At 65.3% G+C, this 113,067-nt stretch carries 105 protein-coding genes, 1 tRNA gene, 2 pseudogenes and 1 other annotated feature (2 of these 109 only partly in view); of the genes and pseudogenes, 58 read left to right on the plus strand and 50 right to left on the minus strand.

Annotation, left to right across the window (positions count from 1 at the left end; all coding sequences use genetic code 11):
• Together DIE21_RS01030 and DIE21_RS01035 are read left to right on the plus strand one after the other, a co-directional pair.
• A protein-coding gene (locus DIE21_RS01030; protein ID WP_124495183.1) for a LysR family transcriptional regulator crosses the window boundary here: on the plus strand, positions 1 to 171 show its 3' portion. It extends 771 nt beyond the left edge of the window; the window shows 171 of its 942 coding nt (coding positions 772-942); the start codon falls outside the window, past its left edge; it ends in the stop codon at positions 169 to 171.
• 259 nt (positions 172 to 430) lie between these two features.
• On the plus strand, positions 431 to 1,558 hold the full coding sequence (locus tag DIE21_RS01035; RefSeq protein WP_124495185.1) for an aminotransferase class V-fold PLP-dependent enzyme: 1,128 nt from the start codon (positions 431 to 433) through the stop codon (positions 1,556 to 1,558).
• Between the two features lie 147 nt (positions 1,559 to 1,705).
• On the opposite strand, the gene DIE21_RS01040 is transcribed toward DIE21_RS01035, so the two are convergent.
• The 4 genes from DIE21_RS01040 to DIE21_RS01055 all read right to left on the minus strand — a co-directional run bounded on the left by DIE21_RS01040 (position 1,706) and on the right by DIE21_RS01055 (position 5,997).
• The gene (locus DIE21_RS01040; RefSeq protein WP_124495187.1) at positions 1,706 to 2,638 is read right to left on the minus strand and encodes an ornithine cyclodeaminase family protein; all 933 of its coding nucleotides are present in this window, start codon (positions 2,636 to 2,638) and stop codon (positions 1,706 to 1,708) included.
• A gap of 2 nt (positions 2,639 to 2,640) precedes the next feature.
• Positions 2,641 to 3,708 (minus strand): proline racemase family protein, encoded by a 1,068-nt coding sequence (locus tag DIE21_RS01045; RefSeq protein WP_124495189.1) that lies wholly within the window; start codon positions 3,706 to 3,708, stop codon positions 2,641 to 2,643.
• 160 nt (positions 3,709 to 3,868) lie between these two features.
• Entirely contained in the window at positions 3,869 to 4,855 is a 987-nt protein-coding gene (locus tag DIE21_RS01050) for a LysR substrate-binding domain-containing protein (RefSeq protein ID WP_260426611.1), read from the minus strand.
• 113 nt (positions 4,856 to 4,968) lie between these two features.
• Entirely contained in the window at positions 4,969 to 5,997 is a 1,029-nt protein-coding gene (locus DIE21_RS01055) for a GlxA family transcriptional regulator (protein ID WP_124495193.1), read from the minus strand.
• Positions 5,998 to 6,105: 108 nt separating this feature from the next.
• On the opposite strand from DIE21_RS01055, the gene DIE21_RS01060 reads away from it, so the two are divergent.
• Positions 6,106 to 7,215, plus strand: a complete 1,110-nt coding sequence (locus tag DIE21_RS01060) for a cis-3-hydroxy-L-proline dehydratase (RefSeq protein WP_124495195.1) — start codon at positions 6,106 to 6,108, stop codon at positions 7,213 to 7,215.
• 216 nt (positions 7,216 to 7,431) lie between these two features.
• On the opposite strand, the gene DIE21_RS01065 is transcribed toward DIE21_RS01060, so the two are convergent.
• The 7 genes from DIE21_RS01065 to DIE21_RS01095 form a co-directional block, all read right to left on the minus strand.
• Positions 7,432 to 8,655, minus strand: a complete 1,224-nt coding sequence (locus DIE21_RS01065) for a DUF2087 domain-containing protein (RefSeq protein ID WP_124495197.1) — start codon at positions 8,653 to 8,655, stop codon at positions 7,432 to 7,434.
• A gap of 7 nt (positions 8,656 to 8,662) precedes the next feature.
• Entirely contained in the window at positions 8,663 to 9,358 is a 696-nt protein-coding gene (locus tag DIE21_RS37590; RefSeq protein WP_260426613.1) for a hypothetical protein, read from the minus strand.
• Positions 9,359 to 9,364: 6 nt separating this feature from the next.
• Entirely contained in the window at positions 9,365 to 10,243 is an 879-nt protein-coding gene (locus tag DIE21_RS01075) for a bifunctional 2-polyprenyl-6-hydroxyphenol methylase/3-demethylubiquinol 3-O-methyltransferase UbiG (RefSeq protein WP_185640544.1), read from the minus strand.
• A 2-nt stretch (positions 10,244 to 10,245) separates the two neighbouring features.
• Positions 10,246 to 11,445 carry an MFS transporter gene (locus DIE21_RS01080; RefSeq protein WP_124495199.1) on the minus strand — a complete coding sequence of 400 codons (1,200 nt, stop codon included), beginning with the start codon at positions 11,443 to 11,445 and terminating at the stop codon, positions 10,246 to 10,248.
• Positions 11,445 to 12,635 carry a hypothetical protein gene (locus tag DIE21_RS01085; RefSeq protein WP_124495201.1) on the minus strand — a complete coding sequence of 397 codons (1,191 nt, stop codon included), beginning with the start codon at positions 12,633 to 12,635 and terminating at the stop codon, positions 11,445 to 11,447. Before DIE21_RS01085 ends, DIE21_RS01080 begins: the two co-directional genes overlap by 1 nt.
• Before the next feature lie 99 nt (positions 12,636 to 12,734).
• Positions 12,735 to 12,968: a hypothetical protein gene (locus tag DIE21_RS01090; protein WP_124495203.1), complete on the minus strand. Its 234-nt coding sequence runs from the start codon at positions 12,966 to 12,968 to the stop codon at positions 12,735 to 12,737.
• Positions 12,969 to 14,122: 1,154 nt separating this feature from the next.
• The gene (locus tag DIE21_RS01095; protein WP_124495205.1) at positions 14,123 to 16,423 is read right to left on the minus strand and encodes an NADP-dependent malic enzyme; all 2,301 of its coding nucleotides are present in this window, start codon (positions 16,421 to 16,423) and stop codon (positions 14,123 to 14,125) included.
• 136 nt (positions 16,424 to 16,559) lie between these two features.
• On the opposite strand from DIE21_RS01095, the gene DIE21_RS01100 reads away from it, so the two are divergent.
• The 7 genes from DIE21_RS01100 (at position 16,560) to DIE21_RS01135 (ending at position 23,594) form a co-directional block, all read left to right on the plus strand.
• Complete coding sequence (locus DIE21_RS01100; RefSeq protein ID WP_124495207.1) at positions 16,560 to 17,531, plus strand: LysR substrate-binding domain-containing protein; 972 nt, start codon at positions 16,560 to 16,562, stop codon at positions 17,529 to 17,531.
• A 317-nt stretch (positions 17,532 to 17,848) separates the two neighbouring features.
• Positions 17,849 to 18,802: a choline ABC transporter substrate-binding protein gene (locus DIE21_RS01110; protein ID WP_124495211.1), complete on the plus strand. Its 954-nt coding sequence runs from the start codon at positions 17,849 to 17,851 to the stop codon at positions 18,800 to 18,802.
• A gap of 111 nt (positions 18,803 to 18,913) precedes the next feature.
• Positions 18,914 to 19,843, plus strand: a complete 930-nt coding sequence (locus tag DIE21_RS01115; RefSeq protein ID WP_124495213.1) for a 3-keto-5-aminohexanoate cleavage protein — start codon at positions 18,914 to 18,916, stop codon at positions 19,841 to 19,843.
• An 88-nt stretch (positions 19,844 to 19,931) separates the two neighbouring features.
• Complete coding sequence (locus DIE21_RS01120) at positions 19,932 to 20,897, plus strand: L-carnitine dehydrogenase (RefSeq protein ID WP_124495215.1); 966 nt, start codon at positions 19,932 to 19,934, stop codon at positions 20,895 to 20,897.
• 6 nt (positions 20,898 to 20,903) lie between these two features.
• Entirely contained in the window at positions 20,904 to 21,392 is a 489-nt protein-coding gene (locus DIE21_RS01125) for a thioesterase family protein (RefSeq protein WP_124495217.1), read from the plus strand.
• Between the two features lie 25 nt (positions 21,393 to 21,417).
• Positions 21,418 to 22,374, plus strand: coding sequence for an alpha/beta hydrolase (locus DIE21_RS01130; RefSeq protein WP_124495219.1), 957 nt, complete (start codon positions 21,418 to 21,420; stop codon positions 22,372 to 22,374).
• 23 nt (positions 22,375 to 22,397) lie between these two features.
• On the plus strand, positions 22,398 to 23,594 hold the full coding sequence (locus DIE21_RS01135) for a TauD/TfdA family dioxygenase (protein WP_124495221.1): 1,197 nt from the start codon (positions 22,398 to 22,400) through the stop codon (positions 23,592 to 23,594).
• Between the two features lie 191 nt (positions 23,595 to 23,785).
• Here DIE21_RS01135 and DIE21_RS01140 read toward each other — a convergent pair whose 3' ends face one another.
• The 3 genes from DIE21_RS01140 to DIE21_RS01150 form a co-directional block, all read right to left on the minus strand.
• On the minus strand, positions 23,786 to 24,088 hold the full coding sequence (locus DIE21_RS01140; protein ID WP_124495223.1) for a DUF4148 domain-containing protein: 303 nt from the start codon (positions 24,086 to 24,088) through the stop codon (positions 23,786 to 23,788).
• A 205-nt stretch (positions 24,089 to 24,293) separates the two neighbouring features.
• The gene (locus DIE21_RS01145; RefSeq protein ID WP_124495225.1) at positions 24,294 to 25,280 is read right to left on the minus strand and encodes an oxidoreductase; all 987 of its coding nucleotides are present in this window, start codon (positions 25,278 to 25,280) and stop codon (positions 24,294 to 24,296) included.
• 166 nt (positions 25,281 to 25,446) lie between these two features.
• Complete coding sequence (locus DIE21_RS01150) at positions 25,447 to 25,737, minus strand: DUF3331 domain-containing protein (protein ID WP_006749506.1); 291 nt, start codon at positions 25,735 to 25,737, stop codon at positions 25,447 to 25,449.
• Between the two features lie 674 nt (positions 25,738 to 26,411).
• Here DIE21_RS01150 and DIE21_RS01155 point away from each other — a divergent pair.
• The 9 genes from DIE21_RS01155 (at position 26,412) to DIE21_RS01195 (ending at position 35,666) form a co-directional block, all read left to right on the plus strand.
• Positions 26,412 to 27,176 (plus strand): SDR family oxidoreductase, encoded by a 765-nt coding sequence (locus tag DIE21_RS01155; RefSeq protein ID WP_124495227.1) that lies wholly within the window; start codon positions 26,412 to 26,414, stop codon positions 27,174 to 27,176.
• Between the two features lie 54 nt (positions 27,177 to 27,230).
• Positions 27,231 to 28,073, plus strand: coding sequence for an ureidoglycolate lyase (locus tag DIE21_RS01160; RefSeq protein ID WP_124495229.1), 843 nt, complete (start codon positions 27,231 to 27,233; stop codon positions 28,071 to 28,073).
• Between the two features lie 23 nt (positions 28,074 to 28,096).
• Positions 28,097 to 29,374, plus strand: coding sequence for an L-fuconate dehydratase (locus DIE21_RS01165; protein ID WP_124495231.1), 1,278 nt, complete (start codon positions 28,097 to 28,099; stop codon positions 29,372 to 29,374).
• Between the two features lie 64 nt (positions 29,375 to 29,438).
• Complete coding sequence (locus DIE21_RS01170; protein ID WP_124495233.1) at positions 29,439 to 30,215, plus strand: SDR family oxidoreductase; 777 nt, start codon at positions 29,439 to 29,441, stop codon at positions 30,213 to 30,215.
• Positions 30,216 to 30,227: 12 nt separating this feature from the next.
• Entirely contained in the window at positions 30,228 to 31,766 is a 1,539-nt protein-coding gene (locus tag DIE21_RS01175; RefSeq protein WP_124495235.1) for a sugar ABC transporter ATP-binding protein, read from the plus strand.
• A 19-nt stretch (positions 31,767 to 31,785) separates the two neighbouring features.
• Positions 31,786 to 32,823, plus strand: a complete 1,038-nt coding sequence (locus DIE21_RS01180) for an ABC transporter permease (RefSeq protein WP_124495237.1) — start codon at positions 31,786 to 31,788, stop codon at positions 32,821 to 32,823.
• A 130-nt stretch (positions 32,824 to 32,953) separates the two neighbouring features.
• Complete coding sequence (locus tag DIE21_RS01185; RefSeq protein WP_124495239.1) at positions 32,954 to 33,895, plus strand: ABC transporter substrate-binding protein; 942 nt, start codon at positions 32,954 to 32,956, stop codon at positions 33,893 to 33,895.
• A 48-nt stretch (positions 33,896 to 33,943) separates the two neighbouring features.
• Positions 33,944 to 34,834 carry an amidohydrolase gene (locus DIE21_RS01190; RefSeq protein ID WP_124495241.1) on the plus strand — a complete coding sequence of 297 codons (891 nt, stop codon included), beginning with the start codon at positions 33,944 to 33,946 and terminating at the stop codon, positions 34,832 to 34,834.
• A 70-nt stretch (positions 34,835 to 34,904) separates the two neighbouring features.
• Positions 34,905 to 35,666, plus strand: coding sequence for a FadR/GntR family transcriptional regulator (locus DIE21_RS01195; protein ID WP_124495243.1), 762 nt, complete (start codon positions 34,905 to 34,907; stop codon positions 35,664 to 35,666).
• Between the two features lie 8 nt (positions 35,667 to 35,674).
• Here the strand turns inward: DIE21_RS01195 and DIE21_RS01200 are convergent, their stop codons facing one another.
• Positions 35,675 to 36,916, minus strand: coding sequence for an FAD-binding oxidoreductase (locus DIE21_RS01200; RefSeq protein ID WP_124495245.1), 1,242 nt, complete (start codon positions 36,914 to 36,916; stop codon positions 35,675 to 35,677).
• A 403-nt stretch (positions 36,917 to 37,319) separates the two neighbouring features.
• Between DIE21_RS01200 and DIE21_RS01205 the strand changes: the two genes are divergently transcribed.
• From DIE21_RS01205 to DIE21_RS01260, 12 genes are all read left to right on the plus strand, one after another.
• Positions 37,320 to 38,492, plus strand: a complete 1,173-nt coding sequence (locus tag DIE21_RS01205) for an XRE family transcriptional regulator (protein WP_124495247.1) — start codon at positions 37,320 to 37,322, stop codon at positions 38,490 to 38,492.
• Positions 38,489 to 38,986: a PIN domain-containing protein gene (locus DIE21_RS01210; protein WP_124495249.1), complete on the plus strand. Its 498-nt coding sequence runs from the start codon at positions 38,489 to 38,491 to the stop codon at positions 38,984 to 38,986. Before DIE21_RS01205 ends, DIE21_RS01210 begins: the two co-directional genes overlap by 4 nt.
• Positions 38,987 to 39,405: 419 nt before the next feature.
• Positions 39,406 to 40,113, plus strand: coding sequence for a YfiR family protein (locus DIE21_RS01215; protein ID WP_124495251.1), 708 nt, complete (start codon positions 39,406 to 39,408; stop codon positions 40,111 to 40,113).
• A complete protein-coding gene (locus tag DIE21_RS01220; RefSeq protein WP_124495253.1) occupies positions 40,110 to 41,378 on the plus strand; it encodes a diguanylate cyclase domain-containing protein in 1,269 nt (422 codons plus the stop codon). Before DIE21_RS01215 ends, DIE21_RS01220 begins: the two co-directional genes overlap by 4 nt.
• 84 nt (positions 41,379 to 41,462) lie before the next feature.
• The gene (locus DIE21_RS01225; protein WP_124495394.1) at positions 41,463 to 41,975 is read left to right on the plus strand and encodes an OmpA family protein; all 513 of its coding nucleotides are present in this window, start codon (positions 41,463 to 41,465) and stop codon (positions 41,973 to 41,975) included.
• Between the two features lie 369 nt (positions 41,976 to 42,344).
• Positions 42,345 to 42,638, plus strand: coding sequence for a GYD domain-containing protein (locus tag DIE21_RS01230; protein WP_124495396.1), 294 nt, complete (start codon positions 42,345 to 42,347; stop codon positions 42,636 to 42,638).
• Between the two features lie 792 nt (positions 42,639 to 43,430).
• Positions 43,431 to 43,631, plus strand: a complete 201-nt coding sequence (locus tag DIE21_RS01235) for a hypothetical protein (protein WP_124495255.1) — start codon at positions 43,431 to 43,433, stop codon at positions 43,629 to 43,631.
• 309 nt (positions 43,632 to 43,940) lie between these two features.
• Positions 43,941 to 45,335 carry an ABC transporter substrate-binding protein gene (locus tag DIE21_RS01240; protein ID WP_185642715.1) on the plus strand — a complete coding sequence of 465 codons (1,395 nt, stop codon included), beginning with the start codon at positions 43,941 to 43,943 and terminating at the stop codon, positions 45,333 to 45,335.
• Positions 45,336 to 45,424: 89 nt separating this feature from the next.
• A complete protein-coding gene (locus tag DIE21_RS01245; protein ID WP_124495257.1) occupies positions 45,425 to 46,462 on the plus strand; it encodes an ABC transporter ATP-binding protein in 1,038 nt (345 codons plus the stop codon).
• Positions 46,459 to 47,391: a carbohydrate ABC transporter permease gene (locus DIE21_RS01250; protein ID WP_124495259.1), complete on the plus strand. Its 933-nt coding sequence runs from the start codon at positions 46,459 to 46,461 to the stop codon at positions 47,389 to 47,391. The genes DIE21_RS01245 and DIE21_RS01250 overlap by 4 nt, the downstream gene beginning before the upstream one ends.
• Before the next feature lies 1 nt (position 47,392).
• On the plus strand, positions 47,393 to 48,280 hold the full coding sequence (locus tag DIE21_RS01255; protein ID WP_124495261.1) for a carbohydrate ABC transporter permease: 888 nt from the start codon (positions 47,393 to 47,395) through the stop codon (positions 48,278 to 48,280).
• A 351-nt stretch (positions 48,281 to 48,631) separates the two neighbouring features.
• The gene (locus DIE21_RS01260; RefSeq protein WP_124495400.1) at positions 48,632 to 49,324 is read left to right on the plus strand and encodes a CBS domain-containing protein; all 693 of its coding nucleotides are present in this window, start codon (positions 48,632 to 48,634) and stop codon (positions 49,322 to 49,324) included.
• A 589-nt stretch (positions 49,325 to 49,913) separates the two neighbouring features.
• Here DIE21_RS01260 and DIE21_RS01265 read toward each other — a convergent pair.
• Positions 49,914 to 50,240, minus strand: a complete 327-nt coding sequence (locus tag DIE21_RS01265) for a hypothetical protein (RefSeq protein ID WP_124495263.1) — start codon at positions 50,238 to 50,240, stop codon at positions 49,914 to 49,916.
• A 1,105-nt stretch (positions 50,241 to 51,345) separates the two neighbouring features.
• Positions 51,346 to 52,580, minus strand: a protein-coding gene (locus DIE21_RS01270) for an IS3 family transposase (protein WP_124495265.1) whose coding sequence is annotated in 2 segments (ribosomal slippage) — positions 51,346 to 52,289 and positions 52,289 to 52,580 — 1,236 coding nt in all. Because the reading frame shifts where the segments join, the coding sequence is not laid out codon by codon here.
• Positions 52,183 to 52,299 (minus strand) — a sequence feature (AL1L pseudoknot). Its footprint overlaps the gene before it by 117 nt.
• A 217-nt stretch (positions 52,581 to 52,797) precedes the next feature.
• Between DIE21_RS01270 and DIE21_RS01280 the strand changes: the two genes are divergently transcribed.
• Positions 52,798 to 53,019 (plus strand): SymE family type I addiction module toxin, encoded by a 222-nt coding sequence (locus DIE21_RS01280; protein ID WP_185640548.1) that lies wholly within the window; start codon positions 52,798 to 52,800, stop codon positions 53,017 to 53,019.
• A 255-nt stretch (positions 53,020 to 53,274) separates the two neighbouring features.
• Here DIE21_RS01280 and DIE21_RS01285 read toward each other — a convergent pair whose 3' ends face one another.
• Positions 53,275 to 53,895, minus strand: coding sequence for a hypothetical protein (locus tag DIE21_RS01285; protein WP_124495269.1), 621 nt, complete (start codon positions 53,893 to 53,895; stop codon positions 53,275 to 53,277).
• 813 nt (positions 53,896 to 54,708) lie between these two features.
• On the opposite strand from DIE21_RS01285, the gene DIE21_RS01290 reads away from it, so the two are divergent.
• From DIE21_RS01290 to DIE21_RS01310, 5 genes are all read left to right on the plus strand, one after another.
• Positions 54,709 to 55,827: a branched-chain amino acid ABC transporter substrate-binding protein gene (locus DIE21_RS01290; RefSeq protein WP_124495404.1), complete on the plus strand. Its 1,119-nt coding sequence runs from the start codon at positions 54,709 to 54,711 to the stop codon at positions 55,825 to 55,827.
• A gap of 183 nt (positions 55,828 to 56,010) precedes the next feature.
• Entirely contained in the window at positions 56,011 to 56,937 is a 927-nt protein-coding gene (livH, locus tag DIE21_RS01295) for a high-affinity branched-chain amino acid ABC transporter permease LivH (protein ID WP_034181013.1), read from the plus strand.
• 11 nt (positions 56,938 to 56,948) lie between these two features.
• Positions 56,949 to 58,220 (plus strand): high-affinity branched-chain amino acid ABC transporter permease LivM, encoded by a 1,272-nt coding sequence (locus DIE21_RS01300; RefSeq protein WP_124495271.1) that lies wholly within the window; start codon positions 56,949 to 56,951, stop codon positions 58,218 to 58,220.
• Positions 58,217 to 58,990 (plus strand): high-affinity branched-chain amino acid ABC transporter ATP-binding protein LivG, encoded by a 774-nt coding sequence (gene livG / locus DIE21_RS01305; RefSeq protein ID WP_124495272.1) that lies wholly within the window; start codon positions 58,217 to 58,219, stop codon positions 58,988 to 58,990. Before DIE21_RS01300 ends, livG begins: the two co-directional genes overlap by 4 nt.
• Positions 58,990 to 59,691, plus strand: coding sequence for an ABC transporter ATP-binding protein (locus DIE21_RS01310; protein WP_011694813.1), 702 nt, complete (start codon positions 58,990 to 58,992; stop codon positions 59,689 to 59,691). The genes livG and DIE21_RS01310 overlap by 1 nt, the downstream gene beginning before the upstream one ends.
• A gap of 108 nt (positions 59,692 to 59,799) precedes the next feature.
• Here the strand turns inward: DIE21_RS01310 and DIE21_RS01315 are convergent.
• A pseudogene (locus DIE21_RS01315) lies at positions 59,800 to 60,066 on the minus strand (helix-turn-helix domain-containing protein); the annotation flags it as partial.
• A gap of 456 nt (positions 60,067 to 60,522) precedes the next feature.
• Between DIE21_RS01315 and DIE21_RS01325 the strand changes: the two are divergent.
• A complete protein-coding gene (locus DIE21_RS01325; RefSeq protein ID WP_260432256.1) occupies positions 60,523 to 61,740 on the plus strand; it encodes a helix-turn-helix transcriptional regulator in 1,218 nt (405 codons plus the stop codon).
• A gap of 98 nt (positions 61,741 to 61,838) precedes the next feature.
• On the opposite strand, the gene DIE21_RS01330 is transcribed toward DIE21_RS01325, so the two are convergent.
• Positions 61,839 to 63,140 (minus strand): aspartate aminotransferase family protein, encoded by a 1,302-nt coding sequence (locus tag DIE21_RS01330; protein WP_124495276.1) that lies wholly within the window; start codon positions 63,138 to 63,140, stop codon positions 61,839 to 61,841.
• A gap of 76 nt (positions 63,141 to 63,216) precedes the next feature.
• Between DIE21_RS01330 and DIE21_RS01335 the strand changes: the two genes are divergently transcribed.
• From DIE21_RS01335 to DIE21_RS01360, 6 genes are all read left to right on the plus strand, one after another.
• A complete protein-coding gene (locus DIE21_RS01335; RefSeq protein ID WP_185642716.1) occupies positions 63,217 to 64,101 on the plus strand; it encodes a LysR family transcriptional regulator in 885 nt (294 codons plus the stop codon).
• A gap of 278 nt (positions 64,102 to 64,379) precedes the next feature.
• Positions 64,380 to 65,279, plus strand: a complete 900-nt coding sequence (locus DIE21_RS01340) for a LysR substrate-binding domain-containing protein (protein ID WP_124495280.1) — start codon at positions 64,380 to 64,382, stop codon at positions 65,277 to 65,279.
• A 162-nt stretch (positions 65,280 to 65,441) separates the two neighbouring features.
• The gene (locus tag DIE21_RS01345) at positions 65,442 to 66,191 is read left to right on the plus strand and encodes an SDR family NAD(P)-dependent oxidoreductase (protein ID WP_124495282.1); all 750 of its coding nucleotides are present in this window, start codon (positions 65,442 to 65,444) and stop codon (positions 66,189 to 66,191) included.
• Positions 66,192 to 66,265: 74 nt separating this feature from the next.
• Entirely contained in the window at positions 66,266 to 67,591 is a 1,326-nt protein-coding gene (locus DIE21_RS01350; RefSeq protein WP_124495284.1) for an MFS transporter, read from the plus strand.
• A gap of 39 nt (positions 67,592 to 67,630) precedes the next feature.
• On the plus strand, positions 67,631 to 68,476 hold the full coding sequence (locus DIE21_RS01355) for a transketolase (RefSeq protein ID WP_124495286.1): 846 nt from the start codon (positions 67,631 to 67,633) through the stop codon (positions 68,474 to 68,476).
• Entirely contained in the window at positions 68,473 to 69,471 is a 999-nt protein-coding gene (locus DIE21_RS01360) for a transketolase family protein (RefSeq protein WP_124495288.1), read from the plus strand. The genes DIE21_RS01355 and DIE21_RS01360 overlap by 4 nt, the downstream gene beginning before the upstream one ends.
• Positions 69,472 to 69,608: 137 nt before the next feature.
• Here DIE21_RS01360 and DIE21_RS01365 read toward each other — a convergent pair.
• A tRNA-Leu gene (locus DIE21_RS01365) sits at positions 69,609 to 69,693 on the minus strand.
• Positions 69,694 to 69,833: 140 nt separating this feature from the next.
• Between DIE21_RS01365 and DIE21_RS01370 the strand changes: the two genes are divergently transcribed.
• Complete coding sequence (locus DIE21_RS01370; RefSeq protein ID WP_124495290.1) at positions 69,834 to 71,159, plus strand: leucine-rich repeat-containing protein kinase family protein; 1,326 nt, start codon at positions 69,834 to 69,836, stop codon at positions 71,157 to 71,159.
• A 44-nt stretch (positions 71,160 to 71,203) separates the two neighbouring features.
• Here the strand turns inward: DIE21_RS01370 and DIE21_RS01375 are convergent, their stop codons facing one another.
• The 8 genes from DIE21_RS01375 to DIE21_RS01405 form a co-directional block, all read right to left on the minus strand.
• The gene (locus tag DIE21_RS01375; RefSeq protein WP_124495292.1) at positions 71,204 to 71,833 is read right to left on the minus strand and encodes a LysE family translocator; all 630 of its coding nucleotides are present in this window, start codon (positions 71,831 to 71,833) and stop codon (positions 71,204 to 71,206) included.
• A gap of 88 nt (positions 71,834 to 71,921) precedes the next feature.
• A complete protein-coding gene (locus DIE21_RS37045) occupies positions 71,922 to 72,098 on the minus strand; it encodes a hypothetical protein (protein WP_185640550.1) in 177 nt (58 codons plus the stop codon).
• 32 nt (positions 72,099 to 72,130) lie between these two features.
• Entirely contained in the window at positions 72,131 to 72,577 is a 447-nt protein-coding gene (locus tag DIE21_RS01380) for a copper chaperone PCu(A)C (protein ID WP_124495294.1), read from the minus strand.
• Between the two features lie 52 nt (positions 72,578 to 72,629).
• Positions 72,630 to 72,995, minus strand: coding sequence for a copper homeostasis periplasmic binding protein CopC (gene copC, locus DIE21_RS01385; protein ID WP_124495296.1), 366 nt, complete (start codon positions 72,993 to 72,995; stop codon positions 72,630 to 72,632).
• 200 nt (positions 72,996 to 73,195) lie between these two features.
• The gene (locus DIE21_RS01390) at positions 73,196 to 73,573 is read right to left on the minus strand and encodes a DUF2946 domain-containing protein (protein WP_124495298.1); all 378 of its coding nucleotides are present in this window, start codon (positions 73,571 to 73,573) and stop codon (positions 73,196 to 73,198) included.
• A gap of 102 nt (positions 73,574 to 73,675) precedes the next feature.
• Positions 73,676 to 74,170 carry an SRPBCC family protein gene (locus DIE21_RS01395; RefSeq protein WP_124495300.1) on the minus strand — a complete coding sequence of 165 codons (495 nt, stop codon included), beginning with the start codon at positions 74,168 to 74,170 and terminating at the stop codon, positions 73,676 to 73,678.
• Positions 74,171 to 74,226: 56 nt separating this feature from the next.
• Positions 74,227 to 74,529: a 2Fe-2S iron-sulfur cluster-binding protein gene (locus DIE21_RS01400; RefSeq protein ID WP_124495302.1), complete on the minus strand. Its 303-nt coding sequence runs from the start codon at positions 74,527 to 74,529 to the stop codon at positions 74,227 to 74,229.
• An 88-nt stretch (positions 74,530 to 74,617) separates the two neighbouring features.
• Positions 74,618 to 76,510, minus strand: a complete 1,893-nt coding sequence (locus DIE21_RS01405; RefSeq protein ID WP_124495304.1) for a sigma-54-dependent Fis family transcriptional regulator — start codon at positions 76,508 to 76,510, stop codon at positions 74,618 to 74,620.
• A 390-nt stretch (positions 76,511 to 76,900) separates the two neighbouring features.
• Between DIE21_RS01405 and DIE21_RS37595 the strand changes: the two genes are divergently transcribed.
• Entirely contained in the window at positions 76,901 to 77,176 is a 276-nt protein-coding gene (locus tag DIE21_RS37595; protein WP_311767427.1) for a DUF2964 family protein, read from the plus strand.
• Here DIE21_RS37595 and DIE21_RS01420 read toward each other — a convergent pair.
• A complete protein-coding gene (locus DIE21_RS01420) occupies positions 77,170 to 77,388 on the minus strand; it encodes a hypothetical protein (protein ID WP_124495310.1) in 219 nt (72 codons plus the stop codon). The two genes, DIE21_RS37595 and DIE21_RS01420, sit on opposite strands and share 7 nt — an antisense overlap.
• Positions 77,389 to 77,415: 27 nt before the next feature.
• On the opposite strand from DIE21_RS01420, the gene DIE21_RS01425 reads away from it, so the two are divergent.
• The gene (locus tag DIE21_RS01425) at positions 77,416 to 77,703 is read left to right on the plus strand and encodes a DUF1488 domain-containing protein (protein WP_014898618.1); all 288 of its coding nucleotides are present in this window, start codon (positions 77,416 to 77,418) and stop codon (positions 77,701 to 77,703) included.
• Positions 77,704 to 78,002: 299 nt separating this feature from the next.
• On the opposite strand, the gene DIE21_RS01430 is transcribed toward DIE21_RS01425, so the two are convergent.
• The gene (locus DIE21_RS01430; protein ID WP_124495312.1) at positions 78,003 to 79,304 is read right to left on the minus strand and encodes an NCS2 family permease; all 1,302 of its coding nucleotides are present in this window, start codon (positions 79,302 to 79,304) and stop codon (positions 78,003 to 78,005) included.
• Positions 79,305 to 80,066: 762 nt separating this feature from the next.
• Here DIE21_RS01430 and DIE21_RS01445 point away from each other — a divergent pair.
• Positions 80,067 to 80,345, plus strand: a complete 279-nt coding sequence (locus DIE21_RS01445; protein WP_124495316.1) for a hypothetical protein — start codon at positions 80,067 to 80,069, stop codon at positions 80,343 to 80,345.
• A 172-nt stretch (positions 80,346 to 80,517) separates the two neighbouring features.
• Here the strand turns inward: DIE21_RS01445 and DIE21_RS01450 are convergent, their stop codons facing one another.
• The 5 genes from DIE21_RS01450 to DIE21_RS01470 all read right to left on the minus strand — a co-directional run bounded on the left by DIE21_RS01450 (position 80,518) and on the right by DIE21_RS01470 (position 85,214).
• A complete protein-coding gene (locus DIE21_RS01450) occupies positions 80,518 to 80,892 on the minus strand; it encodes a DUF2917 domain-containing protein (RefSeq protein ID WP_124495318.1) in 375 nt (124 codons plus the stop codon).
• Between the two features lie 251 nt (positions 80,893 to 81,143).
• A complete protein-coding gene (locus tag DIE21_RS01455) occupies positions 81,144 to 81,431 on the minus strand; it encodes a hypothetical protein (RefSeq protein ID WP_124495320.1) in 288 nt (95 codons plus the stop codon).
• 101 nt (positions 81,432 to 81,532) lie between these two features.
• On the minus strand, positions 81,533 to 82,438 hold the full coding sequence (locus DIE21_RS01460; protein ID WP_124495322.1) for a metal-dependent hydrolase: 906 nt from the start codon (positions 82,436 to 82,438) through the stop codon (positions 81,533 to 81,535).
• 34 nt (positions 82,439 to 82,472) lie between these two features.
• The gene (locus DIE21_RS01465) at positions 82,473 to 84,260 is read right to left on the minus strand and encodes an SDR family oxidoreductase (RefSeq protein WP_124495324.1); all 1,788 of its coding nucleotides are present in this window, start codon (positions 84,258 to 84,260) and stop codon (positions 82,473 to 82,475) included.
• Positions 84,261 to 84,317: 57 nt separating this feature from the next.
• A complete protein-coding gene (locus tag DIE21_RS01470; RefSeq protein ID WP_124495326.1) occupies positions 84,318 to 85,214 on the minus strand; it encodes a M24 family metallopeptidase in 897 nt (298 codons plus the stop codon).
• Positions 85,215 to 85,827: 613 nt separating this feature from the next.
• Between DIE21_RS01470 and DIE21_RS01475 the strand changes: the two genes are divergently transcribed.
• Complete coding sequence (locus DIE21_RS01475) at positions 85,828 to 87,105, plus strand: haloacid dehalogenase-like hydrolase (protein ID WP_124495328.1); 1,278 nt, start codon at positions 85,828 to 85,830, stop codon at positions 87,103 to 87,105.
• 81 nt (positions 87,106 to 87,186) lie between these two features.
• Here DIE21_RS01475 and DIE21_RS01480 read toward each other — a convergent pair whose 3' ends face one another.
• The 3 genes from DIE21_RS01480 to DIE21_RS01490 form a co-directional block, all read right to left on the minus strand.
• A complete protein-coding gene (locus DIE21_RS01480; protein ID WP_124495330.1) occupies positions 87,187 to 87,960 on the minus strand; it encodes a slipin family protein in 774 nt (257 codons plus the stop codon).
• Entirely contained in the window at positions 87,957 to 89,513 is a 1,557-nt protein-coding gene (locus DIE21_RS01485) for a nodulation protein NfeD (protein ID WP_124495332.1), read from the minus strand. Before DIE21_RS01485 ends, DIE21_RS01480 begins: the two co-directional genes overlap by 4 nt.
• Before the next feature lie 121 nt (positions 89,514 to 89,634).
• Positions 89,635 to 90,669, minus strand: a complete 1,035-nt coding sequence (locus DIE21_RS01490; protein ID WP_124495334.1) for an AraC family transcriptional regulator — start codon at positions 90,667 to 90,669, stop codon at positions 89,635 to 89,637.
• Between the two features lie 137 nt (positions 90,670 to 90,806).
• Here DIE21_RS01490 and DIE21_RS01495 point away from each other — a divergent pair, with 137 nt between their 5' ends.
• The 6 genes from DIE21_RS01495 to DIE21_RS01520 all read left to right on the plus strand — a co-directional run bounded on the left by DIE21_RS01495 (position 90,807) and on the right by DIE21_RS01520 (position 98,326).
• On the plus strand, positions 90,807 to 91,940 hold the full coding sequence (locus DIE21_RS01495; protein WP_124495336.1) for an acyl-CoA dehydrogenase family protein: 1,134 nt from the start codon (positions 90,807 to 90,809) through the stop codon (positions 91,938 to 91,940).
• Between the two features lie 195 nt (positions 91,941 to 92,135).
• Positions 92,136 to 93,842, plus strand: a complete 1,707-nt coding sequence (locus DIE21_RS01500; RefSeq protein ID WP_124495338.1) for an AMP-binding protein — start codon at positions 92,136 to 92,138, stop codon at positions 93,840 to 93,842.
• Between the two features lie 109 nt (positions 93,843 to 93,951).
• Entirely contained in the window at positions 93,952 to 95,481 is a 1,530-nt protein-coding gene (locus DIE21_RS01505) for a CoA-acylating methylmalonate-semialdehyde dehydrogenase (RefSeq protein WP_124495340.1), read from the plus strand.
• Positions 95,482 to 95,499: 18 nt separating this feature from the next.
• Positions 95,500 to 96,402, plus strand: a complete 903-nt coding sequence (gene mmsB / locus DIE21_RS01510; protein ID WP_124495342.1) for a 3-hydroxyisobutyrate dehydrogenase — start codon at positions 95,500 to 95,502, stop codon at positions 96,400 to 96,402.
• Positions 96,399 to 97,190, plus strand: a complete 792-nt coding sequence (locus DIE21_RS01515) for an enoyl-CoA hydratase (RefSeq protein ID WP_124495344.1) — start codon at positions 96,399 to 96,401, stop codon at positions 97,188 to 97,190. The genes mmsB and DIE21_RS01515 overlap by 4 nt, the downstream gene beginning before the upstream one ends.
• Complete coding sequence (locus DIE21_RS01520; RefSeq protein ID WP_124495346.1) at positions 97,187 to 98,326, plus strand: enoyl-CoA hydratase/isomerase family protein; 1,140 nt, start codon at positions 97,187 to 97,189, stop codon at positions 98,324 to 98,326. The genes DIE21_RS01515 and DIE21_RS01520 overlap by 4 nt, the downstream gene beginning before the upstream one ends.
• A 42-nt stretch (positions 98,327 to 98,368) precedes the next feature.
• Here DIE21_RS01520 and DIE21_RS01525 read toward each other — a convergent pair whose 3' ends face one another.
• Positions 98,369 to 99,304, minus strand: coding sequence for a LysR family transcriptional regulator (locus DIE21_RS01525; protein WP_124495348.1), 936 nt, complete (start codon positions 99,302 to 99,304; stop codon positions 98,369 to 98,371).
• 177 nt (positions 99,305 to 99,481) lie between these two features.
• On the opposite strand from DIE21_RS01525, the gene DIE21_RS01530 reads away from it, so the two are divergent.
• Complete coding sequence (locus DIE21_RS01530) at positions 99,482 to 101,020, plus strand: MFS transporter (RefSeq protein ID WP_124495350.1); 1,539 nt, start codon at positions 99,482 to 99,484, stop codon at positions 101,018 to 101,020.
• 34 nt (positions 101,021 to 101,054) lie between these two features.
• Here DIE21_RS01530 and DIE21_RS01535 read toward each other — a convergent pair whose 3' ends face one another.
• The 6 genes and pseudogenes from DIE21_RS01535 to DIE21_RS01560 all read right to left on the minus strand — a co-directional run bounded on the left by DIE21_RS01535 (position 101,055) and on the right by DIE21_RS01560 (position 107,379).
• A complete protein-coding gene (locus DIE21_RS01535) occupies positions 101,055 to 102,428 on the minus strand; it encodes an efflux transporter outer membrane subunit (RefSeq protein ID WP_124495352.1) in 1,374 nt (457 codons plus the stop codon).
• Between the two features lie 12 nt (positions 102,429 to 102,440).
• Positions 102,441 to 104,465 carry a MacB family efflux pump subunit gene (locus DIE21_RS01540; RefSeq protein WP_124495354.1) on the minus strand — a complete coding sequence of 675 codons (2,025 nt, stop codon included), beginning with the start codon at positions 104,463 to 104,465 and terminating at the stop codon, positions 102,441 to 102,443.
• Positions 104,466 to 104,467: 2 nt separating this feature from the next.
• Positions 104,468 to 105,658: an efflux RND transporter periplasmic adaptor subunit gene (locus DIE21_RS01545; RefSeq protein ID WP_124495356.1), complete on the minus strand. Its 1,191-nt coding sequence runs from the start codon at positions 105,656 to 105,658 to the stop codon at positions 104,468 to 104,470.
• A gap of 287 nt (positions 105,659 to 105,945) precedes the next feature.
• Positions 105,946 to 106,071 (minus strand): hypothetical protein, encoded by a 126-nt coding sequence (locus DIE21_RS01550; RefSeq protein WP_260426616.1) that lies wholly within the window; start codon positions 106,069 to 106,071, stop codon positions 105,946 to 105,948.
• A 62-nt stretch (positions 106,072 to 106,133) separates the two neighbouring features.
• Entirely contained in the window at positions 106,134 to 106,715 is a 582-nt protein-coding gene (locus DIE21_RS01555; RefSeq protein WP_124495358.1) for an HD domain-containing protein, read from the minus strand.
• A 108-nt stretch (positions 106,716 to 106,823) separates the two neighbouring features.
• Positions 106,824 to 107,379: pseudogene (locus tag DIE21_RS01560) on the minus strand (helix-turn-helix domain-containing protein).
• A gap of 458 nt (positions 107,380 to 107,837) precedes the next feature.
• Between DIE21_RS01560 and DIE21_RS01565 the strand changes: the two are divergent.
• Together DIE21_RS01565 and DIE21_RS01570 are read left to right on the plus strand one after the other, a co-directional pair.
• A complete protein-coding gene (locus DIE21_RS01565; protein WP_124495360.1) occupies positions 107,838 to 109,241 on the plus strand; it encodes an HdeD family acid-resistance protein in 1,404 nt (467 codons plus the stop codon).
• 172 nt (positions 109,242 to 109,413) lie between these two features.
• Positions 109,414 to 110,145 carry a ribonuclease T2 gene (locus DIE21_RS01570; RefSeq protein ID WP_124495362.1) on the plus strand — a complete coding sequence of 244 codons (732 nt, stop codon included), beginning with the start codon at positions 109,414 to 109,416 and terminating at the stop codon, positions 110,143 to 110,145.
• Positions 110,146 to 110,212: 67 nt separating this feature from the next.
• Here the strand turns inward: DIE21_RS01570 and DIE21_RS01575 are convergent, their stop codons facing one another.
• The 4 genes in view from DIE21_RS01575 to DIE21_RS01590 are tightly spaced (at most 60 nt apart) and all read right to left on the minus strand, a layout consistent with a single transcriptional unit that may run on beyond the window.
• On the minus strand, positions 110,213 to 110,836 hold the full coding sequence (locus tag DIE21_RS01575) for an isochorismatase family cysteine hydrolase (protein WP_124495364.1): 624 nt from the start codon (positions 110,834 to 110,836) through the stop codon (positions 110,213 to 110,215).
• Between the two features lie 20 nt (positions 110,837 to 110,856).
• A complete protein-coding gene (locus DIE21_RS01580; RefSeq protein ID WP_124495366.1) occupies positions 110,857 to 111,159 on the minus strand; it encodes a hypothetical protein in 303 nt (100 codons plus the stop codon).
• Between the two features lie 60 nt (positions 111,160 to 111,219).
• The gene (locus tag DIE21_RS01585; protein ID WP_124495368.1) at positions 111,220 to 112,692 is read right to left on the minus strand and encodes a winged helix-turn-helix domain-containing protein; all 1,473 of its coding nucleotides are present in this window, start codon (positions 112,690 to 112,692) and stop codon (positions 111,220 to 111,222) included.
• 4 nt (positions 112,693 to 112,696) lie between these two features.
• Positions 112,697 to 113,067: the 3' portion of a PhzF family phenazine biosynthesis protein gene (locus DIE21_RS01590; protein ID WP_124495370.1), read on the minus strand. Its footprint extends 502 nt past the window's final position; the window shows 371 of its 873 coding nt (coding positions 503-873); the start codon falls outside the window, past its right edge — the gene reads right to left on this strand; it ends in the stop codon at positions 112,697 to 112,699.

Here is a 113,067-nt window from a genome sequence, read left to right on the forward strand (position 1 = left end):
CTGCTGCACTTCGGCCCCGATCAGGATTGGATCAAGGTGTTGCCGATCGATCTGCCGACCTGGGCCGTACCGACGATGCTGATCACGTTGAGGAACCGCACATTAAGTCCGGTCGCCGAGCGGTTCGCCGAACACGCGCGCAGACTGGCCAGGTCGCTCGCCGAAAGCTGATCGCTGCCGTCAGGGAGGCGCCGAGGCGATGCGTGTGATGTCGTCAGGCCGATCGATGTACGAAACGCGCATGCGTGTCCGTGTGCCCCAGGCTTCATGTGCGCACCGCACAAATCCCCAAAATCCCCAAGTGGCAGCTGGCATTCGTTAGAATCGTTCGTCGTAGAGGCAAAACGCATATTTGCATCGTGCGCAGCGGTACCGACTCACGCATACCGCGCCCCCTCATCCCATGCTTCATCCTTTACCGGAGGCGAACGTGCCAGGATTACTTCCCGATGTCGACCGCGACGGGCTCCTCGAATATTCGGTGGTGTACACCGACCGGTCGATCAATCACATGTCGCAGCGCTTCCAGGGCGTCATGCGCGATATTTCCGCCGCGCTGAAGAAGGTCTACAACGCGAAGGCGGCCGTCATCGTCCCGGGCAGCGGGACCTTCGGCATGGAAGCCGTGGCCCGGCAGTTCGCGACGAACAAGAAGTGCCTGGTCATCCGCAACGGCTGGTTCAGCTTCCGCTGGTCGCAGATTTTCGACATGGGCAGCATCCCGTCCGAATCGATCGTGTTGAAGGCGCGTCCGGTCGAATCGGGCAGGCAGGCGGCGTTTGCGCCGGCCCCGATCGAAGAAGTCGTCGCCGCGATTCAGGAACACAAGCCGGATCTGGTCTTCGCTCCGCACGTCGAAACCGCATCCGGGATGATGTTGCCCGATACGTATCTGCGCGCGGTGGCCGACGCCGTGCATGCGGTCGGTGGCATGTTCGTGCTGGATTGCATCGCGTCCGGCACGATCTGGGTCGATATGGAGAAGAGCGGTGTCGACGTGCTGATCAGCGCGCCGCAAAAGGGCTGGAGCGCGTCGCCGGGTTGTGCGCTGGTGATGCTCAGCCCGCTCGCGCGCGAGCGCATCGATGCGACGACCAGCACCAGTTTTGCCTGCGATCTGCGCAAGTGGCTGCAGATCATGGAAGCGTATGAGAACGGCGGCTTCGCGTACCACGCGACGATGCCCACGGACAGCCTTGCGACGCTGCGCGACGTCATCAAGGAAACGGAAGCATACGGCTTCGACAAGGTGAGGGCGGAGCAGCTCGAACTCGGCACGCGGATTCGCGCGTTGCTGGCCGAGAAGGGTTTCAGGAGCGTGGCGGCCGAAGGCTTTGAGGCGCCGGGCGTCGTGGTCAGCTACACCGACGACGACGACATCCGGTCCGGCAAGAAATTCGCCGATGTCGGCATGCAGATCGCGGCCGGCGTGCCGCTGCAATGCGACGAGCCGGCGGATTTCAAGACCTTCCGCATCGGCTTGTTCGGTCTCGACAAACTGCATGACGTCGATGCCGCGGTCGCGCGGTTTGCGAGCGCACTGGAACGGGTTCTGTAGCGCGTCGATTCGGTGTAACGGTACATGGCGGCGCATGAAGCGAAGACGTCGATGCCTTCGACTCGACCAAATGCGCCGCCTGAACCGCCGACTCTGGCTCCGGCCGCTTGCAGCGCACGTCAACCATCGGCGTTTGCGGCAATTCATTCAGATCGATTGCAGCCGTTCGACAACGTACTGGCTGACGATGAGATCCAGGTGCGCACCACCGGCATTTTTATAAACCGTGCGCTCTTCAGCCGAACGATGAAACGCCGACATCCGGCACAGATCGAACAGGTCTCCTTCGATATCATTCGCCTGTATCGCTTGCGTCTGCATCGGAATCAGGATGTCACCTGATTGCGCGGCGTTCTCGCGGTCGTCCACGAAAATGCGCGCTCCTCTGAGCACATCGCAATCGGCCTCCTGCATATCCGGCCGGTACCCGCCCACCAGATCGACATGGGTACCGGGCCGCACGAACTCGCCTCGAATCATCGGTGTGGACGTGCTGGTGGCTGCGGTAATGATGTCTGCGCGGGCCACGGCGGCATCCACGTCGTCGACCACGCAGACCTCGATGTTTCTCGCCTCGAGGTCCGCACGCGCGGCATCCAGCCTGGACGCTGTGCGATTCCACAACAACACCTGACGAATGGACGGACGGATGTGGAGATAGGCATCCGTCAACGACCTTGCGACCGGCCCCGCACCCAGGACGAGAAGGACCTCGCTGTTCTCGCGGCTCAGTTTCCTTGCCGCCAGCGCGGAATCGGCCGCGGTCTTCCATCTCGTGATTTCCGGGCCGTCGAGCATGGCGACGATGCCTTTGGTCCGCTCGTCCAGAACCAGAAACGCAGCCTGCTCCGTTGGCAACGGCGGGCTGGCCAGGCTATTGGCGGGAAAGAGGGAGGCAATTTTGAACCCGGCGCCCTTGCCGGGCAGGATGACGCCCCGGCTGAACAAGCCAAAGCTCGCATCCCCGATGAAATAACTGTCGCCGATGGGCCGGGAACCGGCGTGCCCGTCGTGCAACGCGTCGAGCACCCCGTCCCAATCGAGTACCGACCTGATCTGTTCCGCTGAAATGATTTGCACGTTCAACGCTCCTGCTGTTGCGGCCAGATGTCTCCCAGGGTGTAACCCTCGGGGAACGGGTCGTCGTGATCGAGCACGATGGTGCTGATCCCATGGATCCAGCTGGTGCCGGCCAGGGTAGGAACCACGGCGGCCTTGTCGCCGATGCGGGCCTCTTCCACGAGCCGACCGGTGAAGACGGTACCCAGGATGCCCTGGTGCCGGAAATCCTGATGCAGCGGCAATTCGCCCTTGGCGTGCAGCACGGCCATCTTGGCGCAGGTGCCGGTGCCGCAGGGGCAGCGGTCGATCGCGCCGGTCCAGGTGGACGGGTCATCCCAGGAGAGCGGCCCGGTCGGCATGGTGACCACGTTCTTCCAGTCTGCGTTGCGGTCGTCTGCGGGGCCGGACAGTTGCGAGATGGTGATGCCCACGCCCGGATAGTCCGGGTGCGCGACCGGCAACTGCTCGATGGCAGCCTGCCGGATCAGCGCGGAAACCCGCGTGATCTCCTTTCCGTGTTCGGGCTTGAGCTCGAGCCCCGGGAACTGGCGCACGTCGGCAATCGCGTAGAACATGCCGCCCCAACCCACGTCGACCCGCACCTTGCCCAGATGCGGCACGTCGATGACGGCATCCAGGTGCGCGGCAAACGCCGGTACGTTCCTGAACGTCACGCGCTTGACCTTGCCGTCCTTGCACTCGGCGGTGAGGCGGATCAGCCCGGCCGGCGCTTCCAGCGTCAGTTCCGTCACGGGCTCCTGCATGGGCAGCATGCCCATTTCCAGCAACACGGTGGCCACGGAAATGGTGTTGCCGCCCGACATCATCGGATACTCGACCTGCTCGAGGATGATGTAGCCCGCGTCCGCATCCGGGTGACACGGCGGCACGACGATGTTGCAGCAGTGCGCCGGGTAGCCGCGCGGCTCGCGCAACAGCAGCTTGCGCAAGCCATCGTCGTTGGCCTCCAGCCATTTCATCCTGGCGTGGACGGTGTCGCCGGGAATTTGCGGAATGCCACCGGTGACCACCCGCATGGGAATACCCGAATGCGTCTCCACCGCGTGAATGGTTCTCTTGAATCCCATGTGCCGGTTTCCTCTTCAGCGCCGCCGACCGAGTGCGGCGTGAAGGGAAATTTATGCCCGTTTCGCGGATAACTTAAGCGACATTTCCTCCGGCATTCCTTCAACTTTTGGTTGAAGATGCCGCCGCCTTTGCCGGGCAGGGCCGGTTCGGTACAGGCGCTCAGCGTTCCGGTGTGCCGGGGGCGGGGCCCGTTTCATCGGCAGCGGGATGCCGCGCGAGCTGCTGCCTGACCCACTGGCAGAACTGCTTGCACACGACGGCGTCCGCCTTGTCTTTTCGGACCGACAGGTAGTGGCCGCGATTCTTCATCACCGTCTTGTGCGGCAGCGGACGCACGAAGTGGCCGCTTTGCACCAGGTCGCCCACGAGGTGATGCCAGCCCAGGACGACGCCCTGGTGAGCCAGGGCCAACTGCACGATGCCCGGATAGTCGTTGCTGGTGAATAGCTGGCGCGGAATGTCCGCGCGCCAGCTGGTGTCGACGTCATGCAGTGCCAGCCAGACTTTCCAGTCGATATGCTCGGAGATCTGCGAACGACCATAGGCGCTGATATCCAGCAATGACATGTCCAGCAGCCTTTCCGGCGTCTCGACGGGGCCATGATCCCGCAAATACTGCGGTGTGCAGACGGGATAGACCTCGTCGTCGAACAGGTGCTCGCTATCGTATCCGTCGCGCATGCTGGCCAGCTTGGCGATGTAGACGTCCGGCTGCACACCTGCTTCCATCGAGATGAAATTTTGCGTGGCCAGGACCGTGAGCTCGATATCCGGATTGGCTTGAATGAATTCGGGCAGCCGCTTGTGCAGCCAGAGTGCCGAAAATGCCGGTGAGCAGCAGACGATGAGCGTCTGCCTGGCGGGAACCTTCTTCCGCAGGCGCTCGGCGGCCTGATGGATATTGATCAATGAAAGCTGGGCGGCGTCCTTGAACATCTCGCCATCGGCGGTCAGGGTGACGGCCCTGCCTGAACGGACGAAAAGCTCCGTACCCAGGTAGTCCTCCAGTTCCCGCACCTGCTTGCTCACCGCCGCGGGCGTCACGCTCAATGCATTGGCCGCCCCGGTAAAGCTGTTGAATTTAGCGGCCGCAAGAAATGATTTGATGGCGCGCAGAGACAGCGCACCGACCAATGTTTCGCTCATTTCAAACCGAGGCGCCATGGCGATTTCTACAGACGTTAGGGGATGGGACCAAGTCCGACGCACGGACTCGCGTTGGATGGCGGGAAGCGAATGGTCGCTCGCCGTCGAGCCGGCTAATGCACGCCAAAGTCGGATCGAAGCTTTCTCAGCTTGAACGGCGTGACGTTGTATTCGCGTTTGAACCAATGTATCAGATGCGAACTGTCCGTGAAGCCGCACTCGTATGCAATCTGAGTCACGGACCGATCGCTGTTGATGACCATCCATTTCGCGGCTTTCAGGCGCATGCTCCGCCAGTACTGCAGCGGCGCGACGCGCAGATGCTTCTTGAAAAGTCGCGTCAGTTCCCGCTCGGTCGTGCCGATCGACTGTGCAATGCCGGCGATCGAACCCGGTTCGAACGTGCGTTGCCTCATCAGACCCACCGCGTTGACGACTCGTCGATCGGGGCAATGCAGGCCGACCTCGTCGTCATTCTTCAGCGCCTGTATTTCTTCGAAGCCCCGGTCGGCCATCAAGTAATGGAGCGCCTTGTGCGATCGCGTCTTTCCGCAGTGAGTCGTCACCAGGTGCATGGCGAGATTGATCGCGGCAAGACCGCCGGGGCATGTAATGAACTCGCCGTCCGCCACGACCGGCGCATCCGTTACGGCGATGATGTCCGGAAAATTGCGCTGCATCGCTTGCGCGAGCGAGAAGTGAACGGCGCATCGCCTTCCTGCCAGATAGCCCAGCTCGGCAAGAATGAATTGACCCGTGCATAACCCGACAACGGGAACGTGCGCTTCGACGCAGGATTGTATGAATCGGTAAAGCTCGTCGGGGATCGGCTCCGCACTATGGAGCAAGCCGCCGTGCACCACGACGTAGTCGTATTCGGACGGATCGCCGAAGAGCCGGGTCGGCACCATCGGAAAGCCGCAACTCGATCGAATCGGCGAATGATCGTGAGACAGCAGGTCCCACGAGCAGTAGATCTGCCTGCTGAAGTCCGCTTCATCTGCCGACAGGCGCAAAAATTCGACGAAGCACGACAGCGACATCAGCGTGAAATCCGGCGTCGGTGCGATGCCGATCCTGAGCGGCGCATCGACCTCGGGTGCGGACTTGCCCGGCCGAAGAAAAGAATAGTCGCCCCGCATCCGATGTCTCCGCCAGTCGTGCCATTGATTGTCCGAAACGTACAATTTTTTCGCTTGACCGGCAATTATAGTTTTCCGCGTCAACACCCACACGGCGCGGAGGCCCCCATGAAGATCTCGAAAATTTCCCTGTACCAGGTCGATTTGCCCTTGAAGGAGGGCGCCTACAGCTGGTCGACGTTCTCGTTTGCATCGTTCGACTCGACCGTTGTCGTCGTCGAAACGGACGTCGGGCTGGTCGGCGTCGGCGAAATCTGCCCGCTCGGGCCGTCGTATCTGCCGGCTTATGCCGAAGGCGCCCGCGCCGGGCTCGTGAAGATCGCGGAGGGACTGATCGGGGAAGACCCGTGCCAGATCGGCCGGATCAATGTCCGCATGGATGAGCTTCTCAAAGGTCACCCGTACGTCAAGTCAGCCCTGGATATGGCGTGCTGGGACATTCTCGGCAAGGCGACCAGCCAGCCGGTATACAACCTGCTCGGCGGGCGCCTGCAGGACCAGGTCAAGCTCTTCAAGGTCGTCACCCGGCAGGATCCGGACGCAATGGCGACGAAGATCCGCGAGTATCAGGACCAGGGCTTCAGGCAGTTTCAAATGAAGGTGGGCGCCGGAGCGGACGCCGATATCGAGCGGATCCTGAAAGTGTCGGCCGAACTGCGCCCGGGCAATGTCCTGGCCGCCGATGCGAATACCGGTTGGCGGCAGCACGAGGCGCTACGCGTCGTCAAGGCGATTCGCGACGTCGATATCTACATCGAGCAGCCGTGCCCGAGTTACGAGGAGTGCCTCGCTGTCCGGCAGCATACCGATCATCCGATGATCCTCGACGAGTGCATGGAAGACATTCGCGTGCTGATACGCGGCTGTCAGGATCGTGCGATGGATGTCGTCAATCTGAAGGTGAGTCGCGTCGGCGGGCTGACGAAGGCCAGGCAATTCCGCGATCTGGCCGTGACGCTGGGAATCTCGCTCACGATTGAAGACACGTGGGGCGGCGAGATCGCGACGGCCGCGCTTTGCCATCTCGCGCACTCGACGCCATCGGGCTTTCACTTCCAGTCGTCGGCGTTCCACGAGTATCACGGTCTCACGATCGCGTCGGGCGGACCGGAACTGACGGACGGTTATATGTCGGTATCGGATCAGCCGGGTCTTGGCGTCAAGCCGAAGATGGAGGTGCTCGGCGATCCCGTTGCCGTCGTTGGTCGGGCGGGTTAGCCGAAACGTAGCGGGGAAGGCGGCCGTGCTCAGGCAGCGGTCCGCGGGCCGCTGCCCGCGAGGCGATCGATCGTCTCTGTTTCGTTGCAACACGCCTTGCTGCCACGCAGCTTCAAGTGTGTTGCAACGACGGGTCGAATCAGCGCGGTCGGAGTGCAATGACTACATCACTTGTTTCAAAGTGCGTCTCGAAATGGAGCTTGGCAACCCTCTGCCTTATTGCGATAGAACGCGTCGATATAGGTTGTCATGACGTTGCAGTACGCCGCGATCGACAAGATGCCGCCTCAGTCGGGCGTAGTCGGTTGTGAATAGCTGACAGATTCTGGATATCTCCGATTCGGTGTAGGGCGTATCCGGGGCGAAAGCCGTCGCGATCTTTTCGATGGCGAGATCCGTTTCCAGCTGTCGATCGCTCAAATCTTCAGCGCTGCGATGCTGTCGATCGGCAATGTCGTTCCACACGGTGTCGACATCCGAAAGTCCATGCTCGTCCCGTTGAATGAGGCCGATGTTCAGCAGCCGAGTCACGATCTTGCTGACAGCCTTCGCATCGATGCCGGCTTTCTCCGCGATATCGGCGAGGCGATTGACGCCGAGGACGATCGCGGCGTAAACGGCGCGCGTTTCACGCGACGTCATCGCGGCAATGATTGCGTCCTTGCGAAGACGATGGTTCAACGTTTCCTCGCCAATCGTCAAATAGCTGCTGCGAATCGGAATTTCTCCGAGTGCGACAAGGTCGGACTGCAGCGGCTGGGACCGGAACACGCGTTCATTTTGTTGACGCTTCCGAACGATACCCAAGCCACTCTGCCGGTATTTGTGCAACTCCGGCAGTGTTACCAGCTCGAATGAATCGTCCAGCCTGCGAAACAGCTCCTCCCAGATCGGCGTCCTGACTCTGCGAACGCGCTGAGCACCTTCCATGCTGACGGTGGTCAACATGGTCGGCTCGTGCAGGCACAGGTAGCCGCCAGGCGCGATACGGTCCCAAAGTGTCGCGACGAAACGGACGTCGTCGGCCGGCGTGCCCGCATCGATCCACGCGATGTCTATCACGCCCCATGAAGCGATGGTGGCTTCGTCGAGTGCGTAGAAGTTGCGTTTGACGAATGTAACGAGGCCCTCGTCGACATCGTTATTCTTCAACGCATCCCACGCTTCTTCGGCCGAGGAGCCTTCAGCCGTGAAGTCGTCGATGGTGATCAGCCTGGGGTGATAGTTGTCGGGAATTCCGGTCGGGTCGAGGAGCGCGCTTCGCTCCTGCCATGTCGACGCATCCAGCAAATTCTTGTCGTGCTGCCAATCCTGCCGCGCCTGTTCGAGCGCCTTCGCGATGAAAACCGTGCTGTCGCCGGCGCCTATTTCGACGACTGTAGCGGGGCGCGCCATACGAATGAGCGTGGAGATCAGATTGGCGCTGTTCTCGGTACCCATTCCAGGTCTAATCATGTGCACGGGAGTTCTCTCCAGAAATCAATCTCAACATGCCGGCTTCCACAAAGTGGACGATGTTCGGGGGCAGTGATTCAGGTAACTCGGTCGAGGGCTTGGGCGGGGAGAATATATGTCGAGAAGTTTCGCTCAAACGGATGGTTCGACCGTTAAGCTGGTTGATGGCAACGCGTCCGAATCCTGGGGCGTTCGTAATGATGCAGGTGGGTTCGATCAAATAGCGAACCGGTGGAGAAGCAGGGAATACCTGGTCAGTCTCGATGAACCCATGTCGATACAGTGCAACCAATAGCGTGCACGCTTCATGCGCCACGCCATTGATTTCCATGTACTGCAACGCCCCTACGGTTGTCCCTTCGGTGAGCGCCTCGACGTCTTCATGGCGAAACCCTCCAAACGCCTGCGCGCTCTCAACCACGACAAGCGATGATCGAATTCCACGCGTACCGACAAGCTGGGGGGTATTGCGGGTAATGCGTGCTGACCTGGACCATCTGACCGAGCGATCCGGAGCCAGGAATTCAGGACAGGTTGCAAGCGGGTTCCGCAATTCCGGCGGCATTGACTTGCTGAGGGTGTAGCTGACATGACCTTCGGCGTGGTGGCCCAGGAGATACTCGGCGAGCTGCCAGGCATAGCCTCCCGTGCCCTGATAAAAGTTGGGTCGAATAGGGTCTGTTCTCATGGTTGCTCACGCCGATTTCAATATGACAATTGCTGTTGCCATGCCCACCGCGGCCCCGTCTTGCACTTCGGATGCAATCACCTTGTCGACCGTGAGGCCACTGGCCTCCGCGATGGGGGCCAGTGCCGACGGCGTCCACATCCGGTCTCGTAGATCACATACGACCCCTTCGATATTCCCGTGTTCATTTCGTCCCGACTGCGCGAAGACCGATCGATGCATGATCAGTTTGTCGCTGTCGTATTTGTAGGCCCACCAGATGAGCGCGGCTTCCCCGTTGCTCCGCCGAAATGGCACCACCGTGCATCGTTTGTCCATGAACGAAAGACGCTCGGGTGTGCCGTCACCGAAGACGGCGACCATGATCCTCGATTCGGAATTGCGCAACTGCGTCTTCGCGCTACGCAACAGTACTTCGAGCTTATCGTCGTCCAGAACGAAATTGATGGTCGCATCGCCGAACGTCACGACGTCGAAGTGACGTTGTGTGATTGGCGTCGGCAGATCAAATATGTCGCCCTGGAGCGCGTGAATGTGGCTGTGACCGATGAACGCATTGAAGCGATTGATGGCAACGGGGGAGATGTCGACGCCAAAGCTCTCCTGCAGCGCGAATTTCCCGGCGAGGTGCAGGAGCAGCCGGCCATCGCCGCAGCCGAGATCGAGAATACGGTGTCCATCGCGGACAATGGATTCCGCGGCGGCGAAATCCCATGTCGCACGGACTGTCGTCAATTCATACTCGTCGAATAGCGGCTCGTCGAAGTAGTAATGGCTGACTCGGAGATCCGCTATACCCGATGTCACGATGCGATCCAAAGGGGCTTGCAGTTTGATCGATTTCGTATCGTTCGGCTTCGATCCGAAGCGTCCTATGCGATCCATCGTCAGGCTCCTTTTGTGACCATGCTTGGTCGGTTTTTGACATTCAACGCGATGCCGCATGCGCCGATAATCGCCGTTGCGACTCCCACAACCACGAGAGCCATGCTCACGTGTGCCGTACTGATCATGCCGGCGCTCAGAAAGCCGAGAAACACCGAAGTCTGGATGCAAAATATATAGGCTGGCATCAGGTCGACACGCCGCTGCGGATCGATCGCCTTCATCATGAAACTTGCCGTGAGTGCGTTCTGGATGCCGTTGGCCGATCCGATCAGAAACGCGGCGCACATGATGAGCCATGCAGCGTCACTCAATGCGAGCCATAAAATGCCGGCGCCGATGACACTGGCGGCGATCGAGGCGCCGGCGGCATCACCGCGCCTCGCAAACAGACCGGCAAATATCACGGGACCGACGATCAGACCCACACTCAATGCGCTGATGACGAGTCCATAGATTTCTGCACTGAATTGCAGTTCAGTACGCACTCGAAATATCAGCAGCACATTGAGCGTGGATGTCAGCACGACCGTCATCAACAGTGGAGCGACCGCACGGATCACGCCGGCCGTGCGAACGAGACCGAGCAGGTCGAGTCTTCCCTTCTGCTTGGCTTGCATGGAGGCCTGACTGGATGTGTGGCTGAAGGAATCCAGCGCCTTGAAGCATAATGCAGTGACAGGAGCGGCGACCAACACCAGCAAGGCCAGCGTCAATAGCCCCCGTGAGTGGTCGGCCATGCCATACAGCAAACCGCCGAGGGCAGGGCCGCCCACGTAACCCATGTTCCGCACCGATTGCGTAATCCGATTGACGCGATCGATGTGCCGCTCTTCGTTTGTATAGCTCGGAATCGCGACCATGATTGCTGCCCACAGAAGAGACCCCGTGGATCCGAGTGCCATCGACACGACGATGTAGCCCCAGAACTGATTGGCCAGGGACGCTGCTGCGATCAGAAGCGACTGAAGGAGAAATACCGCGGGAATCGTTTTGCGAGGCCCGATCCTCTGGAGGATCAGGGGGGCGATCGGGCCGGACAGCATGCCTCCGATGAGACCGACGGCAAGCAATATCGATACCGATGAAGTATGGTCAGCCAGCCTCAGTGCAAAGGTCACTTGAGCGGCTTCATCAGCGAAGCTGCCAAACGACAGGGAGATGCAGATAAAGACGAACGCCCATCGACCTCTGATGCCCATCAAAGTGCCCCCCACCGTGCCAGCGACGCGGCTACATTCAGCAGATCATCGTTAAGCAGTTTGTCTTTTCCGCTTGATAAATCTGCAATGTCGACTTGCAGCCCGGCAGACAGGTGATTCAGAAAGTCGTGCAGTGCGCGACTGTATCTGAAGCTGCCGCAGTGGCCGTTGGCCGCGATCAGGATCTCGCCGTCTTGCAATACAGGCATCCACTGCAGGGTGCTTATGGCGTTGAGCTCAATGACATCGTCCAGTTCATCGACCTCGACGATCGGACGGCCGACATTCAGGCGGCTGCTGGTGTCCGAGACGAGTTGGGAGATCATCATTCGTCGTTTCAGAGACGTGCCATCAAGCAATGCCTTCAGGGACGAAAGCAAAAGCTCGTCATCGGGATTCAGGCTCGCGATGCCTGAAGAACGTACGTCATGGCGGGTGCGATTGGGTGCCTGGAGCAGGCTCTTCACGTAGTTCGCATTTTGTTGCGAATCGTTGCCGGTTTCCCAGAAAGCGATATTCACGTTGACTGAAACGTCAGATTTCGTTTCGGCAACGTGCAGCCAGTTTTCTGGGAAATAGGTCACTCGATTCGTTTTGTTCTCTAGCGGAATGCCTTCGGATTTGAATGGTTCATAGTCAGGGAATCGCACGCCAACAAGATCCGACCTGGTTCCGGGCCAGGTGAACATCGTTTTTCCGTCACGCAAGGTGAATCCGAAATTATGTGCGTGATCTACATGGATTCCAATATAGGTCGATGAATATCGGCCAATGAAACAATCGATATCGACGCGGCCGCCAGGCCGATAACCTATTGACAAGGCGAGTTGGTCTGAAAATGCCTTTGCGACATCCCAGATGATGGGGCTTGCCGCATGAAGTCCATAGTACATGACCGTCCATTCGTCGCCGCCCGCAAGTCGATCAATTCTCGATACATAATCCTCGATCGTGTCATCGGTGGCCAGTGCAAGAAAATCAGCGAGAGGTTCCGATGTGCGCTTTCCATTCAAAGCGGTTATGGCTTCGGACTGGAGGTTGCGGGATCGAATGTCGTTCGCGCAGGCCGCATATTGCTTGAGCGCGCCCAGTACATCTTTGTCGGTGAATGGAATCTGCGATGTGGTCAGCTCTGTCGCTTTCTTACCCCATAATTCTTTCGCAAATTGTGGCGACAAAAATGTGACCATATTCGACTCTCCATTCACGGGAACATGGATAGGTGAGCAAGAGGCAACATCCCTTGCTCACGGAACAGATTCACTACTGCTTCGGCATTACCGTGCCTCTCATGCAGTCTCGACGATCGCCATTACTTCTTCATCGTTACGCTGCGCATACTTGACATTGGCCATAACCGGCTGGACCTCGGCATCGTTGCGCTGGGCGTATTTGACATTGGCTACAACCGGTTCGATCTCGACGTCGTTACGCTGAGCGTATTTCACGTTGGCCACAACCGGCTCGACTTCGATAGCGGTCAATTCGTGGCTTCTCGTTATGTCTTTCAAGGAAATCGTCATATTGATGCTCCTTTTTAACGAAACGGAATTTAGAGAAAGTGATGCGAACATCCTTGCTTTTTTCACTAAGGGGTTGCCCGCTGAGAAAGAGTGCATCAAGTCCAATCTCTATGTCAAGCATTTGTAAGAAAGATAAATGTAATCGATCCCTATATCTACGGCGCGTGCCGGGTGGCTTTATATGGATAAATGGGGGGCTGTGGAAGTAGGGTGGCTCATTTCGTTTTTGTGCGAAATGGCTATTGTTGGGTGTATTTTTTGTTCGATTGCCTGATAGAAATGCCGGGGCTTATTTATCTGGGCATCGCCGCTGATTGATAATGGTTTTGCATATATCTCAATTATTTCTCAAAGGTAGGGAGAAGGTCATGCTGCGCATGATGATGGCGGCATGGTGGCGTGATTTTGGGAAGCGTTTGCGATTGCAGACGCGCACGCGGCGGTCCTATAGCTCCACTGAGAAACATTGCGTTCGCGGCCGCATGGCGCGGTCCCCGACTCGTGTGTGCGCGCTGTCAGTGAAACGCGTCTGATGGGTGGGCGACGATGAACCGCTGATACGGCACGGTGAAGTTTCGCAACGGGAAGAGGTCGATCTTGGTCTTGCGGTGCGCCACGCTTACTGGACGGGGACGTCATTCGGCGTGGCGCGTCGAGTGTTGGCACCACTGCGATATCGCCGGGCATCGGCGTCTGGGATCGATCTATGGTGCCGTACGGGGTTGCGGCATGTCCTGCGTAGGCATAACGCTCTGGAAGCCCGGCTGCGCCGGCGCCAGCGCGGGAAGCCGCCGTTCAAATCGATGTTCCCGATTTACAAGGAGAAGCCCCGACAGGAACGTGTTTGCCGGTTGACCGCATCGACCAAGCTGCTGCTTTGTCGATGGGACGAGAGGGTGTCTAACGGTGGCCTCTATTGATTGCCATTCGCTCCGAGGGGCGTGCGCCGCGTCTTCCGGCAATGTGCCTTCTATCCGACTCGTAACGAAGCGATTTCCCAATGCAGTACTCGCATAGGCACTGTCGGCGCAGGAGAGCGCCGCTTCAATCGCGTTGGCTTATTGGCCGATTAGGGTATGGGGTGTTCGCTTGCGCCCGCTGATCGACGGGGTCGGCCGCAGCCGACCCGCGTCAAGCGATTGCTTCGGAAGCAATCACACCGCCGCGTTCCGATTGGCCTCGATCACCGTCAACGCCGTCATGTTCACGATCCGCCGCACCGTCGCACTCGAGGTGAGAATGTTCACCGGCCCGTTGACGCCCAGCAGGAACGGCCCCACCGCGACGTTACTACCGGCCTCGGTCTTGAGCAGGTTATAGGCAATATTCCCCGCATCGACGTTCGGACACACGAGCAGGTTCGCGGCACCCTTCAGCGGCGACATCGGCAGCAGCCGCGACCGCAGCGTCTCATCGAGCGCACAGTCGCCATGCATTTCGCCATCCGCCTCGATATCCGGCGCATGCGCGCGAATGATCTCCAGCGCCTGGCGCATCTTCACGCCCGAAGCCGCGCTCCCCGACCCGAAGTTCGACCGAGACAGCAGCGCAGCCTTCGGCGTGAGATTCAGCCACTCCATCTGCCGCGCCGCGGCGATCGTGAATTCCGCGATCTGTTCCGCGTCGGGGTTGTCGTTGACGTGCGTATCCACCAGCGCGACCGTGCGCTGATTGAGCAGCAGGATATTCATCGCCGCGTAGGTCGACGCATCGGGCTTCTTGCCGATCACTTCGTCCACGAACCGTAGGTGATTGTGATATTCGCCGACCGTTCCGCAGATCATCCCGTCCGCATCGCCGAGGCGCACCATCATCGCGCCGATCAGCGTCAGGCGACGCCGCATTTCGACACGCGCCATTTCCTTCGAGATGCCGTCGCGGCAGCGCAGTTCCCAATACGTCGTCCAGTATTGCGGGAAGCGCTCGTCGTATTCCGGATTGGTCACCTCGACATCCTGGCCGAGACGAAGGCGCAGGCCGAACCGCTCGATCCGCGCCAGCAGCACCTCGGGACGCCCGACCAGGATCGGACGCGCGAGCTTCTCGTCGACGATGACCTGCACCGCGCGCAGCACGCGCTCGTCTTCGCCTTCGGTGAACACGATGCGAGCTTTCCCGCCGTCGCGCACGAGCTGGCGCGCGGTCGCGAACAGCGGCTTCATGAACGCGCCGGAGTGGTAGACGAACTGCTGCAACTGCTCGACATACGCATCGAGATCCGCGAGCGGGCGCGTCGCCACGCCGCCTTCGATCGCCGCCTTGGCCACGGCCGGTGCGATACGGACGATCAGACGCGGATCGAACGGCTTCGGAATCAGGTATTGCGGACCGAACGACACTTCGTCGCCGCCATAGGCCGCCGCGACGACATCGTTCTGCTCTTCTTCCGCGAGGCCGGCGATCGCGTGAACCGCGGCAATTTCCATTTCGCGGGTGATCGTCGTTGCGCCCACATCCAGCGCGCCGCGGAAAATGTACGGGAAGCACAGGACGTTGTTGACCTGGTTCGGGAAATCCGAGCGGCCCGTCGCGATCACGACGTCGTCGCGCGTCGCATGCGCGAGTTCCGGGAAGATCTCCGGCGTCGGATTGGCCAGCGCGAGAATCAGCGGACGCGCGGCCATCGCCTTCAGCATGTCCGGCTTCAGAATGCCGCCGACCGACAGCCCGAGGAACACGTCGGCGCCGCCGATCACGTCGGCCAGCGTGCGCGCGTCGGTTTCCTGCGCGAAGCGTTCCTTGGCCGGATCCATCAGCGTGGTCCGGCCGCGATAGACGACGCCCTCGATATCGGTCGCCCACACATTCTCGATCGGCAGCCCGAGGTCGACCAGCAGGTCCAGACAGGCCAGCGCCGCGGCGCCGGCGCCCGACGTCACGACCTTCACGTCCGAAATCGACTTGCCGACCACCTTCAGCCCGTTGATGAACGCGGCCGCGACGGTGATGGCGGTGCCATGCTGGTCGTCGTGGAAGACGGGGATCTTCATGCGCTCGCGCAGCTTGCGCTCGACCGTGAAGCACTCGGGCGCCTTGATGTCCTCGAGGTTGATCCCGCCGAACGTGGGCTCGAGGCCGGCGATGATGTCGACGAGCTTGTCCGGATCGGTCTCGTTGATCTCGATGTCGAACACGTCGATCCCGGCGAACTTCTTGAACAGCACGGCCTTGCCTTCCATGACCGGCTTGGACGCGAGCGCGCCGATGTTGCCCAGACCCAGCACGGCGGTGCCGTTGGTGATCACGCCCACCAGATTCCCGCGGCTCGTGAAGCGGCGCGCCTGCAGCGGATCGGCGGCGATCGACTCGCACACGCTGGCGACGCCGGGCGTATAGGCCAGTGCCAGATCGCGCTGCGTCACGAGCGGCTTGCTGGCGACGACCGAGATCTTCCCCGGGGTCGGAAACTCGTGATAGTCGAACGCGGCTTGCTGCTGGGTCTCTGTCTGTTTCATGTTCTTGGGTCCGGGCATGCGCGTCAGGCCAGTCCCGACGCGATCCATGGCAGTGATTCTAGGGATCGCCCATAAGGAGATGATTCTGTTTTAATATCGGTCCATCACTTTTTCATGATGGGTGCGTGGCCAGGCAATGACATTCGACGCGAACGACGTGGTCAGGCGCCTTGGCGCGCGCCTGAAGATGCGGCACCTGATGCTGTTGCTGCAGATCCAGCAGCACGGGTCACTGACGCGCGTCGCGGAGCACATGGCCAGCAGCCAGCCCGCCGTGACGAACGCGCTGTCCGAGCTGGAAAGCATGTTCGGCACACCGCTGTTCGAGCGCTCGTCGCGCGGGATGCGGCCGACCGCGCTCGGTTCGGTCGTGCTCGAGCGGGCCAGGGCGATGCTGAAGGACCTCGACCATCTCGCCCGCGAGATGGAGGCGGTCGCGGCCGGCCATGCGGCGCATCTCCATATCGGCGTGATTCCGTTTATTTCGGGCCAGATGCTGTCGGCGGCGCTCAAGCGCCTGCAATCCCGGATGGAACGGCGCCTGACCGTCACGGTCCACGAAGGCACCAGCGACCAGCTGCTGCTGCAGCTGAAGGACCACAGCGTCGACCTCGTGATCGGGCGCGCATCGTCGGCGATCGATCTGGGGCAGGTCTCCTTCGAAGTGCTGTACCAGCAGCAGCCGCGGATGATCGCGAGCCGGCGCCTCGCCGCGAAACTGGCCCGCACGCAGCTCGACTGGCACAAGCTGCACGCGCTGGACTGGATTCTCGGCGCGCCCCACACGCCGATGCGGGAACAGGTGACCGACCTGTTCCTGTCGGCGGGGATCGCGCCGCCGGTGCCGATCGTCGAAAGCTACTCGTCGAAACTGATCGGCGAAATGATCGCGTCGAGCGACGACGCGGTGTCCATCGTGCCGGCCGATATCGCGGAAGAAATGGTGCGCATCGCCGGGGTGGCGATCGTGCCTTACTCGCTGGTCTGGACGCTGCCGCCCATCGCGCTGTTTACCCGTGCCGCCGAATCGCATGCGCCGACGCGGGACTTGCTGGTCCAGGCACTGCGCGAGATCTGCAGGGAAACCTACGTCGAAGTCCCGCGATAAGGCTTCGGGAGCCGGTCCATGCCCGCGGGGCCGGGCACCGCATCACGCCCGCTCGAACACCGCCGCCAAGGCACGTCCGGTCTGTTTCCTTCACGCCGCATCCGGACAAACCCCCGCACATCAAAATCCGCCCAGAACCCCCACCGCACAAGCCACTGCCCGCGCATAGTGGTTTCCACCCATAGTCGCAAACAGTCAAGAACAGGTCGCCGCCGGTCGTCTTGCGACCAATATGGCTCGTTACTTTTACACCCACGATGCAGGCCGGGACGCACTCCGCGAACCCGTCGGACATCGGTCCAACCGGGAGAGAAACCTTGAAGTCGACAAAGATCGCCGCGTTCGTCGCGGCCGTGCTGGCGACCGGCGCGTTCGCGACCGCGGCGCAGGCCGAAACGGATGCCGCGACCTGCCGCAACGTACGCTTCGCGGATATCGGCTGGACCGACATCACGTCCACCACCGCGCTCGCCTCGACGGTGTTCGAAGGGCTCGGCTACAAGCCGACGACGACCATCGCGTCGGTGCCGATCTCGTTCGCCGGCCTGAAGAGCAAGCAGCTCGACATCTCGCTCGGCTACTGGTGGCCGGTGCAGCAAAAGCAGCTCCAGCCGTTCCTCGACAGCAAGTCGATCAACGTGGTCGAACCGCCGAACCTGTCGGGCGCGAAGGCGACGCTCGCGGTGCCGAGCTACGAATACCAGGCCGGCCTGAAGACCTTCGAGGACATCGCGAAACACCGCGCCGAGCTCGACGGCAAGATCTACGGGATCGAGCCGGGCAGCAGCGCGAACGCGACGATCCAGAAGATGATCGACACGAACCAGTACGGCCTCGGCGGCTTCAAGCTGGTCGAATCGAGCGAGGCGGGGATGCTCGTCACGGTCGAGCGCGCGATCCGCGAGAAGAAGTGGGTCGTGTTCCTCGGCTGGGAACCGCATCCGATGAACATCCAGATCAGCATGAACTACCTGTCCGGCGGCGACGCGGCGTTCGGCCCGAACTACGGCGAAGCGCGTGTGTACACGCTGACGGCGCCCGACTTCATCTCGCGCTGCCCGAACGCGGGCAAGCTCGTCGAGAACCTGCGCTTCACGACGCAGCTCGAGAACCAGCTGATGCAGTCGGTGATGAACAAGACGAAGCCGGCCGACGCCGCGAAGGCGTACCTGAAGAAGAATCCGCAGGTGCTCGATGCCTGGCTCGCCGGCGTCAAGACGTTCGACGGCAAGGACGGCCTGCCTGCCGTGAAGGCCTATCTCGGCCTGTAACGGCCCGTGCGCGCCGTATGCGTGCGGCGCGCGGCGAGAATCATCTGCAGTACGACGTAAATTGAGCGATACACATCGTATCCAGCACCGAATCAAGCGAGGGCATACAGCATGAACCACGAAGTCATCATCACCTGCGCGGTCACCGGCGCGGGCGATACGGTCGGCAAGCATCCGGCGATTCCGGTCACGCCGAAGGAAATCGCGGCGGCCGCGATCGAAGCCGCGAAGGCCGGCGCGACGGTTGCGCACTGCCATGTCCGCGATCCGCAGACGGGCCGCGGCAGCCGCGATCCGAACCTGTACCGCGAAGTGGTCGACCGGATCCGCTCGGCCGACGTCGACGTGATCATCAACCTGACGGCCGGCATGGGCGGCGATCTGGAAATCGGCCCGGGCGAGGACCCGATGCGCTTCGGCAAGGGCACCGACCTCGTCGGCGGCCTCACGCGCCTCGCGCACGTCGAGGAACTGCTGCCGGAAATCTGCACGCTCGATTGCGGCACGCTGAATTTCGGCGACGGCGACTACGTCTACGTGTCGACGCCCGCGCAGCTGCGCGCCGGCGCGAAGCGCATCCAGGAACTCGGCGTGAAGCCGGAGCTGGAAATCTTCGATACGGGCCATCTGTGGTTCGCGAAGCAACTGCTGAAGGAAGGACTGCTTGACGATCCGCCGCTGTTCCAGCTGTGCCTCGGCATTCCGTGGGGCGCGCCGGCCGACACCGGCACGATGAAGGCGATGGTCGACAACCTGCCACCGGGCGCGCACTGGGCGGGCTTCGGGATCGGCCGCATGCAGATGCCGATGGTCGCGCAGGCGATGCTGCTCGGCGGTCATGTGCGCGTCGGCCTCGAAGACAACATCTGGCTCGATCGCGGCGTGCATGCGACCAACGGCACGCTCGTCGAGCGTGCGCGGGAAATCGTCGAACGCCTCGGCGCTCGCGTGCTGACGCCGGCCGAAGGGCGTCGCAAGCTCGGCCTGCCGGCGCGCGGCGAGCGTCTGCTCGAACGCCGCGCGGTGGCCGAGTTCGCGTGAGTTTTCAAAGCGGATTCCGATTCAATGCGGCGGCGCGCGCACGAGCGCGCCGCCGTCCGATTTCCCTCGATTTGAAGGATGTGTTGACATGGCTGTGAAGACCGACATCAGGACGTTCGCCGCGATCGGCACCGGCGTGATCGGCAGCGGATGGATTTGCCGTGCGCTTGCGCACGGTCTCGACGTGGTCGTCTGGGACCCCGCGCCGGGCGCGGAAGCGCGGTTGCGCGCGAACGTCGCGAATGCCTGGCCCGCGCTCGAGCGCGTCGGCCTCGCGCCGGGCGCCGATCCCGCGCGGCTGCGCTTCGAATCGACGATCGAGGCCTGCGTCGCCGACGCGGACTTCGTCCAGGAAAGCGCGCCCGAGCGCGAGGCGCTCAAGCTCGAACTGCACGAGCAGATCAGCCGCGCGGCGAAGCCCGACGCGATCATCGCGTCGTCGACGTCGGGGCTGCTGCCGACAGATTTCTACGCGCGTGCGGTGCATCCGGAGCGCTGCGTGGTCGGCCATCCATTCAATCCGGTCTACCTGCTGCCGCTCGTCGAGGTGCTCGGCGGCGCGCGCACGTCGCCGGAAGCGGTCGACGCGGCGATGGAGATCTATCGCAAGCTCGGCATGCGGCCGCTGCACGTGCGCAAGGAAGTGCCGGGCTTCATCGCGGACCGGCTGCTCGAAGCGTTGTGGCGCGAGGCGCTGCATCTCGTCAACGAGGGCGTCGCGACGACCGGCGAGATCGACGATGCGATCCGCTTCGGCGCGGGCATCCGCTGGTCGTTCATGGGCACGTTCCTGACCTACACGCTGGCCGGCGGCGACGCGGGCATGCGACACTTCATGCAGCAGTTCGGCCCCGCGCTCGAACTGCCATGGACGAAGCTGGTCGCGCCGACGCTGACCGACGCACTGATCGACCGCGTCGTCGAAGGCACGAGCGAGCAGCAGGGCACGCGCAGCATCAAGGAACTCGAACGCTATCGCGACGAGTGCATTACCGAGGTGCTGAAGGCGATCGCCGCGGTGAAGGCGCGGCATGGCATGCGATTCGAGGATTGATTGAACATGACAGGCGATACCTCGCTGACGATTTACCGCGACGTCGTGCGGCCCGAGTGGGTCGACTACAACGGCCATCTGCGCGACGCGTTCTATCTGCTGATCTTCAGCTTCGCGACCGATGCGCTGCTGGAGCGCATCGGTCTCGACGATGCCGCGCGTCGCGAGCGGGGCCGCTCGGTCTATACGCTCGAAGCGCACGTGAACTATCTGCAGGAGATCAAGGAAGGCACGCGCGTGCGCGTCGATGCGCGAGTGATTGCGCACGACGCGAAGCGGCTGCACCTGTATCTCGAACTGTTCGCGGACGGGCACGACGGCGCGGTGTCCGCGAGCGAGCAGATGCTGCTGCACGTCGACACGCGCGGCGGCGCGAAATCGGCGCCGTTCGACGACGACGTCGCCGCGCGCGTGGCCGAACTGCACGCGTTGCAGCGCGATTGCGCGGCGCCTGCGTATGCGGGCCGCGTGATCGGATTGCCGCCGCGCCGCTAGTGCCGGCGACGACGGGGCGCATACGATGCTCGAACCGGAAATCGCCGCGTTCGTCGCGGCCGTCGACGCGGCGTATCCGGCCGACACGGCAGCGCGCTCGCCCGACGAGCAACGCCGCCTCTACGATCGCTTCGCGGCCGCATGGACACCCGCCGAACTGCCGGCCGGCATCGTGCGGCACGATGCGGTGTGGCACGCACCGGACGGGCACGCGATCGCGCTGCGGCGCTACGCGCCCGCTCAGCGCGAACCGCGCGGCACCGTGCTGTTCTTTCATGGCGGCGGCTTCGTCGTCGGCTCGCTCGACAGCCACGCGCTGATCACCGCGCAACTGGCGGCCGACACGGGGCTGGCCGTGATCGCGGTCGACTACCGGCTCGCGCCCGAGCATCGCGCGCCGGCCGCACTCGCGGACTGCCTGGCCGTCACGCGCGCCGCGCGCGATGCATGCTGGCCGTTCGTCTCATGCGCACGACCGCTGACGCTCGCGGGCGACAGTGCCGGCGGCAATCTCGCGGCCGCCGTCGCGACTGCGCTGCGCGATGCGGGCGAAGGCGGCCTCGACGGAATTGCGCTCGTGTATCCGATGCTCGGCATCGAACCGCAATCGCCGGCGCGCGAAACGGAAGCGCACGCGCCGATGCTGACGCTCGACGACGTTCATCGCTATCGCGCGCTGTACTGGGGCGGTGAAGGAGACGTTGCGCCGAACGATGACGATCCGCTGCTGCGCGCATCGGTGCCGCTTGCCGTGTCGCGTTTCGACGGGCTGCCGCCCGTGCTCGCGATCGGCGCGGAACACGATCCGCTGCGCGACGATGCACGCGTCTATGTCGAACGCATTCTCGCGGCCGGCGGCGCCGCGCGTTACTGGCGGGGAGAGGGGCTGGTGCACGGCTGCTGGCGCGCGCTCGGAACGAGCCCGCAGGCGGCGCGGATGCACCGGATGATCGGCGCGTTTCTGCTCGCACCACACGCGTAGCGGGCGTTTTCCGGGAGGCAACGATGCAGGCAGCGCAACACCGTATCGAGGACTGGCGGACCTTTTCCGCCGACGCGGCCATTGCGGCGGCGACGATCGGCGATGGAGCGGTGGACGTCGAGTGGGGTGACACGCGACGATCGCCGTTTCACTTCGACTGGTTGCGCGACAACTGCGCGTGTTCCGCATGTGTGCATGCGGTCACGCGCGAACAGGTGTTCGAGATCGCCGACACGCGCGAGGATCTGTCGGCACTCGCCGCGCATGTCGAAACCGACGGCGCGCTGCACGTCGAGTGGAACGACGGGCATCGCAGTACCTGGTCGCCGGGATGGTTGCGCGCGCATGCCTACGACGATGCGTCGCGCGCGGAGCGCCAGGCCGCGCACGGGCGGCACGTGTGGGTCGGCGACGATGAGACGGCGATCGGCGTGTTCGCGTGGCGTGACGTGATGGAGGACGACGGCGCGTTGCGCGCATGGCTCGCCGCGTTGCAGCGCACGGGGCTGACGCTCGTCGAGGGCGTGCCGGCCGAACGCGGCCGGGTCGACCAGATCGCGCGTCGTATCGGCCTGATCCGCGAAAGCAATTTCGGCATGCTGTTCGATGTCGAATCGAAGCCGCGACCGGACAGCAATGCCTATACGTCGCTCAACCTGCCGCCGCACACCGACCTGCCGACGCGTGAATTGCAGCCGGGCGTGCAGTTCCTGCATTGCCTCGCGAACGACGCAACGGGCGGAGACAGCATCTTCCTCGATGGCTTTGCGCTCGCGGATGCGCTGCGGCGCGAATATCCGGCCGATTTCGGGCATCTTGCGTCGACGCCGTTCGAGTTCTGGAACAAGAGCGCGAACAGCGACTACCGCTGTTCGGCGCCGGTGATCGGGCTCGATGCGCGTGGCAACGTGACCGAGGTGCGTGTCGCGAACTTCCTGCGCGGGCCGCTCGATGCGCCGGCCGGATCGGTCGCGGCCGTCTACCGCGCGTACCGGCGGTTTCTTGCGCTCGCGCGCGAGCCGCGTTTCCGGGTGCAGCGCCGGCTGCGGGCGGGCGACATGTGGGCGTTCGACAACCGGCGCGTGCTGCATGCGCGCACCGAGTTCGATCCGTCGACGGGCCGCCGGCATCTGCAGGGCTGCTACGTCGATCGCGACGAACTGCTGTCGCGCTGGCGTGTGCTGTCGCGTGCCGTACCTGCGGCAGCCGCGGAGCGCTGATCGGCGCATACGGCATCGTTACGCATACCTCGCCGGGAAAAAGCGCCCGGACGCATGGCGCCCGGGCGAAGCCACCCGCTGCCGGGCGGCGGAGGTATGCGTTTCACAAAAAGGTCGAGCCCGCATGGCGGGCTCGTCCGGATACGACTTCATCGCGCGATGCGCGGTGCGCCCGCCGGGGGCGCGTCGGCTTACTGGCCGAAGAAGACCGAGTCGCGAGCGTTCGACGACGCTGCGGCGGCCGGGGCGCCCGAGTGGACGACCGGAGCCGGTTGCGCGCCGTAGCCGCTGGCGTCGGCACCATGAACGCGCGCTTCCGCCGACTGGATGTCGTTCGGGTAGTACGGGCTCGACAGGCCCGGCTTGTAGCCGGCTTGTTCGAGCTGGACCAGTTCGTTGCGGACTTGTGCGCGGGTCACGGTGCTTTGTGCGAAAGCGCCGAACGAAGCGGACAGGGCGACAGCGGCAACAACTGCGGAAACGAGCGATTTCATGATGACCTCCGGTGTTTTATTGGGTTCGCTTTCGACACCATGTCTGCAGCGATTGACTAAATCTTAGTCACCGGATGGTTCAGGGTAAACGCTGATTTTGACGATAGATTGTTTCCTGCGTGGTAACAGTGGCACGTCGAATCATGCTTTCATCGAGCTTTCATTTCCGTAAATGCAATAAGTGACGAATGGGCGGCCGTGCGGTTCAGCGCATTTCGGCCGCCGTGTCGAACGGGCTGGCCGGCGGCCGGCCGGCGGGCACGCCGGCGCTCAGGAAACGCACGCCCGTCGCGGCCTCCGACGCTTCCCAAAGCAGCGCGGCCGCGGCCACGTCGCGCGCCGCGCGCGGCACGCTCGCGAGCGCCGGCAGGCCGCGCGACTCGAACCAGCCGGACGGCCCGACGTACGAGCCGCCTGTCAGGTCGGGTGACGTCGCCGCATGAATGGCGGGCAAGGCACCCTGATCGGCCGGTTGCGCGAGATAACGGTTCGCCGCGCGCATCAGCGCGGCGCGGGTGGGCGAACTGTCCATCGCGGGGCCCGCGAACTGCAGGTTGGTCGCCGCGTAGCCGGGATGCGCGGCGACGCTGATTCCCGCGAACGCCGCGCGCTGGAAGCGGCGCTGCAGTTCGATCGCGAACACGAGGTTCGCGAGCTTGCTGTCGCAGTACGCGAGATAACGGTTGTAACGGTGCTCGGCGCGCAGGTCGTCGACGCGGATCCGGCCGCCGCGGTTGAAGCCGCTCGACATCGTTACGACACGCGCCCGACGCGCGGCGCGCAGCGCCGGCAGCAGATGGCCGGTCAGCGCGAAATGGCCGAGGTGGTTGGTGCCGAACTGCATCTCGAAGCCGTCGCGCGTGTGCCGCAGCGGCAGGAACATCACGCCGGCGTTGTTGCAGAGGATGTCGACGCGGCCGTGGCGGTCGGAGACGTCGGCGGCGAAGCGCTCGATCGACGCGAGATCGGCGAGGTCGAGCGGATCGACCTCGACCCGTGCGCCGGGATGGAGGCGGCGGATCGCATCGGCGGCCTGCGCGGCACGCGCGGCATCGCGGCAGCCCATCACGACGGTCGCGCCCTTGGCGGCCAGGGTTTCCGCGATCTGCCAGCCGAGGCCGCTGTTGGCGCCGGTCACGACCGCGACCTTGCCGCCTTGCGCCGGGACGTGGCGCGCGCTCCATGCATGCATGTCTGCCTCCAGCGGCGTGGCCGGTGCGCCACGACGCGTAATCGTTACATTGAGTGGTGTAACGATAGTCCGCGCAGGCGGGACAGACAAGCAGGGGAATTAGACCGGCGCTTCTAGGGCGGGCCTGCGTATCACGCAGCCGGCCCGGGCACGCAGCTGGCGGACGTTATCGGCTGCCTGCCAGGGCGAGCACTTCGGCGGCGGAGATCATCGCGGCCGCGTTCGCGGGTGCCGGGCGCTCGGCCGGGCGGAATACTTCGTCGCCGCGCTGGATGACCTGGCGCGACAGCGCGCAGGTGCCGGTGCGCTGCGCGAAGCGGCGGCGCCAGCGCTGTTCGCCGTAATGACAGCGGCCGGGCTCGACCCAGCGTACGACGAGCAGCGTATCGGAACGTTCGAGAATTTCGACGTGGACGTCGGCGGGATCGAGCGCAGGCAGGGATTTGGAGGCCTTCATTTGCCGTTTCCTAAAGCTCGTGCGGTTCGGCCGTGGCAGTGGATGTCACTACCCAAAGACGAATCCGTAGCGGTTTCCATGAGTGGTGCGCTAAATGTAAGCGTCTGTGACCGGAAAAAACATCCTGTCTGGCTCAAATTACCTTTTGCCGATTTAGAAACAATCGACGCGCATTTTCGTGAGAAACCAGCGACAAAAGCGCCCCGGACGCGAAGCGCCCGGGGCGGAAAATCGGGCCGCGCCACCGTGTCTGCTCGCTCAGTCACGTGGACACCGCGGGGGACGGAGGTACCCGTCAGGGATCGGCGACGGGCGGGGCGGTGTACCGGGAAGCGCGGTCCGGCAACGCCATGATCGCGCGCGCCCCCGGTTGAGACCCTGACGGGGACATGACTTTTCTGTCAGTTTCGCCCGGCGCGCCGCGCGGCACGGGCATCCGCAACCGTCGCAAACCCCCGTCGGTATTGGCTTTGCACGATGTGCGGTCAATCGCCGGCGTCCGAAAAAGAGGCCCCGCTAACGCCGGAGGCTCCGCCCTCGGCCTGATTCTGCCGCTGGGGAAAACACTGAATCCCACGTTCGTGACAAATCCGGAATCCGCACCTATGATTGGTTGGACCTTTAGTCCTTTGTGCCAATGAGCCGGCATGTCCGGCTTTTACAGGAGGGTGCTCATGAGATTGCAGGGCAAGCGCGCGCTGGTGACGGCGGCCGGGCAGGGTATCGGCCGCGCGACGGCGCTGCGGTTCGCAAGCGAGGGCGCCGACGTGCTGGCGACCGACATCAACGAAGCCGCGCTCGCGCAACTCGCGGCCGACGCCGAGCGCGCGGGCAGCCGGCTGGCGACGCGGCGGCTCGACGTGACCGATGCGGGCGACGTCGCGGCACTCGCCGCGCAGGAGCGCGCGTTCGACGTGCTGTTCAACTGCGCCGGCTACGTGCACCACGGCTCGATCCTCGACTGCGATGACGCCGCCTGGGCGTTCTCGCTGAACCTGAACGTCACGTCGATGTACCGGCTGATCCGCGCGTTGCTGCCGGCGATGCTGGAAGCGGGCGGCGCGTCGATCATCAACATGGCGTCGGCCGCGTCGAGCGTGAAGGGCGTGCCGAACCGCTTCGTCTACGGCACGACCAAGGCGGCCGTGATCGGGCTGACCAAGGCGGTCGCCGCCGATTTCGTCGAGCAGCGCATTCGCTGCAACGCGATCTGCCCGGGCACGATCGAGTCGCCGTCGCTGGAACAGCGGATCGCCGAGCAGGCGCGCACGCGCCAGGTGGCGACCGACGTCGTGCGCCAGGCGTTCGTCGCGCGCCAGCCGATGGGCCGCATCGGCACCGCGGACGAAGTGGCCGCGCTCGCGCTGTATCTCGCGTCCGACGAAGCGTCGTTCACGACCGGCGCGATTCACCTGATCGATGGCGGCTGGTCAAACTGACCGTGTCGAACTGACCACGCATCCCTATTCACTTTCCGCTTCCGTTCAAACGACATGAAACTGCTGAGATTTGGCGACAAACACCATGAGAAACCGGGCCTGCTCGATGCGCAGGGCAAGATCCGCGACCTGTCGGGCGTGATCGACGACATCGCCGGCGATGCGCTGACGCCCGCGTCGCTCGCACGGCTGCGCGACCTCGACCCGTCGTCGCTGCCGCTGGTCGAAGGCACGCCGCGGTTGGGCGCATGCGTCGGCCGCGTCGGCAAGTTCATCTGCATCGGGCTCAACTATTCCGACCACGCGGCCGAATCGGGCATGGACGTCCCGAAGGAGCCGGTCGTGTTCGGCAAATGGACGAGCGCGATCTCGGGGCCGAACGACGACGTCGAGATTCCGCGCGGCTCGGAGAAGACCGACTGGGAAGTCGAGCTGGGCGTCGTGATCGGCCAGGGCGGCCGCTATATCGACGAAGCCGATGCACTGTCGCACGTCGCCGGCTACTGCCTGGTGAACGACGTGTCGGAGCGCGAATACCAGCTCGAACGCGGCGGCACGTGGGACAAGGGCAAGGGCAACGACACGTTCGGCCCGCTCGGCCCGTGGCTCGTGACGGCCGACGAAGTGCCCGATCCGCACGCGCTGCGGCTGTGGCTCGACGTCGACGGCCACCGCTACCAGAACGGCACGACCGCCACGATGGTGTTCCGCGTGCCGCACCTGATCAGCTACCTGAGCCGCTTCATGAGCCTGCAGCCGGGCGACGTGATCTCGACCGGCACGCCGCCGGGCGTCGGGCTCGGCCAGAAGCCGCCCGTCTATCTGCGCGCCGGGCAGGTGATCACGCTCGGCATCGACGGGCTCGGCGAGCAGCGCCAGCGCACCGTGCAGGCCTGATTCCCTTTAACGGACCGTTCGCCATGCCTATCATTCGATCGATGCGCGTCCTCGACGTGCGCTTCCCGACCTCGCGCCAGCTTGACGGCTCCGATGCGATGAATCCGGACCCCGATTATTCGGCGGCGTACGTCGTGCTCGAAACCGACCAGGACGGGCTCGAAGGTCACGGGCTCACGTTCACCATCGGGCGCGGCAACGAGATCTGCTGCGCGGCGATCGACGCGATGCGTCACCTCGTCGTCGGCCTCGACCTCGACTGGATCCGCGAGGACATGGGCCGCTTCTGGCGGCACGTGACGTCGGACAGCCAGTTGCGCTGGATCGGCCCCGACAAGGGCGCGATCCATCTGGCGACGGGCGCCGTCGTCAACGCGGTGTGGGACCTGTGGGCGAAGGCCGAGGCCAAGCCGCTGTGGCGGCTCGTCGCCGACCTGAGCCCCGAGGAAATCGTGCGCGCGATCGATTTCCGCTACCTGACCGACTGCCTGACGCAGGGCGAGGCGCTCGACCTGCTGCGCCGGCAGGCGCCGGGCAAGGCCGCGCGGATCGCGGCGCTCGAGCGCGACGGCTACCCGTGCTACACGACGTCGGCGGGCTGGCTCGGCTACAGCGACGACAAGCTGCGCCGGCTGTGCCGCGAGGCGGTGGACGCGGGTTTCGACTACGTGAAGCTGAAGGTCGGCGCGAACCTGGAGGACGACATCCGGCGCGTGACGATCGCGCGCGAGGTGATCGGCCCCGAGCGCAAGCTGATGATCGACGCGAACCAGGTGTGGGAAGTCGACGAGGCGATCGACTGGGTGCGCGAGCTGGCGTTCGCGAAACCGTGGTTCATCGAGGAGCCGACGAGCCCCGACGACGTGGAAGGGCATCGCAAGATCCGCGAGGCGATCGCGCCCGTGCAGGTCGCGACCGGCGAGATGTGCCAGAACCGCGTGCTGTTCAAGCAGTTCATCGCGCGCGGCGCGATCGACGTCGTGCAGATCGACGCGTGCCGGCTCGGCGGCGTGAACGAGATTCTCGCGGTGATGCTGCTGGCCGCGAAGTACGGGCTGCCGGTGTGTCCGCATGCGGGCGGCGTCGGGCTGTGCGAATACGTGCAGCATCTGTCGATGATCGACTACGTGTGCATTTCCGGCACGAAGGAAGGGCGCGTGACCGAATACGTCGATCACCTGCACGAGCATTTCGTCGCACCGTGCGTCGTGCGCGGCGCGGCGTACATGCCGCCGACGGCGCCCGGCTTCTCGATCGAGATGAAGCCGGAATCGCTCGAGCAGTATCGGTTCCGCGGCTGAAGCACGTGGCACGATGTGCCGCGCACGGCCTGCGCGGCCACAACCTGAACGACGGAGACGCGAAGTGGATTTGAATCTGCAAGACAAGGTCGTGATCGTGACCGGCGGCGCGTCGGGCATCGGCGCCGCGATCTCGATGCGGCTGGCCGGCGAAGGCGCGATTCCGGTGGTGTTCGCTCGCCACACGCCGGACGATGGCTTCTGGCGCGAACTCGCGCAGAAGCAGCCGCGCGCCGTGTGCGTGTCCGTCGAGTTGCAGGGCGACGCGCAGTGCCGCGACGCAGTCGCACAGACCATCGCTCGTTTCGGCCGCATCGACGGCCTCGTCAACAACGCGGGCATCAACGACAGCATCGGACTCGACGCCGGGCGCGACGCCTTCGTCGCATCGCTCGAGCGCAACCTGATCCACTACTACGTGATGGCGCACTACTGCGTGCCGCACCTGAAGGCGACGCGCGGCGCGATCGTCAACATTTCGTCGAAGACGGCCGTCACCGGGCAGGGCAACACGAGCGGCTATTGCGCATCGAAGGGCGCGCAGCTCGCGCTGACGCGCGAATGGGCCGTCGCATTGCGCGACGACGGCGTGCGCGTGAACGCGGTGATCCCGGCCGAGGTGATGACGCCGCTCTACCAGAGCTGGATCGCCGGCTTCGACGACCCGGACGCGAAGATCGCGGAAATCGCCGGCAAGGTGCCGCTCGGCAAGCGCTTCACGACGGCCGACGAGATTGCCGACACGGCCGTGTTCCTGCTGTCGGCGCGCGCATCGCACACGACGGGCCAGTGGCTGTTCGTCGATGGCGGCTATACGCATCTCGATCGCGCGATCGGCTGAGGACGGCGAGCCATGCAACCCGACCCGAACCTGAACACCGCGCCGCCGCTGATCGCGTTGACCGGCGTCAGCAAGCGTTTTCCGGGCGTGCAGGCGCTCGACGACTGCCACTTCGACCTGCGCGCCGGCGAAGTGCATGCGCTGATGGGCGAGAACGGCGCCGGCAAGTCGACGTTGATGAAGATCCTCGCGGGCGTGTATCAGAAGGATGAAGGCGAGATCCGGATGGACGGGCGCGCGGTGGAGATCGACGATCCGCGCGCCGCGCAGGCGCTCGGGATCGGCATCATCCATCAGGAACTGAACCTGATGAACCACCTGAGCGTCGCGCAGAACATCTTCATCGGACGCGAGCCGCGCGGCCGCTTCGGCGTGTTCGTCGACGAAGAGAAACTCAACCGCGACGCGGCCGCGATCTTCGCGCGGATGCGGCTCGATCTCGATCCGCGCACGCCGGTCGGCCGGCTGACGGTCGCGAAGCAGCAGATGGTCGAGATCGCGAAGGCGCTGTCGTTCGAGTCGCGCGTGCTGATCATGGACGAGCCGACCGCGGCGCTGAACAACGCGGAAATCGCCGAGCTGTTCCGCATCATCGGCGACCTGCGCGCGCACGGCGTCGGCGTCGTCTACATCTCGCACAAGATGGACGAGCTGCGCCAGATCGCCGATCGCGTGACCGTGATGCGCGACGGCAAGTACGTCGCGACCGTGCCGATGGCCGGCACGTCGATGGACGCGATCATCGCGATGATGGTCGGTCGCCAGCTCGATACGACGTTCCGCACGCCGCCCGATACGTCGGCCAACGAGGTCGCGCTCGAAGTGCGCGGGCTGTCGCGCGGCCGCGCGATCCGCGACGTCGGCTTCACGCTGCGGCGCGGCGAGATTCTCGGCTTCGCGGGGCTGATGGGCGCGGGCCGCACCGAGGTCGCGCGCGCGGTATTTGGCGCGGATCCGGTCGACGCGGGCGAGATCCGCGTGCACGGCAGGACCGTGACGATCCGCACGCCGGCCGACGCGGTCGCGCACGGGATCGGTTATCTGTCGGAGGACCGCAAGCACTTCGGGCTCGCGGTCGGGATGGACGTGCAGAACAACATCGCGTTGTCGAGCATGCGCCGCTTCGTGCGCCGCGGCATGTTCCTCGATGCGCGCGAGATGCGCGACACCGCGCAGTCGTACGTGCGCCAGCTCGCGATCCGCACGCCGTCGGTCGCGCAGCCCGCGCGCCTCCTGTCGGGCGGCAACCAGCAGAAGATCGTGATCGCGAAGTGGCTGCTGCGCGATTGCGACATCCTGTTCTTCGACGAGCCGACGCGCGGCATCGACGTCGGCGCGAAAAGCGAGATCTACAAGCTGCTCGACGCGCTCGCCGCCGACGGCAAGGCGATCGTGATGATCTCGTCGGAGTTGCCCGAGGTGCTGCGCATGAGCCACCGGATTCTCGTGATGTGCGAAGGGCGCGTGACCGGCGAATTGCGCGCGGCCGACGCCACGCAGGAAAAGATCATGCAGCTCGCGACGCAGCGCGAGTCGACCGTATTGTCCTGATTACGACGCTTACCCGATCATGTCCAACGATACGCATCCCGTTCCGCCCCTTGCTTCCGGCGACACGCCGGCCGCCGCATCGCGCCTGAAGTCGCGCTTCTTCAACCCGGCCGCGCGGCAGAAGCTGCTCGCGTTCGCGAGCCTCGTGCTGCTGATCGCGTTCTTCAGCTTCGCGTCGTCGAACTTCCTCGAAGTCGACAACCTCGTGTCGATCCTGCAGGCCACCGCCGTGAACGGCGTGCTGGCCGTCGCCTGTACCTACGTGATCATCACGTCGGGCATCGACCTGTCGGTCGGCACGCTGATGACGTTCTGCGCGGTGATGGCCGGCGTCGTGCTCACGAACTGGGGCATGCCGCTGCCGCTCGGGATCCTGGCCGCGCTGTGCTTCGGCGCGCTGTCGGGCAGCGTGTCGGGCTTCGTGATCGCGAAGATGAAGGTGCCGCCGTTCATCGCGACGCTCGGCATGATGATGCTGCTCAAGGGGCTGTCGCTCGTGATCTCGGGCACGCGGCCGATCTACTTCAACGATACGCCGGGCTTCACGTCGATCGCGCAGGATTCGCTGATCGGCAGCCTGATCCCCGCGCTGCCGATTCCGAACGCGGTGCTGATCCTGTTCCTCGTCGCGATCGGCGCGTCGATCGTGCTGAACCGCACCCTCTTCGGCCGCTACACGTTCGCGCTCGGCAGCAACGAGGAAGCGCTGCGGCTGTCTGGCGTGAACGTCGACGCGTGGAAGATCGCCGTCTACACGTTCAGCGGCGCGGTGTGCGGGATCGCCGGGCTCCTGATCGCGTCGCGGCTGAATTCCGCGCAGCCCGCGCTCGGGCAGGGCTACGAGCTCGATGCGATCGCGGCCGTCGTGATCGGCGGCACGTCGCTGTCGGGCGGCGCGGGCAGCATCGTCGGCACCATCATCGGCGCGTTCATCATGAGCGTGCTGACCAACGGCCTGCGCATCCTGTCGGTCGCGCAGGAATGGCAGACGGTCGTGACGGGCGTGATCATCATCCTCGCCGTCTACGTGGACATCCTGCGCCGGCGCCGCCGCTGACGCACGCACGAACACGAACACGAACACGAACACGAACACGAACACGAACACGAACACGAACACGAACACACATGCGCTTCACCGCCGGCCGGGCCGGCATTTCAGTCGATACCAACCAAGGAGACGCGAAGTGATCAGGAGCAAGGTGTTGAACGCGATCGTCGGGCTGACGTTCGCCGTCGGCGTGACGGCCGGCGCGCAGGCGCAGGAAACCTATATCCCGCTGATCTCGAAGGGCTTCCAGCATCAGTTCTGGCAGGCCGTGAAAGCGGGCGCGATGCAGGCCGCGAAGGACTACAAGGTGAAGGTGACCTTCGAAGGCCCCGAAACCGAGGCGATGGTCGACAAGCAGATCGACATGCTGTCCGCCGCGATCGCGAAGAAGCCCGCCGCGCTCGGCTTCGCGGCGCTCGACAGCAAGGCCGCGCTGCCGCTCCTGAAGAAGGCGCAGGCCGAGAAGATCCCGGTGATCGCGTTCGACTCGGGCGTCGACAGCGACATCCCGGTGACGACGGCCGCGACCAACAACAAGGCCGCCGCCGCGCTCGCCGCCGACAAGCTCGCCGCGCTGATCGGCGACGAAGGCGAGGTGGCCGTGGTCGCGCACGACCAGACGAGCCGCACCGGCATCGACCGCCGCGACGGCTTTCTCGAGCGGATGAAGTCGGCGCACCCGAAGGTGAAGGTCGTCACCGTGCAGTACGGCGAAGGCGACCAGCTGAAGTCGACCGAGGTGACGAAGTCGATGCTGCAGGCGTATCCGAAGCTCAAGGGCCTGTTCGGCACCAACGAAGGCTCGGCGATCGGCGTGGTGAACGGCGTGCGCGAGATGAAACGCAAGGTCGTGATCGTCGGCTACGATTCGGGCAAGCAGCAGAAGGACGCGATCCGCAGCGGGCTGATGGCCGGCGCGATCACGCAGAATCCGATCGGGATCGGCTACAAGACGGTTGAAGGGGCCGTGAAGGCGATCAAGGGCGAGAAGCTGCCGAAGGTCATCGATACCGGTTTCTACTGGTATGACAAGACCAATATCGACGACCCGAAGATCACGGCGGTGTTGTACGACTGAGCGTGACGTGATGTGATGCTGCGGGTAACGGCGAACCACGAGGACACCATGGGCGCAGTACGTATCGATTCCCACCAGCACTTCTGGCGTTACCGCGCGGCCGACTATCCGTGGATCGGCCCCGGGATGGGCGTGCTTGCCCGCGACTACCTGCCCGACGCGCTATGGCCGCAGATGCATGCGCAGGCGCTCGGCGCGTCGATCGCGGTGCAGGCGCGCGCCGGGCGTGACGAGACGGCGTTCCTGCTCGATCTCGCCCGCGACGACGCGCATATCGCGGCGGTGGTCGGCTGGGAGGATCTCGGTGCGCCGGCGCTCGCCGATCGCATCGCCGAATGGCGCAGCCCGAAGTTGCGTGGTTTTCGTCACCAGGTGCAGGACGAAGCCGACGTCGGCGCGTTCGTCGCGGATCCCGCGTTCAATCGCGGCGTCGCGTGGCTGCAGGCGAACGGCTATGTGTACGACGTGCTCGTGTTCGAGCGTCAGTTGCCCGACGTGCGCGCGTTCTGCGCGCGGCACGATGCGCACTGGCTCGTGCTCGATCATGCGGGCAAGCCCGCGCTCGCAGAGTTCGACCGGGACGCTACGGCATTCGCACGCTGGCGCGCCGGGCTGCGCGAGCTGGGCGCGCTGCCGCACGTCGTGTGCAAGCTGTCGGGGCTCGTGACCGAGACGGACTGGCGGCGCGGCCTGCGCGGCCGGGACATCCGGCACATCGAGCAATGCCTCGATGCGGCGCTCGACGCGTTCGGCCCGCAGCGGCTGATGTTCGGGTCGGACTGGCCCGTGTGCCTGCTCGCGGCGTCGTATGACGAGGTGGCGTCGCTGGTCGAGCGCTGGGCCGAAGCGCGGCTGTCGGCGGCCGAGCGCACCGCGTTGTGGGGCGGCACGGCCGTGCGTTGCTATGCGGTGCCGGACGACGCGAGGCCCGGCATATAAAATAGGCGCGAACGGCCTGACGCACCATTCGTCAGACCGTCGCAACGCAACCGCTTACCTGTATCAACGTATGTCCATCCAGCCGATTCAGAACCGCCGCCTCTACCAGCAGATCGCCGACAAGCTCAGCGCGATGATCGAGTCCGGCGACTTCCCGCCGGGCAGCTACCTGCCGCCCGAGCGCGAACTGGCCGAGCAGTTCGGCGTGTCGCGCACGTCGGTGCGCGAGGCGCTGATCGCGCTCGAGGTGAACGGGCTCGTCAGCGTGCGTGTCGGCGATGGCGTGAAGGTGCGCCAACCCGAGGCGGTGGCCGCGCCGCAGCCGCAGATCGACACGACGGTCGCGCCGTTTTCGATCGTCGAGATCGATCCGGAACTCGGCATCGCGCTCGACCTCGATACCGAAATCCCGCCGTTCGCGTTGTTGCAGGCACGCCGGCTGATCGAGCCGGAAGCCGCGTCGCTCGCCGCGAAACATGGCTCGGACGCGCAGATCGAGGGGATTCACGAGGCGTTCCTGCGCAACCAGGAAGACAACCGCAGCGGCTCGCTCACGCATCCGGGCGACCGGCTGTTCCATATCCGCATCGCGGAAGCGAGCGACAACCCCGCGTATGCGCTGATGATCAAGCAGTTGCTCGCGCACAAGTACGACCTGATGTTCCAGCGGCTGCAGTCGCTGTACATGCCGAACGACATGCCGCATCGCTCGGAGCTGGAACACCGCGCGATCCTCGACGCGATCCGCGCGCGCGACCCGGAGGCCGCGCGCCGCGCGATGGCCGAGCATCTCGACGAGGTGATCCGGATCTTCGGCCGCGCGCTCGACTGAGCGCGCGTTCAGAAGCGGTCGGCGCGATAGGGCGACGGATCGGTGAACGGCGTTTCGCCCGTCATCATCTCGGCCAGCAGGCGGCCGGAGACGGGGCCGAGCGTGAGCCCGTGATGGTTGTGCCCGAACGAGAACCACAGCCCGCGATGCGCGGGCGCGGGGCCGATCACCGGCCGCATGTCGGGCGTGCACGGCCGGAAGCCGAGCCACGGCTGCGGATCGAGCCGTTCGCCGAAGCCGAACACCGGGCGCGCGACGCGTTCCGCGCGATCGAGCTGCACGCCCGTCGGCGGCAGTCCGCGCCGCGCGATCTCGACGCCGGTGGTCAGCCGCAATCCGCGCCGCATCGGCGCGATCACGTAGCCGAATTCGCGATCGACGATCGGCGCCGACGGCGCGCCGCGTTCTGACGGCGCGTAGTGCATGTGATAGCCGCGCTTCTCGCGCAGCGGAATCGTGTAGCCGAACTTGCCGAACACCGTGTCGGACCACGGGCCGAGCGCGACGACCACGGCCGGCGCGGCGATCCTGCCTTGCTCCGTCGTGACCTGCCAGCCAGGCGAAAGCGCGTCGAGGCTCGCGGCATCGCCGGTGAGCAGCGTGCCGCCGCCTTGCACGAAGAGTTGTGCATAGGTTTTGACGAGCGCGGACGGGTCGACGACGCTTTTCGGATCGAGCCAGTGGAGTGCGCCGCAGAAGCCGGCGGCGAGGCTCGGTTCCTGCGCGCGGAGTGCCGCGGCATCGAGCGGCGTGATGCCGAGCCCGTGACGACGCGCGGTGAGTCCCGCATCGGCGACCGCGCGTTCGAACGCGGCCGGCGTGCGAAACGCTTCCATCCAGCCGCTGGCACGCACCAGTTCCCCTGCGCCGGCTCGCGCGATCAGCGCGTCGTGCTCGACGATGCAGCGCTCGATCAGCGGCAGCATGTCGCGCGAGGCCGCCGCGTGACGCATCGGTGCCGACTCCCACCAGAAACGCGCGAGCCACGGCGCGAACGCGGGCAGCGACGTGCCGTGCCAGTAGAGATCGGTGGAGCGGTTCAGCGCGTAGCGCATCAGCGTGAACGGGCTGCGCGGGAACGGATACGGCTCGATCGACGAGCGCTCGATCAGCCCGGCGTTGCCGAAGCTCGTGCCTTCGCCGGGCGCGCCGCGGTCGACGAGGGCGACCTTGCGGCCGCGATCCTGCAGGTGCAGCGCGGCGGAGACGCCGACGATGCCTGCGCCCAGAACGATTACGTCGAAGTCCATCGGTGGTGGTGACGGCGGTTGATGTCGGTGGCAAGCCAACGTTATGGACGAGGCCGAATGCCGGATACCGCATCGACATGCGGCTGCTTGTTAGGATACTCGCTATGTCGTTCGATTCGCAAAATCAGGATGCGGCTCAGCGGCTCGCACTTCACGATGGGCGACATTGTGTGCGTCGCTCCTGCGCAAAGTGTCGGTCGGGATGCGTGGCTTAGGCTCGCGCGTCGCCACTACTCGAACTTGTAACTCCATGATTTAAAATGGATTCGAATCGCCGGTCAGGGCGGCGTTCCGGACCGTGTCCGGTGCGCGCGTTTCGTGCATGTCGAGCGTGTCGGTGGCGAGCGACGCATGTGTCTATCATGCTGCTGAAGTTGGCTTATTGAATCGATAGAGAAACTGGATGAAACGAGAACCCGTTGAAGGCGTGCAGCCCGAGGTGTTGCGTTGGGCGAGAGAAACGGTCGGACTGTCGATCGACGAAGTAGCCACCATGCTTCGCATTCCTTCGACCGAGGTTGTTGACTGGGAGGCGGGCGCCGGGGCGCCGACCTACGTTCAACTCGAGAAGCTCGCGTATCAGGTCTTCAAGAGGCCGCTCGCGGTCTTCTTTCTTCCGGCGCCGCCCGATGAGAAAGTGCCCCAGCGTGAATTTCGGACGCTCCCTGAAGCGGACATGCGATCGCTCACCCGCGACACTTATCTGCAGATCCGGCAGGCGCAGGCGTTTCAGCTATCGCTCAGGGAAGTGTTCGGCGGGCGTAATCCTGCGGATGACAGGATCTGGAAATCCTTGTCGCTTTCGCTGTCGGAGTCCGTATCTCAACAGGCAGAGCGGGTGCGTGATGCGCTCGGTATCACGCTCGATGAACAAGCGTCGTGGCGTAATGATGACCTCACCCTCAAGCAATGGCGAAAGGCCATCGAAGAAGCGGGCATTTTCGTTTTCAAGTCGGCCTTCAAGCAGCGCGAGATTTCAGGCTTCTGCTTGATGGACGATGCATTCCCGATCATTTACCTCAACAACAGTACGACGAAGACGCGTCAGATATTCAGTCTTCTGCACGAACTGGCACACTTGCTCTTGAGCATGAACGGCCTGAGCAAGCTCGATTCCGGCTATATCGATGCGCTTCCGCACGCCGAGAGGAAAATCGAGCGATTCTGCAACGCCATCGCGGCGGAAGTACTGATTCCGCATGCGGCATTCGATCGTCTCGTGTCGGCGCTTCCCGCCGATGCAGAGTCCGCGTCCGAGGAGGCGTTTGCCGAACTGGCCAGCTATTTCGGGGTGAGTCGAGAGGCCGTGCTGCGGCGCTTGCTGGACCAGGGGCGAGTCAGTCAGGCGTTCTACAAGCGCAGGGCGACGATCTGGTCGGCGCAACGTAGAGAGGCAACAGGCGGAAGCTACTATGCGAACCAAGGTGCATATCTGAGCGACCGTTTCGCGCGAGAAGTCGTCGGTCGTCACTACCGGCATCAAATCACGCTCGAGCAAGCAGCGGACTTTCTTGGTATCAAGCCCAAGAACTTTGCGGGATTTGAAGCGCATGTTCTTCATGGGGCCGGTGCATGATCTATGTGTTCGACACCAGTTCCATTCGATCACTGCAACATTTCTATCCACGCGTGTTCCGGAGTATCTGGGATGGTATCGAAAAGCTTGTAGGCCAGCGGCGATTGATTTCTACGAGAGAGGTGTTGAACGAGATCGAGCGACAGGCCGTGAGCGCCGATGTATTGGCGTGGGTGAAAGGCAATCGATCCCTGTTCACGACGCCAACCGCGAACGAACTGCGGTTCGTCGCAGTGATTTTGAAGATCAGGCATTTTCAGGCACTGATCGGGCAACAGCAGCGTCTCAAAGGCACACCGGTCGCCGATCCGTTTGTCATCGCCTGCGCCAGGGGCTGCCGAGGGACGGTCGTAACCGAAGAGGGGGGGCAGCGTGTGGGCGACGGGCTGGTGCCCAAGCCGCATGCTGCGAAGATACCCAACGTATGTGCGCATTTCGAGATTCCATGCATTGATCTCGAAGAGTTCATGCACCAGCAGGATTGGCGGTTCTGATCCAACGAACATCAACTCACCCGGAACCGCTTTCCCCAACCGCGCGAGCACGCGCGTCTCGACCTCCGCCATCCGTAGCGCCTTCCGCACGCCGTCGATACCGTGTCGGAAGCCGAAATTCCTGTCGCGTGCTTGAGCGACCTGAACGTGGCGTGTAGTGCGCCGCCGAAGAACGTATGAAGTTTGACGTTCTCGGTTGAACAATCCGCTGATCAATCTGCCGCTGTCGACGCTGAATCGGTGCGGTTTGCCGCAGCACTGATTCAGCATACGTTCCGAAGTGATTCGCGGGTGTATCCCACTGGTTTGGGATACGAATTTTTACCTAAGATGGAAGCAATCGTGCGCGTGATACGGTGCCGGCACGCGCATGGCAAGCAGGGGCAGCGCCGGGAACGACTGCAGCAGATGTTTCCATCATGGATGCGAGTGTGTGCGCGACGGCTGCGAGTCATGCAGCCGCATCGACGCCAGCGGGCGCGGCGGCAATCGCCGCGCGGACGGCGTCCGGCCGGTCGGGCCGAGTCGCCGCGTTGCGCCACGCGTTCATCGCAATCGTTTGCGTTCTGAGCGTTGTACCGGCCGTCCTCGCCGGGGCGCCTGTCGATACGGACGACCCGGTCGACACGGTGCAACTCGCCGCCGCCACGACCCTCGTCAATCCGACTAGTCCCGCCTTTTCATCACACGACTCCGCCGTGCGCCAGGTCGTGCTCGGCATCGTCAGTTTCACGCGCTGGCCGACGACGCCCGTTCGCCTGCATCTGTGCGTGACGGGGCGGCCCGACTACGCGGGCGACCTGACCGACCCGATGCAGGCCGGCTCGACCGTGCTCGACGTGCAGCGCGTCCGCTTCGACGATGCCGCGCTCGGTATCGCCTGCGACGTCGTGTATCTCGGCACGCTGGGAAGCGACGAGCGCGCGCGGGTGCGAGCCGCGCTGGCCGGCCGCCCGGTGCTGACGATCGCCGAACACGATCCGTCCTGCACCGCGGGCGCGATGTTCTGCCTCACGGTCGAAGGCGAGCGCATCACGTTCGACATCAATCTCGACGCCGTCGCGCGCAGTGGCGTGCACGTGCATCCGAATGTGCTCAACCTCGCGCGGCGGCCGCTGACGCCATGACACGTTCCGCGCCCACCATTTCGTCTTCGCGTGTGCCGCGCCCGACGCTGCAAAGCGTGTTGCGCCGCGCGCATTTGCGCCTGGCCTTCGTCGCGGTTGCGATGGCCGCCGTGTCGCTGATCGTCGTCGCCGTGATCGCGCTGCGCGCCTATGCCGGCAACAACCTGACCCTGCTGGCCCGCTCGCTCGGTTATACGGTCGAGGCGGCGCTCGTGTTCGGCGACCGTGTCGCGGCGAACGAGGCGATCGCGATGATCGCCAACGAGGAGGACGTCGCGCAGGTCGTGGTCACTGATAGCAAGGGGCAGTTGTTCGCGACCTGGAAGCTGCCTGCCGGCGGCCGGATCGCCCGGCTCGAGCGCGGCGTCGCCGATCTCGCGCTGCCCGGGCCCGCGACCGTCCCGGTGATGCACGACGGCGTCATCGTCGGTCAGGTCATCGTGCGTGGCCGCGGACATCAGTTCTTCGGGTTCCTGCTCGGCGGCGTCGGCGGTATTCTCGGCTGCCTGGCCGTCAGCGTGCTCGGTGCGTACGTCAGCTCGAAGCGTCTGCTGCGCAACATCGTTGCGCCGCTGCGCGCGCTCGCCGGCGTCGCGCACGCCGTGCGGCGCGAGCGTGCGTTCGCGCGACGCGTCGAGCCAGCGGTGATCGCCGAGCTGAACCAGCTCGGCGACGACTTCAATGCGCTGCTCGACGAATTCGAAGACTGGCAGAACACGCTGCGCGACGAAAACGCGTCGCTCGAACACAAGGCGACGCACGACGCGCTCACGGGACTGCCCAATCGCGCGCAGTTCGAGTCGCGTCTGTCGCTGGCCCTCTGCGATGCCGTGGTGACGGGGCAGCGGGTCGCCGTCCTGTATCTCGACTGCGACCGCTTCAAGGAGATCAACGACTGCTTCGGGCACGATGCCGGCGATGCGGTGCTGGTCGGTATCGCGGCGCGGTTGCGCACACAGGTGCGCGAGACCGATCTGGTCGCGCGCCTGGGCGGCGATGAATTTGCGGTGATGGTGACGGCTGTGCGCGAAGCGGACAGCGTGTGCCGGATCGCCGACGAGATCTTGTCCGGCATGGTGCCGTCGATCGAGCTGTCCGACGGACGCATGGTGGCCACCATGATGAGTGCCGGCGTTGCGCTGTATCCCGATCACGCGTCGGACGCGAGCGGCTTGCTGCGCGCGGCGGATGCCGCGATGTACCGCGCCAAGCGTGCGCGGCCGGGGTCGTGGCGGTTGGCGGAAGGCGTTGCCGGGCCGGTTTGAGGTCCATCGTTTCGCGCTGCGGGCGAGGCAGCGGCGGCGGGATAAGGAGCGCACGCGATGCGGGCGCGTACGAAGGGGTCGATGATGGAAAACTCGTTGCCAGTGAGCATTGGGAGGATGTGCGTCGGGAGCGCGGTGCTGCTGTGCTTGCTGCTTGGCGGGTGCAGTACGCCGCCGCCGCTTCATCGGGGGCTCACGCAGACGCAGGTCACGGCGCTGAAGTCGGCCGGGTTCCAGGAGACCGGGCAGGGGTTCGAGTTTGGGTCGAGCGGTCCGATCCTGTTCGATTTCGATCGGTATAACCTGAAGCCGGATGTGAGGCGGATTGTCGAGCGGATCGGGCGGACGTTGAAGTCGGCGGGGATCAATGGGGTGCGGGTTTATGGGTACTCGGATGAGGAGGGGGCGGAGGCTTATGACCTGGAGTTGTCGAGGCGGCGGGCGGAGGTAGTGGCGATCGAGCTGGTGGATGTCGGGTTGGACGGGAAGCGGATTGCAGTTGTCGGGAAGGGGAAGCGCGATCCGGTGGGAGATAACCGGACGGTGGCGGGGAGGGCGCAGAATCGGCGGGCGGCGATCGTGGTTTCGCCAAGGTGAGCGGGGCGTTGTCGCGGTGTGAGCGGGGGGCAGCTAGCAGGCAAGCTTGCAGCTTGTACACGCAAACACGGATACTGGAATGTCTTGGTACGGCCATGACGATACATGTCCCGACATGACATGCGATCTGCGGCGACGCGGGTATCGCACAAGACGCAATCATTGACCCGCCGGCGGCTGATTCGCTTTCTATACTATTTACGTTGATCGAGTTATCAAGGGCATGCGTGCATCAACCACGCACACGTCCGACAAATCCCGGGGTAAACGAAAGCTGCACCGGCCGCAAACGCGAGTGGCCGGCCGGTGAAGTTCGACCCGTGCATGGACGGAGACACGGGGATGGGCTCCTTAACCATCGGAGGCAATATGGCGACATACATCGTATTGATGAATTGGACTGACCAAGGTGCGCGATCCGTGAAAGACACTGTCCAGCGAGCGAAAGCGTTTCAGGAAGGGGCGCAGGCGATGGGCGTCACCGTCAGCGCGCTCAAATGGACGCTTGGGCCTTACGACATCGTCACGACACTCGATGCGCCCGACGACGAAACCGTGACGCGGCTGGGACTGATGCTGGCGCAGTTAGGCAATGTTCGAACCGTCAGTATGCGTGCTTTCGGCGAAGCGGAAATGGAGACGATCGTCGGCGGCATGAAGTGAAGCCTTGACGCGCGAGATGCAACCGGCCATCGACAGAGGGGAGACAGGTCTCTTGGAAGCCGGCTGGTTGCATTCGCATCGAGGCGTCACGGGTCTATAGTTCAACCGAGCACTGATCCGCTAGATGTGCTGGAGGGGTTCGCCGAGTTTGCAAGCTCAATGCTACATAGCCATTCGACGTCATACAGCAAGGCTTTTCAACAAGCAATGAGTGAGTTAAAAGCGTCGATGTAGGTTTGAGCGTACTTTTTGGTATTAGGTCTTGTCAGGCACGGCGCAGGTATTGCTGCTGCATCGTTGGGGTGACGGTTGCAGGTGCTGCGGTGGGTTGCGTGCTCGTGTGACCGAGAAAAGTTGCTTTGGCAGCCCGAGTTTGCCAGCGGCCTGAACGGGACCGCTCGAAGTTCGCCATCCAGCCAGTTGTCGGCGATGGCGAGTGGCGGCTACCTATTGACGCCCGCGTAGCATCAACCGAAAGTGCTCTCACGCTTCACCGCGACCCCTTGTCGCCACGAGATGAACGGCCGCTTTCGCGAAAGCGGCCCGGCAGAAGCGGTCGCTTGCGGCTGACGCCGCCGGCGACTAACGGCCATGACGAGTCACTCGCTCGCTCTGCCGTTATGACACTCGGACGACGGCTCCATCCAGCAAACGGCCGTTCAACTGGCGAAGTCGAATGTTACTTCATCAGTCTTTGCGGCGATTGAAGTCCGCCAGCCTGATGGCGAGCTCGTCGGTATTGTCTGCCGGGCCAATCTGATTCGTGCGCTCGCAAGGGTGCCCGAGAAGACCATGCCGTCGGAAACGCCAGATGGCAGTGAGCTGCCCGACGCGGTGCTGACCGAGCTGCGCGAGTGGCCCTGGGCGTTGCCGCGGGAGAACGTCATCATAAGCGACAGTGTCGTGCATCGTTGGGGTGTCATCGAATCTGAAGAAGCGCGCCGCGCGATCCTTACCACTGCCTTACCACTGCGGAAGGCGTACCTTGCGTGAAGCGCGTCGAAATCCAGATCGAGCATCCGGGTATCATGCCGACTTACGTAGCTGAGACCGGTGGCGCGGACTCAACCTGTCGAAATCTCTCTCAATTTGTCGGAACATATCTGCGCCGCAGATTGCCACTGTTACCGCCCGCGGGTCTTTTCACCCAGTCTTGCTCTTGGAACGGTGAAAGCAGAAGTTAAGGAAGGCTAATTGTATTTCCGGGATTGTTCCCTATCCTTGAAAGTGATGGTACGTGCGCCCCAGGCGTAACCAAGCAGACAGAGCGCATGCGGCTCTATCCTTGTTTGCGAGGCGGCCATGAACAACAACCCACGCATCGCCGCGTTCCGGCGCCTTCCCGCGTGCTGCGCCGGTTCCCTCATCGATTCACGGCGTCGCCGCCTCTTGCAGGCCGCGGCAGCCGCCGCGCTCGCCACCGGACTCGCCCCTTTGGTCCGTCCCCGCCCCGCGCGGGCTGCCACGAAGCATACCCTCAGAATTCTTCAGTGGAATCATTTCGTGCCGGGCTACGACAAGTGGTTCGACGGCACCTACGTGAAGGAGTGGGGTCAGCGCCACGATACCGAGGTCATCGTCGATCACGTCGGCATTCCGGCGCTGGCCACGCGTGCCGCCGCCGAGGTCTCGGCCCAGAAGGGGCACGATCTCTTCATGTTCCTCTCACCGCCTCCGGTGTACGAAGAGCAAGTGATCGACCACCGCGAAATCTACGAAGAGTGCCAGCGCAGGCATGGCAAGCCGGTTGACCTGGCGGTGCGCAGCACCTACAACCCCAAGACCCGAAAGTACTTCGCGTTTTCCGACAGCTTCGTACCGGACCCCGTGAATTACCGCAAGGACTTGTGGGATGAAGCCGGTTTGCCGCCGCCGGACAGTTGGGACGACGTGCTGAACGCCGGGCGCAAGATCAAGCAGACAAAAGGCATTCCGGTGGGCATCGGCCTGTCGGCCGAACTGGATACCGCCATGGCCATGCGCACCATCCTCTACGCATTTGGCGGTTCCGTGCAGGACGCACACGGCAACGTGGTGTTGAATTCGCCCGGCACGCTGGAGTCGGTCAAGTACGTCCGGGCACTGTATCGCGACACCATGACGCCGGAAGTGCTGGCGTGGGATCCCTCCTCGAACAACCGCGCCATGTTGGCGGGCAAGATTTCACTCTGCCTGAACGCCATTTCCATCACGCGCGAGGGCGAAAACAAGAACATTCCGGTCACACCCGACATCTGGCTGACGCAGGCCCTGCGCGGACCCGCGCAGCGCATCTGCCTGGAGCATGTGATGGACTGCTACGTGATCTGGAAATTCGCCGAGAACATTGCCGGCGCCAAGCAGTTCCTTGTGGACTATATCGACAACTTCCGCCAGGGCTTCATCGGCAGCGAGTTCTATAACTTCCCATGCTTCCCCAGCACCGTACCGGACCTCAAAAAAATGATCGAGGACGACCCCAAGGCCAAGCCACACGACAAGTACAAGGTGCTGGGCAACCTGATGGTGCAGGCCACCAATGTCGGCTATCCAGGTTATGCCAACGCCGCCATCGACGAAATCTTCAACACCTGGGTACTCAACACCATGTTTGCGAGGGCTGCAACCGGCGACGCCACGCCAGAAGACGCTATCCGCGACGCCGAGGCCGCCTGCAAGCGGATCTTCGCCAAATGGCAAGCCAGAGGGCTGGTGTAGACGGCGGTCGACGGCCGCCGGCGCCGCAGGACGCCCGCAGTCCGCAGCGATTGACGCCACGCCCCTCACAGAACACCACCCGGACCGCCATGGCGACAGTGGAAACCCGCTCGCTGACGAAGCGCTTCGGCGACACCACCGCCGTCGACGGGATCGACCTCTCCGTGCGCGAGGGCGAATTCCTGGTGCTGCTCGGCCCGTCCGGCTCGGGAAAAACCACCCTGCTGCGCATGATTGCCGGGCTGGAGGCGCCCACCTCCGGCGATGTCCTGGTTGGCGGTCGCATCGTCACCGGCCTCCCGCCGCGCGCCCACAACATGGCGATGGTTTTCCAGAGCTACGCGTTGTATCCGCACCTGACAGTGGCCGGGAATATTGCCTTCCCGCTGGAGGCCCAGCACGCGGCGCACAACACTATCGGGAGCAAGGTCGAGTGGGCCGCAACGCTTTTCGGCATTGATCATCTCCTGACACGCAAGCCGCGCGAGCTTTCCGGCGGCGAACGCCAGCGCGTGGCGCTCGCGCGCGCGGTCGTGCGCGATCCCGTGACCTTCCTGCTGGATGAGCCGCTGTCCAACCTTGACGCCAAACTCCGCGCCTCTGCGCGCGACGAACTGAAGCAGATTCAGCGCCGCCTGGGCACGACGACCATCTACGTGACCCATGACCAGATCGAAGCGCTGGCACTCGGCGACCGCGTGGCGGTGCTGGACCACGGCCGCATGCGTCAGCTCGACACGCCGCAACAAGTCTATCTGCATCCGGCCGATCGCTTTGTCGCCACGTTCATTGGCTTGCCCCCGATGAACCTGATCGCCTCCGACGACGTGGAAACCGGCTTCCGTCCCGAGCATTTCCTGCCACAGGAGCTCTTCGACGACGATGCGCAACTTGAACGCCTCCCGGTGAGCATCACGCGCATCGAATACCTTGGCGCGGATCGACTCGTGTACGGATTGCTGGAACCGCCGCAGCCCCCGGTCAAGGTCGTCTCCAGGATACCGTGTACGGCAAACATGGCGCTGCAGGCTGGAACACGGCACCTCTTCGCCGTTCGACGCGCCGATCTCTGCCGCTTCGACGCGCGTTCCGGCGCCAGCCTGGACCCGGTCCCCAGTGCGCCATGAACGTGTCCCCAAGCTCCCCACCGACTTCGGGCCGCGGCATGGCGCACGCGCCGTGGGACGATCGCTGGCTGGGTCCCCTGATGCTGGCGCCCGCGCTCGTCTATATCGCGCTGTTGCTTGGCTTCCCGTTCCTGTTGTCGATCTGGTACAGCATGACCGATGTCACGGTCGGCAGTCAGGCGGCTCGATTTGTCGGGGCGGAGAACTTCCGGCACGTCGTGCAAAGTCCCCAGTTCTGGAAGTCGCTGGGCAATGCGCTGCTGTTCACGCTGATTTCACAGGCGCTGGTGGTGGTGCTCGCGAAGATACTTGCGCTGGCGCTGGCGCGCGATTTTCCTGGCAAGTGGCTGGTGCGCCTCATGATCCTGCTGCCGTGGGTCGCGCCGATCTCGCTGGGGTCGATCGGCTGGCTATGGATTTTCGACCCGGTCTACAGCATCATCAACTGGACGTTGCGCGCGCTTGGCGTGGTCGGCCCCGGCGTGTGGCCGATATGGCTGGGCCAGCCCGATCTGGCGATGGCGTCGGTCATCGTGGTGGATGTCTGGCGGTTGCTTCCGCTCGCCACCGTCATCATCCTGGCCGGCATGCAAGGCATCCCGCACGAACTGCACGACGCTGCTGCCATGGACGGCGCGGGCTTCTGGCGGCGGCTTTTCCGGATCGACATTCCGCTGTTGATGCCGGTGATGCTGGTGGCGCTGTTGTTCGGCATCGTCTTTACGTTGACCGACATGATCATCATCTACGTGCTCACGCGCGGTGGCCCCTACGATACGACCCAGGTGCTGGCCAGCCTGGCGTTTTTCACCGGCATCCAGGGCGGCGACCTGGCCGAAGGTGCGGCCATTTCGCTCTTCCTGTTTCCGTTGCTGGTGGCGGTGGTCGCGCTCCTGCTAACGGTGGCGCATCGCGCCGAGGTGGTCTGACATGCCTGTCGACTCGGCAACGGGAGGTTGGAAGGCCGCATGGATAAGCGCGCGCTGGCGCGCGCGCGGTGCGCAACTCGCGGCATTTATGACGCTGGCCTCCTTTGCCGTGTTCTGCGCCTTTCCCTTCTACTGGATGCTGATTACCACCTTCAAGGACGTGCACGACCTGATCAATACGGCAAACAACCCGTTTCTGTTCAACCTGCCGCCCACGCTGGAGAATTTGCGCGTCCTGTTCCAGGAAACCCAGTATGTGCGCTGGCTCGTCAACACACTGCTGGTGGGCGTGGTGGTGGTGATCATCACGCTAGTGCTGGCCGTACCGGCCGGCTACAGCCTGGCGCGGCTCACCGGGCGGCGGGGGCGGCAACTGGCGGTCGCCATCTTCGTCACCTACCTGATCCCGCCCACCATCCTCTTCATCCCGTTTTCGCGCATCATCGGCGCGCTAGGCCTACAGGATTCGCTGTGGTCGCTGGTGCTCGTGTACCCAAGCTTTACCGTGCCCTTCTGCAGTTGGCTGATGATGGGTTTTTTCAAAGCGGTACCTCGCGATATTGTAGAAGCCGCAATGATGGATGGCTTGAGTCACTTCGGCGCATTCCTGAAAGTTGTTGTGCCGCTTTCGTCTGCCGGTATCCTGACCGTCGTTATCTTCACCTTGACACTGGTGATGCAAGAGTTTGTCTATGCGCTCACGTTCATCACCAACTCTTCACAATACACCGTCAGTGTTGGCGTGCCGACCTTCCTGGTGCGCGGCGACGTCTACTTCTGGGGCTCGCTGATGGGCGCATGTCTTGTCGTCAGCCTGCCGGTCGCGCTGATCTACAACGTCTTCCTTGACCGCTTCGTGGCCGCTTTTACCGAAGGGGCTGTGAAGTAGCGGTGCCGAATGCTATTCGATGCGGCGCCTGGCACATCTCCCGACAGAGTTAACCTAAACTCAGTGCGTGACGCATTTCACAACAAGCTCGGGCGTGTCCCTGGAAGGGCCTGTTCACACTAATTGCAGACGTTGTCGAGGCACGGCGTGCGCAGACTTGCCGCCACGATCGCGTTGCGCAGCGAAGAGGACCCCGTCCGTCATGTGCCTAAATCGCTGACGGCGCGAGCCTTTGTAGAGTATCGGATTCACGCGCCTCAGCACCGCGCGGCCCGCCGCCGGTGCGTCTGCCGAAATCACGCGACGGGTGCAACAAATGGGGGCCCGTCGCGATACGTTGAGGGAGCGATCATGCGCGCACTCGACATCATGACTCCGTCCGTCGTCACCGCCACACCGGACATGACGATCCACGACGCGGCAAGACTGTTCGTCGACAACCATATCAGTGGGATGCCGGTCGTCGACGCGAAGGGACAGGTCGTCGGCATCGTCTGCCAGGGCGATCTGCTGCATCGCGCGGAAAATGGCACCGGCCACGGGAAGCGTCCGTGGTGGCTCGAATTCCTGTTGTCATCGCCTCGCGAGCAGGCCGCGAGGTATGTGAAGGAGCACGGGCATCTCGTCGGCGACGTGATGTGCGATCAAGTGATTTCGATTTCCGAGGACATGCCGCTCGATCAGATCGCGGACCTTATGGAGCGCCGGCATCTCAAACGCGTGCCGGTGCTGAAGGACGGCGAGCTGGTCGGAATCGTGAGCCGTTCGAACCTGATCCGCGCCCTCGCGAGCGTCACGCCGTTTGTGGATTCCGCTTCGCACGACGATATTAGCCTGCGCGACGCGATAGTCCGGGAAATGCACGGGCAGCGCTGGCGTTTGCCGAAACAGTGCGTGCTCGTCAAGGACGGCGTCGCGCATCTATGGGGTGTGATTGAGTCCGAGGAGGAGAAGCACGCGATCCGCGTTGCGGCCGAGGCCGTGCCCGGCGTCAAGCGCGTGGAGAGCCACCTGGTGTTCCCGAGCGTGATTCCGACGCTGTAGTCCGCACGCCGTCGCGAGACGGGCGTGCAGGTCGATTCGCACGCGGTGATCGATGACGGAGATCGTGACGGTCATATTCAATCCGGCGGGCTGCTCGCGACGGACCGCGCCCGCCATGTTCGACAGAGACCGGCATGTTTCAACGTGCTCAGTTAGCCGCTCGTTTACGGCATGCGTTAGCCCAGTGTGGACAATGAAGGGAATGTCCTTTGTACTGCCGGGAGCAGTCGTAATTCTGTTGCCGTTTGGAACGGCAGCTTCGGGTCGACTCCGGTCCGCTGATGATCTGCGAGCGCGAGCACGGATTAGGGGTGGGCTTGCCCAATCGCGCTCGCATGGGCGCGACCACCACGGCTGCGATCACTGCCGAACGGACGGATCAAGCCCCTCGACCAATCGCATCAGCGCATAAAGTGCCCTTGCTTCAGGACCCGCGTGCAAGTGCTCGAACTGTTGCGCCGCGTGTTCACAAACAGCGGGTGCCGGTAAGGTCCGGTCGTTGATATTGCCTATCGGCGTGTCAAAGTGCGGGCCGAAGGGCAAACAGCCCCGGCGTGAAACACACATGAAACCGGGGCTGTCGGGTACGTCAATGCAGTTGTCGCTTTAGATCGGAAAGTTCCGAATGCATCGTATTTACTGCATTCATGATCTTGGCATCAAGACTGCCGGCCTGTTGGCAAGCACGCTCTGCACGATCACCGATTCGTTCGAGATCGTCGACGCATTGCCGAATACGATCTTCATCGTTGGACGCCATGAGCTTCTTCGCCGATTTGCATTCCTTGTCCAACTCATCCATCCAGTTGATCAGCTCCTTTGGAATCGTCCTGTCGGCGTGACAGGTACGTGATGCCTCGCTCACGGTTTGCTGCAGATGGGTAAAGCGCTTTTGGATTTCACTGGCTTGCAACATGATGAACTCCTCCTTGAACGTCGGTTCCAGATGAGCTCAGGCAGCAGATAACTCCGGCGTTGCCCGTGGTATCGCCAGTCGCTCGCTTCAATCGGCCGGCGGCAACACTGCATTGCATCAAATGCTGCAACCGAGCCCGCGGAACGTGTAAGTTCTAGTGTAGGCCACTACCGCAGGGAGTAGTAATCCGGGCAGGCCGCTAGGATGCGACATCGACGTGACACTCCGTGCACCGCCGAAGGCGCAGGCTGATTGCTCGAGGCAATATCTCCTGTGCGCTTGCGCCCAGGGAGCTGCAAGGAGCTGCAAGGAGCTGCAAGGAGCTGCAAGGAGCTGCAAGGAGCTGCAAGGAGCTGCAAGGAGCTGCAAGGGCTCCTGACCCCGAATACGCATGGCCTTGGATGCCGGACTCGTCGTCCCATCGGTAAGCGATCGATAAAAGACAGAAACCGGCCATCAAGGGACTATCGCCAAACATCGCTGGATGGCGGTTAGCTAACGCAAGGCGGCCACCGCAAACCGAAAGTGGCCGACCGATTGACGAGCGTAGCCGATGCGCCCGCTACCTTTCGCCATCAGAGTTTGCGGCGAAACATCGGGCAACCGCGGATGCTCCTGCCGCTTTCCAGGAGCTGGTTTAAAGGGACTTTGCTAGAAGCCCATTGGCCCTATTGAAGGGGGCAGGTCACAATGGCCAACGGCCATTCGGCAGGAATGTCGCCAACGGCAGCAACGGGTCGATTGTGGTCTGTAGAAGGTATAGAAAGCAAAGGTTTCCAGCGAACAACTTCCTTGTGTCCGGAAGTCCGAAAAGACCAGGCAACAGTTGCTTCTGTATCGAAACGTGCTCCTGCCGTGAGTGAAGCCAATTCATTCGAACTGTTTCGAATCGTCGCGTTCCGAACCCGATCGACGTCTGCCTCGGTTCACTTTTCCCGTCTACACCAGCGCTGCAAGTTCGCAAACGAAATTGACTGGCTATGCCCAATGGCTAACGTTCGCACAAGCCGCCAATATTTGGCGTTGGCGATGGTCTAATGGGAAGTGTTAGATGCTGATCGCGCGAGCGAGTGAACCGCCCCGGGAATCGTGGAGGCTGGTTGGTTTAAGTTAATGCGGGTTCAGCGGCAGCTGTTTCAAGTTGCCGATAGTAGTTTGCCTCAGCTTCGGCGGGCGGGATATAGCCGAGGGGTTCCATCAATCGATGATGATTGAACCAGGCCACCCACTCCAGCGTTGCCAGTTCAACGGATTCCCGCGTTTTCCAGGTGCGGCGATGAATCAGTTCAGCCTTGTACAAGCCGTTGATCGTTTCAGCCAAGGCGTTGTCATAGCTGTCGCCCCGGCTGCCGACCGACGGTTCGATGCCCGCTTCGGCCAGCCGTTCGCTGTAGCGAATGCTGACGTATTGGGACCCTCTGTCCGAATGGTGTATCAAGGTTCCGTCGTCGCCCGGGCGTCGCGCGTAAAGCGTCTGTTCAAGTGCATCCAGAACGAAGTCCGTGGTCATCGAGGTGCTGACGCGCCAGCCGACAATACGGCGAGCGAACACGTCGATCACGAAGGCCACATACAGCCAGCCCTGCCACGTCGAAACGTAGGTGAAATCCGAAACCCAGAGCTGGTTCGGCCGTGCCGCCTTGAACTGGCGATTGACCCGATCCAGCGGGCGCGGGCCTATGGCATCAGGAACAGTCGTGCGAACACGCTTGCCTCGCATCACGCCGCGCAAACCCAGTTGCTTCATCAACCGTTCGACAGTGCAGCGCGCCACCGCGATACGCTCCCGGTTCATCTGCTTCCAGACTTTATCCGCGCCGTAGACCTGCATGTTGGCCCGCCACACACGCTCGATCTCCGGCCGCAGACGTTCATCGCGGATTGCGCGAACAGAGCGTCGCTCCGGATCACGAAGCTGCGCGGCATGGCGTCGGTAGCCCGACGGGGCAATCCGCAAGACCTTGCAGATCGGCTCGACCCCGAAGGTGTCGCGATGCTGATCGATGAAGGCCTTCAGGACTTGAAGCGGCGGTCGAGCTCCGCCTGGGCGAAAAACGCGCTCGCGACCTTGAGAATCTCGTTGGCACGACGCAACTCCTTGACTTCGCGCTCCAAGGCCTTGAGGCGCTCGCGCTCGTCTGTGGTCACGCCATCCCGCTCACCGTGGTCGACCTGGTCGCGCTTGACCCACTCGTGCAGTGTCTGCGGTGTGCAGCCGATCATCGGCGCAATCGACTCCACCGCCGCCCACATCGACGGATGTTCGCTACGCTGCTCGCGCACCAGACGCACTGCGCGCTCTCGGACTTCCGGGGAAAACTTGGTTACCTTCTTGTTCATGGCTCCATTCTCTCAAGAGTTGGAGCCTCCACAAAATCCGGGGCGGTTCAGAGTGGACGCGACGCAACCAGTAAGCCTCGCCGAAGCATCGCCTTCTTCGAAACAGAAATAAAGGAGGAAGCCAAAGCATCGAAACGCCGCAGTAAACGAGCGCGGGCCGCAAGTGCTACCAACACTCACGACCCGCTAACCACAGCCAACTGAACAGGAGTTGCCCATGGCTAAGGCGAATGATAAAGCACGTCCTCCGATTACGGAACGCTTCGTGACGGTTCAGGAAATCTGGGGTGTTCCGAAAAACTACAGCGTCAGGCCCGAGACGTTTTATCCGTATATGAAGATCGGCGGAATGTGGCTGGTCAAAGACGTGGGTTTTGATCCGGGCAAAAAGGTGCGGATAGCGGTCGAGCCGGGAAGGCTGGTCATTACGTCGATGTGAGATAGGGCGGCCGCGCTGCACATCCGCTCGATTCATCAGGACGCGGATCAACCAATCGGCTAGTGTGGCGCGATCAACTACATCCAGACCGTGATCGCCGATGAATCGGCGATAGAAATGGCCGCGCAGACACCAACGCGCGGCCTAGCTAAACTTCAACTCTCGCAAAGGCGAGCCTCAACGCTGTATGCGACCGTGTCGCACGGAGTCGCACGCGCGCCGGGTAGGGCAGCCGTTATCGGCCACCACCAAACATCACCAAGCAATATTGCAAGAAGACCGCGACGTCCCCGCACCGCCCGTAGCCGTGCAATGGGAACCCGCACCGTCGTCATAGAACGTCCGCGTTTCCGGTTGCGGCACTGACGGATCGTACGGATTCGGCGCGCTGTGCGGACCGCGCGCTGCATCGAAAGGCCGCGTCGGCGCATACGGGCTCCTGCCGCCCGGAGCTTGTGACCCATTGGCCCGCAGATATTCATTCCAGTTCAACTCGAGCTGTTCGTGTCTAGGCAACGTGCGCCCGAAGCTATCACTCCCACCCGCACCGAGCGCGACGCGATTCGAAGGCCATACGGAACCGGCGGATTCATGTTCACCCGAGGGCTGCGGCTGAAGCGTATCGCCTGAAACCTGCAATGGCCGCGTATCAGGCGTATCGAACGGACTACGTTCGACCGGTGCCGCGTACTTCACGCGCGGCGTCGTCCGTGTCGCGCGCCCATTATCCCGAGCCGCGACCCGACGTTCCGAGCGAAACACATTGGCACTGCCTGAACGATCGACCAGCGAATCGCGGCCCGAAGCGGCGGCAGCAGAAACAGAAAGCGCACAAGCAAGCGCGGCAGCGGAAGAAAAACGGAGAGGAGGATTCATCGGGATCCGAACCGGGTGATATGCAATGAGAGAAAAAACGGCAGATCACTGGCTGGCGGCTGGGCGACGGAGGGGCGTCGAAGCGGCCCTGAAGCGACTACGAGGCGCGGCGGACGCGACACGCAGGAAGGCTGGCTGGATTGCAGAGGCGAGTTCGAATTATTTCATAAAAATAACAACAAGCTTTCGTGTCTGCCTAATGTGTCAGAAAACAGAAGGATTGACCGCTTCAACCCAGCGCCCCGCATCGGTGCACGCCAACGCAATCCTCAGTCGATTGATTTAAATACATCGGACCCTATAAACCAAAAAGATCACACACCGCGAGTCCGAAAATCGCCAAACACCTTATCCAGAAAGGAACAGCCCCATCAACCCACCCAAAATCGCAACCCGATTGCACCCACGGCAAACGTTGCCACCCCCCACCCAGTTGCTCCCCGAGCGCCACCCCAACCCCGGTAAGTTTCTCCGTGTTTTCCCTCATAGAGCAGGCATTTTTGACAGACGATTTAAAAACGCCCATATAATTTCGGCTGCCTTGCCAACGGCTGTCGGACCATCCCTCCGAACTAGCGATTTGGCAAGCGGGGCAGGCGAAACGCTTGCGCAATGCAAGACGCATCACGATGTCTTTCCGAACCAGACGTCCCCTTCGGGGACTGCAAGAGCCGGGCCCCGCTACGCATCATCCATCCGCAGGTCCGTCTTCATGTGTCTCGGGCGTGTCCCATGTCCTCGCCCCGGGTGCTGTTCGATTGCGCAAGTCATGCCGCCTTTGCCCGTATGACTAACAACATCGAGGAGTTCCTGATGACGCTGTCCCGTCTTACGTCCATTTCCGTCGCCGCCGTGCTGTTCGCCGCCGGCGCCGCCGCCGCGCAAGCGGAAACCGTGAAGATCGCCATCGCTGGTCCGATGAGCGGCTCGGTCGCCCAATACGGCGACATGGTGAAGGCCGGCGCGCTGACCGCGATCGAACAGATCAACGCGGCAGGCGGTGCGGGCGGCAACAAGTTTGAAGTCGTCATGATGGACGACGCGTGCGAACCGAAGCAGGCCGTCGCCGTCGCCAACAAGATCGTCAGCCAGAAGATCAAGTACGTGATCGGCCACGTGTGCTCGGGTTCGACGATCCCGGCATCCGACATCTACGAGAACGAAGGCATCGTGATGGTCACGCCGTCGGCCACCGCGCCGCAGCTGACCGAAGGCAAGAAGCGCCACTTCATCTTCCGCACGATCGGCCGTGACGACCAGCAAGGCCCGGCCGCCGCGCACTACATCATCAACAACGTGAAGCCGAAGAAGGTCGCGATCCTGCACGACAAGCAGTCGTACGGCCAGGGCATCGCGTCGTCGGTGAAGAAGGACCTCGAAGCCGCGAAGATCCCGGTCGTCCTGTTCGAAGGCATCAACGCCGGCGATTCGGACTACTCGGCGATCATCACGAAGCTGAAGTCGCAAGGCGTGGATTTCGTCTACTTCGGCGGCTACCACCCGGAAATGGGCCTGCTGATGCGCCAGGCGCGCGAGCAGGGCGTGAAGGCAACGTTCATGGGGCCTGAAGGCGTGGGCAACAAGGACGTGACGGCGATCGCCGGCCCGGCTTCGGAAGGCATGCTGGTCACGCTGCCGGCCGACTTCTCGGCCGACCCGGCCAACGCAGGCCTCGTGAAGGCCTTCGCGGACAAGAAGCGCGACCCGAACGGCCCGTTCCAGATGCCGGCGTACGCAGCGGTGAAGATCATCGCCGACTCGATCGCGGGCGCCAAGACGACCGACCCGACGAAGGTCGCCGCGTACATGCACAAGACGACGTTCGACACGCCGATCGGCAAGGTCGCGTATGACGCACCGGGCGACCTGAAGGCATTCAAGTTCGTCGTCTACACGTGGCACAAGGACGCGACGAAGACCGCCGCCAAGTAACACGGAGTACCCGCCCGCGCACCCGCCCTGTCCGAGACCCGGACGGGGCGCGTGCGTATTGGTCGCGCATCCGCCCAGCGCGCGGCCAAGGGGCGGCCCGAGACGACACCGTGCGTTGCGCGCGGCCGAACGCCGTGATCCGGCGACGGCATGCGACCCAGCGCCAACGGGAGCTTCCCGCACATGACTGACTTCTTTCCTCAATTCGCCCAGCAGCTGGTCAACGGCCTGACGCTGGGTGCGATCTATGCGCTGATCGCCATCGGCTATTCGATGGTCTACGGCATCATCGGCATGATCAACTTCGCCCACGGCGAGATCTACATGATCGGCGCGTACGTGGGCCTCGTGACCCTCACGGCAATCGGCATCTCCGCCGGCTATCCGCTGCCGCTCGTGCTCGGCGCCGCACTGATCGTGTCGGTGATCGTCACCGGGCTGTACGGCTTCGCGGTCGAGCGCGTCGCGTATCGTCCGCTGCGCGGCGGCCCGCGCCTGGTGCCGCTGATCTCCGCGATCGGCATGTCGATCTTCCTGCAGAACTACGTGCAGATCGGCCAGGGCGCGCGCGACGTGTCGGTGCCGGTGCTGATCTCCGGCGCGTTCGAGATCCATCTCGGCGGCGACTTCGACGTGACCGTCCCGTATGCGCGCCTGCTGATCGTCTGCGTGACGATCGTGCTGATGATCGCGCTCACGCTGTTCATCTCGCATTCGCGGATGGGCCGGGCGTGTCGCGCGTGCGCCGAGGATATGAAGATGGCGAACCTGCTCGGCATCGACACGAACCGCGTGATCTCGTTCACGTTCGTGCTCGGCGCGATGCTGGCGGCCGTCGGCGGCGTGCTGATCGGGCTGACGATCGGCAAGCTGAATCCGTATATCGGCTTCGTCGCGGGCATCAAGGCGTTCACCGCCGCGGTGCTCGGCGGGATTGGCAGCATCCCGGGCGCGATGCTCGGCGGCGTGCTGCTCGGCCTTGCTGAAACCTTCGCCGCGGGCTACATGCCGGCCGAGTACAAGGACGTGGTCGCGTTCGGCCTGCTCGTGCTGATCCTGCTCTTCCGCCCGACCGGCCTGCTCGGCAAGTCGGACATCGAAAAGGTCTGAGGGAGACGCAGATGAGTCAAGTCATTTCCATTCGCCGCCCGGCGGCCGACGCTTCGGTCGGCCAGGCGCTGAAGAATGCCGTGGCCGCCGCGCTCCTGACGGCGATCCTCACGATTCCGGTGCTCGGCCTGCAGTTGAAGCTCGAAGGCTATCAGGTGGTGCTGACGCCGCACTGGCGCCCGGTGTGGATCGCGGTCGCGGCCGTGTTCCTGTTCCAGCTGTTCAAGCCGTGGCTCGTGCGCGCGAAATCGGCGGTGAAGCTGCCGGCGGCGCCTGCGATGGGCGCGCAGCAGCAGCGCGCGATCATCTGGGTGCTGCTCGCGGTCGGGCTGGTGTGGCCGTTCTTCGGCTCGCGCGGCGCGGTGGACGTCGCGACGCTCGCGCTGATCTACGTGATCCTCGGCCTCGGGCTGAACATCGTGGTCGGCTTCGCGGGGCTGCTGGATCTCGGCTATGTCGGGTTCTACGCGGTCGGCGGCTATACGTACGCGATGCTGAACCAGTATTTCGGGCTTTCGTTCTGGGCGTGTTTGCCGATCGCGGCGATCGCGGCGGCGACGTTCGGCTTCCTGCTCGGCTTCCCGGTGCTGCGCCTGCGCGGCGACTATCTTGCGATCGTCACGCTCGGCTTCGGCGAAATCATCCGCCTGCTCGCGAACAACCTGACGAGCCTCACGGGCGGCCCGGACGGCATCTCGAGCATTCCGAAGCCGACGGTGTTCGGCTTCGAGATGGCGCGCTCGGCGAGCGTCGAAGGCGCGAAGACCTTCCATGAACTGATCGGGCTGGAATACAGCGGCGAGCACATGGTGATCTTCCTGTACCTGATCGCGCTGGTGCTGGTCGGCTTCACGCTGTTCGTGACGAGCCGCCTGATCCGCATGCCGATGGGCCGCGCATGGGAAGCGCTGCGCGACGACGAGATCGCATGCCGTTCGCTTGGCCTGAACCCGACGCGCATCAAGCTGTCGGCGTTCACGCTCGGCGCCGCGTTCGCGGGCATCGGCGGCGCGTTCTTCGCGGCGCGTCAGGGCCTCGTGAATCCTGAATCGTTCACCTTCATCGAATCGGCGCTGATTCTCGCGATCGTCGTGCTCGGCGGGATGGGCTCGCAGCTCGGCGTGATCCTCGCGGCGATCCTGCTGACCGTGCTGCCGGAAGTCGCGCGCGGCTTCGCCGAGTACCGGATGCTGATCTTCGGTCTGGTGATGGTGTTGATGATGATGTGGCGTCCGCAGGGCCTGCTGCCCGCGAGCCGTCCCCACGTGGAGCTGCCGCAATGAGCGCGAACGCAGAACTGTTGAAGGTCGCCGGGCTGCAGATGCGCTTCGGCGGGTTGCTCGCGGTGGACGGCATCGATTTCGACGTGCGCCGCAACGAGGTGTTCGCGATCATCGGGCCGAACGGCGCGGGCAAGACCACGGTGTTCAATTGCGTCGGCGGTTTCTACAAGCCGACCGGCGGCGACGTCGTGCTCGACGGCCACGCGATTGGCGGGCTGCCGAGCCACCAGATCGCGGTGAAGGGCCTGGTGCGCACGTTCCAGAACATCCGCCTGTTCAAGTCGCTGACGGTCGTCGAGAACCTGCTGGTCGCGCAGCATCGCAAGGTGAAGTCGGGGCTGCTGCCGGGCCTCTTCTCGACGCCCGCGTATCGCCGCGCCGAGCAGGAAGCGCTCGAGCGCGCGGCCGTGTGGCTCGACCGGATGGGGCTGACGTCGGTCGCCAACCGGCCGGCCGGCACGCTGTCGTACGGGCACCAGCGGCGTCTGGAGATCGCGCGCTGCATGATCACCGAGCCGCGCCTCTTGATGCTCGACGAGCCGGCGGCCGGTCTCAACCCGCAGGAAAAGATCGAGCTGCAGCACCTGATCGACACGCTGCGCCACGAGTTCGGCGTATCGGTGCTGCTGATCGAGCACGACATGAGCCTCGTGATGGGCGTGTCGGACCGCATCCTCGTGATGGAGCACGGCCGGCCGATCGTGATCGGCACGCCGGAAGCGGTCCGCAACGACCCGCGCGTGATCAAGGCGTATCTGGGGGAAGAGTGATGCTGAAGCTGGAACAGGTCCATACGCACTACGGCGCGGTCGAGGCGCTCGCGGGCGTGTCGATCGAGGTGAACAAGGGCGAGATCGTCACGCTGATCGGCAGCAACGGCGCCGGCAAGACGACGCTGATGATGACCGTGTGCGGCACGCCGCGCGCATCGTCGGGCCGCGTGCTGTTCGAGGGCAACGACATCACCGCGATGTCGACGCACCAGATCATGCGGCAGGGGATGGCGATCTCGCCGGAAGGGCGGCGCGTGTTCCCGAGCCTGACGGTGCTCGAGAACCTGAAGATGGGCGGCTTCTTCGCGAGCCGCCACGAGATCGACGACGGCATCGAGCACGTGTTCAAGCTGTTTCCGCGCCTGAAGGAGCGGGCCACGCAGCGGGCCGGCACGATGTCGGGCGGCGAGCAGCAGATGCTGGCGATCGGCCGCGCGCTGATGAGCAAGCCGCGTCTGCTGCTGCTCGACGAGCCGACGCTTGGTCTCGCGCCGCTCGTGATCGCGCAGATCTTCGACATCATCCGGACGATTCGCGACGAGGGCGTCACGGTGTTCCTGGTCGAGCAGAATGCGAACAAGGCGCTGGGTGTGGCCGATCGCGGCTACGTGCTCGAAACGGGGCGCGTGGTGCTCGCCGATACGGGCGCGAACCTGCTCGCGAACGACCGGATCAAGCAGGCGTACCTCGGCGGTTGACGAGGGAAGCCGCCGGCCTGCAACGGGCCGGCGGTCTACCGGAATTTTGTAGCTGATTCGGCTTCGATCGTAGCGAATTCGGCTACATTCCGACAGAAACTTGCGCGGTCAGTCTGGAACGTTTGTGCACATCCGGCGACAGGCGGACGGCGTCATCCGGTACGCGCGGCGGAACCAGCGGCCCAGGTGGCGCTGGTCGGAGAAACCGGCATTCGCGGCATCCGCGGCGGCCTCGGCCGGCGTGCGGCCGGCCGCGAGCAACCGGCGCGCGGCGCGCAGGCGCAGATGCACCACGTATGCGTGCGGCGACGTGCCATACGCGGACTGGAACAGCCGCGTGAGCCGGAAGCGGTCGATGCCGGCGCGCGCGGCTACTGGCCGCCGCCATACAACTCGTTGAGACGCTGGAGTTCCCCCGACTTCTGCATACGCAAGTATTCCTGCTTCACTTGCGCGCGCGTGAGCCCGGTCGGTCCGCCCGCCTGCGAGCCGGCGCTGGGCATGCTGCCCATCGACGTCGCGCTGATCGCCGCGTTGGACGGCTTGCTCGACGCCGCCGCGGCGCCCTCGTCCTGAGCCCGGGCGAGCCCCGATGCGCCCACCACACAGATGACGGCCACTGCCGCCTTGTACATGCTCTTCATCGTGGCACCTCACATGAAAAAGCGATGCAACCACCACCACGCGACCGACGCGGATTCCGCAACGTCCGCGTTGGTCGACACGCCGCATGCGTGCGGCTGATTCCGCCGCAATTGCATTGCGTCGGACAAATTCCGGATGTCGAACGCCGCAATGGATTCGTCACGCACATGCAACCGGAATGGCGGAATGGTAGAACCCGCGCGCCGGATTGACGCCCTCTTGAAAGGGGGTAAATGCCGTCGTTGTCATGTGGAATGTCTAAGCTGGATGGGTATCGCGGAACGTGTGAACGAATCCGGCTCACGCTCGAGGAGCGCATTCATGTCTGACAAGCACGTCGCGCTAACCAGTCATATTCGTCGGCTCTGTTCGCTCGCCGTCGAGCCGCATCTCGTCATTCCTCATGTGATTGAGGCGACCCGGCGCATCGTCGGTGCCGATTGGGGCATGTTCTTCTATGCCGACGAGCACTACGCAGTGTCGGACGTGTGCAGCGAAAACGATGCGGTGTACACATTATTGCCGACGTATTTCGCGAACATCCACAACACTTCCCGGCAGGAGGTGCTGGGCATCACGTTTTCCGATGCGATGCGCCGCGGGCGCGGTTTCGACAACAGCGCGCACTACGACGATGCATTACTGTCGAGCGAGATGTATGCGGACCTGTGGCGGCCGGTGTCGATGCGCCACTGTCTCGAGCTGACCGCGACGGACGGCACGCGCGGCTGGGGCAGCCTGCTGCTGTCGCGCGCATCAGGCTGTCGTCCGTTCTCGGAACAGAACCATCGCGACATCGAACCCGTGGCACGGCATCTTGCCCATGCGCTGTCGCGGCCGGTGCAGCCAACGCTGCACGAATCGGAATGCAGCCAGTCCGCCATCATGGTGGTCGACGACGATGGCCGGCTCCTGCTGCACAACGCAGACAGCATCCGGATGCTGTCGCTCGCGACCGGCGAGCCGCTCGCGTTCTATCGTCACGAACGCTTGCCGGACTGGCTCACGCCGCTGCGATCGAACATCAACCGGATCTGGCGCGGCTATCCGGCGCCGCCCCCGACGGTCGAGCGTCGCAATAATGCAGGCCGCTTCCGGTTCATGGCCTATCGATGCACCGACGCGGCGGCAATGCAACGCGATTTCGCGATCGTGATCTATATCGAACACTTTCCGCCGCTCAAGCTGACGATCGAACGGCTCGGTTTCGCGTTCGGCCTGACCGAACGGCAGCGCGAACTCTGTGAGCAGCTCGTGCTGGGCCGCTCGCACAGCGAGATTGCGCGTGGCTTCGCGCTGCGCGACAGCACGGTCGTCGATCATGTTCGCAAGATCTATCGCAGGCTCAACGTACATAATCACGACGAGTTGCGCAGCTTGTTTCGGATCGGGAGGCATGACTAGGTGATGGGGCGCGCGGCGCGGCACGCCGCGTCCTGCTCGAACCTTGCCGCCCGCTGTGTGCGTGCGGCGTTGCGCTTGTCGTTCTGCTCGTCGTCCTGTCACCGCGCGCGTCCAATCGCCTGTTCCAGCAGCGACAGCCCGAGATCGATTTCCGCTTCGCTGACCGTCAGCGGCGGCGCGATCCGGAACACGCCGCCCATGCCGGGCAACTGCACGATGTTCATGCTGAGCCCGAGGTTCATGCACTCGCGCGTGATCTTCGCGCCGAGGCCGTCCGCCGGTTCCTTCGTTCGCCGATCCTTGACGATCTCGACGCCGAGCAGCAGTCCACGCCCGCGCACGTCGCCGATGCAGTCGAAGCGCTCCATCAGGTCGAGCAGCCCGCGCCGCAGCCGGTCGCCCATCACGTTCGCGCGCTGGACGAGGCCGTCGCGCTGCACCACGTCGAGTACGCGCAGGCCGACCGCGGCCGGCAGCGGGTCCGACACGTGCGTCGTGTAGAACAGGTAGCCGAGCTCGTGTGCGCGTTCCTCGATCTGTGCCGACGTGACGACGGCCGCGAGCGGTAGCCCGGCGCCAAGGGTCTTCGACAGCGTGAGGAGGTCGGGCGTCACGCCGTCTCGCTGGCACGCGAACATCGTGCCGGTGCGTCCGACGCCGGTTTGCGCTTCGTCGAGGATCAGCAGCATTCCGCGCTCCTCGCACTTGCGCTTGAGCGCCGCCATGTAGCCTTCGGGCAGTTCGATGATGCCGCCCGAACTCAGGATCGGTTCCGCGATGAACGCCGCGAGGTTGCCGCTCGACTGGCGATCGATCAGGTCGAACGCGTAATCGAGTTCGGCGAGATAGTCGTAGGTGCCGTTGCGTTCGAAGCGCGGCCGGTACGTGAACGGCGCCGGAATCGCGAACGAGCCGACGGCGGCCGGGCCGACGCCCTTGCGGCCGGCGCTGTATGTGGCCGACGCCGCGGCGCCCGTCATGCCGTGCCACGACTGCGCGAAGCCGACGATCTCGTACTTGCCGGTGACGAGCTTCGCCATCCGGATCGCCGCTTCGTTCGATTCCGCGCCGGTGCTCAGCAGCAGCGCGCGATCGAGCCCGGGCGGCGTGATGTCGGCGAGGCGCGTCGCGAGGTCGACGACGGGGCGCGACAGCATCCCGCTGAACAGGTGATCGAGCTTGCCCGCGTATTCGCTGATGACGGAGACGATCTCCGGGTGGCTGTGCCCGAGCACCGCGCTCATCTGGCCCGACGTGAAATCGAGGATCGCGCGGCCGTTGGCGTCGTAGACGAAGCTGCCTTGCGCGCGCTCGATGATCATCGGCTCGAACGTGCCGCCGTAGCGGATCAGGTGCTGCCTGGCGTTGTGCCAGAAGGTTGCGTCGTCGTTCAGGGACATCGGGCTTCTCCGGACAAGGGCAGGGATCGCTTGCAGTCTAGGCGCCGGTCTGGTTTTATGGAAACGAATAGTTCTTATGCAAGGTAGAAAAGGAGCTAATACCTTGGGACGCTCGCTCGAAATCGACCTGCTGCGCTCGTTCGTCGTCATCGCCGAGGTGCGTTCGTTGAGCCGCGCGGCGGCGCGGGTCGGCCGCACGCAGTCCGCGCTCAGCCAGCAGATGCGGCGGCTCGAGGAGAGTGTCGACCAGCCGCTGTTCCAGCGCACCGGCCGCGGCGTGCTGCTGACGCACCCCGGCGAGCGGCTGCTCGTGCATGCGCAGCGCATCCTGCGGCAGCACGACGAGGCGATGGCCGATCTGTGCGGCACGGGGTTGTCGGGCACCATCCGGTTCGGCTGCCCGGACGATTACGCGGCCGTGTTCCTGCCGTCGCTGCTGCGGCAGTTCTCGAGCCAGCATCCGCAGGCGATTGTCGAGGTCGTGTGCGGGCCGACGCCGCGGTTGCTTGAACACCTCGACAAGCGGGCGGTTGATCTCGCGATGATCTCGTTGCCGGACGATGGGTCGACGGACGATTTCATCCGTCGCGAGCAACTGGTCTGGATCGGTTATCCGGGGCTGGACGCCGCGCAGTTCGATCCGTTGCCGCTCGCGCTTTCCGATCCCGATACGCTCGATCACATCGCGGCCTGCGATGCATTGCAGCGCGCGGGCCGTGATTATCGCGTCGCGTATGCGAGCAGCAGCCTGGCGGGGCTGACCGCGCTGGTGCGTTCGGGGCAGGCGTTCGCGGTGATGACGCAGACGGCGGTGCCCGCCGATCTGGCGATCCTCGCCGGCGATCGCGGGTTGCCGCTGTTGCCGACGGTGGGCATTACGCTGCGGTTCGACCGGAAACGGCCGTCGCATTTGACGGCGGTGTTTGCGGAGCACATTCGGGCGGTGTTGCCGGTGCTGTGACGGGAGGCCTTCGCTCCCGACAATGCCGCAGCTACCGTCAATCGTCCGGCATCGATGCCGGATTGAACTCGATCGAACGCACGTGAAAGCCGCCTGTCAACAAACGGATCGCGCCGCGGCCGGCATTTTTCGTCAGCGGGGAAGCAGGGGGGGAGCGACCCGTTCGTGACGGGCGATCTAGAATTGACGTTCGACCGACCGAATCGCCGTTGCCAGCCCGATGCCGCGACGCCGATATCGGCCTGTCGGGCGACCTGTTCTCTTCAACGGATTCCAACATGCGCATCCCGCCGCTCAAGGCCATCATCGCGTTCGAAAGTGTCGCCCGGACCAAAAGCGTCAATCGCGCGGCGGAAGAACTCGGCCTGACCGCGTCCGCCGTGAGCCACCAGCTCAGCAATCTCGAATCGCAGATCGGCCAGCCGTTGTTCCAGCGATCGGGACGCGGACTCGTCCTCACACCGACCGGCGAACGCTACCTGGCGGACGTCACCGGGTCGCTGGCCGACTTGAGCCGCGCAACCGAGCGCGCGTCGAGCCGCACGGAAGTGGACATCCTGCGCGTGCATTCGAGCCCGAGCTTCGGGCTGATGTGGCTATTGCCGCGGCTGTCGTCGTTTCAGGAGGCGAACGGCGATATTCAGCTGAATCTGGCGTGCTCTTACGAAAACGTGTCGTTCTCGAACGGCTTCTACGATATCGACGTCCGCCATGGCTACGGCAACTGGGACAACCTCGAAGTCAAAACGGTGCGCGGCGAGTTCATTGCGCCGCTTGCTTCGCCGCAATACCTCGAACAGCATCCGGTGAGGGCGCCGGAAGACCTGCTCGCGCACCGCCTGATCTATTCCGAAACGCCGCTGGTGCAGTGGAAACAGTGGTTCGGCCGGACCGGCGTGTCGCACGCCGCGCAGAAGACCTTCGATTTTTCATTCGACCGCTCGTACATGTCGCTCGAAACCGCCGCGCTCGGTCTCGGCATCGCGCTCGAAAGCCTGATGCTTGCGTCGGTGAAGATTCGCGAGGGGCTGCTGGTGCCGGTGTTCGACGAGACATACGCTGTGGAGGTCGGCGCGCATCACCTCGTTTACCCGCGGCAGAACGCGGAGCTGCCGCGCGTGAAGCGCTTCCTCGCCTGGATTGAGCGGGAGGTCGCGGGGGGCGGGCGGACGCGCTGAGCGAAGCGCCTGCGCGCCGTACGCAATATTGCATTGCGGCACGCTGCGACGGGCGGCGCGGCGTCATCTGAAATTTTCTCAACTATGGCTGAGCGTTTCCGCGTTGATGCGGGTGTCGGGTGAGCCGACACTCTGGACACACATCAACATAGGAGACGGACGATGTTGCTCGACAACAGGACCATCATCGTGACCGGCGCGGCGTCGCCGCGCGGCATCGGCAAGGCTACTGCCCGCGCGCTCGCCGCCCACGGTGCGCGCATTGCGATTCTCGACCTTCGTCGCGAAGACGCCGAGGCGGCTGCCGCCGAACTCGGGACGGACCATCTCGGGCTGGCGTGCGACGTGACCGATCGCGACGCATGCGTGGCCGCGGCCCGCGCGACGCTGGAGCGTTATGGCCGCATCGACGGCCTCGTGAACAACGCCGGCATCACGCAGCCCGTGCGCACGATGGACATTTCCGGGCGCGACTTCGATGCGATCGTCGACGTGAACCTGCGCGGTACGCTGTACATGTCGCAAGCGGTGCTGCCGGCGATGCAGGAGCAGCGTGGCGGCAGCATCGTATGCATGTCGTCGGTGTCCGCGCAGCGCGGCGGCGGCATCTTCGGCGGGCCGCACTACAGCGCCGCCAAGGCCGGCGTGCTTGGCCTCGCGAAGGCGATGGCGCGCGAGTTCGGCGCCGACCGTATCCGCATCAATTCGATCACGCCGGGCCTGATCCAGACCGACATCACCGGCGACAAGCTGACGCCCGACATGCGCGAGGAGATCATCAAGGGCATTCCGCTCGGCCGCCTCGGCGATGCCGCCGATGTCGCCAATGCGTGCCTGTTCCTGCTGAGCGACCTGTCGAGCTACTTGACGGGCATCACGCTCGACGTCAATGGCGGGATGCTGATTCACTGACCACGGCGCCGCGATACACGCGGCGCCGCCCATCATGCACCCGGGACAACTCGGGGCCATGGCAGGAGACAAAGATGAGAGCAAGGTACCCCGCACCGTCGGTTCAGGGCGAGATGCTGCAACGGGACGATGCACGGACGTTCGAAGCGGCCACGTACGCGAAGGTCGCGCGCCGGCTGATCCCATTCCTGATGTTGTGCTACCTGGGCGCGTATCTCGACCGCGTCAACGTCGGCTTCGCGAAGCTGCAGATGCTCAACGACCTGCGTTTCAGCGAGACGGTATACGGGATGGGCGCAGGCATCTTCTTTCTCGGCTACTTTCTGTTCGAAGTCCCGAGCAACCTGATCCTGCATCGCGTCGGTGCGCGCCGCTGGCTCGCGCGCATCATGCTGACGTGGGCCGTGATTTCCGCGAGCTTCGTATTCGTGAAGTCGCCCACTGCGTTCTACGTGCTGCGGTTTCTGCTCGGCGTTGCCGAAGCGGGCTTTGCACCGGGCGTGATCCTGTACCTCACGTACTGGTTTCCGTCGGCGCGTCGCGCGAAGGCGCTGTCGCTGTTCTTCATGGCGATTCCGCTGGCCGGAATCATCGGCGGGCCACTGTCGGGCGCGATCATGCACGCGCTGCACGGCGCGATGTCGATGGCGGGCTGGAAGTGGTTGTTCCTGCTCGAAGCGTTGCCTTCGTTCGTGCTGGGTTTTGCGATCCTGCTGTATCTCGACGACGGCATCGCCGGCGCAAAATGGCTGACCGATGCCGAAAAAGCCTTGCTGACGCGCAATGTTTCGACCGACGCCGAGCACACGACCGCCCACCTGTCGATTCGTGCATTCGTCGCCGACCGCCGCCTGTGGCTGATGGCCGCGATCTACTTCTGCGTCGTGCTCGGGCAGTACGGGCTAACGTTCTGGTTGCCCACGATCATTCGCAAGGCCGGCGTCGCGGATCCGCTGTGGGTCGGCCTGCTTACCGCGATTCCGTATGCCTGTGCGATCGTCGCGCTGCCGCTGATCGGCATGAGCGCGGATCGCCGCCGCGAGCGCCGCTTCCATCTGGCGGTGCCGATGCTGATCGCCGCGGCAGGCTTCGCGACGTTGCCGATGCTCGGCACCGTCACCGCGTCGATCGTGTGCCTGAGCATTGCGTCCGCCGGCATCCTGGCATCGTCGTCGCAGTTCTGGTCGCTGCCGACCGCGCTGCTGGGCGGGATGTCGGCAGCAGCGGGAATCGCCGCGGTCAACTGCTTCGCGAACCTTGCGGGCTTCTTCTCGCCGGCGATCGTCGGCTGGCTGAACGACCTGACCGGCAAGTCCACCGCGGGGCTGCTCTTCATCTCCGTCGCGATCACGCTCGGCGCACTGCTGGTGTTCCTCGTGCCCCGATCCGTGAACCGCTGATTCGATTTGTCTTCTTTCCGACCGATACTGGAGCTATCGATGGATACCGAAACCATCCATGAAGCGGTCACGCTCGCCGAGCGCGCGTACCGCATCCGAAGAAACGCCGTGCTGATGGGCGAAGTGCAGGGGCAGGGCTATGTCGGCCAGGCGCTCGACATCGCCGATGTGCTGGCCGTCGCGTATTTCGGCGCGATGCGCTATCGCGCCGACGATCCCGAGTGGGACGGGCGCGACCGCTTCCTGCTGTCGAACGGCCACTACGCGATCGCGCTGTACGCCGCGCTGTTCGAGGCCGGTATCCTGCCGGCCGAGGAGCTCGAAACCTACGGCAGCGACGACAGTCGCTTGCCGATGTCCGGGATGGCGAGCTACACGCCCGGGATGGAAATGTCCGGCGGCTCGCTCGGGCAGGGCCTGACGATCGCGGTCGGCCGTTGTCTCGGTCTCAGGCGCAAGGGCTCGGATGCGTTCGTCTATACGCTGTTTTCGGACGGCGAGCTCGACGAAGGCGCGATCTGGGAAGGGCTCATGTCGGCCGCGCACTGGAAGCTCGACAACCTGATCGCGATCGTCGACGTGAACAACCAGCAGGCCGACGGTCCGTCGACGCAGATCATGGCGTTCGAGCCGCTGGTCGACAAGCTCGAAGCGTTCGGCTGGTACACGCAACGTGTGGACGGCAACGACGTCGATGCGGTCAAGCGCGCGTTCGACAATGCGCGCCGGCATGACAAGCCGCAGCCGCGGATCATCGTCTGCGACACGAAGATGGGGTGCGGCGTGCCGTTCCTCGAAGCACGCGAGAAGAGCCATTTCATCCGGGTCGATGCGCACGAGTGGAAACTCGCGCTCGACGCACTCGAAGCAGGGAGACACGCATGAGCACCGTCGACAACAAGCCGCGCCTGAAGACCTCCGCGATGATCGCGTCCATCGCGGCCGAGGGGCAGGCGACCCGTTCCGCGCCGTTCGGCCATGCGCTCGCGAACCTCGCGCGCACGAACGGCAACGTGATCGGCATGACGGCCGATCTTGGCAAGTACACCGACCTGCACATCTTTGCGAAGGCATTTCCCGAGCGTTACTACCAGATGGGCATGGCCGAGCAATTGCTGATGGGTGCCGCCGCCGGGTTCGCGCACGAAGGCGCACAGCCGTTCGTCACGACCTATGCGGTGTTTGCGACTCGCCGTGCGTACGATTTCATTCACCAGGCGATCGCGGAGGACAATCTCGATGTGAAGCTGGTGTGTGCATTGCCGGGACTCACGACCGGCTACGGGCCGAGCCATCAGGCGGCCGAGGATCTCGCGTTGATGCGTGCGATGCCGAACATGACCGTGATCGATCCGTGCGACGCCCTGGACATCGAGCAGATGGTGCCGGCGATCGCCGCGCACAAGGGGCCAGTATACGCACGGCTGCTGCGTGGAAACGTGCCGGTCGTGCTTGACGAATACGATTACCGTTTCGAGCTCGGCAAGGCCAAGCTGCTGCGCGACGGCAACGATGTGCTGCTGATCTCGTCCGGGATCATGACGATGCGCGCGCTCGAGGTTGCGAAAGCGCTCGAGGCAGATCGCGTCGATGTGGCCGTGCTGCATGTGCCGACGATCAAGCCGCTCGATACGGCGACCATCGTTCGCGAAGCGGCGCGCAAGGGGCGCATGGTGATCGTCGCGGAGAACCATACGGTGATCGGCGGACTCGGCGAAGCGGTGGCGACGGCGTTGCTCGGGGCCGGTGTCACCATGCCGTTCCGCCAGATCGCGCTGCCGGATGCGTACCTCGCCGCGGGCGCGTTGCCGACGCTGCACGAGCGCTACGGAATCTCGGCCGGCGCGATGCGCACGAGTATCAGATCGTGGCTCGGCTGATGGCTTGAAACCCGGCTTGCGCAGGTGGCGCCGGATCGTAACCGGATCCGGTACGACGCGCTGGAAACAAAAAAACCGCGAAGCGTTGCGCTGTCGCGGTTTCTTGCAAGTGCCCGAAACACGGTGAAAACCGTATCTGGTGCCGACGGCGAGACTCGAACTCGCACAGCTTTCGCCACTACCCCCTCAAGATAGCGTGTCTACCAATTTCACCACGTCGGCACTGCAGGGGCGCAATTCTAGCGTCACATTGCGCATTTGTGAAGGGGGCGTGACACGGTTGCGGGGGAGGCGAAAGCGATCCCGGTAAAATTCGTCGGATCGATCCGACGATCATCGCAACCGCAACCCGTTTCCTCCCCGTGACGACGACCCTCGAACAACTGCAGTCCGGCCAGCTGTCGGGCGCCCGGCAACTCAAGCTCGCGTGCGGGCTGACCGAATTCCCGCGCGAGATCTTCGATCTGGCGGACACGCTCGAAGTACTCGACCTGTCCGGCAATGCGCTGTCCGCGCTGCCGGACGACCTGTCGCGGCTGCATCGCCTGCGCATCCTGTTCGCGTCCGGCAACCGCTTCACCGCATTCCCCGAAGTCCTCGGCACGTGTGCGCAGCTCGACATGATCGGCTTCAAGGCGAACCGGATCCGCACGGTGCCGCGGGGTTCGCTGCCGCGCGCGCTGCGCTGGCTGATCCTGACCGACAACGAAATCGACGCACTGCCCGCCGACATCGGCGCTTGCTCGCGCTTGCAGAAGCTGATGCTCGCGGGCAACCGGCTGCGGGCGCTGCCCGCCGACATGGCGGGCTGCCGGGCGCTCGAACTGGTGCGCCTGTCGGCGAACCGGCTCGACGCGCTGCCGGACTGGCTGCTGCGCCTGCCGCGTCTCGCGTGGCTCGCGTCCGCGGGCAATCCGCTCGGCGCCGCGCCTGAAGCAGCGGCTTCGGCCGAGCCGGGCGTCGCGGACATCGACTGGACGTCGCTCACCTGCGGCCAGAAGCTCGGGGAAGGCGCATCGGGCGTCATCTACCGCGCGCAGTGGCGGGCGGACGGCCAGGCGCCGCGCGCGGTCGCGGTCAAGCTGTTCAAGGGCGCGGTGACGAGCGACGGCCTGCCCGACTGCGAAATGGCCGCCTGCCTGCATGCAGGGCGCCACCCGAACATGATTCCGGTGATCGGCAAGGTGCACGGCCATCCGGACGGCACGCACGGTCTCGTGATGGCGCTGGTCGATCCGGCGCTGACGAATCTCGCCGGGCCGCCGAGCTTCGCGTCCTGCACGCGCGACGTGTATGCGGCAGATGCGCGATTCGAGCCGGCAGCGGCGGTGCGGATCGCGCACGGCATCGCATCGGTCGCCGCCCATCTCCACGCGCGCGGCATCATGCATGGCGACCTGTACGCGCACAACATCCTGCGCGACGACGAGGGCGGCGCGCTGCTCGGCGATTTCGGCGCGGCGTCGGTCTACGACGTGAACGACCGCGAGCGCGCGGCGCGGCTCGAACGGCTGGAAGTCAGGGCGTTCGGTTATCTGCTCGGCGAGTTGCTCGACAGAAGCGAGCCGCGTGCGTGGCAGGGTTCGCCCACACTCGAAGCGCTGGTTGCCGCGTGTCTGAACGAGGATATCGATGCGCGGCCGTCGTTCGACCGGATTGCGGCCGTGCTGGGCGCGTGGAAGGATTGACGATTCCGTCCGCGCTCCGGCGCCGGCAGGCGCCGTGCTGATGCTTATGCCTGCCGAGCGGTCAGCAGCCTGATCCCGAGACCGACGAACAGCAGCCCGCTGGCGCGCTTGGCCGCGCGGACGAACGGGCTGGCGCCGATGCCGTGATGAAGCCGGCGCACGCCGAACGAATAGACGCTGTGCACCACGACGACGGTGCATGCGATCGTCGCGTACATCACGACGAACTGCATCGCGAGCGGGCGATCGTGCGCGATGAACTGCGGCATGAACGCCGACACGAAGATCATCGTCTTCGGATTGCTGCCCGAGACGAACAGCGCTTCACGGAACAGCTTCCTGCGATCGGGCATGGCGGTCTCCGTTGCGCCGGTCGACGCAGCGGCCTTCCGGTCGCCGCGCAACTGCCGGATGCCCAGAAAGATCAGATACGCGGCACCGATGATCTTCATCGCGATGAACAACGGCGGCATTGCCGCCAGCACCGCGCCGACGCCGAGTGCGACGAGCACGACCACTACGGCCTGCGCGACGAGGTTGCCCGCGATCGTCGCGGCGGTGCCGCGTGACCCGTATCGCACCGTGTTGCGGATGACGAGCAGCACGTTGGGGCCCGGCGACAGCGTCGTGACGAGATAGGCTGCGGCAAACAGCATCCAGGTCTGAATGGACATGCGGCGCTCCGGGAGACGGGTTCGGCGATCGGGGTGAATCCGTGCATGATGCCACGACCATGCGAATCACCCCGACCGACGCACGACATCAACGCGTGTCGCGCACGCAGTATGTGGCGATCGACAACGGCGCATCGATTGCCGACGGCCGCGTGATCCAGGCGACCCACGCCGCCCATAACCCGCAGACGATCAGCACGGCGACATTCAGCGGTGTCCGGTAGCGGACGATCCGGTCAGCCAGCGGCAGGCGTTCCTTGCTCATGTTCGTCTCCATCGGTCGTTGCGTATGCGGCATTACTGGCCGGTATAGGAAGGCGCCTTCGCGTCGCAGCTCACGGACACCGTCGAGCCGTCGGCGAAATGCAGCCGGAACGGCACCTTCGCGCCGGGCGCGACCGGCTTGCGCGGCTCCTCCAGCATCACGTGATAGTGCTTCGGCCTGAATGTCACGGTGCCGTGCGCAGGCACGTCGACCGCGTCGACGTGCACCATCTTCGCGGTGCTGCCGGCCGTCTGCGTTTCGTGGATCATCGCCATCCCGTACGCGGGCGTATCGATGCCCGTGAGGGTGACGGGCTTGTCGCCGTCGTTCTTCAGCGTGAAGTAGCCGGACGACGGCACCGTCGCCGGCATCGTGCGGATCCAGCACGCATCGGCCTGTACGGTCGATGCGGCGAACGTGGCGGGCGCTTGCAGTGCCAGCAGGGCAAACAGCAGGCTGGTCGGAATCGAGCGTTTCATCGGTTGTGTTCCTGATTGGGTATCGAAGATGGCCGCGCGAGCGTCGTCTGCATTACTTCAGCGTGAACGAGTAGTGACCGTGCGTGCGATGCCCGTCACTCGCCACTGCAACCCATGCGACCGTATACGTGCCGGGCGTCAGGTTCGCCAGCGCGACCTGCATCCGCTTCCGGTTGCCGGCGTCGACAGCGGATTTCCCGTCGGCGACCGACTGGCCGTGGCTGTCCGTGACCGCAATCGAACTGAATGCGGGTTCGAGCGTTTCGCTGAAGTCGATCGTGACCGCGTGCGGCGCGCTCGACAGCGTGGCATCGGCGGCCGGCTCGAGGGTTTTCGGATGTGCGTGTGCGTGAGCGGCCTGCGCGATGACGAAGCCGAGTGCGACGAGTGCGCCGCGGACAAAGGAGGTGGTTTTCATGGCTGGGTGATTCCGTTGGAAATGGCAGGGAAACGATGCGTTCCGCGTGTCGCCGCACGTTCGCGCACGAGTGCATGCACGGCACGACGCCGCAAGCGATACGGTGAAACGTGATCGTCCTTCGAAACGTGACACGTCATGCACGCGCAGCACGTGCGGACGGCGCGATGCGCGACGGCATCACGCGCGGTGACGGCGAATCAGGACGCGAACGGCGGGGCGCGCGGTTGCGCGGTCGTGAGCGGCAGCGTGCGGCGCAGGCTTTCGAAGCGGGTTGCTTCGCGATGCAGGAGGAGTTGAACGTTGGCCGCGAACGTGAGTTCGGTCGCGGGCAGGGCTGGCGTATGGGCAAGCAGGCTGCAATAGCCGCAAGCCTGCAGATGGGCCTGCAGGCTCTTCGACGACGCATCGCCCGCGTGATCGCCGCCAGCCGGCCCGGCCGTGCAGTAACCGGCGAGCAGCGCGTCGACGCGGCCTTGCGTGGTCAGCGCCTGCGAGATCGTCGGCGCGAGCGCCGTCATCAGGATGGCGAGCATCCCGATCAGACTGACGATCTTCCGGAGACGACGACTCAGCATGCGATGCGCGGCGGCGGGTGGACGGCGATGGTGCGGATTATGCCACGCGCCCGCAGCGAGGGCATGCGGGCACGCGGATACCGGGAGTGACGCGCGGCGCGCTTACGCGTGCTTCGCCAGATATTTCGTGATCAGCATCATCTGCGCGGCCCAGCCCTGATCGTTCATCTCGCGCGCCTTCGCACGGCGCGCCTCGATCAGTTGGTCGAAACCCGTTTCGGTGACCGTCAGCAGCGTGCCGCCGTCGGTTTCCGCGAGCGTGAAGGTGACGAGCGTCATCGGCTCGGACGCGTAATCGACGTTCGGATCGATCGCGAACGGGTGCCAGCGAAAGGAGAACAGTTGCTTCGGCTCGACGCGATCGACGACGATTTCGAACACGGCGCCCGCATACGGCTCCTGTGCCTTGGCGACGTCGTCGTCGACGCGCGTCGGCGTGATGCGGCCGAACAGCGGCCGGCCGGCCACGAACGGCCCGTCGAACGTCACGCCGAACCAGGTGCCGAACTCCCCGGCATTGCTGACGGCTTCCCACACGCGCGCCAGCGGCGCGGCGAGCACGGCTTGTTTCTCGATGGGATCGATTGGCTGGGTCATCACGTTCTCCACGCAGGCATCATCGTTGCGGGACGGCGCGCGGCCGCGCGCCGCGATCAGTCGATCATCTCCGCGTCGGGCACGTCGAGCACGACATCGGAGGTCGCGACGGCCACGCACGGCAGCGTATAGCCGTCGGCCTTTTCGTCGCGGCTCAGTCCCGGCCATTCGATCGTATAGCGTACGCTTCCGCTGACGATCCTGCACAGGCAGCTGCGGCACGTGCCGTTGCGGCACGAGCGCGGCAGCCTGACGTGCGCGAACGCGGCGGCTTCGAGCAGCGTCAGCGAATCGGGGGCGTCGAACGTCGCGCCGAGCGGCTCGATGCGCACGAGAGGCGGGTGGTCGGGATCGGTCATGGGTCGAAGCGGGCGGCGAAACGGGCGGCGAAGCGGCGGCAAGGCGAGCGCCAAGCATACCCGAAGCCGCATGCGGCCGGCCCGGACGTCAGTGTCGCCGCAGGTAGCGGTACACGGTATTGCGCGCGAGTCCGAGCTCACGCGCGGCGGCCGATACGTTGCCGCCGTGCCGCGCGAGCACCGCGTCGATCACCGCGGCCTGGTGGCTCTGCAGCGTCGTCGCTTCGCGCGTGTCGGCCGCTGCGGCGGCTTGCGCCGCGGGCGCGTGGTCGCAGTCGAGCCAGAAATCGTCGGGCAGGTGCGCGAGCGTGATTTCGGGTTCGTCCTCGGCGAGCATGCCGGCCGTACGCAGCACGTTGGTCATTTGCCGCAGGTTGCCGGGCCAGCGGTGCCGCATGAACGCGTCGAGCACGTCGGCCGCGAGGCGGCTCGGCATCGGTTCGCTGCGCGCGAGCCGCGCGAGGATCCGCTCGACCAGCGCGGGCAGGTCGGTGCGCGCGGAGAGCGCCGGCAGCGTGACCGCGAGTCCGTTGATCCGGTAGAACAGGTCTTCGCGGAACGTGCCTTCCGCGATCATCGCGCGCAGGTCGCGGTGGGTCGCGCAGACCACGCGCACGTCGACCGGCACCGCGCGTGCGCCGCCGAGCGGCATCACCGCGCGCTCCTGCAGCACGCGCATCAGCCTGACCTGCTGCGCGAGCGGCATGTCGCCGATTTCGTCGAGAAACAGCGTGCCGCCGTCGGCCTGCGCGATCTTGCCGGGGCTGCCGCGCTTGCGGGCGCCAGTGAAGGCGCCGTCCTCATAGCCGAACAGTTCGGCCTCGATCAGCGAATCCGGCAGTGCCGCGCAGTTGACCGCGACGAACGGGCCGTCCGCGCGTGGCGAAGCCTGGTGCAGCGCACGCGCGAGCCATTCCTTGCCGGTGCCCGTCTGGCCGAGGATCAGCAACGGCAGGTCGCGTCCGCGGATCTTCGCGACGCGTTCGAGCACGGCGGCCATTCGCGCATCGCCGGTGTCGAGTGTCGCGAACGTGATTGCGTCGGGGTCCGGCGCCCGCACGCGCACGGCGGGCGCGGGCGGCGTGACGGCGACGGTCGTCTTGTGTGCTTCCGCGAATTCGCAGCGCGCGAGCACGCGCACGCCGGTCGACAGCGTGAGGCGGAACGGTGCGCCGGGCGCGCGGGCCGCCTGCTGGGCGAGCTGGCCGAAGTGCATCCCGAACAGCGCATCGCAGCCTTGATGCTGCAATGCATCGAACGTTGCGCCGAGCTGGAATTGCGCGCTGCGGTTCGCGGCGATCAGCCCGCCGTCGGGGCCGAACGCGACGAGTCCGGCGAACAGCGAGTCGACGCAATCCTCGTGAGCGTGGAAGCGCAGCCGCAGCGCTTCCGCGCACTGGTTCGCGAACAGGTGGTTTTCGATCAGCTGCGCGGACATCCGCACGAGCGCGAGCGTATGGGGGCTGAAGCCGCGCGGATCGCCGCTCACGTCGAGCGTGCCGAGCGTGCGGCCGAACGGGTCGATGATCGGCGCGCACGAGCAGGTGAGGATATGGTTCGCGCGCAGGAAGTGTTCGGGCCCATGCACGGCGACTGCCTGGCCCGAGGCGAGCGCGGTGCCGATCGCGTTGGTGCCGCGTGCGCCTTCGGCCCACGACACGCCGGTGCACAGTGCGACGCGGTTGGCTTTCTCGATGAAGTCCGCGTCGCCGATGCTGTGCAGGATCACGCCGTCGGCGTCGGTGAGCAGCACGAGGCTTTGCGTGTCGGCGATCTGCGAGTGGAGGTTCTCCATCACGGGGCGCGCGTGCGCGAACAATGCGTGGTTCGTGTCGAGCAGTTCGCGCAGCGCGAGTCGCGACAGCGGCGAGAAATCGGGGCGCTCGTTTGCGCGCAGGCCGACCGCGGTTGAACGGGCATGCGCCTGCGCGAGCAGGTCGTTGCGGCCCGCGGTGGCGGGCAGCACGAAAGATTGAGGCATGTCTTGTCTCCTGTCGGCCTCAGTTAGCGCTTTAGCGCTTACTGAGGCCCCATGCTTCGCGGTCGGTCCAGTTAGCGCTTTAGCGCTTACTGAGGCCCCATGCTTCGCGGTCGGTCCAGTTAGCGCTTCAGCGCTTACTGGGGCCCCATGCTTCGCGGTCGGTCCAGTTAGCGCTTTAGCGCTTACTGAGGCCCCATGCTTCGCGGTCGGCCCCAGTTAGCGCTTCAGCGCCAACTGGAACGCCATGCTTCGCGGTCGCTCCACCTTGACGCCTTGCACCGCACCATCCGCCGCCCGGGCCGCCGCGATCGATATCGCCTCATCATACAAGCGCGGCGCGCGTTGCGCGACCGCGTACAAAAACCGCTTGCTTTTAAGCACCCGCCTGCAATGATGGAAATGGAACACGCACGCGCCGTGTTCCGCATCGCAACATGCATGCGACGTGACATGCATCCGTTCGGGAGACGCATCATGGTTCGGACGGAACTGAGAGTCGTGCTGGCGGCCATCGCCACCTTCATCATGCTGGGCGGCATCGCCGTGGCGATCCACGGTCTGCTGTTCGACCTGATCGACGCGGTGCAATACGGTGCGGCCGCGATCGCGGTGGGCGCCACGACCGCCGCGATCTCGCTGAACATCTGGCCCACCGATCCTCATTGATGCCCATTCGGCAAACGGTGCCGGATGTCGTGCTGGTCTGAGGAAATGCGCGTCGGAACGACGCACATCGCAAATTTTGCCTCCTGCGCGAAACCGTCTAAAGTGGAATGCAACCGGCATGCATTGTCCGCGCCATACCCCGTGGTCGTGCCTCTGCCGGCGAGCCCGCGTACATATTCGTCCGGCCGGTAGCGGACGACGAACGCGGTCATGTGTTTTCTACCGGACAGGCGGCTCCCATGCAGATCCATTTCACGAATGAGAAGCCCGAATATTCGGGGCGCGACCTGATGCTTGGATTCACGGCGCTGGTCAATGGCGAGCGCGTCCAATGTCAGATCACCGCCGAGGCGCTGGAGGACCATTTCGGTGCGGCATCGCCGCGCTTCGAGGACATGGTCGGTGCGTACGATCAGCACCGCGAGCGCATCGAGGCGGCCGCGCGGCGGCTGTTGTCCGAGACGCGCGCGCAGTGCGTGACGCTGCGCAGCGGCTACGTGCGCTTCTACGAGGCGAACTGGCGCTGAGCCGGACGACCGGGCGGCGACGGAGCGGGCGCCGCATACCGGCGCCCGTGTCGTATCGGTGTGCCTGACGCATCGAGCGGCGGGTACGCGCGTCACGTCCAGGACGTTCGTGCGTGTTCGTATCCGGCTGTCCCCGATCTCGCCGACCATCGCCCCAATCCCGCAAGACGATCGATCGCTTCGGATCACGTATCGTTTCCGTTGTGCACGATCGCCGCATGGCGTGCGCCGCACCCGGAAACAACAACGCCACCCGAAGGTGGCGTTGTTTCACCGTGCATCGCACCGAGGCGCACGCATCACTCGCTGCCGAGATAGAAGAAGCGGAACAGGAACACGGCCGCGATGATCCACACGATCGGCTTGACCGAGCGGGCCTGGCCCGTCAGCAGCTTCAGGCCGCCGTACGCGATGAAGCCGAACGCGACGCCGTTCGCGATCGAGTACGTGAACGGCATCAGCAGCGCGGTCAGCGCGGCCGGCACGGCTTCGGTCGCGTCGTCCCACGGCACGTCGACCATCTCGCGCAGCATCAGGCACGACACGTACAGCAGCGCCGGTGCCGTTGCGTAGCCCGGCACGACGCCGGCGAGCGGCGCGATGAACAGGCACGCGAGGAACAGCACCGCGACGGTGATCGCCGTCACGCCCGTGCGGCCGCCGGCCTGCACGCCCGACGCGCTTTCGATATACGCGGTGGTCGACGACGTGCCGAGCACCGAGCCCGCGACGATCGCGGTGCTGTCGGCGAGCAGCGCCTTGTTCAGGCGGTGCATCTTGCCTTCGACGAGCAGGCCCGCGCGGTTCGCGACGCCCATCAGCGTGCCGGTCGCATCGAACAGCTCGACGAGGAAGAACACGAGGATCACGTTGATGATGCCGGTCGACAGCGCGGCGCCGATGTCGAGCTTGAACAGCGTCGCATCGATCGACGGCGGCGCGGAGAACACGCCGTGGAACTGGTTGTCGCCGAAGAAGAACGACAGGATCGTGACGCCGATGATGCCGATCAGGATCGCACCGCGCACGCGCAGGTGGTCGAGCGTGACGATCGTGAAGAAACCGATGATCGCGAGGATCGTGTCGTGCTTGTGCAGGTCGCCGAGCGTGACGAGCGTGGCCGGGCTGCCGACGATCACGCCCGACGTCTTCAGCGAGATGATGCCGAGGAACAGGCCGATGCCGGCGGTGATCGAGATGCGCAGCGATTTCGGAATGCCGTTGACGATCGCTTCGCGCACGCGGAACAGCGTGACGAGCAGGAACAGGCAGCCGGAGATGAACACCGCGCCGAGCGCGGCCTGCCACGTGAAACCCATCCCCTTGACGACCGTGTACGCGAAATATGCGTTCAGGCCCATGCCGGGCGCGCAGGCGATCGGGTAGTTCGCGTACAGCCCCATGATGATCGACGCCAGCGCCGCGACGAGGCAGGTCGCGACGAACACGGATTCCTTCGGCATGCCGGCGTCGCCGAGGATCGCGGGGTTGACGAAGATGATGTAGGCCATCGTCAGGAACGTGGTGACACCCGCGAGTATTTCGGTGCGGAAGTCGGTGCCGGCTTCAGCGAAGCCGAAATACCGCTTGATGGATTCCATATAGGCGTTTCTCCGGTCGGGTTGTCGTGTTGCTTGTTGTTTGTGCCGAATTGTTGTAAAGGCAGCACGCGGCCGGGCTACTGTAACCAGCCACTATTGCCACGCTATCGGCGGATTGTAATAGCGCGGATAGCTCGGACGATATAGTTGCGGGGCACGATCGGCCGCGTTCGCGCGAACGGTCGGACAGGCCGGCCGCGCGAGGAAGGCGCGCATTTTACCGGTTCGCGCGAAGCGGGCGGGCGGAAACGATGGAAACGATTCGATGGCGGGCGGGCCGTGCCGGCCGATGCGGGCGCAACGGCGTGCCGGACGCGCAGCGCGCGGCCGCAACACGATGACATGCGACTGCAATGGCCTGCCCGCAAGCTGGACGAATGCAGGGCGGTCGCGGCGCGTGCGCGAACGCGCGCATGACCGGCGCGGGTGCGCGACGGCGTGCAGCGGCCATTCGTCAGTCCAGGCGGTTGCAGATATCGGGCTATCCTGCGCCGAAGCCGTCCCGTCCGCAACTGTCATTTCGCGATGCGGGCCCGACTGTGGTTTCTGTGTAAAAGATTGCAAGACGTCATCGCGTTAACCGGCAACTCTTTCTAGGATGGATACACCGCGCACACACGCCGGCCGGTAGTTGCCGACGCGGGGGAGTCGCAGTCCGTGCAGGCCAGGCGGTGAAGTGCGGTGACGGTCGTTGCGCGTTCGGGCAGGCGCGACCGGTTGCGATTGCCCGACGCGGGTTCGTCCGTAATCACGGAGGTCAGCATGTTGAACTGGATCAGCCGTTGGGCGATGCGGCACGCCCCCACGCCGGAAAAAACCGCTGCGTCGATGCTCGTGACGGCGCGCATGGAACTGTTCACAGCCGAACAGCGCGTCATCGATGCGAAATTACAAGCGGATTACTGGCGCACACGGGTGTCATTTCTCGAGGAGGTGCAGAAGCAGGGCATCGACCCGTGGGTGACCTCGCAGGCGACGCAACGCCCCGACCTTGATTCCACTCCCCGCAGCACGGGCCCGCGTCTCGCCGCCAGCACCTGATGCATGCGATGCATGTGACGGTTGCGCACGGCGCGCGATCGCACGCGGCACGCACGCGCGTGCCGCGTCATTCGATGCGCACCTGCGGCGCGTTGCGCCGCGGGTGCGTCCGTTTCCGGATGCGGTGATTCCGCGCGTTCCGGTGTCCCGTTGCGCGCGTGAGAGCGCATCGTCAATCCCGTCTTCGCCATCGTCCGGCGAGCAAACGTCGCATGCGCGCGAGCGTGCGTCTCAGTCGGTCGCCGCGCCGCACGTACGCCGTCGTGATCGACGCTTCGGCCGCCCGGTCGTCATCGGAGCCGAGCCAGATGCGATCGCCGCGCGCGATGCGCAGCACGTCGCCGGGTTGCACCCAGTAATCGTCGATGCTCGGCGGGCGCGTGATCCACAGCGGCGCGCCGTGCGCACGAATTTCCGCATCGCTCGGCGCGCGCCAGGTCAATGTCGTGCGCGGCGCAACCGCGAAACGGATCACGACGGTCGGTAACGCGATCGCGCCGGCGCGGCGCGAATCGGGACGGTCGAACAACGGGCTTGCCTGGTCCATCGTCTTCTCCATTCGTTGAGCCGGACGGATGACGCGCACCAGAACAAAAAGGCCTCATCCGTTTCCGGTGAGGCCTTGTGTGACATGCGGTACTGCTCGGATGCTAACGCACAAGCGCCTCCCGTGATCCATTCTTTCGAATGTTCACCGGGCAATGATTCGCGATGGCGATGAGCTTGAACGTAGGCATGCGAACGAGTTTGTCGATGTCGTACGGCGTTGTCAACGACTATTTTCGAGACAGACGGCGATTACGCGTCGCGCTGCGCGAGGCCGTTCACGAGCAGTTCGGACAGCAGGCCCGTCATCCCGTTCGGATGGGTGGCGGCGCGCGCCTTCAGCTGTTCGACGAGTTCGGCGTTGAGCTTGCACGCGAACGGCACGAGGCCCTGTTCCTGGTCGAGCTTGCGCTGCGCGCGGCGATCGAGCTTCTCCGCTTCCTCGGCGCCCTTGCCGAAGCGCGCGGAGCTCGACTGCTTCATCGCGTGCGTCAGCTTGAGCGCCTTGTTCTTTTCTAGATCGGTTTTCTTCATGGCCATCGCGGCACCTCCGGGAAATGAAGCCGCGATTGTACGCATTTCGGCGGGCGTCCCCGCCGAAACCGTCGCGAACCTGCTTGCGAACCCGCTTGCGAACCCCGTCACGCGCCCTTCGTCGTGCCCCAGTTGCCGCCGTGCGCGGCGGCTTGCGCGGCCGGCGAGCGCGCCAGATACGCAAGCGCCTGCTCGGTCGAGCCTTCATGGTGCGGCGTATAGCCCGGCTTGAAGTAGCGCAGCGCCGCGCCGATCACCTTCCAGAACGACGGCAGGTGGCCGCGCCGCGCACCCTTCCACCACGACAGAACGAAACCCGGATAGCGGCCGGCGGCCGGGTCGCGCCGGTACATGAACCGCGCGCCGCTCGTGATGAAGTAGAGCAGCAGCACGATCACGAACGCCATGTGCACGCAGCGCTCCGGGTAGCTGCCGCCCATGTGGTTGTAGATGTCGAAGGCGACGGTCCGGTGCTCGACTTCCTCCGCGCCGTGCCAGCGCAGCAGGTCGACCATCGTCGGGTCGGCGCGGCTTGCGTCGAGCCCGTGCGCGTTGAGCACCCAGTTGCCGAGATAGCCGAAGAAATGTTCGAGCGATGCGATCACCGCGAGCTGCTGCCGCAGCCAGAAGCGCGTGTGGCCGATCTTCAGCCCGAACGGCGCTTCGCCGAGCACGCGCGTGAACAGCCAGTTCAGCTTCCGCGTGAACGGCTTCGTGTCGATCCCGTGCCGGTCGTAGTAATGCTTGAGCACGCCGCCGTGCGAGCGCGAATGCACGGCTTCCTGGCGCAGGAAGCCTTCGGCCTCGTCGCGCAGGCGCGCATCGGTGATGTGCGGCAGCGCCTTGTTGTACACGCGGCAGAACCACAGCTCGCCTTCCGGGAACAGCAGGTTCAGCGTGTTGATGATGTGCGTGCTGCCCGGGTCGTCCGGCACCCAGGTGATCGGCGTGTCGCTGAAGTCGAACTTCACGTGCCGGGCCTTGATCTTGTGATAGTCGGCGGTAGCGGTCATCGGTGTCTCCGTTCCTGTGTGGCGGCGTGCGCCGTCAATGCGATGCCATGCTGATGCGGGCGAGCATCCGGCCGAGCCACGGCATGAAGCGGCCGACGAAGCGCAGCGCGTGCGCCTCGGTGCCGACCGCCACGACCGGCCGGTTGCGCAGCACGCCGTCGACCATCGCCTGCGCGACGGTCTCGGGCTTCAGGCCGCGCATCTGGTACAGCTTCGTCGCGCGCTTGCGCAGCCGTGCCTCGTCCTGTGCGTTGGCGCCCGCGTATTGCGTCGACGCCATGATTCCGGTTTCCGCGAAACCCGGGCACACGGCCGTCACGCCGATGCCTTGCTCCGCGAGTTCCGCGCGCATGCATTCGCTGAGCATCAGCACGGCGGCCTTCGTCGTCGCGTACGCGGGCAGGTCGCGCGACGGCCCGAACGCGGCGGCCGACGCGGTGTTGACGATGTGGCCGCCGGTGCCGCGCGCGGCCATCTGTCGTGCGAACAGCCGCGAGCCGTGGATCACGCCCCACAGGTTCACGTGCAGGATGCGCTCCCAGTGCCGCTCGCTCGTGTCGAGCATGCCGCCGGCCATGCCGATGCCCGCGTTGTTGATCACGACGTCCGCGCCGCCGAGTTCGCTGCCGACCCACGCCACAAGTGCCTCCATCTCGTCCGCGGACCCGACGTCCACGCGTTTCGCGTGTGCGTGCGCGCCGGTCAGCCCGAGCAGCAGCGCGGTGCGCTCGGCGCTCGCGAGATCGATGTCGCACGCGACGACCGTCGCGCCTTCGCGGGCGAACGCGAGGGCCGCGCAGCGGCCGATGCCGCTGCCCGCGCCGGTGACGACCGCGACCTTGCCGCTGAAGCGGCCGCTGGTCGCGCGGCGGCGTGCGTTCGCGAGCGCGGGCGGTTCGTCGCCCGATTCGACCGCGTCGATCAGCTGCTCGGCGAGGCCCGCGAAGCGTGCGGGATCGGCGAGCGGCAGCCAGTGGCCGGCCGCGACTTCGCGACGGTAGTACTGCGGCACCCAGCGCGACAGGTTCTCGGACAGCGCCGGGCTCACGTACTTGTCGCCGAGCGGCACGATCGTCTGCACCGGTGCGTGCGCGTAGCGCTCGCGCGGTGCGAACAGGCAGCGGATGAAGTTCGCGCGATAGAGGCGCACGCCGCGCGCGCCGTCGTCGGCCTGCGTCGCGCGCGGTGCGGCCGGCGTCTTCTCGAGCCGGCGCAGCAGGCCCGGCCACGCGCGGCCGAGCCACAGCCGCCAGCCGAGCTCGGGGATGAACGGCAGGTGGAACAGGTACACGTACCACGAGCGCACGAGCTGGCCGCCGAGCCTGGCCAGCGACGCGGGCGTCGGGCGCAGCACGCGTTCGCGCAGCCAGAAGCCGACGTGGTCGAGGCACGGCCCCGAGCACGACGTGTACGACGCGATGCGGCCGGCGAGCCGCGGATCCGTGACGAATTCCCAGCCCTGGATCGAGCCCCAGTCGTGCGCGACCAGATGCACCGCGCGGCCGGGGCAGAGCGTGTCGATCACCGCGATGAAGTCGTCGGTCAGCTTCGCGAGGTGGTAGTCGGCCGTGCGCTTCGGCACGCCGGACAGGCCCGCGCCGCGCACGTCGTAGGCGATCACGTGGTGCTTGCGCGCGAGCAGCGGCGCGACCTGCTGCCACACGCTGCTGTCGTCGGGGTAGCCGTGCACGAGCACGACCGGCGAGCGGGCCGGGTCGCCCCAGGTCCTGACCGCGAGCGTCAGGTCGCCGGAGGCGACGGCCGTCTCGTTGTGAACCGATTCGAACAGGGCCAGCGGCGCTTCGTCGGAAAGAGGCTGCATCGTGAGTCCGTCGTTCAGGGATTCGGGGATTCGGGAGGAAGGCGCGACGCGTGCGCGTCAGGCCGCGGCCGGCACGGTCGCGACGGCCTGCGCGCGTTCGGCCTGGCGGCGCTGCCAGCGGCGCACGTGCGGCAGGTCGTCGTCGAGCCAGTACGCGTCGTCGTCGGTGATCACCAGCAGTTCCTCGAATTTCGCGCCGACGCCGGCAAAGCCGAGATGCGGCTCGACGGCCCACAGGCCCGGCACGGGGGCATGTTCGGAGCGGCGGTCGATCGACCACAGCGGCGACCAGCCCTGCTGCTTTGCCGCGCGGCCCTGGTCGAGCAGCAGGTTGCGCGTCGCGTTCAGCCCGAAGCGCGCGACGAAGCGCGGCTTCGACAGCTTGTGGATCTTCGCGACGCGATGCGCGAGCACCTTGAACGGATAGGCCTTGTGGCGCGGCTCGACGCCCTGGCGGCGGCATAGTGCGTCGACTGCCTGCGCGACCTCGGCCATCGGGCGGCGCGCTTTCACGAGCCGCACGATCATGTCGCGATGGTCCATCAGGTCGTCCTGCAGCTGTTCGAGGATCGGGTTCTGGCCGAGGCAGTGCGCGTAGCCGACGTCCGCGACGATCCCGTTCAACACGGGCGCGACGTCGAGGATCACGGGCATGTCGGTTTCGAGCTGACGGTTGCCTGGGAAGAACGCGAGGTTGAAGCCGCCCATGTGCTTGAGGCCGGAGAAGCCCTCGAACGCGGTGCGGTCGCCGAACCACGCGAACGGCTTGTGCAGCCAGTCGTGCACGCCGTGGTCCTGCAGCCATTCGGTCAGCAGGCGCGTGGCTTCCTTCTCGGTGATGCCGGGGTAGAGCATCGCGCCGACGGTCTCGACGCAGCGATAGGCAAGCTGCTGGACCGCGCGGAATTGCGGCAGCTCGTCGAGGTGGACTTCCGGCAGCGGGTGGTCGGCCATGATGCGTCTCCAAATGTCGGCCGGCGTTGGCGCTTCAGCGCTTGTCGACCGGTGTGGGTGCTTCAGCACTGACTCCGGTCCCGCGCATGGCGCACGCCGGTCCTGTGCAAAGCGGGGGGCGCTGATCCGGAATGCATCCGCGGGTATTCCCGTCGCGAATTATTCAGCCAGCATTTAATGTGCCATTGATTAATGTAACGATGATAGCCGGTTCGGCGCGGCACGCCAGCCCCCGGGGGTGAGGATTTGTCCTAATGAAGGGCTGAAATGGAGGGGAGACTCTAGGTTTCCAGGGGGTGGGGCGGATGAACGCCGGCGTGCATGCGTGGGGATCGGGGGCGCCGGCCGGAAGGTGTCGCGAGCGGTGCCGGTGCCGGCGCCGGCCCGGATGGCCGCGCGTGCGGCCGCCTCGTGACGGCCCGGCATGTCGCGCCGGATCAACTCCCCGTCGCATCGCGGCGCGACGCTGTCAAATTGCCGAAATAATTTCGTCACATCATTCGCCCCCGGTTCGGAGCCGTCCCGGCTTCGCCGCGCCGATGAGCCGCCGGTGCGCGGTGTGCCGCGCGGGTAGCGACCGAAGCCGATTCGACATTTCCCACGGAGAGAGACCATGCAACGCCGCCTGTTCATGAATACCCTTGCCGCGGCGACCGCTGCGACGTCGCTGATGCTCAAGGCCGGCACGGCCAACGCGAAGCGTGCAACCGCGCCGGATGCGCTGGATCCGGGCCGCTGGTCGCCGTTCAACGCCGCGCGCCTGCAGGCCGTGCTTGACCAGCATGGCGTCGCGAGCGCGCGCTACGACGAAAAGCGCCGCCCGTACGCGGTGTTCGACTGGGACAACACGTGCATCATGAACGACTGCGAAGAGGCGCTGCTGATGTACCAGATCGATCATCTGCAGTACAAGCTGACGCCGGGCGAATTCGTCGACGTGATGTGGAAGGACGTGCCGAAGGGCGCCTTCATGAAGGACTACACGACGGTGGACGGCAAGCCGGTGACGATGGAAGACCTCGCCGCCGACGTCGAATCCGACTATCGCTGGCTCTACGCGAACTACAAGGGATTCGGCGGCGACAAGAGCCTCGACGAGATTCGCGAGACCGATCAGTTCAAGGATTTCCGCGCGAAGCTGTACTTCATGTACGACGCGATCTGCGACACGCATCCGCTCGAGATCGGCTACAAGTGGATCATCTACTTCTACCAGAACATGACGACCGCCGAGCTGCAGGCGATGGCGGAAGCGTCGAACAACCACGGCATCGGCGACGCGCTGCGCAAGGTCCGCTACGAAAGCCCGAAGACGCTGCCGGGCAAGGCCGGCGTGGTGGCCGACACGCATTTCCACGGCATTCGCATTCATGAGGAAATCCGCGCGGTGATGCACACGCTGCGCGCGAACGGCATCGACGTGTACGTGAGCACGGCGTCGCTCGACGACGTCGTGCGCGTGTTCGCCGGCAATCCGAACTACGGCTACGGCGTGCCGCCCGGGAACGTGATCGGCCTGCGCCTCGACATGCGGGACGGCAAGTACACGAGCACGTATCCGGCCGGCTGGCATTTCAACTGGGGGCCCGGCAAGACGGTGGGCATCCGCAACGTCCTCGAGTCGAAGAAGGGCTACGGCCCGCTGCTGGTGTTCGGCGACAGCGACGGCGACGCGTGGATGCTGCGCGACTTCAAGGACACCGCGGCCGGCGTGATCGTCAACCGGATGAAGAAGGGCGAGATCGGCGCGGACAGCAAGCTCGCGGCCGAGCAGATCGGCAAGCCGGACGCGCGCTTCCTGCTGCAGGGCCGCGACGAGCACACGGGCCTGATGATCCCGGACGAGAAGTCGATCAAGTACGGCAAGACCGATCGCAAGCTGCTGGCTTGACAGGCGCCGGCCGCCGGGCCGTTGCGGCCCGGCGTCCATCGGGATCGATGGCCGCGCCGCGCGGGCCGGAACACGAGCGTCTCAGCGCTCGCGCGGCGAGCCGAGCCGCTCCAGCAACGCCCCCAGCAGATCGATCGGCAGCGGAAACACGATCGTCGAGTTCTTGTCCGCCGCGATCGTCGTCAGCGTCTGCAGATAGCGCAACTGCATCGCCTGCGGCTGCAGCGCAAGCCGCTGCGCGGCCTGCAGCAGTTTCTCCGACGCCTGCAGTTCGCCTTCCGCGTGAATGACCTTCGCGCGCCGCTCGCGCTCGGCCTCGGCCTGCCGCGCGATCGCGCGCACCATCGTCTCGTTCAGGTCCACGTGCTTGATCTCGACCGTCGACACCTTGATGCCCCACGCGTCGGTCTGCGCGTCGAGCGTCTTCTGGATGTCGGCGTTCAACTGCTCGCGCTCGGCGAGCAGCGCATCGAGCTCGTGCTTGCCGAGCACCGAGCGCAGCGTCGTCTGCGAGAGCTGGCTCGTCGCGTCGAAGAAGCGCGCGACCTGGATCACGGCCTTCTCCGGATCGACGACGCGGAAATACACGACCGCATTCACCTTCACCGACACGTTGTCGCGCGTGATCACGTCCTGCGGCGGTACGTCGAACACGACGGTGCGCAGGTCGATCCGCACGACCTGCTGGACGATCGGGATGATCAGCACGAGCCCCGGCCCCTTCACCTTCCAGAACCGGCCGAGCATGAACACGACGCCGCGCTCGTATTCGCGGAAGATGCGGATCGATGACGCGACGAGCACCACGGCAAAGACGATCAGGACGCTGCTGAAGCCGAACGTGTAACCGATCATGAAGGTTCTCCTTGATGTTGTTCTTGCGCCGGCACGTCGTAGAGCGGGGCGACGGTGAGCAGCAGCCCGTGGCGGCCGGTGACGCGCACGCGGCAACCGGCGGCCAGCGGTGCGCTGCTGGCGACGCGCCACCGCTCGCCGTGCACGAGCGCCCAGCCGCCTGCCGACGGCGCGACGTCGGCGGCGCCAAGCGGCTGGTCAGGATGGAGGCCGTCGTCGAGCACTTCGCCGATGCTGCCGACCATCGCCTCGGCGCCCGTCACGACCGGGCGCCGCCGCGCGCGCAGCGCGACGCTCGACACGCCGGCGACGAGCAGCCCGCCGCCGAGCCCCAGGCTCGCGATCACCGGCCACGGAATCCCGTAGCCGGGCACGTCGGTGTCGATCAGCATCAGCGCACCGATCGTGAACGCGACGATCCCGCCGAAACCGAGCACGCCGAAGGTCGGCAGGAACGCCTCGGCCACCAGGCAGCCGAGACCGAGCAGCACGAGCGCGAGGCCCGCATAGCTGATCGGCAGCAGTTGCATCGCGAACAGCCCGATCAGCAGGCAGATGGTGCCGGCGACGCCCGGCAGCACGAAGCCGGGGTTCGCGAATTCGAAGAACAGCCCGTAGATGCCGATGGTCAGTAGGATCAGCGCGACGTTCGGATCGGCGATGATCGACAGGAAGCGGTTGCGCCAGTCGGGCGCGAGCACGACGAGCGGCGCATGCGCGGTCGCGAGGTGCAGCGTGCCGGCGGTCGTCGTCACGGTGCGGCCGTCGAGCTGGCGGGCGAGGTCGGCCGGGTCCTGCGCGATCAGGTCGACGACATGCTGCGCGCGCGCCTCGTTCGCCGACAGGCTCACGGCTTCGCGCACCGCGCGCTCGGCCCATTCGGCATTGCGTCCGCGCAACTGCGCGAGGCCACGGATGTAGGCGGCGGCGTCCTGCATCGCCTTGCGGATCTCGGTCGACTGCGTGTCGTTCGGCAGCTCGGCGGGTGTCGAGGCGGCGCCGGAGGCACCCGATGCCCCGGCCGGCGACGGCCTCGTCGTGCCCGGCGTACCCGGTGTACCCGGCGCACCACCGATGCCGAACTGCACCGGCGACGCCGCACCGAGATTGGTGCCGGGCGCCATCGCGGCGACGTGGCTCGCGTAGACGATGTAGGTGCCCGCGCTCGCGGCCCGTGCGCCGCCGGGCGCGACGAACGCGGCAACCGGCACCGGCGAGCCGAGGATCGCCCTGATGATCTGCCGCATCGACGTGTCGAGCCCGCCGGGCGTATCGAGCTGCAGGATCGCGAGCGGCGCGTGCTCGCGCGCCGCGCGCTCGAGCGAACGGACGATGAAGTCGGCGCTGGCCGGCCCGATCGCGCCGTTGACCGGAATCACGACGACCGGCGCCGCAGCGGCGGGCGCGGCGGCGGGCGGCGGGGCGGCAACCGCCGCGCATACGACGAGCAGCGCCGCAAACAGCGCGGCGCGCGCGACCCGCGCGGACAGCGGGTGACGGGGGCGGCCGTCGGGCGATGCGGCTGACGGCGGCCCATGACGATGAATGCGCATCGGGGCGTCCGGGCGGCGCGCAGCCGCACGCCGTCCGGCTCGCGGAAAGGGCGTTGGCCCGATGATTGAAGATTAGGCGGTTTCTGCGGAAAGCGCGAAGGCGGGGCCGCCGGCCGCGCACTCAGCCGGCGCCGCCGCCCCGCGCGAGCGCTTCTTCCCGGTACTCGGCCGGGCTGCGCCCGCTCCATTTGCGAAACGCGCGGTAGAACGCGCTCGGTTCCGCGAAACCGGTGGCGGCCGCGACGTCGGCGATGGTCCGCGACGGATCGGCCAGCGCCTCGAACGCGAGGTCGCGCCGCAGCGTGTCCTTGATCGACTGGTATGCATGGCCTTCCTGGTGCAGCTTGCGGCGCAGCGTCGCCTCGGCCACGTGCAGCCGCGCGGCCATCCCGCCCGCACCGGGCCACGCGGCGGGCGGCATCCCGCGCAGCACCGTGCGCACGCGCTGCGCGAGCGCGTTCGGGTTGCGGTACTTGACGATGAAGCTGGCCGGCGCGTTGCGCAGGAACGTCTTCAGCGTCTTCGCGTTCTGCACGACCGGCAGCGTCGCGAATTCGGGATCGAAATCGACATACGAATCGGGCTGGTTGAACCGCATGTCGTCGCACAGCATCGACGGGTATTCGTGGTCGGCCGGCGGCGTGTCGCAGCGGAAGCTCGCGTGCAGCACCGGGATGCGCCGCCCGATCAGCCAGCAGGTGAGCCCGTACACGATGATGAAATAGGTCGCATACGTAAACATCGCGGGCGCGGCGGCGCTGTTGCGGTGCACGAAGCGCAGCCGCACGCGCTGCGGGTTGGCGTCGAGCTCCGCGTGCAGGTCGTCGAGCACGCAGTGCATGAAATTCACCGCGCGCGCCATCGCGTGCAGCCCGTCCTGCGCGGACAGCGCGGCCTGGCTCATCGCGATGAAGCTGCCGCTGCGCATCGGGTGGCGATCCTGCCCGAAAAACTCGTCGTCGAGCGCGCGCGCGATCGCGTTCCACAACGCGCCGTATTGCTGCGCGGACACCCGCGCACGCGGCTGCACGAGCAGCGCGGGCGCGATGCCGGCCTGCGCGAGCAGCGGCTCGGCCGCGACGCCGCGCCGGGTGGCGAGCGCGACGCTGTAAGCGACGAGGCTGATCGCGACGGTGCCCTTGTCTTCCTGCTTCATCGAAGCCGCCGGTATGGCAAAAACGCTCAGTGTAAATGAGCGGCGCGAGCATCGAACAGTCGCGCGCGCTTGCCTACACTTGTTGCATCGAAACGGAAGGTCGGTCGCGGCACGCGGCCGCGGGAGACAGCAGCGCCATGGACGAGCTTTACACTGAAGACCAGCGGATGATCCGCGACGCCGCGCGCGCGTTTGCCACCGAGGTGCTGGCGCCGAACGCCGCGCAGTGGGACCACGACGCGCACCTGCCCGACGCCGTCGTCGCGCAGCTCGGCGAACTCGGCCTGCTCGGGATGATCGTGCCGCAGGAACTGGGCGGCGCGTATACGGATTACGTCGCCTACGCGCTGGCGATGGAGGAGATCGCGGCCGGCGACGCCGCGTGCGCAACGCTGATGAGCGTGCACAACTCGGTCGGCTGCGGGCCGATCCTCGGCTTCGGCACGCCCGCGCAGAAGGATCGCTGGCTCGCCGAGATGGCGGCGGGCCGCATCATCGGCGCGTTCTGCCTGACCGAGCCGCAGGCCGGCTCCGAAGCGAACAACCTGCGCACGCGGGCGGAGCTGCGCGACGGCAAGTGGGTGCTGAACGGCGCGAAGCAGTTCGTGACCAACGGCCAGCGCGCCGGTGTCGCGATCGTTTTTGCCATGACGGACCCGGAAGCCGGCAAGCGCGGCATTTCCGCGTTCCTGGTGCCGACCGACACGCCGGGTTTCATCGTCGGCAAGCCGGAGAAGAAGATGGGCATCCGCGCATCCGACACGTGCCCGATCACGTTCGAGAACTGCGCGATTCCGGAAGAAAACCTGCTCGGCAATCGCGGCGAAGGGCTGAAGATCGCGCTGTCGAACCTCGAAGGCGGCCGCATCGGCATCGCCGCGCAGGCGCTCGGCATCGCACGCGCCGCGTTCGACAAGGCGCGCCGCTACGCGGGCGAGCGCGTGCAGTTCGGCAAGCCGATCGCCGAGCACCAGGCGATCCAGCACAAGCTCGCCGACATGGCCACGCAGATCAACGCGGCGCGCCTGCTCGTGCATCACGCGGCGAAGCTGCGCACGGCCGGGCTGCCGTGCCTGTCGGAAGCGTCGCAGGCGAAGCTGTTCGCCTCCGAGATGGCCGAGCGCGTGTGCTCGGACGCGATCCAGATCCACGGCGGCTACGGCTACCTCGCCGATTACGAAGTCGAGCGTCATTACCGCGACGCGCGTATCACGCAGATCTACGAGGGCACCAGCGAAGTGCAGCGGATGGTGATCGCGCGACAGCTTTGAGTCGCGACGCGCGCTCCACCGGCCACCACGCAAACCGATAGACAGGCAGGCAAACAAACAGACAGGGCACGAGGGTATCGCGGCAAACGCGGCACGCAACGACGTGACCGTGCGCCGCGCAACACGGAACCGGGCATGTGCTGCAGCGCATGCGCCGGTTGACCGCTGGGCATGGAGACTGGACGGAGACGACACATGACGGTACAGGCATACCTGGACGCACGCGACTTTCTGCTGCGCCATCGCACCGACTACGAAACCGCCTACCGCGATTTCGAATGGCCGGTGCTCGATGCGTTCAACTGGGCGCTCGACTACTTCGATCCGATGGCGCGCGGCAACGACACGCCCGCGCTGTGGATCGTCGACGCGGCAACCGGTACGGGCGACCCGTATTCGTTCGCGCAGATGTCCGAGCGCTCGTCGCGGATCGCGAACTGGCTGCGCGGCGTCGGCGTCGTGCGCGGCGACCGGATCCTGCTGATGCTGCCGAACCGTGTCGAGCTGTGGGACGCGATGCTCGCCGCGATGAAGCTCGGCGCGATCGTGCTGCCCGCGACCACGCAGCTGTCGGCCGACGACGTGCGCGACCGCGTGCGGATCGGCGGCGCCAAATACGCGATCGTCGACGAGAACGAAACCGCGAAGTTCGAACAGGCCGATCTCGGCCTCAAGCAGAAAATCGTCGCCGGCGCGCCGCGCGCGGGCTGGCTCGCGATGAACGACGGCTACGCGGCGAGCGCCGCGTTCGAGCCGGACGCCGTCACGCAGTCGAACGAGTCGATGCTGCTGTACTTCACGTCGGGCACGACGTCGAAGCCGAAGCTCGTCGAGCATACGCACCGCACCTATCCGGTCGGGCACCTGTCGACGATGTACTGGGTCGGCCTGCAGCCGGGCGACATCCACTGGAACATCAGCTCGCCGGGCTGGGCGAAGCACGCGTGGAGCTGCTTCTTCGCGCCGTGGAACGCGCAGGCGTGCGTGTTCGTATTCAACTACGCGCGCTTCGAGCCGAAGGCCGTGCTCGATGCGCTCGTCAAATACCAGGTGACCACGCTGTGCGCGCCGCCGACCGTGTGGCGCATGCTCGTGCAGCAGCCGCTCGCGTCGTTCGACGTGAAGCTGCGCGAGATCGTCGGCGCGGGCGAGCCGCTGAATCCCGAGATCATCGAGCGCGTGAAGAAGGCGTGGGGCATCACGATTCGCGACGGCTACGGCCAGACCGAGACGACCTGCCTGATCGGCAATACGCCGGGCCAGCCGGTCGTCGCGGGCTCGATGGGGCGGCCGCTGCCCGGCTACCGGATCGCGCTGCTCGACCCGGACGGCGCGCCCGTCAGCGAAGGCGAGGTCGCGCTGCCGATCGGCCCTGACGTGACGCGCCCGGTCGGGCTGATGAACGGCTATGCGAACAATCCCGACGCGACGGCCCACGCGATGCGCGACGGCCATTACCGCACGTCGGACATCGCGATGTGCGGCGACGACGGCTACTACGTGTACATCGGCCGCGCGGACGACGTGTTCAAGTCGTCCGACTACCGGCTGAGCCCGTTCGAACTGGAAAGCGTGCTGATCGAGCATCCGGCGATCGCGGAAGCGGCCGTCGTGCCGAGCCCGGATCCGGTGCGGCTGTCGGTGCCGAAGACCTTCATCACGCTGCGCCAGGGCTACGAGGAAAGCCCGGCACTCGCGCTGGAGATCTTCCGCTTCTCGCGCGAGAAGCTCGCGCCGTACAAGCGCATTCGTCGCCTGCAATTCGCGGAGCTGCCGAAGACCATCTCGGGGAAGATCCGCCGCGTCGAGCTGCGCCGCCGCGAGATCGAGCGCGGCGACGACGCGAGCACGCGGATGCCCGGCGAATACTGGGAAGAGGATTTCGCCGCCGACCTGAAATGACCTGCCGCGGGCCGTGCGCGCCGCATGCAGCGGCCGCTGCCCGCAAAACCGATTGAACCGGCCGCGCGTCGCATGACGCTACACGGCCCACTGCAAGGAGAGCACATCGATGAATGCGAATCCGACGCCCCAGACGGGGCAAGACGTGCCGACGGTCAAGCTGCTGATCGACGGCGCCTTCGTCGAGTCCGCCACGAACGAGTGGCGCGACATCGTCAACCCGGCGACGCAGCAGGTACTTGCGCGCGTGCCATTCGCGACCGTCGCGGAAGTCGACGCGGCCGTGCAGGCCGCGCACGCCGCGTATGCGACGTGGAAGAACACGCCGGTCTCCGCGCGCATGCGCATCATGCTGAAGTTCCAGGATCTCGTGCGCGCGAACCAGCAGCGCATCGCGAAGACGCTGACGGCCGAGCAGGGCAAGACGCTGCCCGACGCCGAAGGCGACATCTTCCGCGGCCTCGAGGTGGTCGAGCATGCATGTTCGGTCGGCACGCTGCAGCTCGGCGAATTCGCGGAGAACGTCGCGGGCGGCGTCGACACCTACACGCTGCGCCAGCCGCTCGGCGTGTGCGCGGGCATCACGCCGTTCAATTTCCCCGCGATGATTCCGCTGTGGATGTTCCCGATGGCGATCGTGTGCGGCAACACGTTCGTGCTGAAGCCGTCCGAGCAGGACCCGATGTCGACGATGGAACTCGTCGAGCTCGCGGTCGAGGCCGGCGTGCCGAAGGGCGTGCTGAACGTCGTGCACGGCGGCAAGGAAGTCGTCGACGCGATCTGCACGCATCCGCTCGTGAAAGCGATCTCGTTCGTCGGCTCGACGGCGGTCGGCACGCACGTGTACAACCTCGGCAGCCAGCACGGCAAGCGCGTGCAGTCGATGATGGGTGCGAAGAACCACGCGGTGGTGCTGCCCGATGCGAACCGCGAGCAGGCGATCAACGCGCTGGTCGGCGCGGGCTTCGGCGCGGCCGGCCAGCGCTGCATGGCGACCTCCGTCGCGGTGCTGGTCGGCAACGCGCGCGACTGGCTGCCGGACATCGTCGCGAAGGCGAAGGCGCTGAAGGTCAATGCGGGCTCGCAAGCGGGCACCGACGTCGGGCCGGTCGTGTCGCGCGGCGCGAAGGCGCGCATCCTGTCGCTGATCGACGCCGGTACCAAGGAAGGCGCGAAGCTCGAACTCGACGGCCGTGACGTGAAGGTCGCCGGTTTCGAGGAAGGCAACTTCATCGGGCCGACGATCTTCTCGGGCGTGAAGCCCGACATGACGGTCTATACGCATGAAATCTTCGGGCCGGTGCTGGTCGTGATGGAAGTCGACACGCTCGACGAGGCGATCGCGCTCGTCAACGCGAACCCGATGGGCAACGGCGTGGGCATCTTCACGCAAAGCGGCGCGGCCGCACGCAAGTTCCAGAGCGAGATCGACGTCGGCCAGGTCGGCATCAACATCCCGATTCCGGTGCCGGTGCCGTTCTTCAGCTTCACCGGTTCGCGCGGCTCGAAGCTCGGCGATCTCGGCCCGTACGGCAAGCAGGTCGTGCAGTTCTACACGCAGACCAAGACGGTCACAGCGCGCTGGTTCGACGACGACACGACGGCCGGCCCTGTGAACACTACGATCCGGCTGCATTGAGCCGCGGAGGACACGACCATGAAGATCGGTTTTATCGGACTGGGCCACATGGGTGCGCCGATGGTGCTGAACCTGTTGAAGGCCGGCCATGAAGTGCATGCGTTCGACCTGAGCGCCGATGCATTGCGCGCGCTGCAGGACGCCGGCGCGCAGGTGGCCGCATCGCCGCGCGACGCGGCGTCGGGCGCGGCGTTCGTGATCACGATGCTGCCGGCCGCGCCGCACGTGCGCTCGGTGCTCGCCGGCGAGAACGGCGTGCTGGCCGGCCTCGATGCCGGCGCGACCGTGATCGATTCGAGCACGATCGACCCGGCGAGCGCGCAGGCGTTCGGCGCGCTCGTGCGCGAGCACGGCGGCGCGTTCGTCGACGCGCCCGTGTCGGGCGGCACCGGCGGCGCGGCGGCCGGCACGCTGACCTTCATGGTCGGCGGCAGCGATGCCGATTTCGAGCGCGTGAAGCCCGTGCTCGCCGGCATGGGCAAGAACATCGTCCACTGCGGCGCGACGGGGATGGGGCAGGTCGCGAAGGTCTGCAACAACCTCGTGCTCGGCATCTCGATGGCGGCCGTGTCGGAAGCGATGTCGCTCGGCGTCGCGCTCGGCATCGACCCGAAGGTGCTGGCCGGCATCATGAACACGTCGACGGGCCGCTGCTGGAGCTCGGACACCTACAACCCGTATCCGGGCGTGATCGACACCGCGCCGTCGTCGCGCGGCTACAGCGGCGGCTTCGGCACCGACCTGATGCTGAAGGATCTCGGCCTCGCGAACGATGCCGCGAAGCAGGCGCGCCAGCCCGTCTATCTCGGCGCGCTCGCGCAGCAGCTGTACCAGGCGATGAGCAGCCGCGGCGACGGCCAGCTCGATTTCTCGGCGGTGATCCGCCTGTACCAACCGGCCACGAAGAAGGACGCCTCATGATCGAACTGGACTACGTCGACGACGGCGCGATCGCGTGCGCGACGCTCAAGCGTCCGCCCGCGAACGCCTTTACCGCCGACGGGCTGCGGCAGCTGCAGGAAACCGTCGCGGCACTGAATGCGAACCCGCGCGTGCGTGCGCTGGTGATCACCGGCGACGGCCCGAAGTTCTTCAGCGCGGGCGCCGACCTGAACACGTTCGCCGACGGCGACCGCGCGGTCGCACGCGCGATGGCCGCGCGTTTCGGCGCGGCGTTCGAGGCGCTGCATGACGCGCGCATCGTGACGATCGCGGCGATCAACGGCTATGCGATGGGCGGCGGCCTCGAATGCGCGCTCGCGTGCGACCTGCGGATCGCCGAGACGCACGCGCAGATGGCGCTGCCCGAGCCGTCGGTCGGCCTGCTGCCGTGCGGGCTCGGCACGCAGACGCTGCCCTGGCTCGTCGGCGAAGGCTGGGCGAAGAAGATCATCCTGGCCGGCACGCGCGTTGACGCGGCGACCGCGCTCAGGATAGGCCTCGTCGAGGACGTGGTCGAAAGCGGCGCGGCCCGCGATGCGGCGCTGGCGCTCGCGCGCAACGTCGCGCGGCAGAGCCCGCATGCGGTCGCCTACAGCAAGGAACTGATCGGCCTCGCGCGCCGCGGCGTGCCGCGCGGCGCGGCGCTCGCGGTCGAGCGCGAGCGCTTCGTCGACCTGTTCGACACGAACGATCCGCGCGAAGGCGTGGCCGCGTTTCTCGGCAAGCGCGCGCCGCAGTGGCACACCGATGGAGACGCGCAACGATGAGCACGCCGGTCACGACTCATGACAGCTTCGCGCAACCGGCACCGGAGGTGCTGTTCCGCGTGGTGAACCGCGTCGCGCTGATCACGCTGAACCGGCCGGCCGCGCTCAATGCGTTGTCGTATCCGATGATCGGCGAGCTGGCCGCGCGCCTCGAGCGTTGCCGCACCGACGACCAGATCGTCGCGGTCGTGCTGCGCGGCGCGGGCGAGAAGGGCTTCTGCGCGGGTGGCGACGTGCGCGCGCTGTACAGGATGGTCGCGCAGCGCGAGACCTGGCTGCCGTTCTTCGTCGACGAATACCGGCTCGATTACGCGATCCATACGTTCCCGAAGCCGGTGGTCGCGCTGATGGACGGCGTGACGATGGGCGGCGGGATGGGGCTCGCGCAAGGCGCGGCGCTGCGCGTCGCGACCGAGCGCAGCAAGATCGCGATGCCCGAGACGCGCATCGGCCTCGTGCCCGACGTCGGCGCGACGCATTTCCTGTCGCGCATGCCGGTCGAGCTCGAGCTGTACGTGGGGCTGACGGGCGCGATGCTGTCCGGCGCCGACGCACTGAGCGCGAAGCTCGCGGACCTGTGCGTGCCGTCGTCGTGGCTCGATACGTTCGAGACGCGCATCGAGAGCGTCAAGTGGGACAGCGACGTGCTGCCCGCGCTGCGCAAGGTGTTCGAGCCGCCGTGCAACGTCGTGCCGCATGCGGCGCTCGACACGCAGATGGCGTGGATCGTCCGTCACTTCGACAAGCGCTCGACCGTCGAGCGGATCGTCGCGACGCTCAAGCAGGAGCTCGCGCGCGACGAGCTGTCGCGCGAGCACCGTCAATGGCTGCAGGCGACGCTCGATGCGCTTGCCGGCCATTCGCCGACGATGCTGTGCGTGACGCGCGAAGCGCTGCTGCGCGGCCGCCAGATGACGCTGGCCGAGTCGTTCCGGATGGAGCTCGGCATCGTGGCGCGCGCGATCGAGGAAGGCGACTTCCGCGAAGGCGTGCGCGCGCATCTCGTCGACAAGGATCGCAAGCCGCGCTGGGCGCCGGCGTCGCTCGTCGAGCTGCGCGCCGAGCGCGTGCGGCATTTCCTGACGTCGCCGTGGAAGCTGTTCGCGCATCCGCTCGCCGATCTCGGCGCGGCTTGATCGCGGCGTGACGGCCCGGCGCGCCCGTGCGGCGCGTCGGTTTCACCCCACTTTCTTTATGCTCGCGTGTTCCGGGCGCTCGATCATCGGCGGCACCGCCTGCACGAGCGCATCGATCACGCAGCGCGTCTTGCGCGGCAGGTAGCGCGTCTTCGGCCAGATCGCGTGGATGTCGCCTTCGCACACGAAGCAGCGGTCGAGCACGACGACCATCTCGCCGCGCTTCACGTAATGATCGAGCAGCCAGCTCGGCAGCCATGCGATCCCGAACCCCGATGCGCCGGCCGCCGCGATCGCCTGCACGTCGTCGAAGCTGAGCTGATGCGGCATGTCGACGCGCACCGTCGAGCCGTCCGGCGCGCGCAGGTCCCATGGTTGCGCGACGCCCGAGCGTGAATACGCGATCGTCCGGTGGTGCTTCAGGTCGTCGAGCGATTGCGGCATCCCGTAGCGCGCCAGATACGACGGTGCTGCGCCGAGGCTCCCGTATTGCGTGCCGAGCCGCCGCACCGCGAGGCTCGTGCTGTCCGCGAGCGGGCCGATCCGCACCGCGAGATCGATCCCTTCCTCGACCAGGTCGACGAACCGGTCGGTGATCGACACGTCGATCCGCAGGTGCGGATAGGTGCGCGCGAGATCGAGCACGATCGGCGTCACGCAGTGATGCCCGAACGCGAGCGGCACGCTCAGGCGCAGCTTGCCGCGTGCTTCGTTGCGGCCGCAATCGAGATCGGCTTCCGCCGCTTCGAGTTCCGACAGCGCGCGCACGCAGCGGTCGTAGTACGCCTGGCCGTCGTCGGTCAGGCTCTGGCTGCGGGTCGTGCGCTGCAGCAGCCGCGCGCCGAGCCGCTTCTCGAGCCGCGCGATCGCCTTGCCGACCGCCGAGCGCGTCATGTCGAGCCGTTCCGCGGCGAGCGCGAAGCTGCCGGATTCCACGACCTGGACGAAGGTCGTCACGCCGTCGAGTCTGTCGGTCATCGTGGGTTGTGCTGATTGCGTCCTGGGATTCCCCAGTCTGGAGAAATGGACGCGTCAATGGGGAGGACGATTCTCACTATAGTACCGATTCCCGTCCAGCGTGCGTCGCCGGCCGCACGCGGCGAATCCTTCTCACCTGGAGGCGCGCGGCCCGTTGCGGGCCGTCGCGCAAGACGCATGACGCTATCCCACTCCCGCAGGAATGCGGTCGCGCTCGCGGCCGTCTGTCTCACGTCGCTGATGTTCGGCCTCGAGATCTCGAGTGTGCCGGTGATCCTGCCGACGCTCGAACACGTGCTGCACGGCGACTTCAACGGCATGCAGTGGATCATGAATGCGTACACGATCGCGTGCACGACGGTACTGATGGCGGCCGGCACGCTCGCCGACCGGTTCGGCCGCAAGCGCGTGTACGTGATCGGCACCGTGCTGTTCGGCGCGACGTCGTTGCTGTGCGGGCTCGCGCCGGACGTGCCGGTGCTGGTCGCCGGCCGGCTGCTGCAGGGCGCGAGCGGCGGCGCGATGCTGATCTGCCAGATCGCCGTGCTGTCGCACCAGTTCCGCGAGGGGCGCGAGCGCGGCCGCGCGTTCGGGATCTGGGGCATCGTGTTCGGGATCGGTCTCGGCTTCGGGCCGATCGTCGGCGGCGCGATCGTCGCGCTGGCGAGCTGGCCGTGGGTGTTCCTCGTGCATGCGCCGCTCGCGGCCGTCGCGCTCGTGCTGATCGGCGGCGCGGTGCGGGAGTCGCGCGATCCGCATGCGGGCACGCTCGACGTCGCAGGCATCGTCACGCTGTCGCTCGCGGTGCTGGGTCTCGCGTTCACCATCACACAAGGTGCGGAGTCGGGGCTCACGAGCGCGGCCGGCATCGGCGTGCTCGGCGCGACCGTGCTCGCGCTGGCCGGCTTCCTCGTCGCGGAGCGCGTGAGCGCGCGGCCGATGTTCGACTTCTCCGTGTTCCGGATTCGCGCGTTCACGGGGGCGATCTTCGGCTCGATGGGGATGAACTTCAGCTTCTGGCCGTTCATGATCTACCTGCCGATCTGGTTCCAGGTCGCGCTCGGCTACGACAGCGTGAGCGCCGGCCTCGCGCTGCTCGCATACACGCTGCCGACGCTGGTCGCGCCGCCGTTCGGCGAGCGGCTCGCGCTGCGCTTCGGGCCCGGCGTCGTGATTCCGGGCGGGCTGTTCACGATCGCGGCCGGTTTCGCGCTGATGCGGATCGGCAGCAGCGTCGACCACGCAAGCTGGCTCACGATGCTGCCCGGCTGCGTGATCGCCGGCATCGGGCTCGGGCTCACCAACACGCCGGTCACGAACACGACGACGGGCGCCGTGCCGGGCTCGCGGGCCGGGATGGCGTCGGGCATCGACATGAGCGCGCGGATGATCTCGCTCGCGCTGAACATCGCGGCGATGGGTTTCGTGCTGGTCGCGGGGATCGTCGCGAGCCTGAAGGCCGGCGTCGCGGGCGCGGTCGACGCGGGCGCGCTGCGCGCGCTGGCGCAGCAGGTCGCGTCGGGCCGCACCGACGGGCTGCAGGCGATCGCGCCGGCGCTCGCAAAGGCCGACCCGACCGGCGCTGCGTTGCACGCGGCGCTTGTGCACGGGTTCGGCTGGGTGATGGTGTACGGCGCCGCCGGCGTGGCCGTGCTCGCGACCGCGAGCGCGGTGGCGTTTGCGCCGGCGCGGCGCAGGGCGGCGGTGTGCGAATGATGTGGCAGGGCGGGGCGCGCGGGCCCGCCTGCGGTCAGGACGTGCCGCCGCCCAGTGCGCGGTAGAGCGTCATCTGGTTGTTGAGCCGGTTCAGCCGCGTCAGTTCGTCAGCACTTTGCGCGTCGCGCAGCCGCTGCTGCTGGTCGAGCCACGGCTGCACGGCCGTCGCGCCAGCCGCGAATTGCGCGGCGGCCAGCCGTTCCGCGCGCTGCGCCTGCGTCAGCGACAACGCGCGCTGTTCGGCCTCGCGTTCGAGCTGCACGCGCGCCGACAGCGCGTTCTCGACTTCCGCGAGTGCGCTGTAGAGCCGCTGACGGAAACCGACGACGGCTTCCTCGTACTGCGTCTTCGATACCTTGATCTGCAGTTGCATCGTGTTCCACTGGATGAACGGCAGCGCGAGGCCGAGTCCGAGCGTGCCGACCGGGTTCGTGAGCACGCGCTCGAGGCTCGTGCTCGACGTGCCCGCGTTGCCGGTCAGCGTGAACGCCGGATAGAAGCTGGTGCGGGTCGCATCGACCTGGGCGAGCGATTCGCGCAGCCGGAACTCGGCCGCGCGCAGGTCCGGGCGGCGGCCGAGCAGGCTGGCGGGCAGGCCGGCCGCGACCTCGGGCGGTGCTGCGTCGGGCAGTGCCGACGGTTCGGCGGCCAGCTGTTGCGGCGGCCGGTCGAACAGGATCGCGAGCGCGTGACGATTCTCGGTGCGTTGCTGGATCAGCTGCGTCTGTGCCGCGCGTTGAGCGGCCACGCTCTGTTCGGCCTGCGCGAGGTCGAGCCCCGACACGGCGCCGGCCGCGTGGCGCGAGCGGACGATCGCGAGCGTACGCACCGCATACGCGATGTTCGCGTCGCCGAGTGCGATCAGCCGGTTCAGATAGCCGATCCGCCAGTACAGCGACGCCGTCGTGCCGATCAGCGACAGCCGTGCGGCGTCGAGATCGGCGGCGGTCGCATCCGCTTCCCAGCGCGCGGCGTCGCGCAGCGCGGCCAGCCGGCCCCACAGGTCGATTTCGTAGCTGAGCGAGCCGGTGACGCCGCTCGACCGGCTCATCCGGTGCGTATCGAGCGTGCGCGACACGGCGCCGTTCGCACCGAGCGAAACGGCGGGCGTCAGGTTCGTGTCGGCGAGCCCGGCCTGCAGTTGCGCGCGGTACACGCGAATCGCCGCGATCGCGAGATCGTTGTTCGCGCGCAGCGCGTCGTCGATCAGCGCGTCGAGTTGCGGATCGCCGAAGCTGCGCCACCAGTCGCGCGTCGCGGCCGGCGAGCCGGCGGACACCGGCGCCGCCCAGTTCGCGGGCATGGCGGCCACAGGCAGCGGTGCGTGGCGCGCCCCCGTGCAGCCGGCCAGCAGCGCGGCCGCGCACGCGAAGGCGCCGAGGCGGTGAAGCGATGCGGATTGCGTCATGGCCGGGCTCCGTCAGTCGCGTGCGAGCGCATCGATCGGATCCAGCCGCGATGCGTTGCGTGCCGGCATGAAGCCGAAGATCACGCCGGTAAGCGTCGAGCAGACGAACGCGGTGATGATCGCGCCGGCGGAAAACACCATCTTCCACTGCGCGACGAACATCGAGAACACGGCACCGAGCCCGAACGACAGCGCGATCCCGATCGTGCCGCCGAGCAGGCAGACGAGCACGGCCTCGACGAGGAACTGCTGCAGGATGTCGGACTGCCGTGCGCCGACCGCCATCCGGATGCCGATCTCGCGCGTGCGCTCGGTGACCGACACCAGCATGATGTTCATCACGCCGATCCCGCCGACGACGAGCGAGATCACCGCGATCAGCGACAGCAGCAGCGTCAGCGACTGACCGGTCTTCTCGACGGTCTTGACCACGCTGTCCATGTTGTATGTGAAGAAGTCCTTGCGGCCGTGGCGCCGGATCATCAGCTTCTCGATGCTCTTCTCGGCGGCGGCGCTCGGCTGCCCGTCGCGCACGCGCACGGTGATGCTGTCCAGGTGGCGCTGGCCGAACAGCCGGCCGCTCGCGGTGGTATACGGCACCCACACGTTCAGGCTTTTCACGCTGCCGAACGCGCTCTTCTTGTCGGCCGTGACGCCGATCACGACGCACGGCACGTTGTCGACCAGGATCACTTCGCCGATCGCCTTGCCTGTCGCGCCGAACAGCTTGCGGCGCGTGTTCGGGTCGATCACGGCGACCTGCGCCTGACGGCGTACCGCTTCGTCGTCGAATGCGATGCCACGCGCGAATTGCATCCCGCGCGCCTGGAAGAAGCGGGCGCCGACCCCGCTCACGAGCGCGTTCACGTCGATGTTGCGGTAGCGCAGCAGCAGCGTGCGCGACGTTTCGGGCGTCGCGCTGTCGACGTACGGCTGCTCGGCGAGCGCGGCGACATCGGCGGGCACGAGCGTCTGGATCGAGTCGGCGCGGCTGTCACCCCAGTCGGTGCCCGGATAGAGGTTGATCGTGTTCGTGCCGATGCTGCCGATTTCGTCGAGCATGTAGCGCTTCGCGCCTTCGCCGATCGCGACGATCGACACGACCGACGTGATGCCGATGATGATGCCGAGCATCGTCAGCAGCGTGCGCAACCGGTGCGACACGAGTGCGATCCACGCCATTCGGCAGGCTTCGGCGAAGCGGCCGGTGCCGGCCGTGAAGCGCCGGGCGCGGGTGTCTTGCGCGGCGGGCGGTGTCGTGTCGTCGCGGTCGTGCGCGGATGGCGCGCCCGTCGTCGCGTCTGCGTGTGTCGCGCCGAGCCCCGCTTCGGCGAGCGCTTCCGCGTAATGGCGATTCGGCCGGTCGGCGACGATCTCGCCATCGCTGATCTCGATGATGCGCCGTGCATGACGCGCGACGGCCTTGTCGTGCGTGACGATCACGATCGTATGGCCGAGCGCGTTCAGCTCGTGCAGGATGCGCAGCACGTCCTGGCCGCTCTTCGTATCGAGCGCGCCCGTCGGTTCGTCGGCGAGGATCACCTGGCCGCCGTTCATCAGCGCACGCGCAATGCTGACGCGCTGCTGCTGGCCGCCCGACAACTGGCCGGGCCGGTGATGCATGCGATCGGCGAGCCCGAGGCGCGCGAGCAGTTCGCGCGCCCGCTTGTGCCGTTCGGTGCGCGCGGTGCCCGCGTAGATCGCAGGCATCTCGAGATTCGCGACCGCGTCCACGTGCGGCAGCAGGTGGTAGCGCTGGAACACGAAGCCGAAATGCTCGCGGCGCAGCTGCGCGAGCTCGTCGCTGTCGAGCATGTGCGTGTCGCGGCCGCCGACCGTGTAGGTCCCTGCGCTCGGATGGTCGAGACAGCCGAGGATGTTCATCAGCGTCGACTTGCCCGAGCCCGACGCGCCGACGATCGCGACGATCTCGCCCGCGTCGATCGACAGGTTCACGTTGTTCAGCACGACGACGTCCTTGTCGCCGGCCGGGAAGCGCCGCGTGACGGCGGCGAGTTTCAGCAGGGGGGCGCTCATCGTCACACCAGGTCCGCGAGCGGCGCGTGCTCGTCGGCGGCAGCTTCGCCGATCACGACGCGCTCGCCGTCCTTCAGGCCGGCCAGCACCTCGACGCGCACGTTGTTGTTGATGCCGATGCGTACCGCACGCGATTCTGTGCTGCCGTCGGCGCGCAGCACGCGGACCGCATACGTGCCGTCCTTGCGTTTCTCGCCGAGCGCGGCGGCCGGCATGCTGAGCGCGTTGCGCGCGTTGTCGAGCACGATGCTGACCTGTGCGGTCATCGAGATGCGCAGCCGATGCTCGGGATTCGGCACATCGAACAGCGCGTTGTAGAACACGGCGCTGTTCGGCTTCGTGCTGCCGCCCGCGCCGCCGAGCGTACTCTGCGCGTCGGCGTAGTTCTGCGGCGCCGGTTCGATCGCGCGCAACTTGCCGTAGTGTCGCTTGTCCGGTTCGCCGAGGATCGTGAAATATGCAGTCTGACCGGCATGCACGCGGATCACGTCGGCTTCCGAGATCTGCGCCTTGACGGTCATCGTGTCGAGGTCGGCGAGCTTCAGGATCACCGGTGCCTGCTGTTGCGCGATCACGGTCTGGCCTTCCTGCGTGACGATCGCGACGACTTTTCCATCGATCGGCGCGACGATGCGCGTATAGCCGACGTTGGCCTGCGCGGTCTCGATCTGAATGCGGGCCGAGCGGATCTGCGCGGCGAGCGACGCGAGGGTGGCGCGCTGTACGTCGAGCGCCGCGCGCGCGGCTTCGAAGGCTTCACGGGATGTCGCATCGTCGGGCAGCATCGCCTGTTGGCGCCGGAATGCGAGTTCGGCTTGCGCGAGCTGCGCGGCGGTCGATTGCTGCTGCGCGCGCAGGCTTGCCTCGCCGGCGCGCGCCTGGCGCAGCGCATTTTCGGAAATCACCGGATCGATTTCGGCGAGCCACTGGCCTTTCGTGACCTTGTCGCCGAGCTTCGCCTTCAGCGTCTTCAACTGCCCGGACACCTGCGCACCGACGTCGACCTGCCTGAACGCCTGTAGCGCGCCGGTCGCGAGCACCGAGTTTTCGAGATCGCTGCGTGTGACGGGCGCGGTCAGGTAATGAGGACGCTTGTCGGGTGCGCAAGCCTTCAGCGCGACACCGGCGGCAATGGCGGCGACGGCGAGGGTGGCCAGCACGATGCGCGGGCGGCGATGGGTCTTCCGATTCATGAGAGCGCGATGAAGATGAGGCTGTGCCGGCGGCACGTGCGGCCGGGCAGGGTGATCCGGGCGGCGGCGCATGCCGCGCGCGATGCCTGCGGCGGCGTTGGCGCACGCATCGCACGGGTGCGACGATCCGGATCAGCTGCTGATGGTAAGCGACGCGTTCTCGTCAGTTCGTATCGAAAGTGTGCTGAATTGTGCGAATGGTGCGCCGACGCGGGGGCCGCGCGGCCTCTTTGTTGCGATCTGTGAAGATCGTGCGCGCAGCGGCGTTGTACATGCTCGCGGCAGCGTTACCGCCGCGCAGCCACGATCGCCATCATCGGCCGGTCGCGTGCCTCGTCGAGCGCGGGCAGCGAGCGGTTCAGGCGGCTGTAGCCTTCGAAGAAGGCGGGATCGTCGTAGATGTGCTGCGTCATGCGGCGTGCCTCGTGTCTCGTGCGAATGCGGCGCGCGATGCCGCGCGGCCGGTTCCGCGCGCTTACGCGCCGCCGCCGCGTGCGTCGATCCTGCGTTGCGTATCCGCGTCGACGATCGCGCGGATCGCGCCGAACAGCGGCGCCGCGTCCGTGTAGCGCCGGCCGTAGCCGAGATTGAACGCGTAGTCGAAGCCGGGCGGATTGCTGCCCTGGTTGTGCTGCAGGATCGTCTCGAGCTTGTCGAGTGCCTTCGCGGCGCGCGCTTCCGGTGTTTCGGCTGCCTTGTATTCGTCCCACAGTGCGACGATCTCGTCGCGCAGCGCGCGATCGAGCCCGGCCGTCAGCGTCAGCAGGTCGTCGCGTTCGTGCGTGCTCTTGTCCGGATGCGCGGCCTGCTCGATCGCGGGGATGTCACCGTGCAGCGCTTCGCCGAGATCGTGGACGACGCACAGTTTCAGCAGTTTCGTCGTGTCGACGTCGGGCAGCGCATCGGCGAACACGAGCGCCATCAGGCACAGCCGCCAGCTGTGTTCAGCCGTGCTTTCGGCGCGGCCCGTCGACGTGTGGCCGCTGCGCAGCACGTCTTTCAGGCGTTCGGCTTCGCGCAGGAAATCGAGCCGCGCGTGGATCGTGTCGAGGTTCATCGTCAGCGCAATGCGTGAATGGAGCCGTCAAGCGTACGCCGTGCGCACGCGCTGCGTCCACGCATGAAATATGCGTGCCGAGCACGGGTCCGGCGACTTGCGCGCGTGCTACAGCGTTTCGACGAGCCGCGCGGCGGAGCCGTCCGACAGCGTCATCCGCGTCCACCGGCAGGTGCTGCCGCGGATCGGCACGACGCGCGACGCATTGGCACCCGTCGCGAATTCGACGCTCGGAGGCCCCGCGCGATCGTGCCAGCCGAGCGGGTCGAGCGCGGCCTCTATGCGGACGATCTCCGGCGACGCATAGCGCCACAGCGACGTGCCGAGCAACGCGGGCAGCGGTCGAGAGAACTCGGCCGCGCGCGACGGCGAGCACGCGAGCAGACGATGCGTGAGGTCGCACACGAGATGCAGGCGGGCCGTACTGCCCGCGATCAGCCGGGCGAGTGCGCGGTCGCCGGCCGAATCGAGACGCGCGGCAAGCAGCCGCTCGGCGGACACGCTCGTCGGGCGACATCTGCTGGATGCCGGCTTCCCAGCGCGAGATCGTCGATTGCGCGACGCCGAACAGCTCGGCCGCGTGGCTCTGCTTGATGCGATGCAGCGTGCGCCAGCGCTTGAGTTGCGGGCCGAGGGGCGGGGTGTGAAGTGGCGAGGCCGTCATGTCGATGCTCCGGTTTGCGCGCCCCGTGCGAGCGAGAGCATTTGCGAGTTGCCGCTGCCGCCCGCACGGGCCGTTACATGTTCCGCAGGCGCGAGTCGCGCTCAGGCGGCTTTCGCTGTCGGAAGCGGAATTCTCGCGTAGCGCCCGCCCGTCGTCGAACCGGACATCTGCCGCGGCAGCGGGTTGCGCGTCTACCGCGCGGGCCACATGCATGGCGCGCCGGAACTGGCGGAATCGCACGGCGCCGTGCCGGCAACGTTTTCGCGAGGCTTTCAACCGGCTCCACCATATCTTATTATTTGACCAAAGCGGCGCGCGCCGGCCGCCATCGGTCATGTCGACGCATGACGCGCCGGTCAGCATTCCCGCCTTCCGACTTCCGCATCGCACGATGCGCGGTCGGCACGACAGGGCACGCGTGGCCATCGCGTATCCCAAAAAAAAGATACGAGGGCGCAATGGTACGACTGGTCTTGCTGCTGCTGGGCATCGAATATCTGCGAACGCGCTGGCGCGGGCTGACCGTGCTGGGCTGGCTGTGGGTCGTCGCGGGCGTCGGCATCTTCGTCGACGCGCTCGACGGCGCGCTGCATTTTCCGATCGAACTGTTCGCGTGGCTATTCCTGGTCGAGGGACTCGCGACGCTCGCGGTGGCCGGCAGCGGCGTCGGCGGGCAGCGCATCCTGCGCTACGTGAAGGGCGTCGCGGTCGTATTGGCCGCCGGGCTCGTGTTCGCGGGCCATCATCACGGCCACTTCCTGCTGTCGATGATCTTCGGCACGCTGTTCCTCGTCGACGGGCTGCTGCAGTGCACGTCCGCATGGATGGTGCGTTACCGGCGCTGGAATGTCGCGTTCGCGTGGGGCGTCGTCGAGATCCTGCTCGCGATCTTCTTCTACCAGCCGTACCCGACCCACTATGCGGGCACCGTGCCGTACTGCCTCGGCCTGCTGCTGATGTTCGGCGGGATGCACATGCTGAGCCTCGCCGCGCGCGTGCGGCGGCTGACGCGCAACCCCGCGTTCGTCACGTCGCCGGCGCCGGCGATCGTGCCCGACATCGACGCGGCGCCGGACCTCCCGCGCTTCACGCAATCCGAATGGGATGGCCCGCCGGCCGACCAAGAGCGCGCGCTCACCGTGCACGTGTGGACGCCGATCGGCACGTCGAAGGCCGAAGCGCAGCGCTATCCGGTGATCGACCGCTACATCGCGGCGGTGGACGTCAACGGCGTGATCTCGACCGGCCATGCGGCGCTGGAGTCGCCCGAGGGCATCTACATCAGCCTGTATCCGGCCGTCGAGATCGATCGTTCTCCCGACGAATTCACGCGAATCCTGCGCGCGACGCGCGAGAACGACGTGCCCGGGTTGTTCCAGCCCGACTACGCGACCGAGTCGAACGCGTGGTGCCCGTCGACCGTGCGCGTGCGGATTCGCAACTACGATCCGGTGAAGCTGGAGGCATTCTGGTCGTCGTACCGGCAGACGGTCACGTACAACCTCACGCACCGCAACTGCTCGAGCACCGTGTCGAACGCGCTCGAAGCGGCACTCGACGGCGCGGTGTGGCGGCTCAAGGGCACGCGGGCCGGGTGGGGCGCATTCGTCCGGCTGCTGCTCACGCCCGAGCTGTGGGTTGCCGCGCAGATCCGCAAGCGCGCGGTGACGATGGCCTGGACGCCCGGGCTCACGCTCGACTATGCGCGCGCGCTCAGCATGCTGGCCGATCCGCGGCCATTCGCGTGGTGGAAGGTCGCGCGCTCGGCCGTGAAGGCGATCATGGCATCGCGGCGGGCGTGGCGCGAGCAGGACAGCGCGGCGCTGTCGCCGGGTGGATCGGAAGCCGCGTCGATGAAATAGTCGCGCGGCGCCGGATGCGGTGCGGGCGTTCCGCGACGATGAGCCGCGGCCCGGCGGACATATTTCGTTCGTCTTCATATTCGTGCCACGTTGCGGCGGCAACAATCGCGGGCAGACATTCGACAATCTTGCGGCGCATCCCGCGACCGCAAGCCCTTTCCGAGGAAACGCCATGCTCAAGACGCTCGCCCGCGCCGCGGCCGCACTCGCCGTCGCATCCGCCTCGCTGCACGCCGTCGCGCAGACCAGCTACGACTACCTGTTGCTCGCGGCTTCGTGGGAGCCCGGTTTCTGCGCGTCGCACGACACGCCGGAGTGTACGAACCTCGCCGGCACGTATGCGGCGACGAGCTTGTCGCTGCATGGTCTGTGGCCGAACCGGTACGACGGCAACCAGCCGTTCTACTGCGGCGTGCCGCAGAGCGACGTCGATCTCGACAACGCGCACCAGTGGTGCAGCATGGATGCGTATCCGGTCAGCACCGCGACGCGCAACACGCTGTCGGCCTACATGCCGGGCGTGGCGTCGTGCCTCGACAAGCACGAATGGTTCAAGCACGGCACCTGCTCGAATTCGGCATCGCCCGACACGTACTGGAACCAGGCGACCGGCATGATCAGCCGGCTCGGCAACACGTCGTTCAACGCGTTCCTGCAGGCGAACGCGGGCAAGACGGTGACGCGCAACCAGTTGCTGTCCGCGTTCGAAGGCGCGTTCGGCAGCAATACGCGCAGCGCAGTATCGCTGAAATGCACGAAGACCAACGGCGTCAGCTATTTCACGGAAGCGTGGATCGCGGTGAAGACGAGTGCGACCTCGCAGTTTCCGAGCGCGGCGTCGCTCGTGACGGACGGCAATACGCAGGGGACGTGCCCGACGTCGGGCGTGTATATCGCCAAGTAACGCGCGAAGTTGGGTGGAATGCGCCGGCCGGAAGCGTTCCGGTCGGCGTTGTGCGGGCGTTGCGCGGCTACGCGAGCAGCCGCAGCGCGTCCGCGAGCGACAGCACCGTCGTGCGCGTCTCGAACGCGGTCACGAACAAATGTTCGTGCACGACCTGATCCGGGTCGTAGCAGCAGTCCTTGACCGTATACAGCCGGAAATCCGCGTCGCTCGCGTGCGCAACCGACGACAGCACGACGCCGGTCGACGCAATCCCGACCAGGATCAGCGTATCGATGCCTTGCGCGACGAGCCGCGCCTGAAGGTCAGTGCCGAAAAACACGCTCGCGCGATGCGCGGCGATCAGCGGCTCGGTGTCCAGCCGCCCGAGCTCCGGGCACGGGCCGTCATTGACGAACAGGCCGAGCTGCTTGATCCCTTGCCCGTTCTTGTTGCGCGGACTGACTTCCGGATAGCCGGGGCTGAAGCGGAGATTGGCGAAGCAAACGTGGACGCCGCCGGCCCGCGCCGCATCGCACAGCCTGCGCGTGTTGGCGAGCAGGGCGGGCGCGACCGAGGGAAAGAGGCCGAGGATGTCGGTTTGGTAGTGCATCACGACCAGTGCGGTTTGCGCGGGCACGATCGGCGGAATCGGTGCGCTCGCGCCTGCGTGGCGAGTCGCTGCGAGATCTGGAGCGTGTTCCGGTTGCATGACTGATGCTCTCCCATGAGTCACTTCGGTGTGTTCGGAAAATCGATCGCTCCGTATACGTTGTCAATCGTTCGAGCGCCAGCGTGCTGGAACTCCGCAATATAGCCCGACGCCGTCATTCCGATGCCGACCGAGCGGGCGAGTGCCGCGCTGCCTTCGACGACCGGATTCGGCCACGAGTGGCCCGTCGACGCCGGCGCTGGCATTGCCGACAATCGTCCATCAAGACTCCAGCGCCATGAGGCGCGCCAAAAATGCTTGTACGTCGGTTCACCGAAAACGATGCGCCGTGTCGGCATGGATGGGCCACTGGATTTCAACACCTGAATCGTTCAGGCCGCGTTAGCGGATCCGCGTCCCCCTTGGCTTACATGCTCAGATTCCTATGCAAACTCCCGCTCTTCCACTTTCTCTTTGAACGAATCCGTTTTACTGGTCGGGGCCGCCTCACAAGCACCGTAGTTGTAACCGCCATAGCGCGCGAACATTTGAATGTCGTTCCCTCCGAGGCGACGCTTTTGCAACGCGTATGCTCGAGCGGATTCGGAGAGGAAAAACCTATGTTCGCCGTGATCCGACTCCACACTCAGCAACGACTTCTCGGTCAGTTCAGCAACGCCGCTGGCAACGTCAGACGGCTTATACGTCGTATCACACACTAGCGCGCGCAACGCGTCGAAAGTAAAAGCACTCTCGAATGCCGCAGCGTGACCAAACAGTTTCTGACTTGATGGGCTCAGCGACGCAAAGCTCCAGTCGAAGCTGGCCCGTAACGTCTGGTGGTGCGCAAGAGCGGTCCTGTATCCCTGCGTCAGCAATGCGAATCGATCGTCGAGAAATCCGTGAACCCCTCGAACGCCCAATGCACCGACACGTCTGACTGCCATTTCGATCGCCAAAGGATTACCGTCGAGTCGACGACAAATATCCCCAACGAGATGGGCGCTTTTTCTTAAAGCATCAACGTCGCAACCTGACTGTTGCGCGCGCTGCAAGAACATTTGCACTGCCGCACAATCCAGAACCTCGGTGGTGGATGAACCCGGGAGTGACACATCGAGCGGGGGTACCTGGAAGACGACCTCACCTCGTACCCGCAACGGTTCGCGGCTCGTTACGAGTACCTGCAAGTTGTTACGCCGCATGCCAAGTAAATCGACAAGTCGAGCGACCGCATCGATGACGTGCTCTGCGTTGTCTAGCACTAGTAGAGTGCGGTCTTGCGGCAAAGCTGCGACTAGCTCGTCGATCCCCGACCTGTCGTCCCGTATCGACAGGCCGAATGCCGTAGCAACCTTTTGCAAAACCGTTTCCGGAGAGGCAGCAGCGGCAAGCTTGACGAACCGTGTGATATCAAAGCGGCCACATGCCGCCGCATGAGCAACTTCCATTGCTGCGCTTGTTTTCCCGACTCCACCGGCGCCCACCAGTGTCAATATATGCGTCGTGTCCAGTAGTGCCGCGATATTGGAGATCAGTCTGTCGCGTCCCGTGAGTGCCCGGTGCCGTAGCGGGATATCGCCGTCGCCCTGCCTGGCTGGCGTAGCCACCGTCAAATTCGCGCCGGGGGCCTGCCTTTGCGTTAGCAGGTAACCGCGACCGGGTACGGTCAAGATCAGGTCGCGCTGCGGCCCGAGCAATTTTCGCAACGCGGAAAGGTGCACATGCAGATTGTTTTCTTCAACGACCGTTCCGGGCCAGACCGCGTCCATCAATTCATCTTTCGTTACGAGACGTCCCGCCGCTGACAAAAGTACTGCGAGCACGTCAAAGGCACGCGAACCGACATGGATAGTCTCCCCATTACGTCGCAATGAGCGCGTCGACAAATCGACTTCGAGTGTGCCTAGCAACATGGCATCAGGCCTCATCAATCAGACAAACCGGGCCACTGAGCCAGCAACCCCTGCTTTCATCGGCCGGATCGCGGAAGTTCACCGTAATCGCGGACGGACGTCCCATCGCCACGCCCTGACGCACGACGACGCCGCGTACGCCCCGGGCGACGAGCCCATGGCGATGCGCGCCGAACAGCAGCGCTGCCGCTGCGATGCCGGTCGCCGCGTCCTCCGGATAGCCGGATGCGCGCGGGAATTGCCGTGCCTCAAACACGTGCGGTGCATCAGGATCGTACGAAAACGGATACAGACCGGTCGACGACAGGGCGTCGCATAAGGCTTTGACGAGGTCCAGCTTCGGCGTGATCGCATTCAGCCGTGAGGTCGTGCGGA

The organism is Burkholderia sp. Bp9140 (assembly GCF_003853425.1).
Lineage (GTDB): Bacteria > Pseudomonadota > Gammaproteobacteria > Burkholderiales > Burkholderiaceae > Burkholderia.

Excerpts from the sequence above, each read along its gene's own strand:
- DIE21_RS01045 (WP_124495189.1), bottom strand. The coding sequence starts at position 3,708 with ATGGGATTCAAGAGAACCATTCACGCGGTGGAGACGCATTCGGGTATT.
- DIE21_RS01050 (WP_260426611.1), bottom strand. The coding sequence starts at position 4,855 with ATGAGCGAAACATTGGTCGGTGCGCTGTCTCTGCGCGCCATCAAATCA.
- DIE21_RS01055 (WP_124495193.1), bottom strand. The coding sequence starts at position 5,997 with ATGCGGGGCGACTATTCTTTTCTTCGGCCGGGCAAGTCCGCACCCGAG.
- DIE21_RS01060 (WP_124495195.1), top strand. The coding sequence starts at position 6,106 with ATGAAGATCTCGAAAATTTCCCTGTACCAGGTCGATTTGCCCTTGAAG.
- DIE21_RS01065 (WP_124495197.1), bottom strand. The coding sequence starts at position 8,655 with ATGGGTACCGAGAACAGCGCCAATCTGATCTCCACGCTCATTCGTATG.
- DIE21_RS37590 (WP_260426613.1), bottom strand. The coding sequence starts at position 9,358 with ATGAGAACAGACCCTATTCGACCCAACTTTTATCAGGGCACGGGAGGC.
- DIE21_RS01075 (WP_185640544.1), bottom strand. The coding sequence starts at position 10,243 with ATGGATCGCATAGGACGCTTCGGATCGAAGCCGAACGATACGAAATCG.
- DIE21_RS01080 (WP_124495199.1), bottom strand. The coding sequence starts at position 11,445 with ATGGGCATCAGAGGTCGATGGGCGTTCGTCTTTATCTGCATCTCCCTG.
- DIE21_RS01085 (WP_124495201.1), bottom strand. The coding sequence starts at position 12,635 with ATGGTCACATTTTTGTCGCCACAATTTGCGAAAGAATTATGGGGTAAG.
- DIE21_RS01090 (WP_124495203.1), bottom strand. The coding sequence starts at position 12,968 with ATGACGATTTCCTTGAAAGACATAACGAGAAGCCACGAATTGACCGCT.
- DIE21_RS01095 (WP_124495205.1), bottom strand. The coding sequence starts at position 16,423 with ATGAAACAGACAGAGACCCAGCAGCAAGCCGCGTTCGACTATCACGAG.
- DIE21_RS01100 (WP_124495207.1), top strand. The coding sequence starts at position 16,560 with ATGACATTCGACGCGAACGACGTGGTCAGGCGCCTTGGCGCGCGCCTG.
- DIE21_RS01115 (WP_124495213.1), top strand. The coding sequence starts at position 18,914 with ATGAACCACGAAGTCATCATCACCTGCGCGGTCACCGGCGCGGGCGAT.
- DIE21_RS01120 (WP_124495215.1), top strand. The coding sequence starts at position 19,932 with ATGGCTGTGAAGACCGACATCAGGACGTTCGCCGCGATCGGCACCGGC.
- DIE21_RS01125 (WP_124495217.1), top strand. The coding sequence starts at position 20,904 with ATGACAGGCGATACCTCGCTGACGATTTACCGCGACGTCGTGCGGCCC.
- DIE21_RS01130 (WP_124495219.1), top strand. The coding sequence starts at position 21,418 with ATGCTCGAACCGGAAATCGCCGCGTTCGTCGCGGCCGTCGACGCGGCG.
- DIE21_RS01135 (WP_124495221.1), top strand. The coding sequence starts at position 22,398 with ATGCAGGCAGCGCAACACCGTATCGAGGACTGGCGGACCTTTTCCGCC.
- DIE21_RS01140 (WP_124495223.1), bottom strand. The coding sequence starts at position 24,088 with ATGAAATCGCTCGTTTCCGCAGTTGTTGCCGCTGTCGCCCTGTCCGCT.
- DIE21_RS01145 (WP_124495225.1), bottom strand. The coding sequence starts at position 25,280 with ATGCATGCATGGAGCGCGCGCCACGTCCCGGCGCAAGGCGGCAAGGTC.
- DIE21_RS01150 (WP_006749506.1), bottom strand. The coding sequence starts at position 25,737 with ATGAAGGCCTCCAAATCCCTGCCTGCGCTCGATCCCGCCGACGTCCAC.
- DIE21_RS01155 (WP_124495227.1), top strand. The coding sequence starts at position 26,412 with ATGAGATTGCAGGGCAAGCGCGCGCTGGTGACGGCGGCCGGGCAGGGT.
- DIE21_RS01160 (WP_124495229.1), top strand. The coding sequence starts at position 27,231 with ATGAAACTGCTGAGATTTGGCGACAAACACCATGAGAAACCGGGCCTG.
- DIE21_RS01165 (WP_124495231.1), top strand. The coding sequence starts at position 28,097 with ATGCCTATCATTCGATCGATGCGCGTCCTCGACGTGCGCTTCCCGACC.
- DIE21_RS01175 (WP_124495235.1), top strand. The coding sequence starts at position 30,228 with ATGCAACCCGACCCGAACCTGAACACCGCGCCGCCGCTGATCGCGTTG.
- DIE21_RS01180 (WP_124495237.1), top strand. The coding sequence starts at position 31,786 with ATGTCCAACGATACGCATCCCGTTCCGCCCCTTGCTTCCGGCGACACG.
- DIE21_RS01190 (WP_124495241.1), top strand. The coding sequence starts at position 33,944 with ATGGGCGCAGTACGTATCGATTCCCACCAGCACTTCTGGCGTTACCGC.
- DIE21_RS01195 (WP_124495243.1), top strand. The coding sequence starts at position 34,905 with ATGTCCATCCAGCCGATTCAGAACCGCCGCCTCTACCAGCAGATCGCC.
- DIE21_RS01200 (WP_124495245.1), bottom strand. The coding sequence starts at position 36,916 with ATGGACTTCGACGTAATCGTTCTGGGCGCAGGCATCGTCGGCGTCTCC.
- DIE21_RS01205 (WP_124495247.1), top strand. The coding sequence starts at position 37,320 with ATGAAACGAGAACCCGTTGAAGGCGTGCAGCCCGAGGTGTTGCGTTGG.
- DIE21_RS01210 (WP_124495249.1), top strand. The coding sequence starts at position 38,489 with ATGATCTATGTGTTCGACACCAGTTCCATTCGATCACTGCAACATTTC.
- DIE21_RS01215 (WP_124495251.1), top strand. The coding sequence starts at position 39,406 with ATGGATGCGAGTGTGTGCGCGACGGCTGCGAGTCATGCAGCCGCATCG.
- DIE21_RS01220 (WP_124495253.1), top strand. The coding sequence starts at position 40,110 with ATGACACGTTCCGCGCCCACCATTTCGTCTTCGCGTGTGCCGCGCCCG.
- DIE21_RS01225 (WP_124495394.1), top strand. The coding sequence starts at position 41,463 with ATGGAAAACTCGTTGCCAGTGAGCATTGGGAGGATGTGCGTCGGGAGC.
- DIE21_RS01230 (WP_124495396.1), top strand. The coding sequence starts at position 42,345 with ATGGCGACATACATCGTATTGATGAATTGGACTGACCAAGGTGCGCGA.
- DIE21_RS01235 (WP_124495255.1), top strand. The coding sequence starts at position 43,431 with ATGCCGTCGGAAACGCCAGATGGCAGTGAGCTGCCCGACGCGGTGCTG.
- DIE21_RS01240 (WP_185642715.1), top strand. The coding sequence starts at position 43,941 with ATGAACAACAACCCACGCATCGCCGCGTTCCGGCGCCTTCCCGCGTGC.
- DIE21_RS01245 (WP_124495257.1), top strand. The coding sequence starts at position 45,425 with ATGGCGACAGTGGAAACCCGCTCGCTGACGAAGCGCTTCGGCGACACC.
- DIE21_RS01250 (WP_124495259.1), top strand. The coding sequence starts at position 46,459 with ATGAACGTGTCCCCAAGCTCCCCACCGACTTCGGGCCGCGGCATGGCG.
- DIE21_RS01255 (WP_124495261.1), top strand. The coding sequence starts at position 47,393 with ATGCCTGTCGACTCGGCAACGGGAGGTTGGAAGGCCGCATGGATAAGC.
- DIE21_RS01260 (WP_124495400.1), top strand. The coding sequence starts at position 48,632 with ATGCGCGCACTCGACATCATGACTCCGTCCGTCGTCACCGCCACACCG.
- DIE21_RS01265 (WP_124495263.1), bottom strand. The coding sequence starts at position 50,240 with ATGTTGCAAGCCAGTGAAATCCAAAAGCGCTTTACCCATCTGCAGCAA.
- DIE21_RS01280 (WP_185640548.1), top strand. The coding sequence starts at position 52,798 with ATGGCTAAGGCGAATGATAAAGCACGTCCTCCGATTACGGAACGCTTC.
- DIE21_RS01285 (WP_124495269.1), bottom strand. The coding sequence starts at position 53,895 with ATGAATCCTCCTCTCCGTTTTTCTTCCGCTGCCGCGCTTGCTTGTGCG.
- DIE21_RS01290 (WP_124495404.1), top strand. The coding sequence starts at position 54,709 with ATGACGCTGTCCCGTCTTACGTCCATTTCCGTCGCCGCCGTGCTGTTC.
- livH (WP_034181013.1), top strand. The coding sequence starts at position 56,011 with ATGACTGACTTCTTTCCTCAATTCGCCCAGCAGCTGGTCAACGGCCTG.
- DIE21_RS01300 (WP_124495271.1), top strand. The coding sequence starts at position 56,949 with ATGAGTCAAGTCATTTCCATTCGCCGCCCGGCGGCCGACGCTTCGGTC.
- livG (WP_124495272.1), top strand. The coding sequence starts at position 58,217 with ATGAGCGCGAACGCAGAACTGTTGAAGGTCGCCGGGCTGCAGATGCGC.
- DIE21_RS01310 (WP_011694813.1), top strand. The coding sequence starts at position 58,990 with ATGCTGAAGCTGGAACAGGTCCATACGCACTACGGCGCGGTCGAGGCG.
- DIE21_RS01325 (WP_260432256.1), top strand. The coding sequence starts at position 60,523 with ATGGTAGAACCCGCGCGCCGGATTGACGCCCTCTTGAAAGGGGGTAAA.
- DIE21_RS01330 (WP_124495276.1), bottom strand. The coding sequence starts at position 63,140 with ATGTCCCTGAACGACGACGCAACCTTCTGGCACAACGCCAGGCAGCAC.
- DIE21_RS01335 (WP_185642716.1), top strand. The coding sequence starts at position 63,217 with ATGCAAGGTAGAAAAGGAGCTAATACCTTGGGACGCTCGCTCGAAATC.
- DIE21_RS01340 (WP_124495280.1), top strand. The coding sequence starts at position 64,380 with ATGCGCATCCCGCCGCTCAAGGCCATCATCGCGTTCGAAAGTGTCGCC.
- DIE21_RS01345 (WP_124495282.1), top strand. The coding sequence starts at position 65,442 with ATGTTGCTCGACAACAGGACCATCATCGTGACCGGCGCGGCGTCGCCG.
- DIE21_RS01350 (WP_124495284.1), top strand. The coding sequence starts at position 66,266 with ATGAGAGCAAGGTACCCCGCACCGTCGGTTCAGGGCGAGATGCTGCAA.
- DIE21_RS01355 (WP_124495286.1), top strand. The coding sequence starts at position 67,631 with ATGGATACCGAAACCATCCATGAAGCGGTCACGCTCGCCGAGCGCGCG.
- DIE21_RS01360 (WP_124495288.1), top strand. The coding sequence starts at position 68,473 with ATGAGCACCGTCGACAACAAGCCGCGCCTGAAGACCTCCGCGATGATC.
- DIE21_RS01375 (WP_124495292.1), bottom strand. The coding sequence starts at position 71,833 with ATGTCCATTCAGACCTGGATGCTGTTTGCCGCAGCCTATCTCGTCACG.
- DIE21_RS37045 (WP_185640550.1), bottom strand. The coding sequence starts at position 72,098 with ATGAGCAAGGAACGCCTGCCGCTGGCTGACCGGATCGTCCGCTACCGG.
- DIE21_RS01380 (WP_124495294.1), bottom strand. The coding sequence starts at position 72,577 with ATGAAACGCTCGATTCCGACCAGCCTGCTGTTTGCCCTGCTGGCACTG.
- copC (WP_124495296.1), bottom strand. The coding sequence starts at position 72,995 with ATGAAAACCACCTCCTTTGTCCGCGGCGCACTCGTCGCACTCGGCTTC.
- DIE21_RS01390 (WP_124495298.1), bottom strand. The coding sequence starts at position 73,573 with ATGCTGAGTCGTCGTCTCCGGAAGATCGTCAGTCTGATCGGGATGCTC.
- DIE21_RS01395 (WP_124495300.1), bottom strand. The coding sequence starts at position 74,170 with ATGACCCAGCCAATCGATCCCATCGAGAAACAAGCCGTGCTCGCCGCG.
- DIE21_RS01400 (WP_124495302.1), bottom strand. The coding sequence starts at position 74,529 with ATGACCGATCCCGACCACCCGCCTCTCGTGCGCATCGAGCCGCTCGGC.
- DIE21_RS01405 (WP_124495304.1), bottom strand. The coding sequence starts at position 76,510 with ATGCCTCAATCTTTCGTGCTGCCCGCCACCGCGGGCCGCAACGACCTG.
- DIE21_RS37595 (WP_311767427.1), top strand. The coding sequence starts at position 76,901 with ATGATGGAAATGGAACACGCACGCGCCGTGTTCCGCATCGCAACATGC.
- DIE21_RS01420 (WP_124495310.1), bottom strand. The coding sequence starts at position 77,388 with ATGACCGCGTTCGTCGTCCGCTACCGGCCGGACGAATATGTACGCGGG.
- DIE21_RS01425 (WP_014898618.1), top strand. The coding sequence starts at position 77,416 with ATGCAGATCCATTTCACGAATGAGAAGCCCGAATATTCGGGGCGCGAC.
- DIE21_RS01430 (WP_124495312.1), bottom strand. The coding sequence starts at position 79,304 with ATGGAATCCATCAAGCGGTATTTCGGCTTCGCTGAAGCCGGCACCGAC.
- DIE21_RS01445 (WP_124495316.1), top strand. The coding sequence starts at position 80,067 with ATGTTGAACTGGATCAGCCGTTGGGCGATGCGGCACGCCCCCACGCCG.
- DIE21_RS01450 (WP_124495318.1), bottom strand. The coding sequence starts at position 80,892 with ATGGACCAGGCAAGCCCGTTGTTCGACCGTCCCGATTCGCGCCGCGCC.
- DIE21_RS01455 (WP_124495320.1), bottom strand. The coding sequence starts at position 81,431 with ATGGCCATGAAGAAAACCGATCTAGAAAAGAACAAGGCGCTCAAGCTG.
- DIE21_RS01460 (WP_124495322.1), bottom strand. The coding sequence starts at position 82,438 with ATGACCGCTACCGCCGACTATCACAAGATCAAGGCCCGGCACGTGAAG.
- DIE21_RS01465 (WP_124495324.1), bottom strand. The coding sequence starts at position 84,260 with ATGCAGCCTCTTTCCGACGAAGCGCCGCTGGCCCTGTTCGAATCGGTT.
- DIE21_RS01470 (WP_124495326.1), bottom strand. The coding sequence starts at position 85,214 with ATGGCCGACCACCCGCTGCCGGAAGTCCACCTCGACGAGCTGCCGCAA.
- DIE21_RS01475 (WP_124495328.1), top strand. The coding sequence starts at position 85,828 with ATGCAACGCCGCCTGTTCATGAATACCCTTGCCGCGGCGACCGCTGCG.
- DIE21_RS01480 (WP_124495330.1), bottom strand. The coding sequence starts at position 87,960 with ATGATCGGTTACACGTTCGGCTTCAGCAGCGTCCTGATCGTCTTTGCC.
- DIE21_RS01485 (WP_124495332.1), bottom strand. The coding sequence starts at position 89,513 with ATGCGCATTCATCGTCATGGGCCGCCGTCAGCCGCATCGCCCGACGGC.
- DIE21_RS01490 (WP_124495334.1), bottom strand. The coding sequence starts at position 90,669 with ATGAAGCAGGAAGACAAGGGCACCGTCGCGATCAGCCTCGTCGCTTAC.
- DIE21_RS01495 (WP_124495336.1), top strand. The coding sequence starts at position 90,807 with ATGGACGAGCTTTACACTGAAGACCAGCGGATGATCCGCGACGCCGCG.
- DIE21_RS01500 (WP_124495338.1), top strand. The coding sequence starts at position 92,136 with ATGACGGTACAGGCATACCTGGACGCACGCGACTTTCTGCTGCGCCAT.
- DIE21_RS01505 (WP_124495340.1), top strand. The coding sequence starts at position 93,952 with ATGAATGCGAATCCGACGCCCCAGACGGGGCAAGACGTGCCGACGGTC.
- mmsB (WP_124495342.1), top strand. The coding sequence starts at position 95,500 with ATGAAGATCGGTTTTATCGGACTGGGCCACATGGGTGCGCCGATGGTG.
- DIE21_RS01515 (WP_124495344.1), top strand. The coding sequence starts at position 96,399 with ATGATCGAACTGGACTACGTCGACGACGGCGCGATCGCGTGCGCGACG.
- DIE21_RS01520 (WP_124495346.1), top strand. The coding sequence starts at position 97,187 with ATGAGCACGCCGGTCACGACTCATGACAGCTTCGCGCAACCGGCACCG.
- DIE21_RS01525 (WP_124495348.1), bottom strand. The coding sequence starts at position 99,304 with ATGACCGACAGACTCGACGGCGTGACGACCTTCGTCCAGGTCGTGGAA.
- DIE21_RS01530 (WP_124495350.1), top strand. The coding sequence starts at position 99,482 with ATGACGCTATCCCACTCCCGCAGGAATGCGGTCGCGCTCGCGGCCGTC.
- DIE21_RS01535 (WP_124495352.1), bottom strand. The coding sequence starts at position 102,428 with ATGACGCAATCCGCATCGCTTCACCGCCTCGGCGCCTTCGCGTGCGCG.
- DIE21_RS01540 (WP_124495354.1), bottom strand. The coding sequence starts at position 104,465 with ATGAGCGCCCCCCTGCTGAAACTCGCCGCCGTCACGCGGCGCTTCCCG.
- DIE21_RS01545 (WP_124495356.1), bottom strand. The coding sequence starts at position 105,658 with ATGAATCGGAAGACCCATCGCCGCCCGCGCATCGTGCTGGCCACCCTC.
- DIE21_RS01550 (WP_260426616.1), bottom strand. The coding sequence starts at position 106,071 with ATGACGCAGCACATCTACGACGATCCCGCCTTCTTCGAAGGCTACAGC.
- DIE21_RS01555 (WP_124495358.1), bottom strand. The coding sequence starts at position 106,715 with ATGAACCTCGACACGATCCACGCGCGGCTCGATTTCCTGCGCGAAGCC.
- DIE21_RS01565 (WP_124495360.1), top strand. The coding sequence starts at position 107,838 with ATGGTACGACTGGTCTTGCTGCTGCTGGGCATCGAATATCTGCGAACG.
- DIE21_RS01570 (WP_124495362.1), top strand. The coding sequence starts at position 109,414 with ATGCTCAAGACGCTCGCCCGCGCCGCGGCCGCACTCGCCGTCGCATCC.
- DIE21_RS01575 (WP_124495364.1), bottom strand. The coding sequence starts at position 110,836 with ATGCAACCGGAACACGCTCCAGATCTCGCAGCGACTCGCCACGCAGGC.
- DIE21_RS01585 (WP_124495368.1), bottom strand. The coding sequence starts at position 112,692 with ATGTTGCTAGGCACACTCGAAGTCGATTTGTCGACGCGCTCATTGCGA.